This window comes from Paenibacillus koleovorans NBRC 103111, from assembly GCF_004000845.1.
GTDB classification, from domain to species: Bacteria; Bacillota; Bacilli; order Paenibacillales; family NBRC-103111; genus Paenibacillus_AA; species Paenibacillus_AA koleovorans.
On the sequence record NZ_BIMA01000011.1, the window covers coordinates 1 to 103913 of the forward strand.

Sequence of the window (103913 nt, forward strand, 5' to 3'; positions counted from 1 at the left end):
TCCCCACGCTCCAACTGAAAATCTTCGCCAGAGGACCATCCGGGTGATCTTCCCCAATTGTTTTTCTTATTTTCCCGCAATAACCCTTGACAAAATGCACTGGGACAATTATTTTGTGTATATGAATAAGTTTTGCCTTAGGGAAAAACATTTGGGGATAAACAAGTTAGCGGAGCGAGCATAAGGAACCATTCTGGAGGAGAAACCGTGATGAGCAAAGCAGTGAGAAAATCTGGAATTTGGGGCACATTAATCGTATTGGCGGCATCGCTGACCCTGGCAGGCTGTGGCACGACCGCAACGAACGGGGCAGCGGACGGGAAGATCAATGTGGTCGCCACAATCGCGCAAATCGCCGAGCCGATCTCGGTCATCGGTGGAGATAAGGTGCATGTGCAGAGCCTGATGGGGCCGGGAGTCGATCCGCATTTGTACACCGCCACGCAAGGCGATATCAAGAAGCTGGAGAGCGGCGACGTCGTGCTGTACAGCGGGCTTCATCTCGAGGCCAACATGGTGAAGGTGTTCGAGCAGATCGGCAAGAAGAAGACGGTGTCAGCGATCAGCGAATCGATTCCGAAGGAGAAGCTGCTGAAGGATGCGGGCGGAGCCGTCGATCCCCATGTCTGGTTCGACATCGATCTGTGGAAGCAGGCTTTGACCACGGCGACGGAAGCTTTGAAGACTTATTCCCAAGAAAACGCGGACTATTTTGAAACGAACAAAACGAATTATTTCACACGGCTGGACGAACTGAAAAAAGAATCGGTCGACAAGCTGGTGCAGGTGCCGAAGGACAAACGGGTGCTCGTGACGGCGCATGACGCGTTCGGTTATTTCGGGCGGATGCTGGACATCCAGGTGGTCGGCTTGCAAGGCTTGAGCACGGAGGACGAAGTTGGCCTTACCGATATCGAAGATACGATCAACCTGCTGATGAAGCATAAAGTGCCGGCCGTGTTCGTCGAGAGCAGCATCAATCCGGCATCGATCCAAGCGGTCATCGAAGGCGCCAAGAAGAAGGGGCTTGATGTGAAAAAAGGCGGCGAGCTATACTCGGATGCGATGGGAGCGGCAAGCTCTCCGGAAGGAACGTACCTCGGCATGTATCGGCATAATGTGAATACGATTTATAAAGCGTTGAGCGGGAAGGGTGAGTAGCATGAGTGCGGCTTTGAGCGTGCAAGGATTGAATGCGTCCTATCGGAAAAACAAAGTGCTGGACGGGGTGAGCTTCGATGTCCAGCCGGGTACTTTAACGAGCATCGTCGGTCCTAACGGAGCGGGAAAATCCACATTGCTCAAAGTGATGCTGGAGCTGCACCCCAGACTGTCGGGCAACGTTCGTTTCTTCGGCTCGGAGTACCGCAGCGTCAAGTCTCGAGTAGGCTATGTGCCGCAGCGCGGATCGGTGGACTGGGATTTCCCGACGGATGCTTTGGATGTTGTGCTTATGGGGTTATATGGCCGGATCGGTTGGCTGAAATGGCCAAGGCGCGCGGACCGCGAGAAAGCGATGCAGGCGCTGTCCGAGATGGGTATGGCCGATTACGCCGGCCGACAGATCAGCCAGCTGTCCGGCGGGCAGCAGCAGCGGGTGTTTCTGGCTCGGGCGCTCGTACAGGAAGCCGATTTGTATTTTCTCGACGAGCCGTTGGCCGGGGTCGATGCGGCAACGGAGCGGGCGATCATGGATATGCTGAAAACATTGAAGAACCGAGGCAGTACGGTTATGGTCGTGCATCACGATTTGCAGACCGTCGAAGATTATTTCGACCATGTGCTGCTGCTGAACCGGTCCGTCGTAGCGCACGGCTCGACTCGAGATACGTTTACCCGCGACAATATATATCGGACGTACGGCAGCACGCTCCGTTGGATGGGAGAGCGATTCGGATGATGACGGCGTTGTCCTACAATGCGCAGTGGGTGCTGTTCAGTACGCTGCTGCTCGGCATGGCGGCCGGCGTCATCGGCTGCTTCGCCTACTGGAAGCGGCAAAGCTTGATGAGCGACGCCTTGTCCCACGCGGCGCTGCCGGGCGTCATCATCGGATTCGCCGTCATGGGCGTGAAGAGCATGCCGGTTATGCTCGCCGGTGCCGCCGTCAGCGCGCTGCTCGGCGCTTTGCTCATTCACTGGATCCGCACCTCGTCTCGGGTGAAGGAAGACACGGCGATGGGCATCGTCCTGTCCGTGTTTTTCGGCTTCGGCATTATGATGCTCACGTTCGTGAACCGGATGGAGGGAGGCAGCCAGAGCGGATTGGACAGCTTTATTTTCGGCCAGGCGGCGTCTATGGTGGGCAAGGATGTGCTCATCATGGCCAGCATGGCGGTACTCGTCATCTTGGTTGCGGGCTTCGGGTACAAGGAATGGAAGCTGTTCCTGTTCGATCCCGATTTCTCTCGGGGCCTCGGGCTCTCCAGCCGCTGGATGAACAGTATCTATATGGCCGTGCTCGTCCTGGTTATTGTGATCGGCATTCAGGCGGTCGGCGTCATCCTGATGGCAGCCCTTCTTATCATACCCGCGGTTAGCGCCCGTTATTGGACGCAATCGTTCAAATGGATGCTGGTTTTGTCCGCCTTGTTCGGCGGAGGCGCCGGATTGGTCGGTACGCTGGTCAGCATTCAGGGCAAGGGCTGGCCGACGGGACCGTTCATCGTCTTGGCCGCTTCGAGCCTGTTCGTCGTCTCGCTTGTCTTCGGAGCGCGCAAAGGGCTGCTCATCGTTTATTTCCAGCAGAGGAGGCAGAGGAAGCAATTGCTGCAGGCGCCGACGGCCGGAGGAGGCAGCGGCAGCGCTACCGGAGCGGGTGCCAGTACGGGTGCCGGTGCGGGTACGCTGGAGAGGGGGTCCGTCTCATGAGCTACTCGGCTTGGATTTTGTTGACGGCCTCTCTGGTCGGACTGTCCTGCGGCATTATCGGCGTGCTCCTGATCCTGCGCAGAATGGCGATGATGGCCGATGCGATCAGTCATTCGGTGCTGCTCGGCATCGTCATCGCCTTCCTCGTCACCCGAGAGCTGAGCGGGGTGCATATGCTGATCGGCGCAATCGCCGCCGGTTTGGTTACGTCCGTGCTCGTGCAATGGCTGCATGCCCGCGGAGTGCAGCAGGAAGCCTCGATCGGGATCGTGTTCACCACTTTGTTCGCGATCGGTGTCGTGTTGATTGCCACGAAGGTCGGCAACGCCCACTTGGACGTGAAGCATACGTTGATGGGCGAGATCACGTTTATCCCCTGGGAGCTGATCAATCTACCATTGGTCGGGGAAATTCCGGAGGCGGTGTTCATCCTTTCGCTGGTGCTGCTTGTGGTTGTTGTTGCGATCGTAGCGTTCTACAAGGAGTGGAAAATTACTTCGTTCGACCCGGCGCTAGCCGCCAGTCTTGGCATTCCCGCCGTGCTGATGCATTACGTGTTCATGTCGCTCGTATCGGTGACAACGGTTGCTTCGTTCGATGCCGTAGGCGCGATTATGGTTGTCGCGATGCTGATTACGCCGGCTGCATCGGCTTACCTGTGGACGGACCGGATGTCCGTCATGATGGTTTTGAGCGGCGCATTCGGCGTTGTGTCGGCCATCGTCGGCTACTATGTAGCGGTTTGGCTGGATACGTCAATCTCCGGTTCGATGGCGTTCGCCACCGGGATTTTGTTCGCCGTCAGCTTCCTAGCGTCGCCGAAGCATGGTTTGCTCGCCAGGTATGTGCGGCCAGCCGCCGTGATTCCGGATGCCAGCGCGCCTCCGACGAAAAGTTTGGAATAAGGTACTGGGAGTACGTTTAGCCGAAAGCCATTTAGCCGACACTAGTTGTCGGTTCAATTTTGAATTTAATATTCCTTTACAGGAATATTCCTGTTGTGGTATATTGAACGTGTGAAAGAGAGAACTACGAAAAATAAGGAGGAAAATACAAATGTCGAAGATGATAACAAAGGTAGAAGGTCCTGAATTGGTAATCGAGCGTGTATTCCAAGCGCCGCGGGAACTGGTGTTCAAGGCGTACAGCAGTGCGGAGCATCTGAAGAAATGGTGGGGGCCGCGCGGCTGGGAGCTGACCGTCTGCAACATCGATTTCCGTCCGGGCGGCGTCTGGCACTACTGCATGAAGTGTCTCGACGAGAACCAAGGGGATTTCTACGGCATGGAGTCTTGGGGCAAAGGCGTGTATCACGAAATCGTGGATGCGGAAAAAATCGTCTACACCGATTACTTCTCGGATGCGGAAGGCAATGTTTCCGACCTGGGCGCTCCAGGCGAAGTGACGCTGAATTTCGTAGACGAGGGCGGGGCGACGAGATTGGTCAACCGCGTCGTCTACCCATCCGCCGAAGCGCTCAAAGCAGTGCTCGACATGGGCATGGAGCAAGGATTCGCGGAAACGCTGGATCGTCTGGCCGAGTTTTTGGAGTCGCAGCAATAATCGATTTGACAGAGCTAAAGCCGTCCTGTATAGGGCGGCTTTGCTTATCTGGTCGATGGGAGGAGCCGGCTGTATTCCGGACACCACTCCGCTACATTCCACCTCTGCCGACCTTCTAACTCGCGAAACCCGCCCATCCACTCATTCAACTCCAAAATTAGCTATTCCGGATCAGCTCGGCTAATTTCTCCGCTATTTGCCCGAACCCCTGGTCCCTCGGATGGACGTTGTCGGCCAGCAGGCTGGAGTCGGGGGGCATCAGCTCGGTGCCGCGAATCAGCCGAACGCCAGGGTGCCGAAGTACGGCTGATTCAATCGTATCTGCCATCTGCTCGAATGTGCCCATCTCCTTCGGCGACTCGATATCGACACGCCAGAGCGGGGTGAGCACGCAAACTTCCGCCTGCGGGAATATCTCCACAACTGCCTTCACATAAGCATCCACCCGGTCATGCAGCTCCTGCAAGCTTTTCCACTTCCCCCAGTCGTTCGTTCCATACGCAATCGTAATGAGATCGGGCGTGTAGTTCAGGCTCGGATCCAAGCTGTCCTTGTTGAAATGATAGCCGCCGACGCCTTGATTCAGCAAGCTCATCCCCAGCTTTCTCGACAGCAGCACGGAATACGTGAGGGAGGGGAGCGTCGCGTCCATGCCTTGGGTAATCGAGTCGCCCAGGCAGAGCAGCTTCGCTACCGGGGCGGGCGCAGGTTGGACTTGGATGCCAGCCGGCCAGAGCACGTCCCGGACGATCAGCTCCACATTGTGCGGCATGTAGACGGTCACCCGGCGGAGCTGGTTCAGGGGCTGAGGCGGCAGCGAAATATCGAAGCGGCGCAAGCCCAGCGACGGCTCTTGTTCCCCGACCGATGCCGTCCATTGGTCGTCGACGTAGACGTCGAAGTAGATGTAAGGCCGGATCAAGCTGATCAGTTCGACTTGCAGGGCGAGTGCGGCGGAGTCGGTCAGCACGTCGAGGCAGACGCCTGCTGGGCAGAGGCTGCGGGCTCGGTATACGGGGATGTCGGCGTAATGCTCGAGCTGTTGCTGTGAAAACCGAGTCAAGGAAAGTGTATTTCCGTTGTGTTCGGGCTGGAGGCAATTGCGGAATTGGTTGACCAACGCTGTAATAGGTCGAGCGGTCATAACGGTTTATTCCTCCCGGATTGTTTTTGGTTTCGAAGTCCGTACCAGTCTTCACTCGGTTTGTTGACTACAAGGGTGGAGCAAAACTGGGTAAGGCTTACACCCGTAGTTTTTTTGAACATTTTGCCGAAGCTGTGCACATCCGCATACCCGACCTTCTCCGCAATTTCGCCAAAATGCAGCTTCGTCTGAATCGCGAGCTCCTTCGCCTTGTGCACCCTGACTTGGGTCAAATACTGCACGGGGGTAACGCCGTAGAGCCGCTTGAATTCGCTGATCAAATGATTTTGGCTGAAGCCGGACAGCTCGACCAGATCCTGAATGCGTACCTGTTCCATATACCGTTCGGTCAGGTAGTTCTTCACAAGAATCAGCTTCGCCAAGCTGCGGCGTGTCGTCTCGTTCGGAGGAGCGAGCTGGTCCTGGAATTGCTCTAGCGCCAATGTGAAGATGTCCAGCAGCAATGCCTGGCACTTCAGCGTGTGGAACCAGCCGGGCTGGCGATAGGACGCCACGAGCTGAATGAGCTTCTCCTCCACCGGCCTGCCCTCGAAATTGCCGAGCCAATGCTCCCCGCCCAGCACCTCATCGATCGGAAACGGTGCTTGTCCGAAGTGAAATACAAGCGAGATGCAGACATAGGGCTTGCCTTCGATCATGGAGATCGTGTGCGGTTCGCCGGGGCGGTGGAAGAGCAGATCGCCGGTTCGGGTCAAGTAGTGCCGTCCGCTGACCGGGTACTCCGCAGCGCCATCCAGTACGTACTGCAGGGCGTATTGGGTGAGCGTCCGGTTATGGACGGTGCTCCAGCCGGCAGGCGCGTGGAACGTATGGGCGAGTGTAATGTATGGCGCCGGGTAGGGTGGCTGGCCGGCTCGTCCTTCGGTTTGCTCATCTAGGGTGGTCACGCCGCTTGCTCCTTTTCTGAGATCGGTATTTTGGAACCCAAATCATCGATTCCAGCTAAATACTTCTCCTATGGCTTCATCGTACAATGAGTTTACAACGCATGCAAGCACTGAAAATCAGAATGGAGAAGGAGAGGCGATTGTCGATGAAAGTGGAGCCCAATAGCGCTTATTCTATGTTGGTGGCCGACGCCGCTCAGCAGGATTGCATCACGGAGGAGCAGAAACAGTTTTTTCTGGATAATGGATTTCTAGTGGTGCGTGGCGTGCTGCGCGGTGAAGAATTGGATACCATTCAGCGCGATATGCTTGGTTTGATTGAGGCCAGGGAGTCTGGAAATCCTACGGATTATATGTACGGCAAAGGGGTCAAGAGCGGCAAGGACGTGCTGCGCCGAATCGAGTATGTGATCGACAAATGCGACTCGATGAAGGTGCTGCTGGGCCACCCTTTCATCCTGAGGTCCGTGGAGCTGCTGCAGGGCCGCAACTTTATCCCGACATGGGATTCCATGGTGCTGAAAATGCCGGATGAAGGCGTCATCGTGCCTTGGCATCGCGACGGCGAAACCGAGCTCAGCAATCCGGACGACAGCCCGATCTTCAATGTAGATTTCTACTTGGACGATGCGGATTTGTCCACTTGCTTGTGGGTCATCCCCGGCAGCAACGGGTGGTCGCCCGAGGAAGTGAAGGCACGCTGCGCTCGCCCCGGCTTCGACACGTCGGACGCGGTGCCGGTGCCGATGCAGGCGGGCGATGTGATCTTGCACCACGTGAAGGTGCTGCACGGCTCGCCGAGCGGCGACGGCAACCCGCTGCGCCGGACCGTGTACTATGAGTTTCGACCTGGCGAGGTCGAATACGAGCACGGCCCGCACACGCGGGAGTATTTGCCGCTCAAGCAGCAGGTGCTGCTGCACTGCCTGGACCGGCGCCGGGAGGCTTCGTACGCGGCGGGCGAGCGGCCGTTCGAGTATCGGCCGGACGGCCGGTTCGCGGTTAGCGCGAAGCAGCCGATCGGCACGTACCGGTACCCGCACGGCGAGTATTGGCGCCAGCGGGAGTAGCCACTTCGCGTGCGTGAGGTACGAGCAGGGCAGGTGCGGTGCCGGGCAGGTACGGGCAGGACAGGTGCGGTGACGGACAGGTACAGCAGGGCAGGTGCGGAGACGGGCAGGTACGAGCAGGTACGGGCAGGGCAGGTGCGGTGACGGGCAGGAGCGCAGGAAGTTGACTAAACTCGGGTGCAAATGATCGGATGGCAGGGGTTAGTGCAGCAAGTTGTCTAACTCCGCTCCACCGAATGTCCGGCCCTCGACTTAGTGCAGCAAGTTGACTGACTCCGCTCTAACTTGGTGGATCCCATGTGAGTGGCGAGCATGAATGGAGAACGAAGGTTGTTGGCGGACAATAGATCTCTTATTTGTGCGAAAAAGCAGTTTGGCGGGAGTTTAGCGGACACAGATGACGCTATTTGGCCGAAAATCAGTGGGTTGAGGCGTCTTGGCCCCCAATAACGCATCCTATGTCCGCCAAACTTGTAAGAATGCGCTTTCACTCACAAATAAGGGCTCCTCTGTCCGCAAACCAACCACTCTCCGCATCCAATGTGCTGTTTTCGTCCCAACTGGTGCATGACTGCAACTAACACCGCTCCACCTGCTGCAACTCACTGTACCTGATGATCTGTCTCCGCCAATTCCTGCATGACTGCAACTAACACCGCTCCACCTGCTGTCACTCGCCGCACCTAATGATCTGCTTCCGCCAATTTCTGCATGACTGCAACTAACACCGCTCCATCTGCTGCCACTCGCCGCACCTAATGATTTGCTTCCGCCAATTCCCGCATAACCCAACTAATACCGCCCAATCCTAGTTACTCGCCGCAACCCATCCAGTTATCCCTCAGCCACACTATTGCAATGCTCCAACTAATTCTGCTCCAACCGCTGACCTCTGCCAGTACTTGTGCAAATCCGCACAATCTCCGCCACGCTACCGCCTCCTATTCTGCCAACATCTGCTCCTTAACCAGACAGGCACAGGTCCGCACTTTTCCGCCGCACAGCCGTTCCCTTGTTCAACCCGTCATTTCCCCGCAACCCCGCACCCCGCCATCCCGCCATCCCGCCATCCCGTCGTCCAACCACCACTAAGTCCGGATTCCGTACTAAATTTACTCAACTGCTGCTCTCCCGACTAATTAAGTCCGCTATCCGTACTAAATTCGCTCGATTGCTACTCATCCGACCAACTAAGTCCGGATTCCTTACTTAGGTCGCTCGGCTCCACCCACCCCGCAAAGTCCGGGTTCCCGTACTAACTTAGGTCGCTCGGCATCCACCCACCCCGCTAAGTCCGGGTTCCCGTACTAAGACCCTCACCGACCGCCACCCAGCAGCAGCAACTCCTTTCCCGTAACCCCAAAGCCCCTCACAATCCGCCCCACAAGCGGGTGAAACGTCCCTTTTCTTATAAAATTCCACCTCTCTTTAAGAAAATCCACCTCCGCTTTCTTAAGAAATTCAAGCTTTCCGGAACGTTAAAGTAGGCAGTCGGGCAACCGCTGTGATACTTTTTAATCACCGAATTGTAAACGTTTCCACCTAGAGAGGAGTCACAAGCGTTGCTGAACAAAATGATGCGAAGTTACCAGCTCTATCTCATGCTGCTGCTGCCCGTCGCGTATTTCATCGTCTTCAAGTACGTGCCCATGCTCGGCATCCAAATCGCCTTCAAGAAGTATATGGTGCTCCGAGGCATTTGGGACAGCCCGTGGGTCGGGTTCAAGCATTTCGAGAAATTGTTCAACTCGTACCAGTTCACGAGGATCGTGCGCAACACGGTCACCCTAAGCCTCTACGAGCTGGCGGTAGCGTTTCCGTTCCCGATCCTCCTGGCGCTCGCGATCAACAGCTCGAACAACAAAGCGTACAAGAAGGTCATTCAGTTGACGACGTACGCGCCGCATTTTATTTCCACGGTAGTCATAGTAGGCATCATCGTGCAGTTCCTGAGTCTCCGGCTAGGGCTGGTCAACAAAATGATCGAGGCGCTGGGCGGAGAGGCGATCGACTTCCTGGGCAAAGCCGAATACTTCCAGTCGATCTTCGTCTGGTCCCACGTGTGGCAAAATGCCGGCTGGGGAACGATTATCTACCTGGCGGTGCTGGCATCCGTCGACCCGCAGCTCTATGAAGCGTCGATCATCGACGGGGCGTCCAAGTTCAAGCGCATTCTTCACATCGATATTCCGGCTATCCTGCCGACCGTAATCATATTGTTCATTTTACAGGTAGGCTCCATCATGAATGTAGGCTTCGAGAAAACGCTGCTCCTCCAGACACCGCTTAATCTAACCTCGTCGGAGGTGCTGCAGACGTACGTGTATAAGGTAGGGCTCGCGTCCAACATGATCGATTACTCCTACGCCACCGCGATCGGGCTGTTCACAGCGGTTATCAACTTCGCGATGCTGCTGATCGTCAACCACACGGCCAAACGCGTCGCGAAGACGAGTCTCTGGTAGCCGACCGCCAGCCCACCCGGCTGTCCGACCGTCCGCAACACCATGTACCATTCATTCATTTGGCAAAAAAGCGAGGGACATCTCATGAGCCGCATACGCGACAGCGCAGGCGATCGAACGTTCAATTTTCTGAACTATTTGTTTATGACTTTGTTTTTCCTGGCGGTGCTGTATCCCATCCTCTACGTGATCAGCTCTTCGTTCAGCTCCCCGTCGGCGGTCATGGCAGGCAGGGTCAAGCTATGGCCGGTCGAGCCGAGCCTGGTCGGGTACAAGGCGCTGTTCGAATATAGCCCGATCTGGAGAGGGTATGCGAACTCTATTCTCTACACGGTCACGGGGACGATCGTCAACGTGGTGCTCACCATTCTGGCCGCCTACCCGCTGTCGCGAAAAGACTGCTATGGCCGCAACTGGATCATGCTCCTGATCACGTTCACGATGCTGTTCAGCGGGGGGCTTATCCCGACCTACCTGGTCATCGACGCTCTGGGCATGGTCAATACGATCTGGGCGATGATTATCCCGAGCGCCATCACGGTGTGGAATGTAATCCTGGCGAGAACTTATTTTCAAAGCACGATCTCCGACGAGCTGCTCGAGGCCGCCCAGATCGACGGCTGCAACGATTTCAAGTTTGTCGGCTACGTGGTGCTTCCTTTATCCAAGGCGATCATCGCGGTCATCTCCTTGTTCTATGCGGTCAGCCATTGGAACGCTTTTTTCGACGCACTGATCTACCTAAGAGATCGGGATAAATACCCGCTGCAGATGTTCCTGCGCGATATCCTCGTGCTCAATGCGGTGGACACGTCCATGATCGGCGTCGATTCCGAAACGGCGCAAGCGCGTGAGGGGGTGAGGGAAGTTCTGAAGTACTCCATCATCATCGTAGCCAGTTTGCCGGTGATGCTTATGTATCCGTTTGTACAGAAATATTTTGTCAAAGGCGTTATGATCGGTTCGCTCAAGGGGTAAAAACAACTTATAATTGGGGGTAACAGGGTGAAAAAACAATTTGCAATTGGGATGAGCACAACTTTGGTTCTCAGCTTGCTCGCGACAGCATGCAGCAAAAACAACGGCGCCGAGTCGACGCCGACACCGCTGCCGGAGAACAGCAACGTCACGGCAGCCGGCACGTTTCCGGTTGTGAAGGACAAGGTCAATCTGAAAATTTTCACCGTAGCCGATCCTAACATAGAAAACATGGAAACGAACGAGCTGACGAAGGAGTACGAAGCCAAGACGAATGTGCACATTGATTGGATGCTCGTTCCCAGCAAGGACATGGAGCAGAAGCGCAACCTGCTGCTGGCGTCCAATGCGGAGATGCCGGACATCTTCATGAACGCGAAGATTAGCAACGTCCAGCAAGTGCAATTCGGCAGTCAAGGCGTTATTCGTCCGCTCAACGACCTGATCGATAAATACGGCTTCCACATCAAGAAGATGTTCGAGGCGAATCCGGTCATCAAGAAGATGATCACGGCGCCGGACGGGAAAATTTATGCGCTGCCGTCTGTGGCGGAGGTGCTGCATACGCAATACGGCCAAAAGCTGTGGATCAATCAGGCATGGCTGACCAAGCTCGGGCTGAAAATGCCGACGACGACGGATGAACTGTACACGGTGCTGAAGGCGTTCAAGGAAAAAGACCCGAACGGCAACGGCAAGGCGGACGAAATTCCGCTCACAGGCGCGACTTCCGGCTATATGACGAGCGTGTACCATTTCATCATGTCGGCTTTCGTGTATGACAAAGGGTGGGATGATAAGCCGTTCATCTTGGACAACGGCAAAGTATCCGTCGCATACAACCAGCAAGGCTGGAAGGAAGGGCTGCTGTTCCTGAATAAGCTATACAAGGAAGGCTTGCTCGATAAAGGCGCCATCACGCAGGACAACGCCCAGCTCAAGCAGCTCGGCGACAACAAGGACGTCACGCTGCTTGGCGCCGTAACGGCAGGAGCGATGACCGGCTTCATGGCGGCCGGCACGCCGCGTCAGAAGGAATATACGACGGTGCCGCCGCTGAAGGGGCCGAGCGGATTCCAGTCGACCGGCTACTACCCGTACCAGGTCGATTCGACCAAGGTCGTCATCACGACGGCGAGCAAAAATCCGGAAGCGGCTATTCGCTGGATCGACTGGTTCTACAGCATCGAAGGCAGCATGCGAGGCAATGCAGGCCGGCTGGACGTCGAATGGAGATACGGCAAGCAGGGTGAGCTCGGCCTGAACGGGAAACCCGGCTCCTTCTACCGGATGCTGAAGTTCGGCCAGACGCAGAACGTGCACTGGAACACGAACCCTCCGGGCTTCATTACGGAAGCTTGGCGAAGCGCCTCGATCGTGGAGCCGACCGACCAGGAAGCAATCCTTTACAACGAAACGAACAAAAACTACGTCCCGTACAAGCCGAAGGAAGTGCTCCCGCCGCTGTACATGACGGCCGAGGAGTCCGAGGAGTACGCGGGCATCGACTTCTCCATCATGGACTACCTGAAGCAAACGACTGCCCGTTTCGTCGTCGGCGATCTGGACATCGAGAAGGAATGGAATAACTACTTGAAGGAACTGGACCGGATGGGCCTCAAGAAATACATCGAGTTGACGCAGAAAGCGTACGATCGCCAATACGGTAAAAAATAAAAAAAGGATTTGCTGGCCTGTCGGGACTAAGGTTAACCCGGCGGGCTCCTTCCTTAAAGAGAGGCGGACCAGGATGTCAACGAAAAAACAGCCGAATGTGCTGCTGCTGTTCCCCGATTCGCATCGCGGCGATTGGATGCCGTATGATTCGGACACGCTGCAAGCAGCGGGACTCGAGCAGCTTGGCGGAAGAATGCCGAATATCCGCAAGCTGATGGACCGGGGAGTGACGTTTACCCATGCGGTGACGCCGGCCCCGCTCTGCGCGCCTGCGAGAGCTTGTCTCGCCGCCGGCGTTCGATACGAGCAGTGCGGGACGCCGAGCAACGAGGCGAACTTCCCGCTCGACAAACGAACGTTCTACTCGGTGCTGCGGGAAGCGGGTTATCGGGTTGGGGCCGTCGGCAAGTTCGACCTGCACAAGCCCGTGCACTGGTGGGGGTTGAACGGCTGGCTCGACGAACTGGAGACGCTCGGCTTCACGGACGGCATCGACAACGCCGGCAAAATCGACGCAGTCGTATCCGGCAAGGAAGAGCCGAAGGACCCGTACATGAAGTATTTGCATGACCGCGGGCTGGCGGAGCTGCACGTGCAGGACATGACGGGACGTCGCGGACACGGCACGGCTCCGACCGAGCTGCCCGAGGACGCGTACTGCGACAATTGGCTGACCTCTAATGGTCTTCAGCTGCTGTCGGAATTTCCGGCCGATCAGCCTTGGTTCTTGATGGTCAATTTCACGGGCCCGCATGGCCCTTGGGACATCACGAAGTCGATGAAGGAAGCGTGGGAGGGCGTACCGCTGCCGCTGCCGAATCGGTGGGACAAGGATACGGACGAGTTGGCGGTCGAGATTCGGCGCAATTACGCCGCCATGCTCGAGAACATCGACCGCAACATCGGGCTGCTGCTCGAGGAGATCGAACGCCGAGGCGAGCTGGACAACACGATCGTCATTTACACATCGGATCACGGCGAGATGCTCGGCGACTTCAACAGGTTCGGCAAATGCGTGCCGTACCGCGGCTCCGTCCATATCCCCCTCGTCGTCAGCGGGCCGGGCATGCGCGAAGGCGTGCTGACGCCGGCGCTCGTCGAGCTGCAGGATTTGGCCGCGACGATCGTCGAGTACGCCGATGCCGCGATGCCGGAAGCGGTAGGCTCGATGTCGCTCAAGCATGTATTGGAAGGCGGTACGGAGCAGGTGCGGACGTACCAGGTCGCGGGGTTGGATGCCGACGGAAGGCATACGAAGCATACATGGCGGATGATCGCGGACGACAGGTATAAGCTGCATTTGACCGATGGGGCGGAGCCGGAGCTGTACGACATCGCGGCCGACCCTTGGGAAAACCGAAACATCGCCGGGGAGCAGCCTGAGACGATGGAGCGACTGCAGCGTCTGGCAGTGGAGGGCTGAGGTCGGGATGAGCGAAGCGGCAGCTATTGTGCTTTATATGTCGGCGGACGGCGACGACAGCTGGTCGGGCGAGCAGGCGGAGCCGGGAGCATCCGGTGCGGCTTCCGGTGCGGGAGCGGAAGGTCCGCTACGTACGCTGGAAGCCGTCCAGGCGAAGCTGCGCAAGCTGGTGCGGCAGGCGGAAGGTGGCGGCTGTGTAGCCTTGTCCGATGTGACTGTACTCGTGCGCGGGGGTACTTACTTGCTCGGCAGCCCTGTCATTTTCACCAGAGAAGACTGGCCAAGTGAGGAGTTTACGCTCACAATCGAGGCTTACCCGGGGGAAACGCCGGTTTTCAGCTCGGGCGTCCCTGTAGGGGGCTGGAGGAGGCTGGAGACGGACGGAGCCGAGGGGGTCGCACTTGCCTCTTTGCCGCCAGAAGCAAGGGGCCATGTGTGGGTGACGGATGTGCCGGCCGAGCTGGCGGACCGGAAGTTCCGCACGTTGTACAAGGGAACAGCCTCGCTGCCCCGGGCTATCTCGCCGGGATTCAGACCGGAGCTGGAGCATGTGAATCACGGGGAGAACTGGGCGACCGACCCGAAGGACATCCTGCACTTCCCGCCCGGTGCAATGCGGAGCTATGCCAATCTCGAAGATGTGGAGCTGCTGATCCGGCCTACGTTTCAATGGCTGATCAATATTCTCCCGTTGAAATCCGTGGACGGGGAAGCCCGGATCGCGCGGACGGCTATCGACGGCACTTATCCGCTGAAGCAACTATACCGGCAGCCCCATCAGAAGACGACGTGCTGGGTGGAAAACGCGCTTGATTACCTCGATGCGCCCGGCGAATGGGTGCTCGATTCGGCCCGGCGCAAGCTGTACCTCTGGCCGCCGGACGGCGAAGTGCCCGGCGAAGACATCTATGCCGCGTCCTTGCGGGAGTTCATTCGCATCGAGGGTGACGCGGCGAACGAGACGCCGATCTGCGGCATCGATCTGCGGGGTCTTACGTTTACGCAAGGAGACCGGGATGTATGGACGGCGAAGGATGCCGGGCTGCAGCATGACTGGGACATGTTCGACAAGGACAATGCCATGGTGCGCCTGCGTTGGGCGGAGCGATGCAAGATCGAGCAATGCCGGTTCGTAAACAGCGGGAGTTCGGCTGTGAGACTCGATCTGTACGCGCAGCACAACCTCGTCGCCCGCAACGAGATCGTCCATATCGGCGGCACCGGTGTGCTGCTGTGCGGCTACGGCCCGGGGACGAAGGATGTGAACCGCGCGAATCGGGTGGAGCATAACCACATCCACCATTGTGGGGAACGGTTCTGGCACGCCCTGGGGATTTTCGTCTGGCAAAGCGGAGACAACGTCATCGCCCGCAACCGGATCCATAATACGCCGTACAGCGGGATCGCAATCAGCGGCGTGCGAGACATGCACCTGGCGTTCAAGCAGCTGCGGGAATGCTCCAGAACGATCCGGTGGGAGGAGCTTGGGGATTTGCCGGAGACGATTCGTCATTGGGAGGAATTCGTGCCGTATCTGCATGCTCGCCGCAATCGCGTAGAGTTCAACGAGCTGTACGCCGTCATGGAGAAGCTTGGGGACGGGAACGCGATCTACTTGTCCGGCGCCGGCGACGACAATGTCGTACACGGCAATTATATTCACGACGTGGTAGACTGCCATATGCAATCCGCCATTCGGACCGACGACTATCAGCGGCTGACGCGTATTACGGGCAACCTCATCTGCCGGTGCTGCGGCGGGGGCATTACGCTCAAACTTCTCAATTTCGTGGAGAACAACTTGATCGCCGATCTGCTGCCGGTTGAGGAGCCTGACGGGACCCTCACGCCCCCGAAGGGCTACCTGATGCTACGCAAAAGGCCGAGTGCCGGATCGACGATACAGCGGAACATTTTGTACAAGACGGCCCTGGAAGGCGACTTCTATTTGGAGGGACGGGGACCGGACGGCGAATGGGCGAAAAACTGCGAAACCGATCACAACCTGTACTGGTGCACGGCAGATCGGGGCGAGAGCGACGCCTTGCTGGAACGGAACCGAATGGACGGTATCGATGTCAATAGCATTAGCGCCGATCCGTTGTTCGTCGATGCGGCTGAGGGCGATTACAGGCTAACATCGAATTCTCCTGCTCTACGTGCGGGCTTCGTACCGATAGAGATAGGCGCTGTTTGGTTGAAGCAAGAGAACTAGAAGGAGGATCATACTTATGCGTCAAATGCCGGCTTATTTGCGGGACTACCGGGAGTTGTATGAGAAAAATCCGCGCGAAGCGAACTTGACCTGGTTTCGGCAGGCGGGGTATGGATTGTTCATGCACTATGGCCTGTATTCGATTCTCGGTTCGGAAAGCCGTGAGGACGAGAAAATCATGGAGTGGGTGCAGTATAATCGGAAAATTCCCGTCTCCGAGTACGCCAAGCTCAAGGACCGGTTCACGGCCGAAAACTTCGACGCCGACGCCATCGCTTCGTTCGCCAAGCAATGCGGCATGAAGTATATCAATCTGACGACGAGGCATCATGACAGCTTCTGTCTGTTCGAGACGCGGCATACCGACTTCAACAGCTTGAATTCGCCTGCGGGGCGTGACTTGATCCGTGAGTTGGCCGACGCTTGCGAGCGGCACGAGCTCGCGCTGTTCCTTTATTATTCGCATGGCCGGGATTGGAAGCATCCGCATGCGCCGAACAACGACGCCTGGGGCAGCGCCGCACGCCCGCAGTACGACCCGCCGGAGCCATCGTACAAGGTAGGCGAAGAGCATAACCTCGACGAGTATGTAGAGTTCATGAAGGCGCAGGTACGCGAGCTGCTCACCCAGTATCCGACGGCGGCCGGCATATGGCTGGACGGGCTTGGCGTGCTGCTGTCGGGCGACCATGAGTCGTTCAAGACGGAGGAGCTCTATGAGCTCATCCGCGAGCTGTCGCCTCATGCGCTCGTTTCTTACAAGCAGGGGCTGTTCGGAACGGAGGATTATTTTGCCCCGGAGCATAAGGTGCCGAAGAAGGAGAACGAAGCGGGCGAGGATTATCAGAAGCATACGAATCGGCTCGGTAAAATCGAGGAGCACAAGGAGAAGCTGGTCGAGGTGTGCACGACGATGATCAAAAATCCGGTTTCTTGGGGCTATAAGGCGAAGGCGGTCCATCTGACGGAAGAAGAAGTGTGGGAAAAGCTGACGCAGGCTCGGGACAACCGGTATAATTTGCTGCTGAATATCGGGGTGATGGGGGACGGCGGGTTGGATCCGATCGACGTGGAAGTGCTGCTGCGGGTCGGGCGACGGCTGGCGGGCAGCGTATCCGCAACGTAGATCAGGCTGCGTTCAGTTGAAGCGGTAGGTATGTGCGAAGCCCGGCTCCTCGAACTCGAAGGAACCGGGATTTTTAATGTAAAAAAACCTAGTTTTCATATCGAAATTATGGTAGTTTAAAATCAGGCAATCATTGGTCGGCAGCAGTGCGGGTTATTGGAATTGATCTTTCGATGAGGGGCCACTATAATTTAGATAGAGTGGAAGCGGTTTCACAAAGGAGCGCGTCAGTTGAAAATTAAACTACGCAGAACATTTTCGAGCTTGCTTGTCTCATACCTGGTTACCATGGTGTTCACAGTCTCGATCGGGATTGTGACTTATTACGGAGCGCTGCGAGAAATCGAGAAGGATGCCGCGGACTTGAACCTGAGCTTGCTCCGTCAAAGCAGCGAGGCGATCGACGCCCGTCTGAACGAAGTGGAGAGCCTCGTGGACCAGTTGAGCTTTCATCCGAAGATCAATGCGTTTCTAAGCATTACGGACGTGGACGGCGAAGAAGAGAACGATCATTATAAAGCGATCGATACGTGGAGATACATTCAATCGTATCAATTTATGAGCAACTTTATTTACAATTTCTACATCAGCTTCATCAACAGTCAGATCATTATGTCGCCCAAGGATATGTCCTACCGGATGCAAATGTATTACGAGGAGTCGCTGAACTACGTTGGCATGCCTTATGCCGAGTGGCAGTCGGAGTTCATGGGCCGCTTCCACAACGGAGAGTATTTGCCTGCGCAAAAAATTATTATCAACGGGAAAACGAATGCCTTCATTACTTATTTGCAGACGGTTCCGCTCGGGTTCCGGACGAATTTCAGAGGGACGCTGATCGTGCTTATCCCGGAGAGGGAGGTTCACTCGCTGCTCAGCCGACTCAACATTCAGGAGGGCGGATGGTCGGTCATCTCCGATGCGAGCGGCAAGACGATCACTTCCATTACGGACGGCAATCGGCAGATCGATATGACCGGCCTGCGCAAGGACGGCTTGTCGGGCATCGTGCAGCAGCAGGTGAACGGCGAGGACATGCTTGTCAGCTACTACACGTCCCCTTCCACCAAGTGGGAGTATGTCTCGGCGGTTCCGATCCGCGTCGTGATGAAGAAGGCGGACTATATTCGGAAGACGAACACTTATATTTTGTCCGTCGGGCTCGTGATCGGGATGATCATCGCGATCTTCTTCGCCTATCGGAACTGGAAGCCGATCAAGACTCTCGAGCACTCGATCTCCCGGCTTATGCACAGCAACGCCGAGCTCCATACCGAGCTCGAGAAGCAGGCGCCGCTGCTGCGGGCGGCTTTCTTCGACAGGCTGTTCCGCGGGGAGTTCAACGACGCGCAGGAGGTTCGGTCGGCGCTGGACGACGTTGGCATTGCGCCCGGGGGGAATCGGTTTGCGGTTGCCGTGCTGCGGCTGGAGGAGCTTGAGGATTCGGACGTTCCGGAGCCGATGGAGTCGCTGAAGGTGAAGCGCGTCCTGGTGAAGGACGCGCTTCGGGGAATCGTCGGCGACACCGGCTTTATCCACGATCTGCGGCAGGATCAGATGGCGGTGCTGTTCTGCGTTACCGAGGCCGAACCCGAGGCTGGGCGGGCCTATATCGACGAAGCGATTGCGAGAGCCGGCGAGGAGTCGAACCGGGTGCCCGGGCTCCGGGTGCTGATCGGCATCGGCGGGCTGTACGACGAGCTGCTGGACGTGTACCGCTCGTATAACGAGGCGGTCAAGGCGCAGGAGCTCGTCGACATCCAGCGCGGCGAGAGCTGGCTCCGGTACGATCAACTGCCGAACACCAGCACCGGCTACTACTATCCGCTCGAGATCGAGCAGCGGATTATGAACTTGGTGAGGTCCGGCAACGAGGCGGAGACGCGCAAGCTGCTGGCGGACGTTCACCATGAATCCGTGACGCTGCGGAATGCTTCGCCCGACATGCTGAAGCTGCTCGTGTTCGATTTGTCCGCGACGGTGTGCAAGCTGATCCACGACGTCGCGCCTAGCCAGCCGCCGGACCGCGCCGTCGGGCAGCATGAGGAGTTCCTCGAGCGCATCGGCTCGAAGTCGTCGTTCCAGGACGCGTACGCGCATATTAGCCAGACGCTCGTCGGGCTGTGCCAGGCAGTCAGCGGGCAGAAGAAGAGCCACAATGTGGAGCTGAAGGACAGCATCATCGAGTTTATCGAGGAGAATTACCAGGACGGGAACTTGGGACTCGCGCATGTGGCCGACCGGTTCGGCATCAGCGAGGTGTACTTATCGCAGTTTTTCAAGGAGCAGACCGGCGAGAACTTCTCCAGCTACATGGAGAGCAAACGGATGCAGCGTGCCCGCGAGCTGCTATCGCTGACGGACCTGACGGTCGACGAGATTTCGAAGCTGGTCGGTTACTTCAACTCAAACACGTTCTACAAAGCGTTCAAGCGTATAGAAGGTGTCAGTCCCGGCACGTTCCGGAACAAGTTCCGGGCGTGAAGGCGCGGCGTGGTGCGAGTTGCGAGTGGTAGCAGGTGCACGGGTGCCGCGGTCTTGCAAACGTAACTCCCCTTCTCCCCCGTGTCACCTTTAAGCCGAATTGTACGGTTTTGGCCAAGTGAATCCGGTGCTGGAAGGGTGAAACAGTCGGCTGCGGGCGATGTAGAGACTGATTTGGGCGTAAGCGCTAGTCCTAGTCCGATGGCAGCAGTTTTGGTGGCGGAAATGCGGGGGACGTAAGGTGCGTGGTGCAGAGTACAGAGTGCAGAGTACAGAGTGCAGGGTGTGCTGGATACCAAGGTTCTCAATTTGAGAACCAAATTTCGCAATCAGCCGCTCGTTCGGCCAATCTACTCAGTCCGAAGCAATGAAGCGGATTTGTACGGTTTGGCCGAGTTACTCGGGTGCGGGAGGGTGACTTGGAGCAGAATTGTGCGGTTTGAATGAGTTACTCGGGTGCAGGAACGTAGCTTGGAGCAGAATTGCACGGTTTGGCCGAGCAACTCCAGCATAGCGTGTAACTCCGCATCCAATCGGCCCTTCCCTCACCCGACGGTCGAATGAATACGATATTTCGCATTCATTCAAGCAATTTCTCCGCAAACTCCACTCACCCAAATCCCCGTATTTGCACCTAATCCCGTTTTATGCAGCCGCCCGCCCCGATCCAATCCACCCCATCCACACCCATACAACCGGTGTTCTTAAGCATTTCCATCCTTCCATTTACATTCCACATTCGGTTTCCTAAATATATCCACGAGGCCAGCGAGCTTACAGTATAAGCCGGCCCGCCCCCGCCTGTATACTTCCTCTTGTAAGCGCAGCGGCACTCACAGGGAATAGCTGCGCCGAAGGAGGCGAACCGGCACCACTATAACCATCCCCGAATGATAGATAAAAATTCCTTCGGAGAGAGCTGGAAAGGCAGCCGTGCGAGTCAGAAGGGAGAGGAGAAACTTAATGAAAATCAGCGGCAAAGTTTGGCGACAAACTTGCTGCACCCTATGGGGAGCGGGACTTACAATCGCAGCCTCCATCGGCCTTTTAATGATCGGGGCGGACAAGGCGCAAGCGACGGTACAAGCAACTTACTACGTGTCCCCGTCGGGAGCGACACAAATCCCGGCACATTGGCGCAGCCGTTGTCGCTTCCCTGTACACGGCCAACAAGAAAATTACGCTCACGCAAAATCAACGATGGGCTTACTTAGACGACTTGAAGAAAGGCTCTCGCTACTTTGTCCAAGGGGCGATCGAGCTGCTGGACGCGCCGGGTGAATTTTACCTCGACAAGGCTGCCGGCTATCTGTACTACTACGCGCGTGACGGCGCAATCAGCAGCCAGGAGATCATCGCGCCCAAGGTAGACAAGGTCATCTTGTTCCATGGCAGCACGAACACGACCCGCGTCCACAACATCCAGCTCGACGGCCTCACCGTCATGGTGTCCAACAGCACATACGCCGACCTGAACGGCGGCAACACCGGCAACATCGACCTCATCAACGCCGAGGACATCACGATCAAGAACAGCCAGATCAATCTGGCTTCCGCCTCCAATGGCATCTCCATGCCGCCGAACGACGGGCAACCAAGCCCCGTCAAGTCGAGAGTCATCGACAACTTGATTTACGGCAACTACTTCCACGACGTAGGCGACAGCGGCGTCCGCATCACTGGCATCGCCAACACATCCGACTACACCCACATGAACAACGTCGTATCCAACAACTGGATCGACGACATCGCCCGGATCGCCACGAACGGCGCCGGCATCTATTTCGCCAACGCTGCTTACGCGGAAGCGTCCTACAACAAAGTGACGAACGCCGTGCATTACGGCATCCAAGTCAAAGGGCAGCAAATGGACGGAAGTGCCGGCCACCATCGAGGGCATCACGGTCACCCCGCAAAATCAGTACAATTTCAATCCGGGCCGGTACAACTTGAACAAATTCAACGACATCTCCAAGGTCAACCAAGATACGCAGGACACCGGCATTCTGAAGACCGGCGGAGTCGTATACGCGATGCTCGCAACAACCGCCTGTACGACAGCGGTCGCTTCGGCTTGCAAAAAGGGCTGTACCTAGCTTAGTCCAGATCGAGGATTAAGAGGCACCCGAGAAAAATCCGATTTGAGAGGGGTATGAACGAATGTCCACCACTGCAAGACTTTCCAAGTCCGGTTCCAAGTCCGGTATGATTTACGCTGGGGCTGCGATCGCATTCGCGCTGGCCATCCTGTGGGCGCTCCTTGACGCTTCTCCGGCGCATGCCGCCGTTCAGGCGACCTATTACGTCTCTCCGAGCGGAAGCGATACGAATCCAGGGACCTTGTCCCAGCCGTTCAAGACGATAACGAAAGCACGAGACGTCGTCGACACGATCAACAACAACATGACGGGCGATATCATCGTCTACCTGCGTGCAGGCGATTATTTTGTGGACACGACCATCGTCTTCGACGAATCGGATTCCGGGACGAACGGCTACAACGTCATTTACAAAAACTACGACGCGGCCGGCAGCGCCCGTATTATCGGCGGCCAGAAGCTGACAGGCTGGACACTGCACAGCGGCAACATTTACAAAACGACGGTAGGAACGGGCTGGTCCTTCGATGCCCTATTCGAGAACGGGGTTGCGGCGAAAATCGCAAGACATCCGAACACCGGCTACAAAAAAATCCAAAACGCCGACTCCTCCCAGCCGATGAAGGCGTTCAACTATTACAGCGGCGATATCCCGTCGATCTCCGACCTCAGCAGCCTGCAAGTGTATGTGTGGCCGGGCGCGCACAACTGGGCGAACGAAATTCTCCCGATTCAGTCGATCAACACGAGCAACCGGAAGATCACCTTGACCGAGAACCAGCGTTGGCCTTATTTGGATACGCTGAAGAAAGGCTCTCGTTATTTCATTCAAGGCGCGATGCAGCTGCTGGACGCTCAAGGCGAATTTTTCCTCGACAAAACGGCCGGTATCCTCTACTACTACCCGCAGAATACGCCGATCAACAGCCAGGAAATTTTCGCGCCGAAGGTGGATAAGATTTTCCTGTTCAACGGCAGCTCCAACACGAGCCTGGTAAAGAACATTACGATCGACGGTCTGACCGTCATGGTATCGAACAGCACGTACCAGGACATGACGACCGGCGGGAAAACGGGCAACATCGTGCTGATCAACGCCGAAGCCATCACAGTCAAAAATTCGCGTATCCTGCACTCCAATTCCAGCGGCATCTCGATGCCTCCGACGGATCTCCAGTCGACACCGGTCAAATCCCGCGGGGCCAACATCCTCATCTATGGCAACTACATCCATAACGTCGGCGATTCCGGAGTCAAAATCGCGGGTACGCCCAATACCGCCAACTACATGCAGACGCATCCCATCGTTTCCAACAATGAAATCGATAAAATCGCGCGAATCAACGCCAACGGAGCGGGCGTACAATTTTCCAACGTTTCGTTCGGCGAAATTTCCTACAATCAGATCACGAATGCAATTCACTACGGCATCGAGGTCAAGGGCAGCAAGTGGACCAACATGCCGGCGGTCATCGAAGGAACGACGGTCACGACGGCGAACCAGTACAATTTCAATCCGGGGCGCTACAATGTCGTCAAGTTCAACGACGTGTCCAAGGCGAACCTGGATACGCAAGACACCGGCATGATCAAGACGGGCGGCGTTTACCAGACGACGATCGACAACAACCGCCTGCACAACAGCGGCAACTTCGGCTTGCAGAAAGGGCTCTACCTGGACGACGTCTCCGACTACAATACGGTCACGAACAATATCGTCTACGGCCTTAAGGGCTCCACGAAAATTACGTACAATGTCAAAGGGATCGGCAACCTGATCCAGAACAACATTGCCGACGGGACGGGCGGCGCCAAAGCGGTGCAGTTGAACGTCATCGGCGATCAGCCGACGCGCAACAACACGTTCCTGAACAACATCTACTTCAAGTATCGCGTGTTCTACAACTTCTCTTCCTGGTCCAACAACCGGGTGCAGCAGTCGGACTACAACTTCTTCTACAGCACGACCGGCACGCGGACGATGGCGGGCATTCCGGGCGCCGACACTTACACCAACTGGCGCACCTTGTTCAGCAACAAGTTCGACCAGCACTCCTCGACGGCGAACCCGCTGTTCGTCGACGCGGCGAACCACGACTACACGCTGCAGCCGACCTCGCCGGCGCTGACCAAGGGCTTCGTGCAGATCGACCAGGCCAGCATTGGTCTGAAAGGCGACTACATCTACGCCGATACCGGGGCGGATCTGCTCGTGGAGACGAACGTGGTTGAGCCGGATCCGGACCCGTCCTTCGCGGAAGATTTCGAGCGCGGCTTCGGCAACTGGCAATCGTCGTTCGGCACGCCTACGGCCAGCACGACGCAAGCGCATAACGGCACGACCAGCTTCCTGCCGAACGAGGACCGAGACGAGATTTATCATTTGATGGACAATGAGACATACGGCGTGCTGAAGCTTTGGTTCTATGACAACGCCGCCGACAACAGCATGAAGGTGAGGGCGAGAGTGTCCAGCTCATCGGTAGAAGAGAACGCGATGATCGGGGTCGTCACCTACAATTCCACCAACAAGTATTCTTACCTGGTCGATTACAACACTTGGATCACCTCATCCGTCACCCGCACGACCGGCTGGCATGAATTCAAGTTCGACCTGTCCTCAGGCACGGATTGCAAGCTGTATATCGACGGGGTTTTGATTGGGACGACAGACATCATGACCTCCTTTGACGGCATTTACCTGGGCGACAATGCCGCCGACGGCTATACGGGGAACGTGTACTTCGACGACGTGCAATTGTTCGATATTTTCGAGCAGTATGAGGAGTAAGCGCGGTGTGTAGAGGAATGTAGTAAGGCAGAGGGAGACCGTTGGAGCTTTGGCTCCGGCGGTCTTTTTAGCGTCCGCCCCACCCCATTTCGCCACCGATTCCTAAAATTATCAAGCTCGCTGAACAGGTTCCTGTATTTTTGCCGCGGACGGCCATGGTACGCTTCATCTAAACGTATGCGCTTACATCCCACACCCTGGAGGTTGCCAATGACAAAACCCGTCGACAAACCGAATATCCTTTGGATTTTTTCCGATCAACATCGCCCGCATGCCATAAGCTGCTACGGGGATAAGAACATTCGGACGCCGAACATGGACCGGCTGGCGGAGGAGGGCATCCGCTTCAACTGCGCCTACTCCAACACCCCGATCTGCTCCCCGTTCCGGGCTTCGCTCTACACCGGAAAATACATCACCAGCCACGGTGTCGTTTCGCTGCATGTGCCCCCAAACCCGGGACAGCGTATGCTGGCGCAGGAGCTGCAGGATTACGGCTACCACACGTCGCATATGGGCAAATGGCATATTTCCGGAGGAGCGGCGCCTAGCCATTTCGTCTCTCCGTATTTCCGTCCCGGCTGGAACGACTGGTTAGGCTTCGAGTGCTCCAATCGGCCATGGGAAACGATGTATTCGACCGGCACGGCCCCGACGCCGCATAAAACGATGAAAGGCTTTCAGACCGATGTGCTGACGGACTTCACCGTAGATTGGATTCACAGCCGCGCGGGCAACCCGACTCCCTGGTTCCATGTCGTGTCCATCGAGCCCCCGCATCCGCCGCACACGGCGCCGGAGCCGTATATGGAGATGTTCCGCGACCGGGAGCTGACGCTAAGGCCGAACGTGCCGCTCGATCATCCCGAGCTGGAGCAATGGAAGGACTATTTGCGCGCCTACTATGCTCAAATCGCCAACCTCGACCACAACATCGGCCGCATGCTGAACGCGCTGGAAGAGACGGGGCAGCTCGACAATACGATCCTTTTCTATTTCGCCGACCACGGAGATATGATGGGCAGCCATGGCAAACGGGGAAAAACGCAGCCCGAGGTGGAGTCCAGCCAAATTCCGCTTCTCATCCGGTACCCGAAGCAAATCCCGGCCGGTCAAGTGTCGGATGGGCTGATCAGCGGTGTCGATCTGATGCCTACGTTGCTCGGGCTGATCGGGGCCCCAATCCCGTCATACGTAGAAGGCTCGGACCTCAGTGAAACGGTGCGAGGTCTGCAAGCGGAAGGGGCGAAGAGCGTAGTGCTGCAGTTTGAGAAAAACTTTTGGGCGGAAGATCCTGTGAAAACGTTCCGGACGCTGGTGGAGGCGGAGTGGTTTTACACCGTTTATTTGCTGAAAGGGCCGACGCAGCTGTTTCACATGAAGGAAGATCCGTATCAAATGAACAACTTGATCGACGATCCGGCTTATGCAGAGGTGAAAGCGCGGATGGATGCGGCGTTAAGAGAGCGGCTAAGCGAGCTGGGGGATGATTTCTTCTTGCGACTGCAGGCCTTGGAAGCTCGGGAGGCTGAGGTGCGATGAGCAAACCTAAACCTAATGTGGTGTTCGTCATCACGGACGATCAAGGCTACGGGGACCTCGGCTGCGCAGGCAATCCGATCATCCGGACGCCGCATATCGACCGGCTTCACGCAGAGAGCGTGCGGTTCACCGACTTCCATGTCGGTCCGACATGCGCCCCGACCCGCGCCGGGTTGATGACCGGCCATTACCACAACAGCACGGGCGTCTGGCACACGATCGGCGGCCGCTCGCTGCTGCGTAAGGATGAGATCAGCTTGGCCGATGTGTTCAGCGCGAACGGATATCGGACCGGCATCTTCGGCAAATGGCATCTCGGCGACAACTATCCGTACCGGCCTCACGACCGGGGCTTTCAAGAGGCGGTCGTCCATGGAGGCGGCGGCATCGGCAACACCCCGGATTATTGGGGGAATGACTATTTCGACGATACGTATTTCGATCGCGGGTCGCCTCGCCGTTTCGAGGGCTATTGCACCGACGTCTGGTTCCGGTTGGGGCTGGACTTTATCGAGCGCCATCGCGACGAACCGTTCTTCTGTTACATCCCGACGAATGCGCCGCATTCGCCTTTCCAGGTTGAGGAGCGGTATGTCGAGCCGTATCGGGGGCAAGTACCGGAGAACCGGGCGCGCTTCTATGGCATGATCACGAACATCGACGAGAATGTCGGGGGGCTGCGCCGCAGGCTGGAGGAGCTGGGGCTGGCGGACAATACGATCTTCGTGTTCATGACAGACAACGGCACGGCGACCGGCTGTGAGGTGGATGAAGAGAAATTCGTGATGAACGGCTACAACTTCGGGATGCGGGGCAAAAAGAACACACCCTATGAAGGCGGACACCGGGTGCCATTCTTCCTTCATTGGCCGGCCGGCGGCTATTCGGTCGGCAAGGATGTAAGCGAGCTGACGGCGAACGTCGATTTCTTGCCGACGCTTGCCGAGCTGTGCGGGCTGGAGTTGCCTGCGGCGCTCCAGCCCGACGGGGTATGTGTGGTGCCGCTGATGCTTTCGGGGGAGCCGAAGTGGGAGGAACGAGCCGTCGTCACCGACTCGCAGCGCATCCCGCAGCCGATCAAATGGCGGATGAGTGCGGTCATGCGAGGCAAGTGGCGGCTCATCAACGGCAAGGAGCTGTACCGGGTCGATGCCGATCCGGAGCAGCGGGACGATCTGGCGGCGATTTACCCGCAGATGGTCGAGCTGCTGCGCAGCGATTATGACATGTGGTGGGACAAAGTGTCGGCCAAGTTCGACGAGGACATCCCGATCCACATCGGCAGCCCGCGGGAGCCGGTCACGCTGTTGTCGCCGCACGACTGGCGGGGCGATGTCGGCGAGTGCGCCTGGCACCAGACGCATATACGCGGCGCGAAAGTATGCAACAGCTATCTGGAGCTGTTCGTGGAGCAGTCCGGACGGTACGCGTTCGAGCTGCGCCGCTGGCCGCGGGAGGAGGACCGCGCTTTTGCGGAAGGCATTCCCGGCGAGCTCGGTCCCTACAGCGGCGGCGTGGCCGTACCGGTGACGAAGGCGGCGATCCGGATTCGCTCGGAGTATGCGGAAGCGCACATAGCTGGGGATGAAAGGCAGATCACCTTCGAGCTGGAGCTCGAGGAAGGTCCGGCGCATCTGCAAACATACATGGAAGCAGGGGACGGTACGGTCCGAGGGGTGTATTATGTGTACGTGAGGAAATTGTAAAGGGCGTTCCCCGGTTCGAGATCGACCTCCCGCTATGCTATAATGGACGAGACTACAAGGCGGGAGGGAAATCTAATGACCACGAACAACTCGGCGGTGCTTCACAACGGCGTGACAATGCCATGGCTCGGACTAGGGGTATGGAAAATGACGGATGAGCAGCAGCTGATCCGAGCCGTCCATGCGGCGGTCGAAGCCGGTTACCGCAGCATAGATACGGCGGCAGCTTATCGCAACGAAGAGGCGGTCGGCGAGGCGATCCGCACTTGCGGCATTGCGCGGGAGGAGCTGTTCATCACCTCCAAAGTGTGGAACGGCGACCAAGGCTACGACTCGACGCTGCAGGCGTTCGACGCGAGCATGGACAAGCTCGGAATCGATGTGATGGATCTGTACCTCATCCACTGGCCGGTGAAAGGCAAGTACAAGGACACTTGGAGGGCGATCGAGAAGCTGTACGCCGACGGCCGCATTCGGGCGATCGGGGTCAGCAACTTCCATGTGCATCACTTCGAGGACTTGCTCACCGAAGCGACAATCGTGCCGATGGTCGACCAAGTCGAGCTGCATCCGCGGTTGTCTCAAGAGCCGCTTCGCGAGTATTGCCGCGCGAACAACATCCAGATCGAAGCGTGGAGCCCGCTCATGCAAGGCCGCGAGCTGCTCGAGCTGCCGCTGCTGGCCGAGATCGGCGCCCGCTACGGCAAGTCGGCTGCGCAAGTCATCCTGCGCTGGGACATCCAGAGCGGCATCGTCACGATTCCGAAGTCGGTGACCCCGGAGCGTATCCGCGAGAACGCCGCGATTTTCGATTTTGAGCTAAGTACGGAAGACATGGCCGCGATCAACGCGCTTAACGAAAACCGTCGCATCGGCTCGGATCCGGACAATTTCAATTTCTAAGCTGCTTGGATGCATACGATAGCCCCTCGCCGGTGAACGGTGAGGGGCTTTTTGTCTTGTTTGCGGCGTAGCCGATCCGGTGGAAGTGTCGATGGCTTATTCGATGTCCGCGCAAATGCGCAGGTTGGATTTCCTTGACAAGCTGAGCATAGGGCGAGCAAAATCAAATTGTATTGGGTTTAGTAAGGAGAGCTTGTCCAACCTGCATTTGGGAGGATTACATGGAAAAGAGTACTGTAGAAGGCTTAAGAATCACAAGCACAGCGCCGGCATCGATGGCGGTTGTCGTGCAGCCGGGACAATGGCGGCGCGCAGACGGCACCACAATGGCGATCGAGGAGCCTGTCCGGCTCCCGATTCGTTCCGCCGGTCAGCGCTTGCTGCATCGACAGGCGTACAAGATCAAAGGGCAAGCGGAACGCTCTCCTGCCGGCTGGAACGGGGAAAATATTCGCGGCAGTGGGGGTGACCCTTATCAGCGCATGGTCCCAGGTACGCTTAGCGTGTACAATGCGGACCGCACCGTGCTGTACACGGCCGACAGGGATTATGTGCACGACTATTACTGGGGCACGATCAAACGGCATCCGCAGGGACGAATCGAGAACGGCGACAAGCTGTCGCTCGATTATGCGGTGTGGCTGTGCCGCTATGATGCGGTCGTACTGACCGATGAGGGGCGGTTGGTTGTGGTAGAAGGCAACGAGGAGGCGCCCGAGTCGCGAGAGCTGATGCTGCCGGAGCCGCCTCTAGTAAGGGATGGTCTCGTCCTGGCGCATGTGTTCGTTGCATGGGGAACCGACGCGATTTATGACGGCGGGAGTCGTGTGAGAGGAAACTCGTCAGTCGGGGACTCCGTTGCGGAGGAGATGCCCCGGCTGACGGGACGTTACGAGGATACCGAATGCAGAACATACTGCGTCGAGGTAGTGGAAGGGAATCCGCAAGCAACTTTCGTACGAATAGGGGCAACCGGTGAAGATTACGGCCTTGGAGTTTCCTTGCAGGCGGATACGATGAGATGGTCGGAACCGTTCGCTTGGGAGACGGGCTCTCCTCTCCCGTTATGGTTGAATTCGGCCTATGGCCACCATATAGATTGGGGCCTCGCGCTGGATTGGGCTCTAATGGAGCGTGCATCGCTGCCTGTTGGTCGCCGTTTCGAAGTGGAAGCCGTACCGGAGCTGATTTTCGATCTCCGCTTCTTGGAGAAGAGGGAGCCGGTCGAATCGATCCCGGTCGAGCGCGGGGAAGGGCTCGGGAGCGTCATCGACAAGTTTCGGGCGGGTAGCGAACCGTTGCGCATCGCTTTCTTCGGCGAGAGCACGACGCGCTCCGGCCATTGGCCGTATCAGGTGATTCGCGGGTTGAAGCAGCTGTACCCGGCCACGCGGATTTTCAGCTCGAATGTAGCTGTGGGAGGCGAGTCTTCCACCAGGGGACGTTTTCGCATGGACGAGGAAGTGCTTCCATTAAACCCGGATTTGACCTTTGTCGAATATATGATCAACGATTCCTGCACCGGCGACTTGACGGCTATACGGGAATCCATGAGCGAGATTGTGGAACGACTGCAGGCCGGCGGTTCCCATGTCGTGATTCTTTCGCATAACGGCATGAACCCGCTTTTCTGGGAAAAAGGAAACTCCGGCAACTACATGCGGTTCCATCGCTTGTACCGTGAATTAGCGGAGCAATACCGGTGCTCCTTCATTGGCGGATACGCTTATTTTCATAGGCTTCACGAGTACGGCAAACATTACCTCACCGAACTGAAGGGGAATATGGTGAACCACCCGTATGGGAATGTGGATGCGGAGTGGGGACCGTTCGACGAGGCGACGAGCTCCGCGATCATGAGGTTGTTCGGAGAGTCCGATTGAAGAGGAGGAGCGGAAGCATTGTTACTTGCTTACTCGACCTGAGGTCGATCCCGCTAGGATCGGCGTAACCGGCAACTCGGGCGGGGGCACGCAGACCGCCATGGTGATGATCTGCGATCCGAGAGTGGCGACAGCCGCTCCAGCCACCTTCATTATGAACCGGCGTATTTACTTGTGGTCGGGCCAGCCCCAGGCAGGGCGGGAGCGGTGCGAGACGAATCCGCGAATCACGCCGCAGGGGATTTGGAACGGCTTGAGCGTCGACAGTCTGATCTGGTGGAGCCAGCCCGGGATTGTGGGACACGGGTTGCTGTTCCGGCAGTGCCGGGCGACGGCAGAGAACCAGCCGTTGATTCTTGCCGTATGGGATGGCGGCACTCGCTGCCTCCGGCCGCATGCCGACTGGATCTCGCGAGCTTGCGCCAAAGGCAGAGCGGTGCTGGTGCTTGACGTCACGGGTGCCGGAGCGCTAACGCCGAACGCGATCAACGGCTTCGATCTGCGCGGTCCATTCGGATGGCTAGATTCGAGGAGGAGAGCGACCGTATGCCGCAGGTAGCGGAATGGGTCCGCAGCCGCTACTACGACAACTACGATTTTACAGGTCTGATTTTGCCGGGAATTCTGAAGGTTTTGAATTCGGAAGAGGTCTGATTGACGAACGGAATCGGGTACGGCTGGCATTGACTTCCTTTCCATGCATTCGCTATGATTTGGACAGAAGCGGAAGGAGGACGGTTTATGTTTTTAACTCGATTCAGTCTTAGAAATCCGATTGCCATCTTGATCCTGGTCATCCTGGTGGCGGTCGGCGGGGCCTATTCGGCTACCCAATTCAAACAGGAATCGATGCCGGACATCGCCATTCCGTATTTATTCGTCACCGCGCTGTACCCGGGCGCCACGCCGCAAGAGGTGCAGAACGAAGTGGCGCTGCCGCTCGAGCAAGCCTTGAAGCAGGTGGAAGGAGTGCAGGTGCTCGAATCGACATCAGCCAGCAACGTCGTCACGATCAACATGCAATTCTCCTTCAGCGCCGATCTGGACGAGAAGGCGGAGCGCATCGAGGAAGTGTTGAACGGAATCCGGTTGCCGCAGGGCGTAGAGAAGCCGGTACTGAACAAAATCACGCTGGCCAGCGGTCCGATGATGTACACGGCGGTGACGGCGAAGCCCGGAACCTCGGTGCAGGAGCTGCAGCAGCTCGTTCAGGGCAGCATTCTGCCGTCGCTTCAAGGTATCGATGGGATCGGCAAGGTGCAGACCGCCGGGCTGGCTTCGGAAAATTTGTACATTCGGCTCAAGGCCGGGGCGATGGCGGAAAAAGGCGTCTCGTACATGCAGATCAGCCAAGTGCTGCAAGCGGTCAACGTAACGTTGCCTGTTGGCTCCGCGACGATCGGCAAAGTGGAACAAAATGTGCTGATTACCGGCCGGGTTCATACGATCGAGGAGCTGAGGCAGCTCGCCGTCTCGGCGAATCCGCCCGTCCTGCTGCAGGATGTAGCCGAGATCACGCGCGGTTCATCCGTACCGGAGACGATCTCACGGGTGCAGGGCGAGCCTAGTGTGGCGATCAATATTATCAAGAACAGCGACGCCAACTCGGTCGATGTGTCGGATCAGGTGATGGAGAAGCTGGAAGCGGCCGTTAAGGGGAATGAAAAGGTGTCTCTTGACGTTGTCTACGACTCCGCCGACGACATCAAACGGTCCGTGAACAGCATGGCGCGGGAAGGGCTGCTGGGCGCTTTGTTCGCTTCCATCCTGATCTTGCTGTTCCTGCGGAACTTGCGGGCGACGCTCATCGCGATCGTCTCGATTCCGCTCTCCATCGCTATGGCGATGGCGCTGCTGCATACGTTCAGCGACGTGACGCTGAATATTATGACGCTCGGCGGCATGGCGGTCGCCGTCGGCCGCGTCGTTGACGACAGCATCGTCGTCATCGAGAATATCGTGCGGCGCATCCAGACAGCCAAACCGACGAAGGAGCTCATGCTGGACGCTACCCGCGAGGTGGCCGGAGCGATTACATCCTCGACATTGACGACGATCGCCGTGTTCGCGCCGCTCGGTTTGGTGAGCGGGCTGATCGGCAAAGTATTCGCGCCTTTCGCGCTCACGGTTGTCTTCTCGCTGCTCGCCTCGCTGCTCGTCGCCGTGACGGTCGTGCCGCTGATGGCGCTCGGGCTGATGCGCTACAGCCGGCGCGGCGTAGGAGGAGCAGGAGCGGAGCATACGGAAGACGGGGACACTGCGCTGAGCCGCGGGTATAAGAAGCTGCTGCGCTGGTCGCTCAACCACAAGATCGTCGTCGTACTGCTGTCGCTCGTCGTGTTGGCGGCCTCCTTTATTCTCGCGCCGATGGCAGGCATGACTTTTATTCCGGAGCAGAAAGAGAAGTTCGTCATGATGACGCTCACGATGCCGAAGGGCACGGGGGTAAACACGGTTGACGAGCGGGTGCAGGCGATGGACCGGCGTCTCCGCGAGCTGGGGCATGTGAAGCTGTCGCAGGTCACCTCCGGCAGTCCGAAGGGCGAGTTCGATCCGATGACGTATACGGCGGGGGCGTCCAATAAGGCGACTTGGATCGTCAGCTTGGACGAGGAAGCGGATGTGACGGCGTTCATCAAGGACCGCAAGCGAGAGCTCGATCCGAAGATCGAAGGGGCTACTCTCGACATCCAGGAGCTCACAGGCGGGCCTGGCGGGCAAGGCGTGTACATCATCGTGACGGGACCGACGCCGGAGGCGATCCGGCAAGCGACGCTCCGCATCACGGAGGTCGTGCAAAGCATCGAAGGGACCGACGGCGTACGCAATACGCTGCTCGACGATCTGAAGAGCGTGGAGCTGAAGGTTCGTCCCGCCGATGCGCTGAAATACGGATTGACGACCGCTCAAGCCTGGAGCTTGCTGCGGCCGCTGCTGAACGAAGAGAAGGTCGGCAAGCTGGGCGACGGCAAGCGGACGAGCGACATTTACTTGACGGTCGAGGGCGTGTCGCGGAATTCGCTCGAAGATATCGCGGCTCTTCCGCTGTTGTCACCTGCTGGGTTGACCTTTACGGTGCGCGATATCGCCGACGTCCGAGAAGTGAAGCAGTTGAGCGCTTTGCAGCTGCGCAACGGCGCAGACTTCGCCGCAGTGCTCGGCAACATCATCGATAAGGATGCAGGCAAAGTAAACTCGGCGCTTGAGGCGAGGCTGGACGCGCTTGAGCTTCCGGCCGGTACGGATTACCTGATCGAAGGGGCGAACAAACAGATCGAGGACATGCTGAACGACATGTTCATGGCGATGGCCGTGGCTGTAGGCATGGTGTACATCGTTATGGTCGTCGCCTTCGGCGGAGGCAAGGCGCCGTTCGCGATCCTGTTCTCGCTGCCGTTCGCCGTGACCGGCGCCTTGGCGGGGACACTCATCGCAGGCGAGCCGATCTCGATCGCGAGTTTGATCGGCATCCTGATGCTAATCGGCATCGTCGTGACGAATGCGATCGTCCTCGTCGACCGCGTGCAGACGAATGTGCGCCAAGGGCAGCGCATTCGCGACGCGCTGCTCGAGGCGGGCGGGACGCGGCTGCGGCCGATTCTAATGACCGCGATCGCCACGATCTGCGCCTTGCTGCCGCTGGCGCTGGAGCTCGGAGAAGGCGGTGCGCTCATCTCGAAGGGGCTGGCCGTCGTCGTCATCGGCGGGCTCGTCACTTCGACACTGTTGACGCTTTTGATCGTGCCGATTATGTACGAGGCGCTGCACTACAAGCAAGTGCGGAGGGAAAGGCGCGGCGGCCGTCGGTTGTTCAAGGTCGAGGAAGAGTAGGCTAGGCGACAGCTGAAGTTAGAGCTGAAGTTAGAGCTGGAGCTAGGGTTGCCGGGCGAGCCAGTACTCCATGACGGCATCCACATGGATCTGCATCGTGTCGAAGGACGGGATGGAGAGGGAGTCCTCTTGGACGATAAGCGGGAACTCGGTACAGCCTAAGATGATGCCCTCAATCCCGTGCTTCTCTTGAAGCTGGGCGATAATCGTATACACCCGGGAGATCGTCTCCTCCTTGAACTGCTCCAGCGCGAGCTCCTTGTCGATGGCATGCTGCAGGAACAGTCGGTCCTCGTAGGGAGGGATGAACACTTCCATACCGGCTTCGCGAAGCGGGGTATGATAAAACCCATGCTCCATCGTGAAAATGGTGCCTAGCAGCCCGACCCGACCCAGGTTCACTTGCCGGACGGCTTCGCAGGTCGCTCGGGCGATGCTGATCAGCGGCAGGGACGCTTTGCGCTGGATGGCGTCGAAATGCATGTGAGGCGTATTGGAAGCCAGGATGGCGAAGTCGCAGCCCGCGGCGGCCAGGTTGGTTATGGAAGCGCACAAGTAGTCGATCACGTCGTTCGCGTCCCCCGCTCTGGTAAGCGCCTGGACTTTGGATAGATCGATCATATCAAGCGTCATCTCAGGGATGCTGCCGGTGATTCCTCTGTCGTATAGAGCTCGCACAAGCAAGCGGTAATACTCAATATTCGAAGCGAGCGTGAAGCCGACGATTCCGAGTTTTTTCATTGCGTTGGATGCCTCCCTAACTTAATCTGACTTCATTGTATCGCATCATTGGAAAAAAAGACCACCCGCCGTGCCATTAAGGTACCTCGAGTGGTCTTAATTTTATGTTATTTGGTAGAGGCGTCCATTGGAAGGGAGCTGACGGTCGCCACTTGGGCAGAGCCTGCGCCGCTTGCCGCACTGCCGCCGATTTCCCTTGCTTCGCCGCCGGTCTTTATGCGCTTCAGAGGCCACCAGTTCGCTTCGCCGAATAGCATGGCGATCGCCGGTACGACGAGCCCCATGAACACGGTCGTATACAACCCGAGTCCGATCACGATGCCGGCGCCGATCTGCACGAGCGTGGTCACGCCCGAGTACATGAAGGCGGCGAACGTGCCGCCCATGATGACCGCGGCCGAGATGATGACGCCTCCGGTTGTGGTCATCGCCTTGGTCATTGCCGGAATGACGCCGCCCGGACGATACTCTTCCTTGAAGCGAGCCATCAGGAAGATGCTGTAGTCGACCCCTAGCGCCACGATCATCAGAAAGACGAAGAACGACACCGTCCACGATAACCCAGGGTAGCCGAGCAGCTGGACGAACAGGAACTCGATGATGCCCATCGTAATCAAGTAATTGAACGCCAGCGATATTAAAATGTAAAGCGGCGCTAGGATAGAGCGGAGCAGAAGCGCCAGCACGAGATAGATGCCTAGCAGCACGAGCACGCCCGTGCGGATGAAATCGTCGTTCGAGATGCGGTCCAGCTCGTGGTACTGGGCCGTCGTACCGGCCAGCTTCACATCGGCGTCGACGATCGCCGAACCGTGGAAGCTTTGTGCGATCGTCCGACGCAATTCGTCCATCGCATCCATCGCTTCCTTCGAATACGGATGGCTGCTCAGGATGATCTCGAGCTTGGTGATTTTGCCGTCCGGCGACATGTACACCTCGAGCGAGCGCTTGAAGTCCGGCGAGTCGAGCACGTCGGCGGGCAGGTGCCAGCCGGCGATCTGCTTGCCGGCTTCGCGCGAGATCGTCTGCTGTGCGGCGCCGATCTGCCCCAGGCCGTCGGCCGCTTGACGCAGGCCGGCGACGCCGTCGCCGAGGCCGCGCTCGAGCTGGCCGAGGCCCGTCTGCAGCCGCCCGATGCCGTCGGCGGCTTGCCCCTGCCCGTCGGCGAGCTGGCCGAGGCCGGCGCCGATCTGGTTGACCGCGGGGGAGAGCGCCCCCGCGCCTTGGGTGAGCGCGCCGAGCCCGCCGCTCAGCTGGGGCAGCGCCCCCGCCAGGCCCAGCTGCTTCTGCAGCAGGGCTTGGTAGGCGGGGTCATCGCCCAGCGCGGGGTTCGCCTCGGCGAGCCGCGCCAGGTCGTCGCCCATCGAGGCGACGGTCGTTTCCGCCTGCGCGGCGCCCTGCTGCGTCGCAGCCAGCCCCGAGCGCAGCTCGGTCAAGCCGCCGCCGACTTGGCGCAGCCCTTGCTGCGCGTCGCGGGTGCTCGCGGCCATCTGCGTCAGGCCGCTTCCCAGCTCGGCGAGCGGCGCCGTGCCTTGCTGCAGCTCGGTGCGTGCCGCGCCGAAGCCGTCCGCGACCTGCTGAACGCCTTGGCGAACGTCGCCAATCGCCTGCGTCGTCTTGGCGAGCTGGTCGGGCACCGTCAGCTCGCCGATCTGCTGGCCGAGCGGGCGCGTCGCGCTGCGCACCTCGGCGACATGCGCCGCCTTGGCGACTATGGCGCTGCTCGCCTCGATCGCGGCCAGCGCTTCCGGCGTCCGCATCGAGGCGGCGGACGTGATCGTCGCCGTCACCGGGAACACCTCGCCCGCGCCGAACTTCTCCTTCACCGTGTTGAAGCCTTGCACGGAGCCGGCGTTCGGATTGATCTCGGCGATATCGTCGAACGACCGCTTGCCGTGGAACATCATCACGAGCGGCACGGCGATCAGCACGGTCGTCAGGAGCACGGCTAGCGGGCGTCGCGCGGATAAGGCCGCCATACGGCCCCACAGCTTCGACTCGCCGTGGCCTTGACCTGGCTTGACCCGGACGGGCCAGAACATCTTCGGCCCGAGCAGGATGAGCAGCGCCGGCGTCAACGTCAAACCGGCCAGCAAGGTCACGAGCATCCCGAGCGAGACGCCGACAGCCGACTGGTACATGCCGAATTGGGCGAAGCCGATCAAGAAGAAAGCGATCAGGACGGTGCTGGCTGAGAAAATGACCGTTTTGCCCACGGTCCGCATCGTTCGTACGAGCGCTTCAACCCGGTCATGTCCGTGGCTGAGCTCCTCGCGGAAGCGCTGAATGAGCAGGATGCAGTAGTCCGTCCCGGCTCCGAAGAGGACCGCGATGAGGAACGACTCCGTGAACGAGGAGACGGGCATGCCCATGTCGGCGGCGACGCCTACGAGCGTGCGGGAGACGAGATACGACAGCGCGATCGTGAACAAAGGAATGAGCGGTGCGATCGGCGACCGGAACACGATCAGCAGGATGGCGAGCACGAGTACGACGGTCAACATTTCCGTCTTCTTGAGCCCTTCCTCGCTTGATTTCTGGAAGTCGGTCGAGATCGGCGCGCTGCCCGTCAGCTCGGCGGTAATGCCGGCAGGCAACCCTTCCTCGAGCGTCTCGCGAATGACGTCCAGATTTTCTTGGGTCGTCGGAGCGTTGTCCGGCTTGGCGAAGTCGATCAAGGTCAGCAAAGTCGTCTTATCCTTGCTCTCCAGCTTCTGCGCGAGCTCCGGCATCTCGAACAGCGAGGTGACGCCGACGATTTCGAGCGCCTCGCGCTGAGTGTTCAGTTGCTTGATTTTACCTTGCAGCCATTGCCGGTCGCCTTCCTGTATGCCGCCTTCGCGATGCAGGACGATGACGGCGTTCGAGCGCGACTTGTTGTCGGGGTTGATCTGGTTGGCAATGTTCATCGCCTGCATCGAATCGGCGTCGGCCGGAATGAACTTCGCTTCCGTCTGCCGGATGATTTGCGTTAGATCGGGCAGGATGCCGGCTTGCGCGGAAGCCATCAAGCCTCCGGCCAAGACGATCCAGCCGAGCACGATGAACCAACGGGCTTTGGCAAGTGTGCGGATCCATTTTTCCAACAAAGTAAGTCCTCCTATCCATGTATGTAGCTTCTCTAGTTTCACTTATACTATAAAAATGACCGTTGGTCAATATTTTATACAAGCTGTTTTTGTGTTACAATGTAAACGCTGTATTACTGTTATTACAACGTGCGGAGGAGTTATGAACCGAGAAGAAAAAAAGCGCGAAACTCGCAAACGCATCATGGAAGCCGCCGTCAAGCTTTTTTCCGATCAAGGGTATGATTCAACGACCGTCGCGCAAATTACGGAGAAAGCCGGTGTCGGCAAAGGCACCTTCTTCAACTATTTCAATTCCAAAGAAGAGATCATGTGCGATCTGCAGGGCTTCTGGGCGGTGGACGAGATTATGAAGCTGCGCGAACATCATGGCCCGTACGTGCCTGTCATCAAAGAGCTGATGATGGAGCTGATCCGTCGCATGCAGCTGAACCGTCCGCTCGCGAACGCGATGCTGACGGGGATGTTGTCCAGCCCGATTAATTTGGCGAATCAAAACGATATTTTGCAATCCGTCTATGAGGCCGCCGCCCCGGTCATCCGACTGGCTCAGGACCGCGGGGAGCTCAGCCGAGCCCTTTCGCCGCAAGCGATTGTGGAGCAGATCGTGCAGAGCTTTTTCGGCTCGATGCTGTTCTGGTGCATGGAGCAGGGCGAGGAGCAGCTGGAGGCGCAGATGCGCGTGACGATGGAAGTGACGTTGGCCGGCTTGGCCCCGCAAGAAGAAATCTAGCAACATGTGAATCCAGGGCTGTCGAATTTCGGAAGAAAATGGTATACTGGCTTCGTGAGCTTTTGAAGGAGCCTGCAGAGGAGGGATGTTCCGCGTGACCATTCAATCGCTAAGTTCTGCGTTCAGTCAGTACCAGGCAAGCAGCTTGCCCGCGGCCGTCGGCATCATGATGCTCGACAAGGTGAAGGTCATGACCGAAATGCAAGGCGCTCAGATGGCGCAAATGCTTCAACAGAGCGTGCAGCCTCACCTGGGCGGGAACATCGACATTCGAGCGTAAATGGAATATGTAGTGATCTGGGGCAGCCGATTCGGCTGTTCTTTTTTTGCGAGCTTCTGGTGCTCGGGGACAATAGGGAGATGACATAGTTACTGCTAAGCAGCTAGTCTACTCAATCTTCTCCTCCGGTTCATTTGTACGATTTTTCGTGCAAATGGAGGCTCAGATCAGCTACCCTTTGCAACACCAGCCACTCGAACCATCCGAGCCGCCTCAGCCTCCCCGCCGAACCCGTCAACCAAGTAACCTAGAAGCTTTTACACTCCATTGTTACTTGTCCGCCGATCCCAGCTTACCCATTCGCTACAGTAGATCCATGTATTCCTGCTAACCTTCTGTTCTTGTCTACTTCAGCAGTCTACTTGGTGGGTAAAACGGTCGGCAGTAGGCGAAGTGGGGTAAAATTGGTCTACTTGGCGGCTGCCACGATCAGCGGTGGGCCATGTAAAATCACCCATAAACTTTAGCGAATCCGCCAAGACCGGCCGCTTCCCATCATGCTACAGTTAGCTCAAACGAGAGGGATAGAGGAGACGTGGTTGAGATGACGGGGCAGCTGGAGCAGTTGGGGTTAACGGAAGAGCAAATCGCGTTCTACAGGGAAAATGGGTTTGTCCAGGTGGACAATGTGCTGACGGCGGACGAGATTGCAGAGCTCACGTGCTACATCGAAGAAGCGATGGCGGAGAAGGGAGCGCTTGCCTTTCAAAACTCCGAAGGGGAGTCGAGAAGCAGCTACTACCGTGTGCTGAACCAGAAGGTCAACACGTGGCGGGATCACGCCGGCATGGCGCGCTACACGACACATCCGAAGCTGGCGCAGATCGCGCTGCGCCTGTCGGGGGCGGACGGCATCCGGCTGTTCCACGACCATGCGCTGTGGAAAATGCCGCAGGATTCCAAGCCGACGCCGTGGCATCAGGATTTCGTCTACTGGCCGATGCACGAGCTCGGCAAAACCGCGCTCTCGGCTTGGATTCCGCTGGACGATGTGGATGAGAGCAACGGCTGCATGATGTTCATCCCGGGCTCGCACGAAGCCGGTATGCTGCCGGGCATCAGCTTGAGCGATCCGCAGGATATTTTCGAATACGTGCAAGGGACCGACCTCGACAAGAAAAAGCCGGTGATGGTACCGCTCCGAAAAGGCAGCTGCACATTTCACAACGGCTTGACGTTCCATTACGCTCACGCCAACCGAACCGATAATCCGCGCCGCGTGCTCGCGATCATTTATTTCCCGGACGGCACGACGTACAACGGGAAAAAACATGTGATCACCGATCCGTGCGAGTTCCAGGCCGGCGAGCCGATCCAGGGCGGCCTGTTCCCGCTGCTGGCCAGCAACCAACGCGCCTAACAAAAACGGAGCTCCTCAACAGAGGGGCCCCTCATTCATTCACACACGCTCGCTCGACCGCACCAGCAGCTTCCACGCCACCCACAGCACCGAGCTGACGAGCATCACATCAAAACACACATTGAACAAAAACAGATGTTTGGCCAGATCGGCTTCTCCGTCCCCGATGACAGGTATCAAAAAGGATATAGCCCCGATGCAGCCGACTAGCGCGAACAGCTCCGCGAACACACGCTGCCGTAAGCTCGCCGCTCGCAAGTACTCCCAAACCAGCACCCCGAAATAAAAAACATACAAAGCGAACACGAACCAGAACCGGTTCGGCAGCCAAGCCTTCTTGCCTTCGCTCCACAGGCTGAGCTTCGTCAGCACCGCCCCGCGCGGCTGGCCCTCGGACTGCTCGTACGTGCCGAGGTAGTACGGCCGGATCTTCATCCCTTCCTGCGCCGCCACCTCCAGCTTCTCGAGCAGCCGCCCCGGATGCTTCAAGTAGAATGCCGCAATCTTCGCATGACTCATCCGATTATAGAACATTTCGTATAACTGCGGGTCCCGCTGCGGAATCGGCGTGTTCGGCGTGAAAAAATTCGTATTCGCCAGCACCGCCAGCTCCGGGCTCAGCCCCAGCTCCTGCAAATCCGCCTGAACCGTATCCGAATCCTTCAACACGCCATAGAAGACGGTCTGGTAAATATTGATCTCCTTGAACTGCTTCGGCGCGAGCGCATACATAGCGGCGGACCCTAACACGAGCGCCAGCGAAAAGCCGATCACCCGACGTCGCCACCCGCGATCCGGGCTGAACCCGAGGAAGCGGAAGCCCATCAACCCAGCCAATACGCCGACAGGGGCGTTCTGGATTTTCGAGAAAACGAAGAACAAACAGGCCGTGAAATAAAGCGCCAGCAGCCGCTTGGAAGGTTTCTCTTGTCTTGTCAGCGCGATGCCGAATGCTAGAGTGAGCAGCAGAAAGACGAGCGATACCGGCTCGCCGAACAGCGAGTTGAAATAAGCGACATAGGCGCCGTCCGCGAACACGACTACCAGAAGCACCGCCAACAACCCATTAAACGCAATCGACGTCTTCGATTTGTTCCACCGCAGCAAATAATAGAAGGCGACCAACAGCAGCGCCCCATACAGCAGCACCATAAATCGCATATCGAACACGGAGTTGCTGTGCAGCACCCGATTCAGCAGCGTGGCCGCGAAGACGACTAACGTCTGGGTCGTAATGTATGCGCCTTTGCCTAACATTACGAGGCTCCAGTCCTCTATGTAAAACCCGAAATACTTGTCGTCGTAGCTAAGCGTCGGATCCAAATAATCGAGCCCGACCGTAGCCATAATCCGCAAAAAGTCGCCATTGTCCGCCATTCCGACAATAGGAGGGACCATCGTCACATAGATGATGATCCCGCATACGACGGCTAACGTCCAAAACTCAATCGTGCGAACCGCCCTCGACAAGGACGCTGCGAATCGCCACCAAAGCGAACGCCATCGATTCAAGATTCGCCACCTCCTGCACGCAGCACCGGTCCCCCCGGCACCCGAAATGTGAAGAAGCGATGGCCAAGGTAGTTCGTAATCGTATAAACGCCGTTTCCGATCAAGATCGCCACATTTTCCGCCCACTTCGAGCCTTCGACGCCTATCAGCCCTAATCCCCAGTGGCTAAGCATAATTCCAAGCTGGTAGGAGCCGAAATAGCAGACCAGAATGACGAGCACGAACTTCCAGGCGCTGCGGCCGACGCTGACATCCGATTTGAACGTGAATTTCTTGTTCAGCCAGTAGCTGACAATCGCCCCGATCGTATTCCCGAGAAAGGTGGACACCCAGTAGTTGAAGCCGGCGAGATTGAGAAAAGCGTAAGCGGCGGATAGTCCGACCAGGGTGTTAAGCACGCCGACGAACAGAAACCGCACGAAAGAATGATTCCAATACGCTTGCAGTCTGGCGTTCATTACTCCGACCCTTTCACCGGCTGCAGATCGGCACGTGCGCCTACGCCAGGATCAGCCGCCCCACCGGCACCGCCAGCGCCGCCAGAACCACCAGAACCACCAGAACCGCTGCCGAGCTCACTAACCGCTCCCACGGCCATACGCGAAACTTGCGGAATCAGCTCTGTCTCCACGATGAACAGTGGACGATGTTTGACTTCCTTGTAAATTTTACCGATATACTCGCCGATCAACCCCAAGCTGATCAACTGGATGCCGCCGATAAACCAAACGGACACGACGATGGACGTCCAGCCTTCGACCGTGTTGCCGACCATTTTCTGAATGATCGCATACAGCCCGGCAATAACGCTCACAAGAAACATCAGGAAACCAGCCGTAGAGACGAGCCGGATCGGAGTGACGCTGAGCGAGGTGATGCCGTCCCAGGCGAACGCCAGCATTTTCTTCAGCGGATACTTGGACTCGCCGGCGAATCGCTCATGACGGTCGTAATACACGTTGGTCGACTTGTAGCCCACCATAGGCACGATGCCGCGCAGGAACACGTTCACTTCCTTGAACCGGTCGAGCTGCTCCAGCGCGCGGCGGCTCATCAGCCGGTAGTCGGCATGGTTGTATGTAATCTTGACGCCCATGCTCTTCATCATCTTGTAGAACGATTGAGCGGTGAACCGCTTGAAGAATGTATCGGTATCGCGGCTCTGGCGCACGCCGTAGACGATGTCGTAGCCTTCGTGGAACTTGATCATAAACTCGCGAATCACGTTCGGATCGTCCTGCAGGTCGGCGTCGATCGAGATCGCACAGTCGGTCCGGTGCATGACGGATTTCAACCCGGCGAGCAGCGCGCTCTGGTGGCCGGCGTTGCGGGCAAGCTTCAGCCCCGAAATATGCGGATGCGTCCGGTGATACTTCTCGATCAGCTCCCAAGTCCGGTCCCGGCTTCCGTCATCGACGAACAGCACGAAGCTGCTCGGGGCGGCCAGCTTGTCCGCTACCAGCCGCTCCACGACGGCCGTCAATCGAACGACCGTTTCCGGCAGCACTTCTTCTTCGTTATAACAAGGCACTACTATGCTTACGACAGGCAATTTCCCAATACTCATCGGCGTTCTTGAATCTCCTCATCTATTAAGAAATCATTGTGACAACAGGCTAGGATTTGAACTCATCATAACCCTTTCTTCCAACCAAATCAACCGCATCGCTCTATCCGACGATCACTCCGAGAGGGTATGACGATCCGTCTGAAGAGCCGCCGACGGACGTCCCTGCAGGCGGGCATACAGCTTGCCTCCGAGCCGCTCGAAGCGCGCCGCGAAACGGTCGTAAGCCTTCGACCCGACGATCAAATCGGCCAGCTTCACGCATCCGTAAGCGAAGAGCATGCCGGCGAACATATCGATGATCCAATGTATTTTCAGGTACAAAGTAGAAATCATAATGGAAACGCCGTAAATGCCGATGATCCAGCGATACCAGCGGCTTTTCTCCCGCATAGCGAGCAGGATGGCGGCAAAAGCGATGGAAGTGTGCATGCTTGGGAAACAGTTCAGCACCGTAGCCAGCGTCTTCTCCTCCGACATGCCGCGCTCCAGCAAATCCGGCGTCCCTTGCACATACCAAACCTCCTGCAGAAAGATCGTGTTATAGAACGGGAGAATGAGAGGCACTTGCAGCAAATACCCGGCAAGCGAGTAGCGCCCGAATTTTTTCGCATCCTTGGTGCAAAACGCGCGAATGACGCAAATCCAATACGTCAGCGCAAAGCCGAAGCCGTACACCCACTGAAAATACTTCGTCAGCCATTCGGGCTGCCAGATCCGCATAAATGCCGCGTCGTTGAATGGAATCGAGTTGAACCAGTCGTTCCATTTGAATATATGGCGCACGTTCTCGGTCTGATAGCCAACGATTTTGAACCACAGCGGATTCGCGTATTGATAGATGAGGAAAAAAGCGAACAGCACAACGAGACCGATCGGCATGAACTGGCCCCAAGAGAGGTCCTTCGAGTCCTTATTCGTCCCATCCAGAGAAGCCCCTAGCACAAGCAGGCATAAAAAGCCCCAATTTTCCACACGGGAAATAGCGATGATCAGGATGGACAGCACGGCGAACAGGATGCCCATAATAAGCTGCTTTTTGGTAAGTCTGGTAAGCATGGCGCTTGGTGATTCCCCTTTTCTATGACGTTCCCTTTACACTTCATTAACAATACTGGATGGACGGGCGGGGTGGCAATACCGAATTGTGGCAAATGTACAGGCGCAAGGTGCTGGTGGCCCGGAGTCGGATCGTTTTCAGCAACTATTTCAGCTTTTCGGCTAAATACAAGCGGGGGAGAATTCTTATATAATGAAGCGGAGAAAAAGGTGAGGGGAGCATCCGCGACGTGATGAGCTCGACTGGGAAACGACCGAATGTCATTGTGTTTTTTACCGACCAGCAACGATGGGATACGACCGGCGTGCACGGCAATCCGCTTGATTTGACCCCGAATTTCGACCGGATGGCGACGCGCGGCACGCATCTGTACAATACGTTCTCGATGCAGCCGGTTTGCGGTCCTGCTCGCGCTTGTATGCAGACGGGCCAATACGCGACGGTGAACGGCTCGTTCCGCAACGGCATTCCGCTGTCGCCGGACGCGAAGACGATCGCTCATTACTTCAATGATGCCGGGTATCGGACAGGCTATATCGGCAAGTGGCATCTGGCGCCGGGCAACAAGCCGGTTCCGGAGGAGTATCGGGGCGGCTATCAGGAATGGCTGGCTTCGAATGTGCTGGAGTACACGTCCCGCGCTTATGAGACAACGATGTACGATGAAAATAATGAGGCGGTGCAGCTTCCCGGCTATCGGGCGGATGCTCTGACCGACGCGGCGATTCGGTTCATCGATCGGAACAAACAGGATCCGTTTTTTCTGTTCGTCTCTTATGTGGAGCCGCACAATCAGAACCAGCGCGACGATTATCCGGCGCCGGAGAGCTACCGCGGTCGCTACACGTCGCGCTGGGTTCCGCCGGATCTGGCGGAGTTCAGAGGCTCGGCGCATCGCCATCTGGACGGCTATTACGGCATGGTGAAACGGCTCGACGAGTCGCTCGGCCGCCTGCAGGACACGCTGATCAGCCTGAAGCTGGACAAGGACACGATCCTCGTGTTCACGTCGGACCACGCGTGCCACTTCCGCACGCGCAATGTCGAGTACAAGCGCTCGTGCCACGAGAGCTCGATCCGCGTGCCGACCGCGATATGCGGGCCGGGCTTCGACAGCGGGGGCCAGCTCCGCGAGCTGGTCACCCTGCTCGACATCGCCCCGACGCTGCTGGACGCGGCGGGCCTCGAGGTGCCGGCCCATATGCAGGGCCGGTCGGTGCTGCCGCTCGTGCGCAGGCAGAGCGCGGATTGGCCTGACGACGTGCTGATCCAGATCAGCGAGTCGCAGGTAGGGCGGGCGGTCCGGACGGCCCGCTGGAAGTATGGGGTCGACGCCCCCGGCTTCGATCCGAGCAAGGACATGTACGCCGACAAGTACGTCGAGCAATATCTCTACGACCTCGAATCCGATCCGTATGAGCTGCAAAATTTGATCGGCTTCCCGTCGCACCGCGAGGTGGCGGACCGGCTGCAGCAGCGGCTCATCCGGCGGATGACCGCCATCGGCGAGCCGGAGCCGACGATCGAGCCCGCGCCGCCTGTCCGCAGCGGGCAGCGTCAAGTGCTGGATTGGGAGCTGGAGCTGTAAAGCAATTAGACGAGCAACCTTGGAGTCTAACGGACTCCAGGGGTGCTTTTTATTGTGAAGGTACCTGAAGAGGCTGCGAAAGGAGCCTCTGTCCCCATTCGATTCCTAGCACCACTTCTCTCCTTGCACCTGCGCTCTCCAGCCCTCGCTTGCCCTCGTCTCCCCCTCACCAACCCTCACCAGCCCTCGCTTGCCCTCGTCTCCCCCTCACCAACCCTCACCAGCCCTCGCTTGCCCCCGTCTAGCCTCCGCCAGCCCTCATCCCCACCCGATGCAGTCCGAATTTTCCTCACTGCGTGGCGTCTGCTAAGCAGAAGGTCGTCTGTAGTCCGACTTAGCCCACTTGCGTAGCCGTTTCCGCGCTCCCCTTCTGAACCCGCCGCTCCAATTCGGTGAAATCGGACTACGGAGCAAACCCCGACTTCAACCGACTCCGCAGTCCGACTTTTTCGGACTGCAGAGTAAGCAAGGTTACTTGGAGGTCGGCCGCATGGGTTGCATCTAAAGTTACGCTCAGCTCGATTTTCCACTTTCCGGCACTGTACTTTCGGTCCCAGCCAGTAACCGTGCTCATGGGTTTCGAACCCCCTTGCTAAGGCGGCTACTCCAATTCGGCAGGACTAGAGAACCCTTCTCACCTTCGACTTACACTGCAATGACAATACCCTCTCACTCCACAAGTGATGACAATCCTGCTATAAACCCCAAACTTTTGTGTCATCGAGCCTATGGCCCCTTGCTTTATGATGAGGATGCACGAAAAAAAGGAATCGGGGGGGTCATTGATTTGATTAAAGCGCTTTCTTCCTGGAAACGCGCGTCTCTAGTGTTCATCGGATTGTTCGCCTTGATTCTAGTCATTATAGCGGCAGCGGCAACGCCTGCCCACGCGGCGGTGGCATGGGACACATTCGAAAGCGATACGCTAGGCGCCGTTCCTGCAGGGTATTACAGCACGGGCGCGTCTACAACCGTATCCAACATACAGGCATACGCCGGCAGCAAATCGGTTCGCATCCAGGATACTTCGGCTTCCGTCTTGTCGGCGCTAGTGAAGAAAACGGCGCCATCCCATGCCAAGCTGCTGGAATTTCAAATTCACCCCGTTACCGTCGCTTTTACGAACGTGTTTAGTTTAAGCACGGGCGATACAACTGACGATATCGTATTCCAATTGGGCGTTCATACGGATGGCCGGCTCAAATATTACGACGGCACCGCCTGGAACTACATGGGAGCGGTCGGCACGGTGCCGATGAACGCCTGGAGCAAAATCCGCGTCTATGCAAGCGATACGACTTCGGCGGATCTCTACGTGAACGATGTGTTCATCGGCACGGCCGGCCTCTATCACTGGTTCCCGACGATGGATCGGGTCATCTTCCGCAGCGGCTCGACGGCAGGAACAGGCGATGAGTATTACATCGACCAAGTCAGCTTCATCGATCCGCAGGAGGAAGATACGTTCGAGGATGGGGCGACAGGATCGCTTCCGGCAAATTACAGTCTGATCGCTTCCGATGTGAAGGTGAGCACGGCACGTGCTTTTGAAGGAGGCAAATCGCTTCGCATCTATGACAACAACGGCAGCGCTTCATCCAATGCGGTGAAAGTAACATCGATCTCAGCAGCCAAAACGCTGGAATTCCGGATGTATCCGGTTGCGGCGCCGGGAAGGAATATTTTCCACGTAAGTAGCGGCGGCAATGCATTAAGCAATATTGTGTTTATGGTGGGCGTCAACAGCAACGGCAGTGTCCAATGGTACAACGGGTCGAGCTGGGTGAACGTAGGGGGCGCTGGCACATTTACTTTTAATAAGTGGAACCAAGTGAAGCTTGTCGCAGACGACACGACTGCAGCAGATCTGTATGTGAACGGCTCCTTCGTCGGTACGATCGGGTACCGCAATGCCTACACTACCATGGACCGTTTCGGCTTTATGAGCGGCTCGACGACGGGAACCGGCGACGACTTCTACGTGGACAACGTCAGCTTTCAGAAACCCGATCCACCCGCGGGCATTATTTATGAAGCGGAAGCAGCGACGCTCAGCAATTACACCGTGGAGAACGTAGCGGAAGCGCGTGGCGGTCAGGTTGTGAAAGTGACGGCTACCGGCACGGGTACAGCGTCCTTCACATTCGGCGGCACATCCGGCTACTACGCGATTAACGTGGGCTATTTTGAAGTGACCGGTCCGAACGACAGCACATTCCGCGTCAAACAGAACGGTGTCGAGATCGATTACTGGAAAGGCCAATACGACGATCTCGCTCCTCATGTGAGGAAAGTGAAGGAGTATTGGCCGGTAACGAACGGGGATACGTTTGTGATCGAGGGCACTTATGGCACCGATCCTTCCAAAATCGATTATTTGCAATTCACGGACGCGATTCCAAGATCGCTGACACGCGGGCATCTGATCGACGATCAAACCGGTACGATCGGGGAAGTGCCCTCCAGCTGGACCGCCGTGAAAACGGGCGGTACCGTAGACCGGCAGCTCTCGCCGGATAATGTGCCTTCCCTCAGGCTGCATGATACGAGCGGCTCGCAACTAGTCTCTGCGGAGCGAAGGTTTCTCGAGCAAACCTCGGGAACAGTTACGCTGCAGTTCCGCTTCCGCGTATCGGCCAAGGTGGACGGATTGAGCTGGGAATTGCGCAGCGGGGCGACGTCCGGCGTGAAGCTCGTTACGTCCGGCGGCCATATCGCTTATGAGAACTCCAGCGGCACGCCCGTAACGTTGCTCAGCAACTACGCGGTCAATACGTGGTACGGCGTGAGAATCGTGGCGAACATTGACACGGATACGGCGGATATCTCCATCAACGGCGCCACATACTCGGTCACGGGAGTCAGTTTCCGCAATGCCGTAAGCAGCCTCGACCGGTTGTTCATTCAGACGACGAATAGCGGCACGACTACGATGCTGGTCGGTCCGATAGAGCTGGTTAAGGGCTACGAAGTCTACGAGAACTTCCTAACGTATGCCGTCGGCGGTACGCCTTCCGGCTGGACGGTCGACAACAGCGGAGGAAGCGGCGATGTGCAAGTTATGCAGAGCAATGTGCCTAGTGACATTCTCTCCTACAAGTTGAACGACACGAACGGCGCAGCCAGCGTTTCGCTCAGCACCGGCTTCACGGCTCAGACCGGCAAGATGACGGCCGAGTTCATGTTCATGCTTCCGGTGAAGGTAGACGGAATGGCTGTCCAGCTGCTAAGCGGCAGTACGGTAGGGGTGAAGCTCCTGACTTCCGGAGGCGACATCAGTTATGAGAATTCCGTTGGCACCCCTGTGTCGATCTGGAGCGGCTATAAGGCGAACGTCTGGTACGATATCCGCATCGTCGCCGACGCCTCCACGGATCTGGCCGACATTTATGTGAACAAGATCAAGGTGGCCAACCAGGTAGCCTTCCGCAACAACACAAGCAATCTGAATATGATTCAGGCAGTCACTTCTTCCGGAAATACCGGCGTAATGTGGTTCGATGACGTTCAAGTATTCCAAGGCACTTATACGAGCCTCGTTCCGGCTCCCGATACCGCCGCGGCCGATTCTCCCTATACCGTAGGCGTTCAAGCCTGCGACTTGTGGAGGGAGGGCCATCACAAGGGGTATACCGCGCTACAGCCTTACGATAACCGCCTTCCGCTGTTCGGCTATGCGGAGGACGGCAATCCCGAGGTAGCGGACTGGGAGGCAAAGTGGATGCTGGAGCATGGCATCAGCTTGTATATGCCTTGCTGGTACCGGCCGGCCTACACGAAGGGCAATCCGATCAAGGAGCCGGCGGAGTCCGCGAAGCTGCATGAAGGATTCATGAACGGCAATTATTTCGATCAGATGAAATTCGCGATTTTATGGGAGAACAACTCGGCGGCTTCCGGCGTATCGAATGCGACCGACTTCAAAACGAATTTGTTGAATTATTGGATTGAGCACTACTTCAAGCACCCATCCTACTTTTTGATCGACAACAAACCGGTTATTTTCGTGTACAACAGCGCAAACCTGGACACCGACGTAGGCGGCTCGGCGATGGCTCTGAACGATGCACGCAACATCCTGATCGGAGAAGGCTTCGCCGGGGCGATCTTTATCGCGGAGAACAGGCAGACCACCTCGGCATCCGTACAGACGATCAAAAATCGAGGGTTCGATTACCACTACTCCTACACTTGGACGACCGCCAGCATGAGCACCCAGCAGACGAATCTCACCACACAGCGGGGACACAACATCCTAGATCCGATTCCGGTGCTGACGCAAGGCTGGGGCAACGAGCCGTGGGCCGGGCCGACTCGCAAAACGAATATCCCGCTCGCAAATTGGTTATCCGGCTTATCATGGTTGAGGGATACGTTCATGCCCGGGTATTCGTCCGGCTCGCTCGGCAGGAGCCTGATTCTGCTCGACAACTGGAATGAAATCAATGAAGGCCATACGCTCATGCCAAGCAATCTGAAGGGCTTCGGGTATTTGGACGCTATTCGTGAAGTATTCTACTCCGGCTCGGCGCCTCACACCGACTTGCTGCCGCAGGATTTGCATTTGGGGCCTTATGATGAACTGACGCCTAAACTCTATTAATATCAGAAGGAGATTATGCCGGTGAGACTGAAAGATAAAGTTGCAATCGTCACCGGCGCCTCCCGCTCACTAGGTCGGGCGGTAGCGCTAAGGTATGCGGCGGAAGGAGCGGCGGTCGTCGTCGGCTGCGGGTCGGATGAGCAGGCTGCGAACGAAGTGGTGGCGCAGATCGAATCGGCGGGCGGCCAGGCGCTCGCAATACGTGCAGACGTTTCCATAGAGGCGGAAGTGGTGCGCCTGGTGAAGCGGACGACGGATACGTTCGGACGCATTGACATTCTGGTCAATAACGCCGGCGTCGACCCGCGTCAGCACTGGCTCGACATCAGCGGCGACGACTGGGACCGGGTGATGCGCATCAATGTGAAGTCGCAATTTCTGTGCACCCAAGCGGTGTTCCCGCATATGAAGGCGGTCGGCGGTGGTCACATGATCAATGTCTCGTCCGTTGTGTTCTGGCGCGGACAGTCCGGGTATGCTCACTATGTCGCTTCGAAGGGAGCGATCGTAGGTCTTACCCGGGCGATGGCGCGCGAGCTTGGGGAGCACAACATTCGAGTAAACTGCATTACTCCTGGCGCCGTGCTGACGGAGACCGAGCTTGACAAGCTCGGCTCCGCAGAGGCGCAGGAGCAGGCTTCAGCCTACTTGCTGCAGGAGCAGGCGCTCAAGCGGCGGGAGACGACCGACGACATCGTCGGCGCGTTCGTCTTCCTCGCTTCCGCGGACTGCGGCTTCGTTACCGGCCAATGCCTGAACGTCGACGGCGGTTGGATCATGCATTGAAGGGGAGATTCGATTGAAAGTGTCCGAAGTGTTGTCGACGGCGCCGGATCGGCTGTGGCAGCTGGCACGGCAGGCGGGGGTAACGGGTGTCGTCTCGAGACTGCCGCTTAGCCCGGACGGACGGGCGTCCGTCGATTATATGGATTTGCTGCAGCTGGTCAAACGATATGAGGATTTCGGCTTTCGGGTGGAAGCCTTCGAGCCCGGTTACGAATGGGAGCTGGACCATGTGCGGATCGGAACGGACAAGGCCCGTCGCGACGAGGAGATCGCCGCCTGCAAGCGGCTGATCCGCCACCTCGGGGCGCTGGGCGTGCCGGTCCTCTGCTACAATTTTATGGCCCGCTTCAACTGGGTGCGCACGTCGCTGGCATTGCCGACACGTGGCGGAGCACTCGTCACCGGTTACGATCATGCATGCATGAAGGACGCACCGCTCACAGACTCGGGTGTGGTCACCGAGGAGCAGCTGTGGGAAAATCTGCAATACTTTCTTCGCGAAGTTGTACCGGTAGCGGAGCAAGCCGGCGTGCGGCTTGCCCTGCATCCCGACGATCCTCCGGTTTCGCCGATTCGGGGCATCGCCCGAATCATAACGAGCGCCGCAGCGCTGCGGCAAGCGATACAATTAGTTCCGAGCGAGTACAGCGGAATTACGATGTGTCAGGGCACCTTGGCGGCGGCTGGGGAGGCAATTCCCGAGAAAATCCTCGAGTTCGGCGGCTTGAACCGTTTGTTCTATGTCCACTTCCGCGACATCCGCGGTACGGCCGAACGTTTCAGCGAGACGTTCCACGACGACGGACAAACGAATATGGCGGAGGCGGTCAGAGCCTATCGCAAAATCGGCTTCCATGGCCCGGTTCGCGTCGATCATGTGCCGACGATGGCCGGCGAAGATAACCGGACGCCTGGTTACGAGTCGATGGGGAGGCTGTTCGCGCTCGGCTATTTGCGGGGATTGTTGGACGGAACGAACGAGTAACGGCGCCTTGCCAAAGTTCGGCTCTTGTTACAGGAAGAGCGGGGCTGATACAATCGAATCAAGGGGTTGGGTATGGAACAGAGGGGGACAAGCAGCATGCGCCGATTATTGATCGTGGACGACGAGAGCAGTGTATGCGAACGGCTCGCAGGACTACTGCCTTGGAGCGAATATGGGGTCGAACCGGCAGGGGAGGCGCATAACGGCGAGCAGGCATGGGAGATCGTCCGTAGGGGTGATATCGATATCGTCTTGACCGATATACGCATGCCCGTGCTGGACGGGTTAAGCTTGGCGGCTCGAGTACGCGGGGCGCTGCCTCATGTCAAGCTGATCGTGATGAGTGCTTACAACGATTTTGCCTATGCGCAAGAAGCGATTCGTCACGGGGTGAAAGGGTATTTGCTGAAGCCGGTCATCCGGGAAGAGCTGGAGGATTTGATTCGCGGCATGCTGCGGGAGCTCCAACAGGAGGAATCCATCGCTCGGAAGGGGCCAGCGGAGAAGACTGACACGGAGACGCAGCTGATCCGATTGCTTGAGCAGGGGAGCGTCCAGCCGGGCGATGAGCGACTGCCGTTCGGTGCGGATGGGGCGGAGCGTTATGTACGCATTGTGGTGTGCGCCTTCGATTCGCTGCCGGAAGGCGAGCCTCTGCAGGCGGTTCGCAATTGGATTCTAACCGTTGCGAGACAGCAGGCGGCCTTCCGATCCGTACCGCTCCTGATCTACGGGAACCGGCTGATTTTATTCGCCCATAATGCGCAACCGATTAGCAAAACCGACATGCTTGGACCGCTCCGTTCTCTGCAGGAGCAGCTGCGTCTCCATGAAGACGGAACGGTCGGCCGGCTCGGCGGCATGGTGTTCGGCGTCGGCAATTTGCACCGGGGTCACGTTGGCATTGCCGCTTCGTACAATGAAGCGGTTTATGCGCTGAGTGCCCGGTTCTTCTATGGCACGGACAAAATTTTATTCCGTCAGGATATGGCAGTTTCGGGATCATCGGCCCCCTATTCAGCCGGAGAAGGCAAGGAAGAGAAGGTGAAGCGGGCCGCCGACGCGCTCGTCGAAGCGATTGTAGACAGACGGTTGGCGGAGATGTCCCGGCATGTGTTCGGCTTCTTCGATGCCCTGGAGGAGACGTATCCTCAGCGGGTCGCAGATATTCGACTGCAGTGTATGGAGGCGATCTTCGCCCTCGACCGGAAATTGAAGGAACGCGAGCTGGGCGGGAAGTTTCCCAACAAGACGGAAGCGATGGAGACGATTCAAGCCACCGGCACTTTGTCGGAGCTGAAGGCTTGGTTTAAACGCAAAATGGAAGCGGTTGCAGCACGTCGAGAAACGGTCACCTCGCTGGAAGGGACGAACGATTATGTGCAGGCGGCCAGCCAATTCGTCCTAATGCATTACAAAACGAAAATTATGGTGGAGGACGTCGCCGGACGGCTGCACCTCAATCCCAAATATTTCAGCTCGCTGTTCAAGAGAGAGACCGGCGAGAACTTCGTCGATTATGTCAACCGGATTCGCATTGAGAAAGCTTCCGAACGGATTTTGCGCACGGACGCCAAGATTAAGGACATTTCCGTGGATGTCGGGTTCTCCAACTTTTCCTATTTCAACAAGACCTTCAAGCGGGTAATGGGCGTCACGCCTCTCGTATACCGCATAAATCGATCCAAGGAGAGGGAGTGAGCGGGTGGGTGGACGCAAAATCAAGCTGAGCAACTTCCTGATGCTGTTCTCGCTCGCCGCCGTCCTAATCATTCTGTTGTCGATCAGTACTCTGTTCTACTACAAGATGAGGGCGTTCGTTCAGGAAAAGCTCGATCACATCCAGTCGATCAAGGTGAGCCAGATTCAGTTCGATATCGCGGGCAGCTTCAACGACGCCTACAATGTGATGAACCATCTGCGCACGAACGAACGCTTCGCGGAAATGATCGACCAGGTGGAGGAGAATACGTCGACCGCCGCCTTCGACAGAGCGACCATGTCGAACGAGCTGGAAACCTTGCTGTTCAACCTGAAGAAGGACAACCCGTTCCTGCGCAGCATCCTCGTGCAGTCGAACCGCACGCAATACAGCTCAAGCGCTCAATACACGAGCCGTCTACCAGAGAGGGAACCGAAGGAAGGGGAGTCGCCGGTGCTGCTGGTCAATAAAGGCCAGACGTACCGGTTTTTCGGCTTGAATCCGGATGCGCCGCCGTCCGATTCCCGGACGAGAGAGGCACTCGACACGCTGAACGGCTCCTACTACTTGTGGAGCCCGCTCATCGGCCGGAACGGAGGTCGGTTGGGCAGCGCCTTCGTGCTGCTGGACGGCGACTACTTCCGGCAGCATATCCCCTACAGCGAGCATATGGCGCTTCTCGATGCCGGGCATGAGGTCATTTTCGCAGGAGACCAAGTGAACGTATCGGCATTGGCTCGGTTGAGCGGCCTGCAGGACGGGACGTATAAACCGGGTCAGCTCGGGCTGAGCGATACGACCGTGACGATCAAACGTCTGGCTCCGTACGAGCTAAGTCTGATCTACGAGGAAAACGTGTCCATTCATCGGGCGCATTTTACGCTGATCCTGAAATTGATCGGATTTATTTTTACCGCCTGCACACTGCTGTCGTTCGCCGGATCGCGTATTGTGGCCGGTGCCATGCTGCAGCCGCTGCTTCGGTTTCTCAAGCAAATGAAAAGCTACGACAGCTTTGGCGACCGCCCTGCGCTTCCCGTGCAGAAGCGTTCGCTTTCTTTACATACTCGTTTCTTTCTGTATTTTGCCGTTACGATTTTGTTCCCCGTGCTGTTGTTCATCGGGGCTTTCTATACCCAATCGATGCGCATCGTAGGCGATGAGCTTCGCGACTCATACTCGACGGTATTCCATAACACTGTACACAGAATCGAGCTGTTCATCGAACAGAAATCCGTCAGCCTGGCCCGTCTGAGCTATGACACCTACATTCGTCGACTCATTATGAATGAGACGAGCGAATCGCCGCAAGAAATAGCGTCCTGGATTCGCCAAAATGAATATTTGGGCATTTCGCGGGATATCGTGAGCATCTACGACTTGCAGGAACGGCTGATCTTCTCGAACTTCTATCCGCCACCTGACAGAGCAGCGAAGCCTACCGAGGGGGGCGAACGATCCCGCGGACTCAGCTACGAGCTGGAAACGGACCGCAGCGGCGCTTCGTACATCCGCCTCGGCATGCCGATTTTCAACTTATACGGATTTCCACAGCGGATCGGCTTGATTCGTCTCGACATCAACAGCTTATTCCTATCCAACCTGTATGCCGATTTCAAAGAAAACAACAGCAGTGCCTATATCGTCGACGAGCATCGGACGATCGTGTCCCATTCCAGCATGGCCCGCATCGGCCGACAAGACGAGAGCGACGCGACCGACAATGAGTTCCGTTTCGCGGCCAAGCTGCCGCATCTGCCTTGGCAGTTTGTATCCGAATTCGATGCCTCGGCGGTGAAGGAGCAGACGATCGATCTCATGTTCGACGACCTGTCCATCGTGCTCATCCTGCTGCTACTCGCGGTAATCTTTGCCTTCGGCATGTCGCGTTATCTGATTCATCCGTTCCACAAGCTCGGTCTCGTCTTGCCTACTCGCCAGGCCGGCTTGACCGATCGGGACCCGCTTGCCAGAGCGTATGGCATCGAAGAGGTGGATCAGCTCAGCCGCACTTATACCCGAATGCTGGACAGAATTGAAGCACTCGTCGAGGAGTCGCTCATCGCCAACCATCGCCGGCTCCGCTCGGAGTACGAGAAACGCGAATCCCAGCTGCTGGCGCTTCAGGCGCAGATCAATCCGCATTTCCTGTATAACACGCTCGAGAGCCTAGTGTATGCGGTCGAGAAACAGGAGAATGACAAAGCGGTCGTCATGATCCACTCACTGAGTCGGTTGTTCCGGTACATGACAAGCCATGACAGGACGATAGTCTCGATGCGGGAGGAATGCGAGTACGCCCAGGCGTTCGTTCACCTGATCATGCAGCGGTATCACGAACGGGTGGAGTGTCGTTGGCACCTAGACAAGGAGCTGGATCATTGCGGCATTATCAAGCTGGTGCTGCAGCCGATCGTCGAGAATGTGTTCTACCACGGCGTGCCGCAAACGCAGAGCAAGATCGTCATCGATATCCGGACAACTCGACAAGGCGAGCATATCCGCATCGAAGTGTCGGACAATGCGAAGGGCATTCCTGCCGATCAACTGAAGGCGATTCGACAACGGCTACAGGAGCATGACGGCTCCGGCATCGGCATTTACAACGTGAACAAACGGATCAAGCTGCACTACGGGGAAGCCTACGGTCTGGAGATCGAGAGCGAGGAAGGCGCGGGAACGACGGTTTCCATTACAATCCCGCGGCTCTAGCCGCAGCAACAGTGATAACGATCCTGTTATAAACCGCGAACTATTGTGTCATTGTTCCGGCGAACGATCGCTTATTATGAAGGGGCAAACGTTAAAGCGCTTGCAACATCGATAAAGGGGGAATACGCAGTGAGCGGTATTAAGGGTAAAAAGCTTCGAACCGCCCTATTGCTAGGGTTGGTTGTAACGCTGGGGGGTACGGCTGTGGCTTGCTCCGGCACGAAGGGCAACGAGGCGGCGGGCGAACAGACGGGATCGCCGGCACCTAGCGCAGCGAAGCTGGATATCAGCTGGGCCGGCGCGAATGCCAGAGGCAAGGTGGAAGACAACAACTATGTGCAGCAGAAGCTGGAGAGCAAGTTCAACATCAAGCTGACCAACAAGAAGGTCGATCTGAACAACCCCCAGCAGGTCAGTCTGATGCTCGCTTCCGGCGAGCTGCCGGAGGCGACATTCTTCTCCGGCAATGACGCGCTCAAGCTATTCACGGACGGCGAGACGCGCACGATTCCGAAGGCTATGATTCTGAAATATGCGCCGAACTACGCCAAGATGCTGGACGACAATCCGCCGGGCTGGAAGATGGGGCTGGCTCCGAACAAGACGGACGAGTATGTATCCCTTGCCGGTATTTCGGGTTCGGTCGAGGGCCAACTATGGGGCAACGTGTACCGCCTGGATTGGCTGGAGAAGCTGGGCTTCAAGCCGAAGGGCAATCCTCAGCCAGTAGGGACTTCGGGCGGTCGCGAGCGGGTGTTCTTCACGAAGGAGGCGTTCACCCTCGAGGAAGAGGCCAAAATATTCGACGCTATGGTTAATCAAGATCCAGACGGCAACGGCAAAAAAGACACCTATGCCTTCACGCCGTATAACGATACGCTGCTCTGGTGGGGAGCGAATTATCTCGGCGCCTACGGTCTTGGAGCCGATCTGAATTTGGAGGAGAACGGGAAGGTTACCAACTTCAATATTTCTCCTCGGTACAAGGATTTTCTGAATAAAATGGCGGAGTGGTACAAGCTCGGCTACATCGATCCCGAATTCGTCACCTTGAACCGCGTCAAAGGCTGGGAGAAGTTTTCCACGGGCAAAATCGGCAGCGCCCAGTCCCAATACAACGCGGCGGCGCTCATGACCGGCGTGTTCATGCAGCGGCCTCCGGGCAACCTGGTGGCGAAGGACCCGAACGTGAAAATTCTCATTACGCCTCCGCAGATCGGACCGAATGGTAAACAGGGTGCGCCTGCCTACCGTCCCGTGTCGCTATTAGGCGGCTATGACTTCGTAATCCGCAAGGATGTGTCCGACGAGAAGCTCAGTCGTATCCTGCAAGTATTCGACTACATCAACTTTGACAAGGAAGGGCTCATCATGAGCTCGTTCGGAGAAGTCGGCACCCACTTCAATTGGGAGGGTGAGCCGTACAAATCGGCCGCCTTGCCGATCAACAACTCAAACGCGGATGACAAATTCGGCTTGCGCTATTACAATCACGCCATTACAACCCGCGAGATGATGACGTATACGACGCCGCAGGACGTCATGAAGCTGGTGAACGACTACTTCTTCAATAAGAACGAAGGCATGAAGCTGATGATTCAGCCATACAAGTTCGATCTGTTCAAACAAACGAAGTACAACGAGCTGTTGGCGAAAAACGGAGAGAAGCTGAATACGATCGCGAACGAGTATTTGTTCAAGGCGATCGTCGGAGAGGTTAAAGTGGACGATACATGGAATGCGTACGTGGACAACTGGCGCAAAAACGGCGGCGACGAGCTGCTCGCTGAGCTGGAGAAGTCGCCGAAATCCATCGATCTGATGAGCAGTAAATAGAGAGACCTGGGCAGGGGAAGGGCCGTTTGAACGAGAGGCGCTTCCCCATCCCATCTACGAGGTGGCCGTCATGGAGAGATCGGAAACAACCGCAACAACCCGCCTTTCAACCTGGAGACAGGTCAAGCGTATGAAGCTGCTGTACTTGCTCCTTCTGCTGCCTGTGGTACAGCTGTTTATTTTTCAATATATCCCGATGTACGGCGTGTTGATCGCGTTCAAGGATTTTAAGGTAGCCAGAGGCATCTGGGACAGTCCATGGAACAATTTCGAGCATTTCCGCACCTTGTTCAGCGATTTCATCTTTCTCCGCGCGTTGCGCAATACGTTGATCATATCCGGGCTCAAGCTCGTGTTCGGCTTCTTAGCGCCCATTGTGTTCGCTTTGCTGTTGAACGAAATTCGCCATGTCCGCTTCAAAAAAATAACGCAGAGCATCTCCTATTTGCCCCACTTCATGTCGTGGGTTATTGCGGCAAGCATGCTCGTCGAGATCGTCTCCCCGCAGCGAGGCATCGTCAACTATGTCATCACACTGTTCGGCGGTGATCCGGTGCATTTTCTCGCCAGCAAGACGTATTTCGTACCGATGCTGATCATAAGTGACATCTGGAAAGAGATGGGCTGGGCGGCCATTATTTATATTGCCTCGATGGCTTCGATCTCGCCCGAGCTGTATGAGGCAAGCGACGTGGACGGGGCGAACCGGCTGCAAAAAATGGTGCATATTACGATTCCCGCGATTATGCCGGTCGTCGTTATTTTATTCCTGCTCCGGCTCGGCAACATTCTGGAGGGCGGTTTCGATCAAATTCTGAATTTGTACAATCCGCTTGTTTATGAGGTCGGGGATATCATCGATACGTACGTATACCGGGTGGGGCTGGTCGAATACAAATTCGATTACTCCGCTGCCGTCGGGCTGTTCAAAAATGTGGTGGGCGTCGTGCTGCTCGTAACGGCTAATCTGTTCGTACGCAAAGTCAGCGACCATGGAGCATGGTAAGGAGGTGGCAACGCAGATGACAATTAATAGAAATCGCCGCCGCGGCCGTCCCCTTGGCGATCGGCTGTTCTCGATCGGCAACGGAGCTTTCATGGTGATCCTGGCGCTGTCGATCCTGTATCCGTTCTGGCAGACGCTCATCCTGTCCTTGTCCGGTCCGCAATCGGCCATGTCTCTCGGAGTCCATCTTTGGGCGCAAGAGTGGAGCTTGGATGCTTACCGATTTTTGTTCTCCTACGAGGATATTTATGGCGCTTATATCAATACGATTGTGCGGACGCTAGTGGGAACCGTCGTCATTGTCATGTTCACGGTGGCCGCGGCCTACCCGTTGTCCAAGCGCGAGCTGCCGTACCGCAATACTTTGACGATCTTTTTCCTCATCCCTATGTTTTTCTCGGGCGGGCTCATTCCGACCTACTTGCTCATTCGCCAGATCGGGCTGATCGATCATTTCCTTGTGCTTATTTTACCGGGGGCGGTCAGCATCTTCAGCGTCATCATCATGCGGAACTTCTTTATGACGATCGACAAAGCTTTCGAGGAATCGGCCTTCATCGACGGTGCGAATTACTTGACGCTGCTGATACGCATCATCCTGCCGATCTCGGTGCCGGTGCTCGCCACGATAGCCTTATGGGCGGCGGTATCGCATTGGAACGCCTGGTTCGATGCGATGATCTACATCCGCGACCGCGACAAGACGGTTATCCAACTGATTCTGCGCGAGATGCTGACCGCCGTCAATCAACAGGCTTCGGATGTAGCCTCATTCGGCGCCAGCCATGCGGAGTTGACCTTGAATAATGTAAGAGCCGCCATCGTGCTCATCTCGATCGGACCGATCGTGCTCGTGTATCCGTATATTCAGAAATATTTTGTCAAAGGCATAACGCTTGGGTCGTTGAAAGGATAATGGCCGAGAATGCGAACTGTTGAAAAAGGGAGCGATTGATCATGACGCAACTATCTCGCGAGCGGACTTCATTCCGCGTCGAGCGGCAACGGAACGCCTATGTCTCCGCAGGGCTGTTCCCGCTTGCCGCGACGACGGCCGCCTGCCCGCATCCGTCCGATTCGGGACGTACCCGCTGGGTGCAGCTGATGAATTTGTTCGAAGGCTCGGACCGGGGAACCGGCGTGTTATGCCGCATTTCCGACGACAAGGGGAATACATGGCGTGAAACCGGGATCTATGACCGGGCTTACAGGCTGAACCGGGATGCGCACGAGAAAATGTTGAAGCTGCAAAACGGGATCGTGTACGACGAGCGTGCCGGGGTGCTTGTTCGATTCGGCACCGAGTATGTGTGGAGGGAAGGGGACTTGCAGACGATCTTGTCTTCGATCCTGAGCAAACGACGCATTTATTACAGTATCTCCTTCGACGGCGGGGAAACGTGGACGGACAGCCGCTACATGTTCCAGCATGGCGGCGATTACGATCGCGACCGGATGTTCCCCGGCGTTACGTTCGGTCGGAACATGATCATGCCTTCGAATCCGATCGTTGTTCGAGGAGCAGGCAGCCGTCAAGGGAACCTTGCCGTCGGCGTGCAGATTCAGATGCTGGATGAAGAAGGGATGCTATTCAATCCGACTGTGATGGGCTTTTTCCATTCCGGCTGTCTGTTCGGCGCCTGGAATGCGGAGCTCTTGCGCTATGAGTGGACGATAGGAGAGGAAACGGTGCAGGTGCCGGTTACAGAGTCGACGCGCGGGATTTACGAACCGGCCTTGTGCGAATGCGACGACGGTCGGATCATCATGATCCTGCGGGGCAGCAATACGAAGGCGCGCGAGCAAATCCCCGGCACCAAATGGATCAGCGTCTCGGACGATCAAGGGGCGACGTGGAGCAAACCCGAACGATTGCATTACGACGATGTCAGCCTGATGTACTCTTCTTCCACTTTTCCGAGTTTGGTACGGGATCAAGCGGGCGTTTTCTACTTTGTGGGCATGGTGAACGAGGACAACCCGGACGGCAATTTGCCGAGGTATCCGTTATGCATCGCGCAATTGGACACCGACACCTTGACCATTGTGAAAGAAAGCGTGACGCCGATCGTGACCAAGCAGCCGCAGCAGGACGAGGCAAACGGCAAATATCCGGTCGATTTCTCCAATCAAGCGGTGCTATGGGACGAGGAGGACGGCAAGCTGATCGCCTTTGTCCCCTATCAGCCGGATTTGAACTGTTACGAGGGCATTTTGCTGCAAGTGGAAGTACAAGTGCTTAAGCAACAATAGAACATCCTAAGGGGAGCAATTGGAAATGGAGCGCAAACCGTTTGACTTACAGCCAAGTCGTGTATTGCAGAAGCTGAAGGCTGGTGGTGTCGCTTATGCGACCAAGCTGAACTTGGCGGATCCGCGAGTTGTGGAAATCGCCTGTATGGTGTCCGGAGTGGACTGCATCTGGTTGGATATGGAGCATGTCGCGAACGATTGGTCGATGATCGAAAAGCAAATTTTGGCAGCCAAAGCTTATGATGTCGATGTGATGGTCCGTGTGGCGAGAGGCTCGTACAGCGAGCTGGTCAAGCCGCTCGAGCTGGATGCCACGTGCATCCTTGTGCCGCATGTCATGAGCGCGGACGATGCCCGTCAAGTGGCGCACTTCTCGAAATTTCATCCGATAGGGCGCAGGCCCATGGATGGAGGGAACGCCGACGGCCGGTACGCGAATCTGGCGTTGCCGGAGTATATGCGGCAGGCGAACGAGCAGCGGTTCAATGTGCTGCAGATCGAGGACCCGGAGCCGCTGGAGGAGCTGGAGACGATTATCGCTCTTCCCGGCGTAGACGGCGTTTTCTTCGGACCGGGGGACTTCAGCCAGGGCATCGGCGCTCCAGGCGAATGGGACCATCCGTTAATTACGGAAACCCGGAAGCGAATTGCGGACTTGGCGGTCAAACACGGTAAAATCGCCGCGACGATAGGCAGCCTCGGCAATGTGGAGGAGCTCGTCGCCATGGGATACCGCTTTATCAGCCTCGGTGCGGATGTGATCGGGCTGAGCGAGTATTACAACCATCTCTTCAATGAGCTGTCCGGCAAGCAGGAGCGTTTGAACATGAGCTTGTACGGGGAAAAGGCTTAGCGCATCCTTCACAATTTTGCTATGATGGTCATGAGAAAACGCATATTGAAGGAGTTGATCTCATGACCATTCATTTCGCCATCGTAGGTTGCCGGCACAGCCATATCGGCATGTTCATCAACGAGATGCTCGCGCTCGGGCACCGTTGCGTCGGCCTTTACGATCCCGACGACACGAGCCTGGCGGAGCAGCTCGCCGCCAAACACGGGCTGCCGCTCATGAAGGACCGCGATGCGTTCCTCGATCCGGCGCTGCAAGTGCAGGTGATCGGCTCGGCTTCGATCAACTGCGACAAGATGGAGCTTGTCGAGTGGGCCGAACGCCACGGCATCCACGTCATGTTCGACAAGCCGGCCGTCACCGACCGAGAGCAGTTGAGCCGCCTGGAGGCAGTCATCCGCCGCGGTCGCATCCAAGTCGGCATGCTGCTGACGGAGCGGTTCCGGCCGGCGGTCTACACGCTGCAGCAGGCGATCGCCGCCGGACAGCTCGGCCGGCTCGTCAGCGTCTCGATGCGCAAGCCGCATCGGCTGAACCCGGCTTCCCGCGCCGACTGGTTTTTCGAGAAGCGGCGCAATGGCGGCGTCATTGTCGACCTGCTCATCCACGACTTCGACCTGCTGCTCTGGCTGACCGGCCAGCAGGCGGTATCTGTGCAGGCGGTCATGACGAAGAACGAGCTGCCGGAGTACCCCGACTTCTGGGATGCGGCATCCGCCCAGGTCATCATGAACGAGGGGCTCATCGCCCAGCTGTACGCGGATTGGCATACGCCGGACAAAAGCTGGACTTGGGGCGACTGCCGCGTGTTCGTCAACGGCACGGAAGGCTTCGCCGAGCTGCGGCTGACCGGCGATCCGCTCGTCTCCGACCGCGAGGAGCTGCTGCTCGCCGTGAACGATCGCGATCCGCTGCATCTCGCGGAACTCGCGGAGCCGCCTTGCTCGCTGACGGAGGATTTCTTGCGCCGCATCGAGGGGCAGCCGGCGGTGCTGACGCACGAGCATATTCTCGCGGCCAGCGCGCTTACGATCGATGCGGATGAAGGCGCGGTGCTCGTTAATCGTTTTGGTGTACCTGAAGCCTAAGCCTTAGCCAAAGCCGAAGCCGAAGCCGGCCGATAAACTGAGAGATTTCGCCGAAAAACTGAACGGTCTCCTCGCCGAGAGGGCGGTATAATGGCATCAATGTACCGCCACTAGGGAGAGGATGGGAAGATCGATGAGTTTGACACATGCGGAGCTGCTGAAGCTGAAGCGTTGGAATACGCCGACGATCTATAACGGCTGGGAGGCCATCACGAAGCACGACATTACGCAAGGCTTCAACCTGGAGGAGACGCGGGATTATATGCCGCATATGGGGCCGATGGTCGGCTATGCCGTCACGGTTCAATTTGAGCCGAGCAACCCGAACCACCCGAAGCAAAGCCCGCAAGCCTGGAGCGAATATCGCGCATATGTGGCCAGCGTGCCGGGGCCGAAAATCGTCGTCGTCCAGGACTTGGACAAGCCGCGCGTCATCGGGGCGTTCTGGGGCGAGGTCAACAGCAACATTCACCGGGCGCTCGGCTGCGTAGGGACGATTACGGACGGCGCTATCCGCGATACGGACGAGATGTGCAATGCCGGCTTCAAGGCGCTGGCCCGCCGCACTTGCGTAGGGCATGCTTACAGCACGCCGGTGCGTTGGGGCATCGAAGTCGAAGTGTTCGGCTGCAAGGTGAAGCCCGGCCAGCTGATCCATGCCGACAAACACGGGTTCCTCGTCATCCCTCAGGAGGATGAAGCGCGTCTGCTCGAGGCGTCGGTATACATGGACGGCAATGAATGCAGCACGGTCATCCCTGCCGCTCGAGGGGCTGCAGGCAAGTCTTACGAAGAGCTGCTCGCCGGTATCGATGCGGCCGGCCGGCAGTTCGGCGTCAACATGAAGCAAAAATTCGGTTCCACCGGAGAATGGTAGGAGGCTGGACCGGATGATCATCGGGGATTTGAGCAAATGGGAGCGGGAAAAGGCGGCGTATGCTGCAGCGCGGAGGGCGGTGCGGCGACGAAACGGATCGTGATTAAGATCCATAAGGATCTGTTGTTGGAAGCCTAGAATCGTGTTTACGATAATCCCTTGGGGAAAGTCCTTTGTTCTTGGTGAAAATGCGCGCAAAGCTCGAATAGGAGCCGAAGCCGGACTCCTCCGCCACTTGGGCGACCGGCAGCTCCGTCGTCCGGAGCAGGGAGCAGGCGTGCCTCAGCCGAAGCTCATGCACCAGGTCGGTGAAGTGGATGCCGTACGAGGCGACGAATTTTTCGCTAAGCGTAGAAGGGTGGAGCCGGAACCGCTCGGCCAGCCCGGTAAGCGTCAGCGGCTCGAGATAATGATCATAGACGTATCGGACGACCGGCCAGATGGAGCGGGTCGCCGGAGCAGGGACGGGTTCGTTCGCAGCCGCGAGGGAGCTCGTCCCTACCGTCGTTCTGGCGGCTGTCGGCGGTCTGTGCTCCTGCCGATCCGACAGGCTGCGGCCAAAGCGGGTGAGCGCCAGCTGCAGCTGCGCGCGCAGCGTAACCGACCGGAAAGGCCGGTCGCCCTGCGCCTCATGCAGCATCGCCTCGAACAGTGCGCGCGTCACCGCCAGGTCGTCGCCGCCCAGCTGCACATAGGTCCGCGCATCGTTGCTCTCGCTCTCGCCGAGCAGCAGCTCCGGCAAGCTGGCTTCGTCGTCGCGGATCTCCATGATGAAGTCGATCGGAAAGTTGCAGATGAACAGATCGAGCGGCGCCTGCGGATCGGAGACGATGCGGTGCACCTGATACGGGAGCAGCAGCACCATCGTGCCCGGACGCATCGGATGCTCGGCGCCGTTGATCGTCTCGCGGCCCGAGCCGCCGGCGACGAGCGTCAGCTCGACGAAGTCGTGCCGATGCGCCGGCGTAGCGACCTGCAGCTTGCGTTTCATATGGAAGGCGAACCGGGCATCCCGGTTCGGGTATTCGAACAAATATTCAGGGTACATGCGGCTTCACCACCTCTACCTTCTCCTGCTACATTTTCAGCGCAGCACCTTGTGGGAACAGCAGGGTGCCGCTCCCGTTCACCTCGAACCGTTGTCGTACTGCCGAATCCGCAGAAACTCCGTGCGCAGCGAGTCGAGGAACATTCTTGTAGAGCTCTGCATGGGCATCCTCCGGTCATGGAGAAGGCGGTTCGGCCGCACTTCCCCTTTTCACTCCACATTATAAAGGGTTCGTTCCTCTTCATGCACTACATATTTGAGCCCGATGGGCTGTCTTCCCGTGGTATGATTAAGGTTAGATCCGATCGATGAAGGAGACCAACCGACTGATGACGCGCTATACGCAGCCGCCCAAACGATTGAAGAGCGAGCAGTTTATGCCGCACCGCACGGCTTTCAATGTGTTTTATCAAACGGTTCGCGAATTTTTCCCGCTGCATTGGCATGAGTTTTATGAGCTGTGCTTCGTGGTGCATGGGCGGGGCGTCAATTTGGTCAACGGAAGGAAAATCGAGCTGGAGCGCGGCAGCGTATTCCTGCTGACGCCTTCGGACTTTCATGAGCTGTTCCCGGTCGAAGGGGAAAGCATGGAGATGTTCAACGTGATCTTCTCGGCCGATATGATCGGCGAGGAGCTGAACGACCAGCTATTCGCGAGCAGCGACAGCGGTCTGGAGGCGCTGCGGTCGGCCGATTTCGAGCGGCTGCATCGGGAGTTCGCTTTTATTCAGGAGGAAGCTCGCGAGGGAGGGCTCGGTCATACGAGGCTGATTCGCGGGGCGCTGGAGCGTATCCTTGTGTTGTTGCTGCGCCAAAGCACTCGAGCGGGAGCTGGAAGTGGGTCCGCATTCGGACAAGTGAATTCCGAAGCGGTTGTCGGCGAGTCCCGCCATTACCCTGCCATTCGGAGGGCGCTGGTATACATCCATCACCATTTCCGCCAGGAGCTGAAGCTCCAAGAGGCCGCCAAACAAGCGCGGCTGGCGACCAACTATTTTAGCGAATGCTTCCGCAAGACGACCGGCGTCACGTTCCAGGACTACGTCAACGAGCTGCGGCTCCGCTTCGCGCATGACTTGCTACTGGCATCGGCCGTGCCGATTACAGAAGTGTGCTTCGCCTCCGGCTACAACACGCTATCGCATTTCGAACGCGTTTATAAGCGCAAATACGGCGTGTCTCCACAAGGGAGCCGGAAGCGGTAATTGGAGGTGGTGAGTGGAGACGGCTAAAAGCTAAATTTCCACTGGTGCATGCTCGACCAATTGAACTATAAAAATGGAGCCTTTGCCCAGCGAGGTATCGATGATAATGGTGCCGTGGTGGGTTTCTATGATTTCTTTTACGATTGAGAGCCCGAGACCCGTGCCCCCGATTTGTCTGCGGTCGGAATTGTCTACGCGGTAAAACCTCGTGAACAGCTTATCCAGCGCCTCCGGCGGAATGCCGAGCCCGTAATCCTGCACCTTAATCAGCACCGTGCCGTTGTCCGTCTCTACGTAAATGTCGACGCGAGTGGCGCCGGGCGAATACTTGATCGCGTTGCTGAGCAGGTTGTGAAACACTTGCTTCAGCTTGTCTTCGTCGCCCTTCACCCAGATCGGCGCCGCCTCGGCATGCAGCAGCGTCTCGTGATTGTCCTTGCCTTGCCATTGTTCGACGATTTCCCTAAGCAGGAGCACGGCGTCCAACGATTTGAAATGGAACTCCTGCCTTCCCGACGCCATCCGCTGCAAATCCAGAAAGTCGTTGATCAAATTGGACAACCGAGTCGCCTCTTTATAAATCGTGGCAATGTATCGGGTACGCCTGTCTTCGCCGACATCCCGTGCCGATAAGATTTCCACAAACCCCAGAATCGACGTCAAGGGCGTTCGGATCTCATGCGAGATGATGCTGACGAACTCGTTCTTCATCTCGTCTATTCGCTCTTCATCCGTTCTGTCGCGGAAGCTGAGCAGATGTCCCCTCAGTTCGCCGCTCGTTTCATCCGTAATCGGACTGGCGTAGCACTCATAATGACGGGTTTCCCTGCTGCTCGTTACGTAAGTGATCCTCTCACGAAATGTCGGCTTGTTCTGTGTCAAATAAAGCTCGATGAGGGCTGACAACGGTCCTGCCGCCCCTTTCATCCCCATACAATATTCGATAATCCGATCTCCCTCCGTAAGCGGTCTCCCGAAAAATTTTCCGAACCGCTGATTGGCGAACACCACACTCCCGCTCTGATCGCACATGACGATCGCTTCCTGGCTCGTTTGCAGCATTTGCCCGATGATGTCGTTCTGTTCGGCGATTTTGCGTTCCGCGAGCTGGCTCTCGGTCCACAATTCCTTGTACCTGCTCTCGCTCTCGGTTACTTGCCGATATAGCACGGTCATGCCGACGTACATTTTCGTAAACTCGTATATCATCCCGCCCAGCACGATGTTCGCGCAGACGAAGCTGTTCCACTTGGCCACGTACCAGCCGATGCTGAAGCGGCCGCCGCCGCAGAGCACGATCGTCACATCCAGCAGGGAGGCCAGCAGCGCCACGCATAGCCAGGAGTGAGTCACGGTGCTCCCGCGCGTGCGGATGAAAAACCAGATCAGCGCCGCGAGACTGATTCCGACGATCGGCCAGCCGAGACCGTACAGGAACAGCGGTGTAAGCTTGCCTTGATGGAGCAGCACGGGCAGCGAGTCATGCAAGGAAGTGGCGGCGAACGTTAGGCCGGCGATGAGAGCGGCTACGAAGAGGAGCGTCGACCGTTCCAGGAGTTTGGCTTGACGCTTGGTGAGCTGGACGTGTTTGTACTTTTTGTCGATGTAGGTGTACAACAGTATGGCTAGCGCGAAGCCGAGATGCCACGGCAAGTACAGCCACGGCGCGGTTTGGGTGCCGGCATGGAATAGCCCGGTGTCTGTGAAGATGCGCGGGAACGTCATCAAATACATCGAGGTCATCCCGGCTGAGAACAAGTAGCCCGCGAACAGCACGAGCACCGCCGGCGAGCGGGTGACGCGGAATTGACTGAGCAGCACATAGGCTGTCAAGAGCTCGAAGCAGATCACCGTAGAGAAAATGATGGGCTGGTACGCCTGCATCTCCGGCAGCTGCACGCGCGCGAACGGGATGGACAGGAGCGAGATGAAGCAGACGATGGCGCCGATCATGAACGCTAACCGGCGTTGGGAGCGATGGGTCTGCATGTTCAGCAAATGATGCACGTTGATCGCAGTGGGCTGCGGTACGCTCATGGGGTGGCTCCTCCTTGGACGTGGTGGTCGTATCGTTTTCGACGAGGGCTGTGCGGGTTCCTGCTCTGTGCTAGGCGCGGTGTTCCTCGTTGCGGTAGTGGCGGGGCGCAGCAGCTGCTGGGCGTGCTCGATTCCATTGTAGCAGGAATCCGGTGCGAAAACAGGAAGATTAGACCAAAAAACAAGAAGCCTTTCCATCGATTCGAAATGGCGGCCCCTTACAATAGAAGTAGTCGAGCCGGCTTTTTTGAGGAAAGGAGTGTTGTTCGTTCGCTTCGCCGACTTCTGGCCGAGACGAATCCGCTCGTCGACCATCCGACTTGCCGCTTGCTGCGGCTGATGCTGCAAGAGGAGGAAGACATGCTGCGCTGGGGCGAGCATGCGATCGCGGCTTTGCGTGGCAGGGTGAACGAATAGTAGTAACTTCATTCAAACATGGGGCCATGAAACATAATGATTATTACTGAATCATGAAAATGAAAATCATAAAAGCCGCCTCACAGCACCCTGCTGCGTGGCGGCTTTTTGGCAGCCTACAAAAATTTGCGCGCGTGTTTCTTGCCGTCGTAGGTGAACAGCACGCTCTTGTCTTCGACGACCGTCTCGAGATGGACGGTTTTGCCCCAGAGCCGCTGCACGTAAGGCAGCGTCTTCTCCAGGTACTTGAGATCGAGCTCGACGCCCTCGAACGAGTGCTTCAGGTACAGTTCGCCGATGTTGGCATGGTTGCCGTCCATTACGTGGAGCACGGGGAAACCGCCGTTGACGCGGGAATAAACGAGCTGGTCGCGGATGTTTTCCCAGGCTTTGTCCGTCACCTTCCACTCCTGCCCCTTCTTCTCGAACACGTACAGGTCCAGATCCTCCACGAGCTCCTTGGTCATGTAGTTGCGGACGAAGGAGGAGTCGGACTCGAATTCGCGCACCTCGAACATTTTTTCGCGGTCCCAGCGCTTCTCGATGTCCTCGAATATTTTGATGCCCAAATAGTAAGGGTTCAAGCTATGCCGGGAGGGCTGGACGACGCCGGAATTGAGCATGGCGTATTCGATCGTCTCCTCCGGCGTAAGGTCGAGCTCGCGCACGATGCGCTGATGCCAGTAGGACGCCCAGCCCTCGTTCATGATCTTCGTCTCGATCTGCGGCCAGAAATACAACATCTCGTCCCGCATCATCGTCAGGATGTCGCGCTGCCAGTCCTCGAGCACCGGCGAATGCTCCTCCAGGAAATATAGCAGGTCTTTCTCCGGATGGGGCGGGAACCGGCGGGCGGTTGCTTCTCTTGCTTTCACCTCAGCCTGCTCGGCATTGCGGTACTCTTCATCCAGACTCCACAGATCGTCGTAAGTCGTCTTCGGCATGCTGAGCGAAGCCGGACGTCCGGCGTTCGTTCCGGCTCCGTGTCCGAATGTAGCTCCCCCGCCAACCCGGCGTCCGTTCGGACCGTCCTTGCTAGTCGAGCCGACACCTCTCACCGTTTCCTTGGCGAACCGGCTTGCGCCGTATTCCCGATTGCTCGGCTTAATCAACGTAGGGTCTACATGCTCTTGAATCGCCAGAATCGCATCCAGGAATTGCTCGATGGCTTCCGTCCCATATTCCATCTCGTACTGGCTGATCCTTTCCGCCGTCGCGGACATGCTCTCCACCATATTGCGGTTCGTGTTGGAGAACCGAGCGTTGTTCTTGAAGAAATCACAGTGCGCCAGGACATGGGCGACGATCAGCTTGTTCTGGATCAGCGAGTTGCCGTCCAGCAGGAACGCGTAGCAAGGATTGGAGTTGATGACCAGCTCGTAAATTTTGCTCAAGCCGAGGTCGTACTGGGTTTTCATTTTATGAAACGTCTTGCCGAAGCTCCAGTGGCTGAACCGGGTCGGCATCCCGTAGGCTCCGAACGTATAGATGATGTCCGACGGGCAGATTTCGTAGCGCATCGGGTAAAAGTCGAGTCCGAAGCCTTTGGCGATTTCCGTAATTTCGTCGATGGACCGCTCTAGCTCTCTGATTTCGTCATTCGTCATGGGGACACCCGCCTCTATCGCAGTATAGTCGTCTACCTTCACTATATTCCGCGTTAGGCGTTTTGATGAGGGGAGGTAAGCTGCGCAGAGAGAGGGAGAGGCAGGACAAAAATGGTTAGCGAATGAGTTGCACAGGTACGGAAAGTTGTATGCCCACCCAAGCGGAGTCGGCGGTCAGGACCGGCAGCGACAGCTTTTCCGCAAGCGCCAGACAAGCCCGGTCTCCGAGCGACAGACCATGATTACGAGTGACGGGCCGCATAAGTCCGGTTAAAATAGCATCTTCTCGGTGAGCAGCTTCAACTCACCGTCCTCCAGCCGTAAAATCAACTCATCCCCCTCATGCAGCTGAAGCGCTTTGCGAATTTCCAAGGGAATTAAGATTCGACCCTCTTTGCTTAGTTTGACCTTCAGGTCATCCATGTACAAACCTCCTCGGCAATGACATTTCCATGTACAATTGTCATTATCCAGTTTACCTCAAATCCATCGTGTCGACAATCGAGGCTGGTCTATGATAGACGTAAAAAATGATATACTTATGAAAAAAGTAGGTCTACGGAACCGATATTCGGATGGAGTGTTGTTAGGATGAATAGGGAGTTCGAAGTGATTGCCTATCTGCGGGAAGAATTGCTGGAGCAAATGAAGCTGGCCGATCTGGAAGAAGGGTTCGAGCTGTTCCGGAAGCGAACGGTTGACGGTATGAACAGCAGCGGGGAGGAAATAGCCGCCACGGTGTCGGACACGGATGCCGAGCATGCTGTAGTGCTGCACAAACATTTCATGACCATCAGCCATTGTCAATGCGGGTCCATGGAGTACTGCAAGCATATCGCGGCTGTTTTTCTTCAATATTTGCATGCGCACGGCGAAAGACCGGAAAGGTTCGTAGCCGCGGCGGTGGATCATCATAATGACAAGCTTCGCGTGCTCGATAAGAAGCAGAAAAAGGTGGAGAACCGGGCCCACAGCGGGCTGCAGCAGCTCAACCAGCTCAATCAGTCGCAAGTGCCGAAGCACACTCCCGCATCTTCGTCTCCGACATCGGCTTCGCGTGTTCCGAATGTCCCGAGAGCTGCGGAACGGACAAAATGGCCAAACGGACCGAAGCCCGATGATTCGCCGGAGAGCTGGCACGCATGGCTCGAGCAAGCCGCGCCCGTCATGCTGGCGGCACCGGCACATGAATGGATATGGCGGGTGCAAAAGTCAACCGAGTCGTTGAGCGGCGACTGGAGCTCCGAACATAAGGCGATGCTCCACTGGTTCTCCATGCTCTATATCCTCCGAGGTCTCGAGGAGCGAGTAAGGCAATCGCTGCTTCGCGGCAGAGAGCCCGTCGGCTTCATTCATCCTGCTATCGAGAGCTGGATGGAAGGAGTGATGATTCAGGCCTCTTTATTCGCCGAGTGGATAGATCGGACGCCTGCGCATGCGAAGTATGCCCTCGCCTGGATACGCGACGGTGCTCTATCGGGGAATAACTATGAGGTGAATTGGGAGATGGTTTATGGCCGGGTGTGGCTAGGTCTATCGAGCCGCTTCGCCTGGCTGATGCAGGAGAGGAGAGAACTGGATCAACTTCGCCGCCATACTCAAAGTGTGGATCAGTCCTTTCTGGTTAGAATTGTAAAATGTGAGATAGCTCTAGATCTGGGGGAGGGCCGAGACGAGCAAGCCTGGAAACGATGGACGGCTATACCTGGACGAAATGAGCCGGACGAATGGCTGCCTGTCCTCGAGTTGTTTTTGGAATATCGGCTGTGGGCAAGAGCGGAGTTTTGGCTGCAGCGATTGTATGTGCATTATGCCTATCCGGAGGCCTGGCCGGAGGGGAACTGCGATAGATTGCTGGAGCTGACGGCGCGGTTTGCTCTGGACTGCGGCGATGATCGAATGTTCTTGCAAGCCGTGGAACGCCTTCTTCCCGATAGCAAGCCGTTATATGAGCAATACTTGTTGGATTCTTTACAATTTGAAGCTTATTGCGACTTGCAGATGGCGGAGGGTCAGGACCCGTCTTGGGACTATTTTGATTCCGTCTTGCAGCGGATCGAGAAGGAAAAGCCGGACGGCGTGTTGCCCTGGTATCATCGCGGCGTTGAGACATATCTCCAGCGAAAAAATCGTACCGCCTATTCGGAGGCGATTGGTTTGCTCCTCCGTATAAAACGGATCTATATCCGGCAGTCGCTCCGTTCCCGATGGGAACAATATCTCCGCTTGCTGGAAGACAAATATTCGCGGCTGCGAACCTTTCATGACATGCTGCGGGAAGCGGGGGTGTCGAAGTGATTGCGTTGGAACGTATTCCGGTGGATGCGCATTGGCTCGAAGACGGACGATTGTGGCTGCTCAGTCGGATTTCGGCTCGTGAATACATCGCGCCCGCTAGTCTGATTACGTATCTGTTCGGGAAACATGCCGCTTCTTTTTATGGACTGACCGTGTCTGTGGAGGAGCGCAATCGCGTTAAGGGTCTCCTTCTTGACCCGGAGCTTGCCTTATCTTATTTTATACGACCGGGCCACTTGCTGCATGTGGAAGTGAACGGCGATCCCGTATGGAAGGATTGTTTGATCGCCGCCCCGATCCTGCTGGAGGCGCTGAAGAAGGGCTGGTATCGGCCTGCTCGGGAGTCTGCGCTCGAGTCGGGGGTCGACTCCGGCAGAATCGCCTGGAGGCTGGCGCTGCCGCCCGATCGGGCAAGACGGCTGGCAGAAACGTCAAATCCTCAAGCGATTTTCAGGTGGTTTCAAGCGATTATGGACGATTTTCTGCAGCGAGAGCCGCAAATTCAGGCGGCCTACGAACAATTGGTCGAGCGGCAGCCTCAGCTGACGGTCAAGACGGAAGGTTCGCTGCTCGAAGACGAAGAGGAATGGCTGGGCACAATCGGATGGAAGAGAGACGATTGTCCTTTCCGGGCGTCGCTTCAGCTGCTGGAGCCTGAGGTTGACTCGGATTCGGCCAAGCCGCTCTGGGTGCTTCGTGTTGTATTGTTGGACAAGCGCGATGAACGGACAGTCATTCCTTACACGCCCGGTGCGGCGGATGGCGATGCGGGACTGCCTGAAGCATGGCAGGAGGAAGCGGTCGTCCGCATCTCGAGGCTCTTGCGGCGAGCGGACGCTGTTGCCCCGGGTCTTCTTCAGAACGGGGAACCGGCTTTGCTTTCGGATGCTCAAGCATGGGAGTTCCTCGTGCAGATCAGCGTGGAGCTGGCCGAAGCGGGAATGACCGTCCTGTTGCCCGCTTGGTGGGAGCCGGCCCCTTCTATCAAGCCGAAGCTGCGGGCCAAACTCAGGAGCCTCGGCACGACTGCCGGAACGGCAATGTTCACGATGGACAAGCTGCTGGAGTTCGATTGGCGCCTATCGCTTGGAGATGTGGAGTTGAGTGAGGAGGAATTCCGCCAACTGGTCGATGAGAATCAGCGGTTCGTACGCCGCAACGGAAAGTGGATTGCGCTTGATCCGCGTTTGATCGAGCATTTGAAGCTGCTGCTGAGCCGGAGAGCCAGTCTGAGCGGGATGACGTTCCGCGAAGTGCTCGAGCTGCATCTGACAGGCGGCGAGGAACTTGTGGTCGGCGCACCTGATCCAGAGCGGCAGGAACCGGCAGAGGATGCCGGAGCTGCGTCCGAGCACATTCGCATTCGCATGGAGGTTGAGCTGAACGAGCAACTGGAACGACTGATGGAGGAGCTGCATACTCCGTCCCGGATGGCGCCTTTCCCAACGCCCGTTGACTTTAACGGGACATTGCGGCCTTATCAGCAGGCGGGTTTGTCATGGCTGCTGCATTTGCGCCGGTTCGGTCTTGGCGCATGTCTCGCGGACGATATGGGACTGGGGAAAACTGTCCAGTGGATCAGCTACTTGCTGGAGCTGAAGAGGCTGGAGCCGGAAGCGGGTCCATCGCTTCTCGTCTGCCCTACCTCAGTGCTTGGCAACTGGGAGAAGGAGCTGATGCGCTTCGCCCCCAGTCTGCAGGTATATGTCCACTACGGATCAAAACGAGCGAAAGGCGAGGTGTTCCAGGCAGAAGTCGGAGCGGCCGACGTCGTCCTAACGTCCTATATGACCGTCCATTACGATTCCGAGGAGCTTGGCTCTCCAGTGTGGTCGTCTCTATGTTTGGATGAAGCCCAGAACATCAAGAACACGTTCACGAAGCAGGCGGCAGCGGTACGGGAGCTTCAAGCGAAGCACCGGGTCGCGCTCACCGGGACGCCGATCGAGAACCGGCTGGCGGAGCTCTGGTCGCTTTATGAGGTTTTGAATCCGGGCTACTTGGGCAGCCTGTCCCACTTCAGGCGTACGCTGGCGGGTCCGATCGAGCGATTGGCAGATTCGTCGCTCACGGGGAGGCTGCAGCGGTTGGTGCGTCCGTTTATGCTGCGGAGGATCAAGAAAGATCCGGTCATTCAGCTCGAGCTGCCGGAGAAGTATGAATCGAAGACTTATGTGAGCTTGACCGCCGAGCAGAGCAGCTTGTATGAGTCTTACCTCCAGAGCTTCTTCCAACGCATGGAGGCGGCCGAAGGGATGGAGCGCAGAGGGCTGGTCCTGGCCGCGCTTACGAGGCTGAAGCAGATCTGCAACCATCCGGCTCTCCTGGCGCAGGATCGAGAGCAACGGATGCAGACTGTCGATCCGGATCGTTCGGGCAAGCTGACCCGGTTGTTGGAGCTGGTGCAAGCGGTTCGGGATGAGGGAGAGCGGTGCCTGATTTTCACCCAATACACCACCATGGGCGAGATACTCCAAGATGTTTTGGAACGTCAGCTTGGGGAGCGCGTACCCTTTCTCCACGGAGGCGTACCGAAGCGGCAGCGCGACCGAATGGTGGACAACTTCCAGAATAGCTCTTCCCCGGGGCCGGGCGGCGCTTTCGTTCTCTCGCTCAAGGCGGGAGGCAGCGGGCTGAACTTGACCGCGGCGAACCATATATTCCATTACGATCGATGGTGGAATCCGGCTGTGGAAAATCAGGCTACGGACCGTGCGTTCCGAATCGGACAATCAAGAGACGTACAAGTGTATAAGATGATTGCTCTAGGTACGCTTGAGGAGCGAATCGACGAGCTGATGGAGAAAAAGCTGGCGCTGACCCGTCAAATCGCCGGCGGCGGCGAAAGCTGGATTACCGAGCTATCCACGCAGGAGCTGCGTGAGTTGTTCGCCTTGCGAAGAAGCTGGATCGATGAATAAGGGGGCGAGACAAATGGAGCGTTCGCAAAATGGAAACTCCCGGCAGCCTGAATCTGCTCGGGGGGAGAACGAGGAAGCGCATCCCGAAAAGAGGACATCTGAGGCGGGGGCGGAGCTTCTTCAAGAATCTGCGCACTTTGAGGAAATGTCCGAGGAGTGGAAAGCATTGTACGAAGCCATTAGGCTGAAGGCCGAGAGTATCGGCTAGATGGGCAGTCCCTTCCGGATGGAGGGGATCTTTTGTTTTTCGAATCAATCCAACAGCCTCAACACCCCGCACTGCTTGTACAAATAGTGAATGCCCCGGCATTGCGCCTGGTTCAGCTTGTTCAAATACTGGAGCGTATCGCGTACCGTCTGGCGGGCGTGCTCCACATCCTGCCGTTCGATTTCCTCCAGCACCTGCTTGATCACTTCGAGCGAATAGACGGCGGTGCGAAGGGTGCGGATGAGTAGAAGCTGGCGCAAATGGGCGCGGTTGAAGCGGCGATAGCCGTTGTCCGGATCGCGGCCAGGCGCGATCAGCCCTTCCTTCTCCCAGTGGCGGATGGCGGAGCCCGGGATGTTCGTCTCGGCGGCGACTTCCCCGATTGACATCCATTTGCCGGTGCCGCCGGTCTCTTCGACATGGTCCAGCACGCTCGACTCCAGCAGCTGGATCGTTTTGTCCGCCATCACTTTGTCCTGGCGGAGCTTCGCCTGCGCCTCGTTCACCGCCCACAAAGCGGCATCGGCATCGCCTCGCATCAGACTGTGCATCGCTTGACGCACGACATCCATGCCGAACGCCGGGTACATCGCCCGGATGCTTTCAAAGTACGCGATATGCTCCTCGGTGTAGATGCGGTAGCCGTTCGCCGCCCGTTCGATCGGAGGGACGAGCCCCCAAGCCTCATAGTGGCGGAGCGTGCTTGTGCTGATATGCAATTTTCGCGCAATGTCGATCGGTCTGGCTTTCATGGATATTCTGCGGCCTCCCACTTCGTGAAAAAGTTTTAAGCACCATGACAAGGTTATATTAAATAGATGTGTTGGTTTGCAAGCTTTAGATTTCTATAACTTTAGCATTTGCATGCATGTTGTACAATAAGGTTGAAAAACGAAATCCAATCCCCGATTGCAGGAGGAATGCTAGTGAGTTCAGCGATTGTCATTCAAGGCGCAAGAGAGAACAATTTGAAAAACGTTACGTTGTCCATTCCGAAGCACAAGCTCGTCGTCATCACGGGACCGTCCGGGTCGGGAAAATCGACGCTGGCGATGGACACGCTACAGCGCGAGTGCCAGCGGCAGTTCATGGAATCGATGGGCATGGTGACGGATTCGCTGCAAAAGCCGAAGGTCGATGCCATCACCGGCTTGTCGCCGGCGATCAGCATCGGCCAGCATGTGACGAACCGCAATCCGAGATCGACGGTTGGTACGGTGACCGACATTTATACGTACTTGCGGGTTCTGTACGCCCGGCTCGGGCAAAGGGCTTGTCCGCATTGCGGCACGACGGTGACGCCGCCGCTCGATTTGTTCATGGAGCAAGACTTGACCGACGACTCGTTCGAGCATCCCGGTATGCCGTGTCCCCAGTGCCGGACGACGCTGCCGGTTATGACCCATTCGTATTTCTCCTTCAACACGCAGGAAGGGGCTTGCGAAGGGTGCGACGGTTTGGGACATGTGTCCAGTGTGAATACGGGCATGGTGTTCGACGAGGAGCTCAGCTTGAAGGGCGGAGGCGTCAAGGTGCTGTTCGACGCTTGGCTCGATTATATCGTGAGCATCATGGCGGCGGCGGGCAAACATTACGGCTTCAAGTTCAATCCTGAGCTGCCGCTCCATCAATATGAGCCCGCTCAACTCGCACTGCTGTACTACGGGGTCGAGAGCGAAGAATTTATACGGTTCTACCCGGATGCCAAGCCGCCCAAGACTGTATCCAGCGGAAAATACGAAGGCATCCTGACGGGGCTGTGGCGACGGTTTAGGGAGAATGGATCGGGGGCCGAGTATTTCAGGCAGGCGAAGTGCACGGCTTGCAATGGCGCGAAGCTGAAAAAGCAAAGCCGCGATGTGTATGTAGGAGGTGCTTCGATCGCAGAAGTGGCGGAATGGCCGCTCGGGCAAGTGATGGATTGGGTGATCGGGCTCAAGGGAGAGCTGCCGCCGGACGGCCAGACGCTGCTGGAGCCGATCCTGAACGATTTGCCGACCAGGGTGAAACGCATCCTCGACGTCGGGCTCGGCTACTTGTCGCTTAATCGACAGTCGGTAACATTGTCCGGCGGGGAAGCGCAGCGTCTGCGGCTGGCCTCCATTCTTGGCTCGGGGTTGACCGGCGTGTTGTATATATTGGATGAGCCTACGGCCGGGTTGCATCCTCGCGATACGGTCGGGCTGATTCGCGTACTGCAGCAACTGAGGGATCTAGAGAACACCGTGCTTGTGATCGAGCACGATACGGAAGTGATGCGGGCCGCCGACCATATTATCGACATCGGGCCAAGCGCGGGCAAGCTGGGCGGCTATGTCGTCGGGACCGGCACGCTGGAGCAGCTTATGCAGAGCGGGACGTCGGTGACGGGGGCTTGCATGCGGGAAGAGAGCCTGAAGGCGGGGCAGACGTTCCGGCGGCGCCGAGGAAACGGGCAGTCGATCACAATCCTCGATGCTCACGCTCGCAACTTGAAGCATGTCACGGTCGATTTTCCATTAGGCTGTTTCATTACGGTGACCGGTGTCTCCGGATCGGGAAAATCGACGCTGCTATTCGACTTGCTCGCGCCTTGCAGCCAAGAGGGCTTTCAGCCGGACGATTGCGGGAAGATTACCGGGCTCGAGCATGTCGGGCATTGGATTACGGTCGATCAATCGCCGATCGGACGGATGTCGCGCTCCAACGTAGCCACATACACCGATGTGTTCACAGGCATCCGTAACTTGTTCGCGGGACTGCCGGAGGCGAAACGGGAGAAGCTGACGTCGAAGCATTTCTCCTTCAACACCCCGGGCGGCCGCTGCGAGCATTGCCAAGGTCTCGGGACGGTGACTCTCGACATGCATTTCATGGAAAATCTCGAGGTACGCTGCCCGGTCTGCAAAGGACGCCGTTTCAAAGAAGAAATTTTGCGCATTATGTACAAAGGCTATACGATCTCGGATTTGCTGGATATGACGGTGCAGGAGAGCCTGGAGTTGCTGGGGGACCAAGGCAAAATGGTGGAGACGATCCAGCTGCTGTGCGAAGTCGGGCTCGGCTACTTGCATTGGGGACAGTCGGTGACGACTTTGTCCGGCGGCGAAGGGCAGCGCATTCGTCTGGCGAAGGAGCTCAGCAAGCGGTCGAAGAAGCATACGCTGTATTTGCTCGACGAGCCGACGACGGGGCTGCATTTGGGCGACGTCAAGCAGCTGTCGCTGCTGCTGAACAAGCTGGTCGATGCAGGCAACACGGTCATCGCCGTGGAGCACAACATGGAGCTCGTGCGAGACTGCGACTGGGTCATCGACATCGGTCCGGAGGGCGGCGAGGACGGCGGCCAGGTGGTGGCGACAGGCACGCCGGAGCAAGTGGCGGCGGTGGCGGCGTCGCATACGGGCAAGTTTCTGAAGGAGCTGCTCGCCGTGCGGTAATAGAACGGTTGGGCGAGGGCCTGTCAGCCGCTGAGACGAATGGCTGTCTTGTACTCTATTTCGCCCGAATACGTCCCGCACGGCAGAATAAGGTGACCCGTACGCTATTTTTTCCGGAGGTGCCGCAAGTTGGCTTCTGTACCTGTACATTATACAATAGGTGTATGGTTGTGAATGTGGAGGAGGAAGAAGGAACCAGTGAAACCTACTACGGAGCAATGGAGCAAGCTATACGTGACAGCGGCGACCTTTAAACAAGCGGGCTGCTGGGATTGGATGGAGAACATTCACCTGTTCGGCGTACAGGATCCCGATTCGGATCGGGTTGGTTACTGCTGCATCATGGGAAATGGTGGAGAATTATACGGATTGGCGGTGTATATCGGGACGGCCGGGTTGAAGGTGGTCAGCGACATGCTTTTGGGCCGCAGTGAGACCGATTCGATGTTCTCGCAGCATTGCCTGATGCTCGCTTTCGAGGATCGGGAGGACCTGATGACGCAGGAACGCGCGCAGATCAAGGAGCTTGGGTTGAAATTCAGAGGCAGGCAGGCTTGGCCGACTTTTCGGCTGAATGAGCCGGGCTATTATCCGTGGCCGTTGATGACGACAAACGATGTGAATTTCTTGACCGTAGCGATCGAGCAGGCGATGGAAGTGTCGAGGCTGGTTCGAGACAATCCGGACCAACTGCTCGACGTGGAAGAGGGATTCATCGTTACCCGAGTGTCTTCTACTAATGAGGCTGATGAACGGAGCTGGAGCACTGAGAAGTTGAAGCCCGCCGACATCGAGCAGCCCTCAATCGAATACCCGGAGCTGAATGCGTTCCAAATGGCTCAATTGAAGAAAACGGTGAAGCAGAAACAATACGGAGTCTGGGAGATCGGCTGCTTCTATCTGCCAAGTCCCGTCATGGAAGGCGACCGCCCCTATTATCCGATGGTTCTGCTTGCTGTCGACGGCGGCAGCGGGCAGATTCTCACGGCCATTGTGGCGCGCCAGGAAGAGATGGCCGCCAAGGCTATCAGTCAATTGATTCAGATGCTGGAGCAGCTCAAGGGAGTGCCGTCCGAGCTGGTATCCTTGAGACAGGATGCCTTCGGTTTTTTGGCTCCGCTTGTTGCCGAGCTGAAGCTGCGCTGCGCCGTTGTCGAACGAACGCCGGCTTGGGAAGAGGCGGTGGACGGCATGCTGGAAATGATGATGGCGCGCTGATACGCCCCATTCCGTAAAAAAGCAACCTCTCCAGCTATAGGGCTTCGGGAGGTTGCTTTTCTTGATTAATAGGCTGCTCAAGCTTCCTTCGGCTTCGTGAAAAAGGTGCGCAGCGCCTTGTACACTTCGCCTTTCTCGCGAATGATACAGTGCTGGAATCGGGGCAGCTGGATGTGGCGGTAAGCCGACATCAAAGTGCTGCTGCGATTGTACTGATTGACCTCGCCGTAGCCGAACATGTTGCTCCGCGCCAGCAACTCGCCGATCAGCTTCACGCACCGCTCGTTGTCGGACGTGAGATTGTCGCCGTCGGAGAAGTGGAACGGGTAGATATTGAAGTTTGCAGGCGGGTAGCGGCGGTCGATAATTTCCAGCGCTTTTTGGTAGGCGGAGGAGCAGATCGTGCCCCCGCTTTCCCCTTTGGTGAAAAACTCCTCCTCTGTCACTTCCTTGGCTTCCGTATGGTGCGCGATGAAGACGATTTCCACTTTCTCGTACTTCGTCCGCAGGAAGCGGGTCATCCAGAAGAAGAAGCTGCGGGCGATATATTTCTCGAAGCTGCCCATCGAGCCGGATGTGTCCATCATGGCGATAATCAAAGCGTTCGACCGGGGCACGACGATTTCCTCCCATGTTTTGAAGCGGAGATCGTCCGGGGAAATATGATGGATGCCGGGATTACCGTTGTTCGCATTGCGCCGCAAGTTCTCCAGGATCGTCCGCTTCTTGTCGATGTTGGACATGATCCCCTTTTTGCGAATATCGTTGAACCGGATCTCTTCGTCCTGGATATTCTCCTTCTGCTTCTCCTGCAGGTGGGGCAGCTCGAGATCCTCGAACAGCATCGCCTGCAGCTCTTCCATACTAATCTCGGCTTCGTAGTAATCTTCGCCCGGCTGATCGCCAGCCCCTTCGCCTTTGCCCGGACCTTGCTGGGAAGAAGGATCTACGCCTAACACATCGCCCACCTGTGAATCGCCGTCGCCTTGACCGACATGTTTGCTTTTGTTGTGGTTGTAGCGGAACCGGTATTCGTCGAGACTGCGGATCGGTACTTTGATAATTTGGCGGTTGTGCTGGGTGATGATATTTTCCTCGGTCACGAGATCAGGGAGGTTTTGTTTGATCGCTTCTCGGACCTTTTGCTGATGTCGGGTTTGATCCTGGTATCCTTTGCGGTGCAGCGACCAGTCCTCCCGAGAGACGATAAACAGCGGGTCTGTCATGCAGGCACCTCCTGAAAATGGCTTGTAATCAATATATTCAGAATCGGGCTCGATATGTGATTGAAACAAAACTCCGTTGGAGGATGGGCACGGTGTGTGGGGATTGACGAGGGAAGCCATATTTCGGAAAGGAATGTTCACTCTTTTGGCGAAAAGGAAAATAGAGAGGGCAATCGGCGGTATCGAAGCTGTCGTGTCGGTACACTAGCAGGAGGGGATGGCGGGAATGGCACTCGGATTACCTGGAATCGGCGCAACGGAGAGACACGCGGAACGCATATGCCGCAGCTACGAGCATTGGACGGGAAAAGATTTGCTGGCAGGGGAATGGGCAGGAGTGCAGGTGGAGACGGGAGTGAAAGCGGAAAAGGCAGCGGGTGAGGTTTCGGGGGCGATGTTGGGGCCCGTGTCCGTTCCGGAGACATCGGACTCGCTCGCTGACAAGCTGTTTCATTCTTCAATCGTTGTGCTGTCGCACGGGTTGGAGCCGGATCCGATTTTGAATTATGGCAATGCGGCGGCGCTCGAACTCTGGGAGATGGATTGGGCCACGTTTACGCAGACCCCTTCTCGGTTGACGGCGGAGCCGTTAGGGCGGGAGGCCAGGGAGCGTTTTATGCAGCAGGTAAGGCGGGACGGTTATGTGGCGGAGTATACGGGGATTCGAGTTTCCGCGACCGGGCGCCGCTTTTATATTGTAGATGCTCTGGTGTGGAATTTGTTGGATGAGGATGGGGCTCCGTACGGGCAGGCGGCGGCTTTTGCCAAGACGAGGGATGTCTAGCGTGATGCGATGCTGAATTCCTGTAAAAGTGATCAATTTGACTGTGTTTCCGTTCTTCGGTTGCGATCTCCCTTTCGTTACACTAGAGCTGAGGCAGCAAGTATTTCTAGTAAACGGGAGGCGCGAGTGGGATGAAAGCTTTGACGGTTGTGTTCACGGACAAAGAACGGGTAGCGGTAGTCGAGGAGCATGTGGGACCGGTCGGGCCGGATGAGGTGCTGTGCCGCGCGCGGAAATCTTTGATCAGTACGGGCACGGAGACGCTGTGCTTGCGAGGGGTGTTCGATCCGGGGACGGTTTGGGCGGACTGGGTTCAGTATCCGTTTTATCCGGGCTATGGGATGGCGGCGGAGGTGTTGGAGGTCGGCTCGGAGGTGCAAGGCTTGAAGCCGGGCGATCGGGTGTACTCGCATGCCAGCCATCAGCAGTATCATGTTATCAAAGCTGCTCATGTGACCCCGATTCCGGAACATATTGCCGACGAGGAAGCGGCGTGGTCTTCGCTTATCAACACCACTCAGCTGGGTGTTCGACGTGCGGAGCTGAAGCTCGGGGAGACGGTCGGCGTAATCGGTATGGGCTTGCTGGGCCAGCTCGTCGTGCAATATTTGCGCTTGTCGGGCTGCCGGTATGTCGTCGCGATCGATCCGGCGGAAGCCCGCCTGAAGACGGCGGAGCAGTTCGGCGCTACCCATGGGCTGGCGATGGACGCGACGGCGGCACGGGAAGAAGTGCGGCGCATCACGGAGGGCAAGATGCTCGACGTCGTCTTCGACATCACCGGGCATCCCGCCGTACTGGCGCCGGCGACCCGACTGGCCGGCCAACTGGGCCGTGTCGTGCTGCTCGGCGATTCGACGGTGCCGTCGCAGCAGGTGCTCGGGCCGCGCGTCGTCGCCGACTCGATCAGCGTGCTTGGTACGCACGCGGGACTGGCGCGGGGGTTCCAGGGCTGGGACGGCACGCGGATGACGTCGCTGTTTTTTGACTTCTTGCAGAGCGGCCGCATGGATGTAAAAAGCTTGATCACGCATCGCCATTCGCCGGCTAACGCAGTGCAAGTGTATGAAGGGTTGCTGCGGGATCGTTCTTCGGCGCTCGGTGTTATTTTTGACTGGGACTTGCTGGGCTGAGAGCGTGCCGGTGTATACTAAGAGCATGTGAACTTGGAAGGAGCATCGCCTCTGGAAAAGGGGCGTGCTCTTCTTTTGTTTTGGTAGTCTGGGTGGGGGGTTGTGTATCGTGTACGAGCAGGCGCGCGAGCTGTTCGCCAAGGCGGAGCTGAAGCTGTACATCTTCGACATTCATCGGCTGACGGCGATCAATATTCGGAATCGGACATTGACGGGTTTTTATATGATGACATACGTGAAGTCAGGCACGGCCAAGCTGCGCGTCGGCGACGAAGTGCGCGTCATTCCGCCTGGTTCGGTCATTCTCATCCCGCCCGGTGTAGAGCACGACCAGTACAAAGACTCGCCGGAGGAAACGGAATTTCTATGGTGGCATTTCACTTACAAGCTGGAAAATGTGGTGGATGTGATGAAATTTTTGCAGTTGCCTTATCTGTACCCGCTAGAGGATACGACCAAGTTCGAGACCGTATTTGCGGAGCTGATGGCCGGGACGGAGGAAGCGGGCGGGCTGTTGGGACCGATCCTGCAAAAGGCGAAGGCGCTGGAGCTACTGTACTTACTGCTCGACGGCGGCTTGCGGCAGCATGGCCGGATGGAGCCGCGCACCGGCTCGTCCGGGCTGCTCGGCTTGCTGCTGGAGCTCGTCCAGCAGCCGGGCAAGCCGGTGCCGCTGCGCCAGCTCGCCAGTCGGCTCCACCTGAATGCGACGTATCTCAGCAACCGGTTCAAGGAGCTGTTCGGCGAGTCGCCGGTCGTCTTGCAGCGCAAAATCGTCGTCGAACGCGCCAAATCGCTGCTCCGGCAAACCGACATGAGCATCGGCGAAATTGCATTGGCGATGGGCTATCCGGAGCTGACGAACTTCACGCGGCTGTTCAAGGGCTACGCCGGCGTCTCGCCGCAGCAATATCGGCAGCTGGAGGTGGAGCCTTTGTAGGAGGACGAGGCTGGACTCTGTATGAGTCTGGCGCGGCAGGTACGGTGCTGGTACGGTGCTGGTATGGTGCTGCACAGTGCTAGTACGGCTCTGCTCCTGCTCGATGGTGATTCAGCTCCAAGCAGTCGGACTACAGCAGCAGTTGTCTCCGTGCCGGATTCAACCGCCAGAAGTGCGTTCGTTGCTTGCCCCTGCCTTGCGGGAGCAGCCATTCCTTTTCCTCCAGCTGTCTCAAATACTTCCTCGCCATATCGTAGCCGCGTTGAATGGTAAGTTGGACATCGGCCAGCTTGATCGGTCGCTCGATACGCATCGCCAGCCGGATGATGTCTCGTTCCAACGCCGTCAGCTCGGTTGTAGCTGTCAGCAGATCCCCTTCCCCGAATAGCAGCCCCATTAGCTGTTGAAACAACTGTTGCCACAGACGGGGGCGTTCCTTCACATCGTCCAGACTGATCCGAATGATGGTCCAGCGATCGTTCACTAAATGCATGTGACGCACCCATTGATTCGAATATTGGCGCCGGTCCATCTTGTCGTAATGCTTGCCGAACGGATCGACCTCAATGGAAATTTTGACACCGGAACGGATATAAGTGAAGTCGATATATCGCTTACCGTCGAAGTAATCGATCACCTCATACTCCGGGTGCAAAAAATTCAGCGTCCCGAATGCCGGCCACCACACTCGCTTCAGAAACTCCTGCTCCGCATAGCCATGTCCACTCTTTAGTTTGCGTTTCGCTTCCCCTTTCCGCTGCTTCAGATGCAAGTCCATCCATTCCTTGTGAGCATGCTCAAACGATCCAGTGGTCAAAATGAAGTTCTCCCTTTTTCCCGCAAAACAAAAAGCGCCGCTCCACAATGACTGTGAAGGCGGCGCATGCTTTGCGTCCGTTTATTTGTTGATGCTGAGCTAATTGTAGCAGGATTGTTGGCTGGGAAGCAACCCTGCTATCGGCGCAGTCCGAAAAAATCGGACTGGAGAGGCGGTCGTCTTCCGGATATGCCACGTAGTCCGAATTAGCCGAATTGGAGAGTCGATATCCGAAGGGGGTGTGCGAAAACGGCGCTTTAAGTGGGCAAAATCGGACTGCAGCGGACTTCCTGGCTCGCAGAAGCTACGCAGTCCGAATAAGTCGGACTGCATCCGCGGAGGAGTGAAGAGATATGGCTTAAAAGCCTGGTTACTGGCCGGAGTGAAAGTGTCATGCTGGAAAGTAGGGAGTAGAGCTGAGTGTGACCTTAGATGCGATCCAGCCGGTAGACCCCCAGGTTACTGGCTGGGAGTGAAAGTGTCGTGCTGGAAAATAGGGAGTAGAGCTGAGTGTGTCCTTAGATGCTGCCCCGCCGATAGACCTCCTGGTTACTGGCTGAATCCGAGCGTGTCGTGCTGGAAAGTAGGGGTTAGAGCTGAGAGTAACTTTAGATGCAACCCAAACGGCCGACCTCCAAAGTAACTTGCTCGGTTACGCAGTCCGAAAAAATCGGACTGGAGAGGCGGTCGTCTTCCGGGCATGCCGTGTAGTCCGAATTAGCCGAATTGGAGAGGCGACATCCGAAGGGGGTGTGCGAAAACGGCGCTCTAAGTGGGCAAAATCGGACTGCAGCGGACTTCCTAGCTCGCAGAAGCCACGCAGTCCGAATAAATAGGGCTGCGTCCGCGAAGGAGTGAGGAGATATGGCTTAAAAGCCTGGTTACTGGCTGGATCAGAGAGTGTCGTGCTGGAAAGTAGGGGTTAGAGCTGAGTGCGACCTTAGATGCGGCCCCACCGGTAGACCTCCTGGTTACTGGCTGAATCCGAGCGTGTCGTGCTGGAAAGTGTGGGTTAGAGCTGAGTGTAACTATAGATGCAACCCAAACGGCCGACCTCCAAGTAACCTTGCTCGGTTACGCAGTCCGAAAAAATCGGACTGGAGAGGCGGTCGTCTTCCGGATATGCCACGTAGTCCGAATTAGCCGAATTGGAGAGGCGATATCCGAAGGGGGTGTGCGAAAACGGCGCTCTAAGTGGGCAGAATCGGACTGCAGCGGACTTCCTGTGACTTCCTGGCTCGCAGAAGCCACGCAGTCCGAATAAGTCGGGCTGCGTCGGGACGAGGTGTGTCAGGCACAGAATGGCAAGGTAGCCGAGTGCTGTTATCATCTTAATTGGAATAATTATAATTAAATATTGAATATAATTAATTTTAGATTATAATAATTCTAAATAAGAATTCTCAACACCAAGCCAACCGACTAACAAACCATTTAGAAGGAGTGTTGCCGCATGTACGATGTCATCATAATCGGCGGAGGGCCGGCGGGTTCGTCGGCTGCCGTCTATACTTCGCGGGCCGGGTTCCGGACGCTCGTCATCGATAAAGCCCCGAACGCAGGAGCGCTTGCCCTCACACATAAAATCGCCAACTATCCCGGCGTAGAGGAGGAGTGCACGGGCAAAGAGCTGCTCGACCGGTTCCGCCGACAGGCGCAATCGTTCGGCGCCGAATACATCCAGACGACGATCACCGCGGTCGACGTTGAGGGGGACGTGAAGGCCGTGTTCACGGCGGACGGCTTCTTCGAGTCGAAGGCGATCGTCATCGCCACCGGTTCCAAGGGGCGCAACCGGATGCTGCCCGGGGAAGAGAAGCTGCTCGGCCGAGGAGTCAGCACCTGCGCCACTTGCGACGGAGCGTTCTTCGTCGGCAAACGGGTGGCTGTAGTAGGCGACTCGGAGGAAGCCGTCGATGAAGTGCTGTCGCTCGCCAAATTCGGCATGGAGATCGAATTCATCGTCCCGCGCTCCGAGCTGCAAGGAGATGCCGAAGTGCCGTCGCATCCCAACATGACCGTCCACTACAAAACGCGGCCGCTCGAAATTCTGGGCGACAAGCGGGTGGAGGGATTGCGCGTCAAGTATCCGAACGGCGAGGAAGGGACGATCGCCGTCGACGGCGTCTTCGTCTTCCTGTCGGGGAGCAAGCCGGGCACGGACTTCCTGCAGGACCAGGTGCCGCTGGACGCTGACGGCTACATGGTGCTCGATTCGCTGATGCAGTCGCCGGTCCCGGGCGTATTCGGTGCCGGCGAAGTGCGCCGCACTCCGGTGAAGCAGGCGGTGGTAGCCGCCGCGGACGGAGCGATCGCCGCGATGGCGGTCGACAAATTTTTGAACAAACGGGCTCAAGTGATCCCGCAATACAAATAACCAATCCAATAAGGAGGCACCATCCATGTCCATGTCCATATCAGCATCCACTCCAGCTATCGTGTACTCAAGCACGAACTGCCACTACTGCGCACAGCTGAAGCAATATTTGACCGAACAAGAGATTCCCTACGAGGAGCGCAACATCGACCAGAGCGAGCAATTCGCCCAAGAGCTGTCCGATCTCGGCATGATGTCCGTCCCCGTTACCGTGATAGGCAGCATGACCATTCTGGGGCTGAACCCTACCCGGATCAAAAAAGCGTTAGCTGCAATAGCAACCGTTTAGCCGCCATCACCATCTCAACCACCATTATCATTATCCCATTCCCTCAGAGGAGGATTTCATATTTATGACAACCCAAACAACGAACGCACTCGCACCCTCAGCCGCACCGAAAATGGGCCAGCCGGCCCCGAGCTTCTCCATGCTGTCTACGAAAAATCCGGAAACGCTGAGCGAAAAAGTGAGCCTGGACGATTACAAAGGCAAATGGCTGATGCTGTTTTTCTGGCCGTTCGATTTCACGTTCGTCTGCCCGACGGAAATTATCGCGTTCAGCGACCGCTACGACGAGTTCCTCGACCTGGACTGCGAAATTGTAGGCGCATCCGTCGACAGCGTCTACACGCACCGCGCTTGGACGAACACATCCCGCGACAGCGGCGGAATTGGACCGATCCGCTACCCGATGGGCGGCGACGTCACGAAGGATGTGTCTCGCGCGTACGGCGTGCTCGACGAGGAAAGCGGCGCAGCCCACCGTGGCTTGTTCATCATCGATCCGGAAGGCATTCTGCGCTACCAGGTCGTAACCGACATGAACGTAGGCCGCAGCGTGGACGAGACACTTCGCGTGCTCCAGGCTCTCCAAGCCGGAGGCTTGTGCCCTGCGAACTGGAAGCCGGGCCAGAAGACACTGTAAGGGAAGCATCGTATCGTTCACCGAATGCTCAAATTCTGAAGTCCCGGGCGGCTGGCAAAAGAGGCTCACTTTCGCTATGATGTTGGCTAGTAAGGCGAATAAGGAAAGCGAAGGTGACCGCATCATGCTGCGAACTTATGGAGCAATCGGCAGCTTGCTGGCTCTGCTGGCAGTGGCGCTCGGCGCGTTCGGCGCGCACGGGCTGGAGGACAAGATCGATGCCGACCTGCTGGCGGCTTACAAAACCGGCGTACAATACCACATGTTCCACGCCCTCGGGCTCATCGCTCTAGGTATCGTCTCGGACAAGCTGAGCGGAGCGGAAGGATCCCTGAGATGGGCAGGCCGGCTGCTGACAGCAGGTATCGTGCTATTTTCGGGAAGCTTGTACGTGATGGCCGTAACCGACATCAAGCCGCTCGGCATCATCACGCCGTTCGGGGGCGTCGCCTTTTTGGCAGGCTGGGCCTTCCTGGCGTCGGCCTTCTGGAAGCAACGCCGTTCCTCCTAGAGCACTAAAACAAAATCAAGCACAAAAAAACGGATGCCCCCGCACGGGGCATCCGTTTTCTACTTACCAGAAAAATCCGGGGCCGCCGAAGCCGCCGCCAAACCCTCCGCCAAAACCGCCGAACGGACCGAACCCGCCGAATCCCGCTCCGGCTTCTCCGATCGCAAGCAAGTCGAACAAGACGAGCGGAAAGAAAGCTTTGGTCCGGGCTTTATTTTTCCCCGGGAGCTCCACCAACAGCTGGTTGCCGCGCATGCCGCGAAGGATGCCGGATACGACGGCGCCGTCCTTCTTCACAGCGACTATACGTTTGCCCAACAGCTTGCGGGCATCCGAACGAGTGACTCTGCGCTTCATGCAAATCCCTCCCTTCTATGAAGCTACTCTATGATATTCCAAGTAGTTTGAATTGATTGGACATGTATCCTCGTCGCTTAGAAAAGAGAAAACCCCGACGCTAGGTCGGGGCTTCCATATCTTCAATTTCATTCAGCTTGAAGGAGTACACCTTTTTCTCATCCACATGATAGATCGTCAAGTTGTCGGCAGCCGCATCGAAGTTCAAAATCCGGCAAGGCAAGCTGAGCCTGACTCCCTTGCCCTTCACGACGGTGAGCCGGATGAGCGTGCCCTTGTCCTTGTACTCCTCCAAATCCGCGAGGCTGATCTTTTCTTTGCTGATCTTGGCCTTCGGTGACGTAGCGGCGGCAGGACGAGGTGTTGATGAAACTGCTGGAGCGGCTGCAGGAGCAACTGCTGGAGGCAGCGGCGAGGTCGATCCGGGGGAAACGACAGGCGGATGGACCGTCTGCGGCGGCACCCCGACAACATTTGCAGCAGCTAGTGCAGCTTCGATCTGTTTGCCAAGCTCAATGCCCCCTGTAATTCGAAAATCTTTCACCTTGTCATGGTTTAACACTTGCATAAGCGTAGCCAGGGCGAGCGCGTGGGAGCTGTGCTCAAGCATGATTTCCACTTGAAACAAATGCGGCTTTTTCTCCAAAGGGGTACGTTCTTGTCCCATCGTTCACACGTCCTATCCTACCAAAAGTTCACCAACAACTTCATATACAAATATACATAAAATGAGGCGCGTTGAGTACCGGGGATGCAAAAATTTCGGGCGTATATTTTTCGTAAGGACCTGCCGCAGGAAGGACGCGAGAGCAACCCGTAGAGCATACAATAATAAAGCAATACGGATTCGCTTGCAAATAGAGGGTCCGTGGAAGAGGAGGTGCGAGGGATGATTCAGGCCAAACCGATCCAAATCGGCGATCGCACGGTGATGGGCATCACGGTCGAGCTGCCGAAGACGACGCTGGTCATCGTGACGACGGATAAAGGCTATATCATGTGCGGTGCCTTGGATGTTGCATTATTGAACGAGAGACTTCGATCCCGGAACATCATTGCCGGGCGGGCTACCGGAGTCAAGACGCTGGAGGACTTGCTGGAGGCGCCGCTCGAGTCCGTCACCCATACGGCGGAAGAAATGGGGATCGTGCCCGGGATGAAAGGGAGCGAAGCGATTTTACTCATGCTGTAAGCGGTGAAAGGGGCGTAGAAGGGCGGCAAAAAATAATGGAAGGAACGAGACCGGGTCTCGTTCCTTCTGGCTGCTCTATCGTTAGCGGCTAACGGCTCTCGCGCTCGTCCCGAATCGTGCAGACAAGCCGTTCCGCCTCTTCGGGGGTAAGAGGCAGGCCGTCCAGCACAACCATACGTCCATCGGTCGTATATTCACCAAGATCTATCGGATCCGGTGCCGAATCCGGCGTCGAGGTAAAGCTCGGATCGTCCGTCCGGCACAATATATAGTCGAGAGACACTTGGTAATAGTCGGCAATCGTACATAAAGTCAAATAATCGGGTTCTCTCCGATTGGTTTCGTAGTGAGACAGCGCTGCCCGGGAAATGCCCAGCTTGCCTGACAGCTCTTCCTGGGTGAGCCCGGTTTTATCCCGCAGCGCTGCCATTCGTTCGCCGCAACGGATCATAATACTCTCCTCCTCCTTGGACTGATGTGGGAAATGTAAAGATCCCTAAACAATTCGGAGCAAAACGCCTAATTGTGGGGGGGAGCCGTCCGGGAAAACAAAACAGGAGGGGAGCACCGGAACGGGCTCCTCCTCCTCCTCCTCCTCCTGGCTGCCGTTATTTCGCAGCTGTCGCTCTGGAGTCGAGCAACTGCTTCAACAAGTCGGGCCGATTCGTGATGATGCCGTCGGCGCCAAGATCGAGCAGTTCCTTCATCGTAGCCGAGTCGTCTATAGTCCAATAGTGAACCTGTATGCCGAAACGATGAGCCACCTTGATCAGCAGCTCGTCCTTCAAATTGATGCCGCTGCTGCTGACCGGAATCTGCAGCACGCTCGCCTGCGGCCGGAACAAACCGGGCAGGAACGCCTTGGCCAACACCACGAAGCGGGTCACCTCGGACCGTCCGGCGCCTAGCGCCACCGTGCCGCCGGTGACACGGTCGAACCGGGCGATCGCCTCGTCGTCGAAGGAAGTAACGACCGTCTGCTTCTCCACTCCGAATTGCTTCAGCATGGCGAACAGCTTTTCTTCGATTAAAGGATAGACGCCTTTGATTTCGATGTTGTAATGGTAATGGGTACCGTAACGCTGGAATACTTCCTTGAGCGCAGGGATGTACACGCCTTTGCCGCGGTAGCTGGTCTGGCCGTTCAAATCCTTGAACGTGTAACCGGCGTCCAGCTTTTGCAGGTCGGCCAATGTATAGGAGTCCGTGCGGCCTTTGCCGTCCGTCGTACGGTCTACGGTCGCATCGTGCATGACGACGATTTCGCCGTCCTTCGTCATATGGATGTCGAGCTCGAGCACGTCGACATTCAAGGAATCCGCCACGTCGAAGGCTGCGATCGTGTCGGTCGGCGCCAGCAGCTCGCCGCCTTGATGGGCAATGTTAAGCGGCTTCGCGACCGGAGCCAGCGGATTCGGAGGCTGCGGCGTGAAGAAATAGTAAATGACGGTGCTGACCAAATAAAGAAGGACGATCAAAGCCAGCAGTCCTAGTGCGAACTGCTTCAGGAACGTCCCCCAGCGGGGACGCCGGCGACGGGACGTGCCGAAGCTGACCGGACTATAGTTGTGTTCGGTGCTCATAAGGGATCGTTACGCTCCTCTGGCTGTAGAGTGCTAGTTGTCGAACAGCGCCTTCAGGCTGTCGGAGTACGGAGCGCGGACGACGCCCTTCTCGGTGATGATGGCGGTCACATATTCGTTCGGCGTGATATCGAAGGCCGGATTGAACACTTTGACGCCGACAGGAGCGGTGCGTTTGCCGAAGCCTTGGGTGATCTCGTCCTCGTGGCGCTCCTCGATCGGAATTTGCTCGCCGGTCGGCGTATTCAGATCGATTGTAGACATGGGGCAGGCGACATAGAACGGGATGCCATGCGCCTTGGCCAGCACCGCTACGCTGTACGTGCCGATTTTGTTGGCGACGTCGCCGTTCGCCGCTACGCGGTCCGTCCCTACGATGACCGCCTGCACCCAGCCCTTCGCCATGACCATGCCGGCCATGTTGTCGCAGATGAGCGTCACGTCGACGCCGGCTTGCTGCAGCTCGAACGCCGTCAGCCGCGCGCCTTGCAGCACCGGCCGCGTCTCGTCGGCGAACACGCGCAGCGAGATGCCGCGCTCCTGCGCCAAGTACATCGGCGCCAGCGCCGTGCCGTACTTCGCCGTGGCCAAGCCCCCGGCGTTGCAATGCGTGAGGACGCCCATGCCGTCCTCGAACAGCGCGAGCGCGTGCTCGCCGATCAGCCGGTTCGTCTCCTCGTCCTCGGCTTGGATCAGCCGCGCCTCCTCGAGCATCGCGGCCTTCAGCCGCGTAAGACCGGCCTCGCCCTGCTCGCGCACAAGCTCCACCCCGCGGCGCTTCATCCGGTCGAGCGCCCAGAACAAGTTCACCGCCGTCGGCCGCGACGTCGCGAGATAATCGGCCTGGCGCGTAAGCTCCGCCAGGAACCGCTCGCCGGCGTTCTCGCCTTCAGCTACGCCTCGCACGCCGAGATACACCCCGTACGCGGCCGCAATCCCGATGGCCGGCGCTCCGCGCACCTTCAGGTGGCGGATCGCCTCCCAGACGTCCTCGGCCGTCGTGAGCTGCAAATACACGATCTCCTCCGGCAGCAGCCGCTGATCGAGCAGATCGAGATGTTCGTCCGCCCAGCGGACCGATTGCAGAGGGCTGGAGTTGGAACCCGCACCCATAATAGTAGAAACGTGATCCGTCATGTTGTGTGAAGCCTCCTTATTGTACAGCCTTCAGCGCGATTTCGAGCACTTGCTCGATCGAATCTGCTTGTCTATGCCCTTTGATCAGCGATTTGCCGATTGAGAGCGCGATGCGCTGAGCACGTTCCTTGGCAGCCGCATCCGAGATGCGGTCGATATCGGCTACATGCGCGAGCCCGACGACGCGGCGGATCATTTTGCAGCCGGCATAGCCGATCGAATCCTGCAGCAGCCCGGCGATGTAGGCGTCCTGGAAGCCCGGCGTGCGCGACATTCGGTCGACGCAGTCCTTGTCCCACAAGGCGCGGAATTGCTCCTCGAACACGGTCCATACATCCTTCACCGTCGCGAGCAAGTAGCTTCTCATGGAGGCCCGCTGCTCCGACGTCTCGCTCAAGCCCTCCTGCCCGGCGTAGTTCAGCAGCAGGTTGGCTAGCACAGCCCCGATGTCGAAGCCCATGGGTCCGTAATAGCCGAATTCCGGATCGATCACTTTGGTCGATTCCTGCGTAATGAAGATGCTGCCGGTATGCAGATCGCCGTGCAGCAGCGCTTGGGCATGAGTCAGGAAGCCGTGGCGAAGCCGCGCAACCTCGAGCTGGAGCGCGGTATCCGCCCAGAGCGCCTCTGCCTCATCGCGAATCGCTTCATCGAAGCTGTTGTTCGGCGAATCGGTATACGGGTCGTCGAAGATCAAATCTTCGGTAATTTTGCACAGCTCGGGGTTGATGAACTGCTTGACCCGCATTTTTTTATGCTGCTGATTCATTCCGAGGTCGGATGTGTAAAATAAAGTACGGGCCAAAAACGCCCCGATGTGTCCGGCGAAAAGCGGGTACTGGTGGCCTTCCATCAATCCGCGGCGCATGATGACGTGATCGCTCAGATCCTCCATCACCGTAAGCGCCAGCTCGGGCACGTATTTGTAAACTTGAGGCACCAGACTTGGGCAAAGCTCGTGCTGGATCATCAGCAATTCGCTCTCGATGCGAGCACGGTCGAGCGTGAGCGGCCAGGATTCGCCGACTACTTTCGCATAAGGCAGCGCTTGCTTCAGGATGACGCTGGCGTCGGAATGCTTGTCCCGAATATGGAAGACGAGGTTCAAGTTGCCGTCTCCGATCTCGCGGCTCGCCAGCTCCGCGCCGGGCTGGAACAAATTCGGTATTGTGCGGGCGAATTCGATCGCCTCTTGTTCGTTAAGCGGATGGTATTGGCTCATGAAAAAGGGCACCTCCAACAATTTTCTTCACCTAGTATAAGCGATATCCGCTAACGTGCAAATACCGGGCACATATTCCGAACGGTTTCACGTTAACCTAATCATATTCACAAACTTAAGGAGGAACATCCCAAATGTCGCCAACCTCAACTGCAACCGTAAGCGCCGTCGAAGTATTGAACAAACAAGTAGCCAACTTCAGCGTATTGTACATGAAGCTTCACAGCTTCCATTGGTTCGTCAAAGGCCCGCAGTTCTTCACCTTGCATGCCAAGTTCGAGGAGCTGTACACACAAGCCGCTGCCACGCTGGACGAGCTGGCGGAGCGCGTGCTCGCGATCAAGGGCAAACCGCCTGCTACGCTGAAGGAGCAGCTGGAGCTGGCGTCGGTCAAGGAAGCGAAGGGCAACGAGTCGCCCGATCAAATGGTGAAGGCGCTCATCGCGGACTACCAGACGATCATCTCGGAGATCGACAAGGGGGCGGATGCGGCCGATAAGGAAGGCGACGCCAGTACGGCGGATTTGCTGACCGGGCTGCAGACGACGCTCGAGAAGCAGGTGTGGATGCTGCAGGCTTGCATGGGCTAATAAGGAAACGACAAAAACCGTCCAACCGAATTGATCGGGTTGGACGGTTTTTTGTCAACCAAGACGCTAAGCCCTGCGATGTTCGATCAGATCGATGGCGCCAAGCACGATATGCGCCAGGCCGAAGCCCAGCACGCCCCAACCGACGGCAGGGAATTTCCCTCTCAATGCGACGCCCGATGCCGTGACTGCCGTTCCCAGAACCGTGGGTAGAAGACCTTCTCTCATGCTAAACCCCTCATTTCCATCGATTTTGTAAAGGACAAAGCGCATGATTAGGTTGCATGTTCGCCAACCGATCTATGCGCGAGCGGCGTTTGCATTGTTTTCCTTCGGAACGCTATAATCGGTTTGATGGAGGTGCAAAATGGCGATAATAGCTGAGGAGCAAAAAGCGGCATTAAAGGAATGGGCGGTTGCTGTTGAGGCGCTGCTCGAAGGAAGCCAGATCCTGATCATGCGCAAAGGCGGCATTATCGAGGAGACGCGGCATTTCGAGCTGGTGACGGACTCATTCTACTTTTACCCGACCTATGAGCACCAGAAGAAACGGCTGCTAAAAGAAGAGTACCAGGATCGTCTGGACCGAACGCTAGTCGGCTGGACGCCGGAAGACAAGTCGGTCACGATCCGCGCCTATGCCGAAGCGGTTGAGGATATCGAGGTGTTCAGCCAAGAGGAGCTGAATCGGCTGCGGGAGCTGCACATTTGGACGGACGAATTCTCATCGGAGAGACTGCATTGGAAGAAGACACAGCCTCTGCATGTGATTTTGCTTCGGGTGTACAAGCTGGTAGAGCCGATCGAAGCCGACATTCGAGAGGAATATATCGGGTGCAAGTCGTGGTTGGAGCTGCAATCGCCATTGCCGGCCGGCGTTCAGGCGGAGCCAGTACTGTCGGACGAGGAATTCGAGCGGAGATGCATGGAAGTGAAGGAAGCGCTGGGCCGCGTGTAAAATCGTGAGTTTCGGCTTGCCGCGCGGGTCGTAGGCATGTGGAGAGCCCCTGCAGGGGGTTAGGCTTCTCTTGCCTGTCGAAATCGGTTATAATGGATTTATTATTGAGAATCAATGAGAATCATTTAAGAATGATTCTTAAGTATCCGGAGGGAATTGGACAAATGGCTAACGCACCGCAATTCGTAATAGACGGCCTGAAGGCTTCTATTGAAGACAAAGAAATTTTGAAAGGCATCAATTTGACTATAAACGGCGGAGAAGTGCATGCGATCATGGGCCCTAACGGGACTGGCAAAAGTACGCTCGCATCCGCTTTGATGGGTCATCCCAAATACGAAGTGACCGAAGGCAGCGTGCAGTTGGATGGCGAAGAAGTGCTAGAGATGGGCGTGGACGAGCGCGCGCGCGCGGGTATGTTCCTTGCCATGCAATATCCTAGTGAAATTACAGGCGTCACGAACTCCGACTTCCTGCGCAGCGCGATCAACGCTCGCCGTGAGGAAGGCAACGAGATTTCGCTCATCAAGTTCATCCGCCAGATGGAGAGCAAGATGAAGCAGCTCGAGATCAACCCGGAATTCGCACACCGCTACTTGAACGAGGGCTTCTCCGGCGGGGAGAAGAAGCGCAATGAGATTTTGCAGATGATGCTGCTCGATCCGAAGATCGTCATTCTCGACGAGATTGACTCCGGACTCGACATCGACGCCCTGCGGATCGTGGCCGAAGGCGTGAACTCGATGCGCAACGCGGAGCGCGGCTTCCTGATCATCACTCACTATCAGCGGTTGCTCAACTACATCAACCCTGACTTCGTGCACGTCATGATGCAAGGCCGCATCGTTAAGTCCGGCGGTCCTGAGCTCGCTCAGCGTCTGGAAGCGGAAGGCTACGACTGGATCAAGGAAGAGCTGGGCATTGTGGATGAAACCGTAGGTCAAGAAGCTTAATATTTGTACACCGATCAGGAGGAAATGGATATGAGTACACAAACCGTTCTTCCAATCGACCGCGATTCCATCACACAGTTGTCCGCCCGCAAGAACGAGCCGCAATGGATGCAAGATCTGCGTGTGAAAGCTTTGGAATCGGCGGAGACGTTGGAACTGCCGAAGTTGGAGAAGACGAGAATCGACCGTTGGAAGCTGAGCTCCTTCGGTTCTTATAAAGACACGGCGCCGCTAGCCGGCCTTGAATCGCTGACCGGCGCCGCTCGCGATCTGCTGCAGGGCGAAGGTCATGCCGCCAATGTCATCGTGCAGCGCAATTCGGGCATCGCATGGAAGCAAGTGAACGAAGAGCTGACGAAGCAAGGCGTCGTGTTCACCGACCTCGAGTCGGCTCTGCAGACGCACGGCGAGCTCGTGCAGAAGCATTTCCTGTCCGTCGTCAAGGCGGATGAGAATCGTCTGACGGCGTTGCACGCCGCAATGTGGAACGGAGGGATCTTCCTGTACGTGCCGCGCGGCGTGCAGGTGGCGCTGCCGGTCCAGGCGCTGTTCCTTGCCGACGACGCTGAAGCTGCGTTCGCGCCTCACGTGCTGATCGTCGCCGAAGCGAACAGCTCCGTTACGTACGTGGACAATTATTTGTCCGACGACGGCCTGGAGCTCGTGCATAACGGCGTTGTCGAGGTTGTCGTGAAGCCGGGCGCCAAGGTGACATTCGCCTCGATCCACAGCATGGGCGCAGGTTCGACGGACATCACGTACCGTCGTTCCGTACTCGAGAACGATTCCAAGATCGAATGGATCATCGGCGAGCTGAACAGCGGCAACGCGATGGCCGACACGACCTCGATCCTGAAGGGCAACGGCTCCGATTCGGACGCCAAAGTGATCAGCATCGGCCGCGGCGATCAGAAGCTGAACCAGACGACTCGCGCCGTGCATTTCGGCAAGAGCACGCCGAGCCAGATGATCACCCGTGCGGTGATGAAGGAAGAAGCGACGGCGATCATCAACGGCATCACCAAGATCGAGAAAGGCGCAACCGGCGCGAACGGCCAGCAAACCGAGCGCGTGCTCATGCTGAGCCCGCGGGCGCGCGGCGACGCGAACCCGATTCTGCTGATCGACGAGGACGACGTGAAGGCCGGCCATGCCGCCAGCGTAGGCCAAGTCAATCCCGAGCAAGTGTACTACTTGATGTCCCGCGGCGTGCCTAAGGTCGAAGCCGAACGGCTGATCATCTATGGCTTCCTCGCTCCGGTAATCTCCGAAGTGCCTCTCGAGAATGTGCGCAAGCAGCTGGAGGCGCTGGTCGAAAGGAAGCTGGGTTAGATGCTGAACAGCGCCGAGCTCCGGGAGCTATTCCCGATCCTGCATCAGGAAGTGAACGGCCATCCGCTCGTTTATTTGGACAGCGCGGCTTCGTCGCAGAAGCCCCGCCAAGTGATCGAAGCGCTCCGCCACTATTATGAGCTGGACAATTCCAACGTTCATCGCGGCGTGCATACGCTAGGCTCCCGAGCTACGGACGCTTACGAAGGCGCCCGCGACAAGGTGGCGGCGTTCCTGAACGCGCGCAGCCGCGAGGAGATCATCTTCACGCGCGGCACGACGACGGCGATCAACCTGGTGGCGAGCAGCTACGCTCGCTCGGTATGCCGGGAAGGCGACGAAATCGTCATTACGCCGATGGAGCATCACAGCAATCTCATTCCGTGGCAACAAGCCGCCAAAGCGACCGGCGCCACGCTCAAATACATTCCGCTTCAATCCGACGGGACGTTGTCCTTACAGGATGTGGAAGCTACGGTAACGGATCGCACGAAGCTCGTTGCCGTGACTTACGTCTCCAACGTGCTCGGCGTGACGAACCCGATCAAGCAGATCGCCGCCATCGCTCACAAGCACGGCGCCAAGCTGGTCGTCGACGGTGCTCAAAGCACGCCACACTTGAAGGTCGATCTGCAAGATCTCGACTGCGACTTCTACGCGTTCTCCGGCCACAAGATGTGCGCCCCTACGGGGATCGGCGCACTGTATGGCAAACAGGAGCTGCTCGAGAAGATGGAGCCGATCGAGTTCGGCGGCGAGATGATCGACCGCGTCGACTTGTACGACTCTACGTTCAAGGATTTGCCTTGGAAGTTTGAAGGCGGTACTCCGATTATCGCCGGCGCCGTAGGCTTGGGAGCCGGCATCGACTTCCTGCAGGAGGTCGGCCTCGACCGGATTCACAAGCATGACCAGCATCTGGCGCAATATGCGATGGACCAATTGGTCGAGATTGAGGATCTCACCGTGTACGGGCCACGCGAAGGCCGTACCGGACTGGTCACCTTCAACCTGGCGGACATCCACGCCCATGACGTGGCTACGGTGCTCGACACCGAAGGCATCGCGATCCGGGCAGGCCATCATTGCTGCCAGCCGCTGATGCGTTGGTTGAATGTGAATGCGACGGCTAGAGCAAGCTTTTATTTATACAACACCGAGCAAGACATCGATCGGCTGGTTGACGGATTGAAGAAGACGAAGCAGTTTTTCGCCTCGATCGGTGAATAATACGGAACTGATACGTACACGAACCTTATAGGGAGGGATTACGAATGGCCAAGGATATGCTGGATATGGAAGATTACAAGTATGGCTTTCGCGACGAGCACCAGAACATTTTCCGTTCGGAAAAAGGGCTGACGGCAGATATCGTAGCGGAAATTTCGCGGATGAAGAACGAGCCGCAATGGATGCTCGATTTCCGCTTGAAGTCGCTTGACATCTTTAACTCGATGCCGATGCCTCGTTGGGGCGGCAACATGGACGATCTGGATTTCAACGACATCACTTACTACGTGAAGCCTTCGGAGAAACAAGGCAAGACGTGGGAAGAGGTGCCGGAGGAGATCAAGAACACATTCGACAAGCTGGGCATTCCGGAGGCGGAGCAGAAGTTCCTCGCGGGCGTCTCGGCGCAATACGAGTCCGAGGTTGTATACCACAGCATGCAGGAAGACCTGGAGAAGCAAGGGGTTATCTTCACGGATACCGATACGGCGCTTCGCGAGCATCCGGAGCTTTTCCGCGAGTACTTCGGGACGATCGTCCCGCCTAGCGACAACAAGTTCGCGGCGCTGAACAGCGCCGTTTGGTCCGGAGGCAGCTTCATTTACGTACCGAAGGGCGTCAAATGCGATATTCCGCTGCAGGCTTACTTCCGGATCAACTCGGAGAACATGGGCCAATTCGAGCGGACGCTCATCATCACTGACGACGACAGCTTCGTACACTACGTGGAAGGCTGCACAGCGCCGATCTACAGCACGAACTCGTTGCATAGCGCCGTCGTGGAGATCATCTGCAAGAAGAACTCCCGCGCCCGCTACACGACGATCCAGAACTGGGCGCCGAACATCTACAACCTCGTGACGAAGCGCGCGGTTGCCGAAGAGAACGCCACGATGGAGTGGGTCGACGGCAACATCGGCTCCAAGCTCACGATGAAATACCCGGCCGTCGTCCTCAAGGGACGCGGCGCCAAAGGCATGGTGCTGTCCATCGCCGTAGCCGGCAAAGGCCAGCATCAAGACGCCGGCGCCAAGATGATCCACCTCGCGCCGGATACGACTTCTACGATCGTGTCCAAGTCGATCAGCAAACACGGCGGCAAAGTAACATACCGCGGTCTCGCCTCGTTCGGCCGCAACTCGCAAGGCTCGAAGGCGAATATCAAGTGCGACACGCTCATCCTCGACAACCAGTCGACGTCCGACACGATCCCGTACAACGAGATCATGAACGACAACATTACGCTGGAGCACGAAGCTACCGTCTCCAAGGTGTCCGAGGATCAGCTGTTTTACCTGATGAGCCGCGGCCTGACCGACGCGGAAGCGACGCAGATGATCGTCATGGGCTTCATCGAGCCGTTCACGAAGGAGCTGCCGATGGAGTATGCGGTCGAGATGAATCGCTTGATCAAATTCGAAATGGAAGGAAGTATTGGTTAATACTTCCGTATTAACAGACGTGTCCGCATCGACAAGCACCTAGTGTATATGTCGATCGGGCACGTTTTTTGTTGTTCCCGACCCGAATCATCCCATCATTCCTTGTCCAATTAAGGATTCGAATGGATTTCCGAATTTGTTCTGAATAGTGTCCAGTAAGAAAGCCGATACTTTGGCCAAAAGGAGGCGGCTGACCAATGCCGATGGCCCACGTCAATGAAACGGCGCTTTATTATGAGACTCGAGGCAACGGAATTCCGATTGTGTTCCTGCATCCCCCGCTGCTCTCTTCGGCCAATTTCCGCTATCAACAGCTGCAGCTCCCGGACGAGTTTCAAATTATCACCTATGACATGCGCGGACATGGCAAAAGCGCCTATTCGCCGACGCCGCTCGCTTATGGGCTGCTTGGGAAGGATTTGATCGGCTTGCTCGATCATCTGCGGCTGTCGCGAGTGATCTTATGCGGCTATTCGACCGGCGGCGGTTTGGCGCTGGAAGCAATGCTCGCTTACCCACAGCGGTTTCTCGGAGCCGTCCTTGTCAGCGCTATGCCGGAGGTCGACGACCTGTGGCTCAAGTTCCGGCTCGTCGCCGCCACTCGACTGTCGGGGACGGCGTGGACGAACCATCTGCTGGCTTGGGGCATCGCTTGGGGCAACGCGGATCGTAAAGCTACCTTCCGTGAGCTGATGCGGGCGGCAGCCGAGGGCAACAAGGAAAACCAGAAGCAATATTTCAAAGCCAGCCTGCACTATGCTTGCGGCAAGAGAGTCGACTCGATCCGTCACCCCGTCCTGCTGCTATATGGCGAGAAGGACAAGAGGTTCCACAAATACGCGCAGCAGCTGCAGGATCGGTTGCCCGAGGCCGAGCTCATCCTTCTGCCGCAAGCGAAGCATCAAATTCCAACAAAAGAAGCGGCGCAGATGAACAAGCTGCTGAGCGGCTGGGTGAAGCGTCATTTTTGGCCGGACTCCACACGTTTCCGAAATTCCAGCGGTTTACGAAGCTCACCGGACGCGCATCCTATAATCGGAGGTGACAGTTCGCATGCCGAAACGGAATACCCCGGTTCATAAGACGAACAAATTCGAAGACGATCACATGAAGACGCTCAAAGCCGTGAAAGCCGCCGCTACTCCGCCAAGCCTGAACAATTTGCCAAAACAAAACAATCCACAGTAATCTATGGACCCGATCGGTGACAACCGGTCGGGTTTTTAGTTTACATATAAGAAAGTTTAAGTGCTTTACAGTGCTAAAGTGTAAGGGGGACGCTTGTTAAGCACGGTTGGGGTGAGGCTGAACGATAACGCTTCGCCATAACTTATTTCGCCGGAATGGGGAACTAGGGAGAGGAGCAGGTGCCCTCTGCTCCCTTTGGAAAACGCCGCTCTAATGGGGCCGATTCGGACTGCAGAGCTTTTCCGGGCGGTGAAGCGTGCGGTAGTCCGATTTTTGAGGCTGTCGATTAACTGTGCACTAAAAAAAGAGCCGCCTCTCGCCGGGAAA

At 57.1% G+C, this 103913-nt stretch carries 84 protein-coding genes; 61 read left to right on the plus strand and 23 right to left on the minus strand.

Annotation, left to right across the window (positions count from 1 at the left end; translation table 11 throughout):
- Positions 1–210: 210 nt before the first annotated feature.
- From PKO02S_RS05400 to PKO02S_RS05420, 5 genes are all read left to right on the plus strand, one after another.
- Positions 211–1161, plus strand: a complete 951-nt coding sequence (locus PKO02S_RS05400; RefSeq protein WP_127580078.1) for a metal ABC transporter solute-binding protein, Zn/Mn family — start codon at positions 211–213, stop codon at positions 1159–1161.
- Between the two features lies 1 nt (position 1162).
- Entirely contained in the window at positions 1163–1900 is a 738-nt protein-coding gene (locus PKO02S_RS05405; RefSeq protein WP_127580079.1) for a metal ABC transporter ATP-binding protein, read from the plus strand.
- On the plus strand, positions 1897–2871 hold the full coding sequence (locus PKO02S_RS05410; protein ID WP_127580080.1) for a metal ABC transporter permease: 975 nt from the start codon (positions 1897–1899) through the stop codon (positions 2869–2871). Before PKO02S_RS05405 ends, PKO02S_RS05410 begins: the two co-directional genes overlap by 4 nt.
- Positions 2868–3776: a metal ABC transporter permease gene (locus PKO02S_RS05415; protein ID WP_127580081.1), complete on the plus strand. Its 909-nt coding sequence runs from the start codon at positions 2868–2870 to the stop codon at positions 3774–3776. Before PKO02S_RS05410 ends, PKO02S_RS05415 begins: the two co-directional genes overlap by 4 nt.
- A gap of 145 nt (positions 3777–3921) precedes the next feature.
- Positions 3922–4434, plus strand: a complete 513-nt coding sequence (locus PKO02S_RS05420) for an SRPBCC domain-containing protein (protein WP_127580082.1) — start codon at positions 3922–3924, stop codon at positions 4432–4434.
- A 157-nt stretch (positions 4435–4591) separates the two neighbouring features.
- Here the strand turns inward: PKO02S_RS05420 and PKO02S_RS05425 are convergent, their stop codons facing one another.
- Together PKO02S_RS05425 and PKO02S_RS05430 are read right to left on the minus strand one after the other, a co-directional pair.
- Positions 4592–5578: an SGNH/GDSL hydrolase family protein gene (locus tag PKO02S_RS05425; protein WP_127580083.1), complete on the minus strand. Its 987-nt coding sequence runs from the start codon at positions 5576–5578 to the stop codon at positions 4592–4594.
- On the minus strand, positions 5575–6486 hold the full coding sequence (locus PKO02S_RS05430; protein ID WP_127580084.1) for a helix-turn-helix domain-containing protein: 912 nt from the start codon (positions 6484–6486) through the stop codon (positions 5575–5577). Before PKO02S_RS05430 ends, PKO02S_RS05425 begins: the two co-directional genes overlap by 4 nt.
- A gap of 146 nt (positions 6487–6632) precedes the next feature.
- Here PKO02S_RS05430 and PKO02S_RS05435 point away from each other — a divergent pair, with 146 nt between their 5' ends.
- From PKO02S_RS05435 to PKO02S_RS05510, 17 genes are all read left to right on the plus strand, one after another.
- Positions 6633–7556 (plus strand): phytanoyl-CoA dioxygenase family protein, encoded by a 924-nt coding sequence (locus PKO02S_RS05435; RefSeq protein ID WP_127580085.1) that lies wholly within the window; start codon positions 6633–6635, stop codon positions 7554–7556.
- 9 nt (positions 7557–7565) lie between these two features.
- Positions 7566–7700, plus strand: a complete 135-nt coding sequence (locus PKO02S_RS33125; RefSeq protein ID WP_246066850.1) for a tRNA (adenine(58)-N(1))-methyltransferase catalytic subunit TRMT61A — start codon at positions 7566–7568, stop codon at positions 7698–7700.
- 1418 nt (positions 7701–9118) lie between these two features.
- Positions 9119–10021 carry an ABC transporter permease gene (locus PKO02S_RS05440; RefSeq protein ID WP_246066851.1) on the plus strand — a complete coding sequence of 301 codons (903 nt, stop codon included), beginning with the start codon at positions 9119–9121 and terminating at the stop codon, positions 10019–10021.
- Positions 10022–10105: 84 nt separating this feature from the next.
- Entirely contained in the window at positions 10106–10999 is an 894-nt protein-coding gene (locus PKO02S_RS05445) for a carbohydrate ABC transporter permease (protein ID WP_127580086.1), read from the plus strand.
- Between the two features lie 27 nt (positions 11000–11026).
- A complete protein-coding gene (locus tag PKO02S_RS05450) occupies positions 11027–12676 on the plus strand; it encodes an extracellular solute-binding protein (RefSeq protein ID WP_127580087.1) in 1650 nt (549 codons plus the stop codon).
- Between the two features lie 73 nt (positions 12677–12749).
- Complete coding sequence (locus PKO02S_RS05455) at positions 12750–14099, plus strand: sulfatase family protein (RefSeq protein ID WP_127580088.1); 1350 nt, start codon at positions 12750–12752, stop codon at positions 14097–14099.
- 7 nt (positions 14100–14106) lie between these two features.
- On the plus strand, positions 14107–16314 hold the full coding sequence (locus PKO02S_RS05460) for a right-handed parallel beta-helix repeat-containing protein (protein ID WP_164821308.1): 2208 nt from the start codon (positions 14107–14109) through the stop codon (positions 16312–16314).
- A gap of 16 nt (positions 16315–16330) precedes the next feature.
- Positions 16331–17440, plus strand: a complete 1110-nt coding sequence (locus PKO02S_RS05465; protein WP_127580090.1) for an alpha-L-fucosidase — start codon at positions 16331–16333, stop codon at positions 17438–17440.
- A gap of 231 nt (positions 17441–17671) precedes the next feature.
- On the plus strand, positions 17672–19924 hold the full coding sequence (locus PKO02S_RS05470; protein WP_127580091.1) for a helix-turn-helix domain-containing protein: 2253 nt from the start codon (positions 17672–17674) through the stop codon (positions 19922–19924).
- A gap of 1219 nt (positions 19925–21143) precedes the next feature.
- Positions 21144–22025: a right-handed parallel beta-helix repeat-containing protein gene (locus tag PKO02S_RS05475; RefSeq protein WP_127580092.1), complete on the plus strand. Its 882-nt coding sequence runs from the start codon at positions 21144–21146 to the stop codon at positions 22023–22025.
- A 59-nt stretch (positions 22026–22084) separates the two neighbouring features.
- Positions 22085–24814: a right-handed parallel beta-helix repeat-containing protein gene (locus tag PKO02S_RS05480; RefSeq protein ID WP_127580093.1), complete on the plus strand. Its 2730-nt coding sequence runs from the start codon at positions 22085–22087 to the stop codon at positions 24812–24814.
- 210 nt (positions 24815–25024) lie between these two features.
- Positions 25025–26356 (plus strand): sulfatase-like hydrolase/transferase, encoded by a 1332-nt coding sequence (locus PKO02S_RS05485; RefSeq protein WP_164821309.1) that lies wholly within the window; start codon positions 25025–25027, stop codon positions 26354–26356.
- Positions 26353–28062, plus strand: a complete 1710-nt coding sequence (locus PKO02S_RS05490; protein ID WP_127580095.1) for an arylsulfatase — start codon at positions 26353–26355, stop codon at positions 28060–28062. Before PKO02S_RS05485 ends, PKO02S_RS05490 begins: the two co-directional genes overlap by 4 nt.
- A 75-nt stretch (positions 28063–28137) precedes the next feature.
- On the plus strand, positions 28138–28965 hold the full coding sequence (locus PKO02S_RS05495; RefSeq protein WP_127580096.1) for an aldo/keto reductase: 828 nt from the start codon (positions 28138–28140) through the stop codon (positions 28963–28965).
- Between the two features lie 221 nt (positions 28966–29186).
- A complete protein-coding gene (locus tag PKO02S_RS05500) occupies positions 29187–30848 on the plus strand; it encodes an SGNH/GDSL hydrolase family protein (RefSeq protein ID WP_127580097.1) in 1662 nt (553 codons plus the stop codon).
- Positions 30849–30873: 25 nt separating this feature from the next.
- On the plus strand, positions 30874–31407 hold the full coding sequence (locus tag PKO02S_RS05505) for a hypothetical protein (protein WP_127580098.1): 534 nt from the start codon (positions 30874–30876) through the stop codon (positions 31405–31407).
- 182 nt (positions 31408–31589) lie between these two features.
- On the plus strand, positions 31590–34679 hold the full coding sequence (locus tag PKO02S_RS05510; RefSeq protein WP_127580099.1) for an efflux RND transporter permease subunit: 3090 nt from the start codon (positions 31590–31592) through the stop codon (positions 34677–34679).
- Positions 34680–34721: 42 nt separating this feature from the next.
- Here PKO02S_RS05510 and PKO02S_RS05515 read toward each other — a convergent pair whose 3' ends face one another.
- Together PKO02S_RS05515 and PKO02S_RS05520 are read right to left on the minus strand one after the other, a co-directional pair.
- On the minus strand, positions 34722–35420 hold the full coding sequence (locus PKO02S_RS05515; protein ID WP_127580100.1) for an aspartate/glutamate racemase family protein: 699 nt from the start codon (positions 35418–35420) through the stop codon (positions 34722–34724).
- A gap of 107 nt (positions 35421–35527) precedes the next feature.
- The gene (locus PKO02S_RS05520) at positions 35528–38506 is read right to left on the minus strand and encodes an MMPL family transporter (protein WP_127580101.1); all 2979 of its coding nucleotides are present in this window, start codon (positions 38504–38506) and stop codon (positions 35528–35530) included.
- 145 nt (positions 38507–38651) lie between these two features.
- Between PKO02S_RS05520 and PKO02S_RS05525 the strand changes: the two genes are divergently transcribed.
- From PKO02S_RS05525 to PKO02S_RS05535, 3 genes are all read left to right on the plus strand, one after another.
- Positions 38652–39242 (plus strand): TetR/AcrR family transcriptional regulator, encoded by a 591-nt coding sequence (locus PKO02S_RS05525; protein ID WP_127580102.1) that lies wholly within the window; start codon positions 38652–38654, stop codon positions 39240–39242.
- Positions 39243–39336: 94 nt separating this feature from the next.
- Complete coding sequence (locus tag PKO02S_RS05530; RefSeq protein WP_127580103.1) at positions 39337–39522, plus strand: YjfB family protein; 186 nt, start codon at positions 39337–39339, stop codon at positions 39520–39522.
- A 544-nt stretch (positions 39523–40066) separates the two neighbouring features.
- Positions 40067–40882: a phytanoyl-CoA dioxygenase family protein gene (locus tag PKO02S_RS05535; RefSeq protein ID WP_127580104.1), complete on the plus strand. Its 816-nt coding sequence runs from the start codon at positions 40067–40069 to the stop codon at positions 40880–40882.
- Positions 40883–40921: 39 nt separating this feature from the next.
- Here PKO02S_RS05535 and wsfD read toward each other — a convergent pair whose 3' ends face one another.
- The 4 genes from wsfD to PKO02S_RS05555 form a co-directional block, all read right to left on the minus strand.
- Positions 40922–42394, minus strand: coding sequence for a glycan biosynthesis hexose transferase WsfD (gene wsfD, locus PKO02S_RS05540; RefSeq protein WP_127580105.1), 1473 nt, complete (start codon positions 42392–42394; stop codon positions 40922–40924).
- Positions 42391–42852, minus strand: a complete 462-nt coding sequence (locus PKO02S_RS05545) for a GtrA family protein (RefSeq protein WP_127580106.1) — start codon at positions 42850–42852, stop codon at positions 42391–42393. The genes wsfD and PKO02S_RS05545 overlap by 4 nt, the downstream gene beginning before the upstream one ends.
- Entirely contained in the window at positions 42852–43961 is a 1110-nt protein-coding gene (locus PKO02S_RS05550) for a glycosyltransferase family 2 protein (protein WP_127580107.1), read from the minus strand. The genes PKO02S_RS05545 and PKO02S_RS05550 overlap by 1 nt, the downstream gene beginning before the upstream one ends.
- Before the next feature lie 114 nt (positions 43962–44075).
- On the minus strand, positions 44076–45020 hold the full coding sequence (locus tag PKO02S_RS05555; RefSeq protein ID WP_127580108.1) for a phosphatase PAP2 family protein: 945 nt from the start codon (positions 45018–45020) through the stop codon (positions 44076–44078).
- A gap of 233 nt (positions 45021–45253) precedes the next feature.
- Between PKO02S_RS05555 and PKO02S_RS05560 the strand changes: the two genes are divergently transcribed.
- Positions 45254–46609 carry a sulfatase family protein gene (locus tag PKO02S_RS05560; protein WP_127580109.1) on the plus strand — a complete coding sequence of 452 codons (1356 nt, stop codon included), beginning with the start codon at positions 45254–45256 and terminating at the stop codon, positions 46607–46609.
- Positions 46610–47012: 403 nt separating this feature from the next.
- On the opposite strand, the gene PKO02S_RS32235 is transcribed toward PKO02S_RS05560, so the two are convergent.
- Positions 47013–47183, minus strand: coding sequence for a hypothetical protein (locus PKO02S_RS32235; protein WP_164821310.1), 171 nt, complete (start codon positions 47181–47183; stop codon positions 47013–47015).
- 213 nt (positions 47184–47396) lie between these two features.
- Here PKO02S_RS32235 and PKO02S_RS05565 point away from each other — a divergent pair, with 213 nt between their 5' ends.
- From PKO02S_RS05565 to PKO02S_RS05620, 12 genes are all read left to right on the plus strand, one after another.
- Positions 47397–51212 (plus strand): hypothetical protein, encoded by a 3816-nt coding sequence (locus PKO02S_RS05565; RefSeq protein WP_127580110.1) that lies wholly within the window; start codon positions 47397–47399, stop codon positions 51210–51212.
- A gap of 21 nt (positions 51213–51233) precedes the next feature.
- Positions 51234–51998, plus strand: coding sequence for an SDR family NAD(P)-dependent oxidoreductase (locus PKO02S_RS05570; protein WP_164821311.1), 765 nt, complete (start codon positions 51234–51236; stop codon positions 51996–51998).
- A 19-nt stretch (positions 51999–52017) separates the two neighbouring features.
- Positions 52018–52983 carry a mannonate dehydratase gene (locus PKO02S_RS05575; protein WP_307720007.1) on the plus strand — a complete coding sequence of 322 codons (966 nt, stop codon included), beginning with the start codon at positions 52018–52020 and terminating at the stop codon, positions 52981–52983.
- A gap of 96 nt (positions 52984–53079) precedes the next feature.
- On the plus strand, positions 53080–54684 hold the full coding sequence (locus PKO02S_RS05580; protein WP_164821312.1) for a response regulator: 1605 nt from the start codon (positions 53080–53082) through the stop codon (positions 54682–54684).
- Positions 54685–54688: 4 nt separating this feature from the next.
- Positions 54689–57397, plus strand: a complete 2709-nt coding sequence (locus PKO02S_RS05585) for a sensor histidine kinase (protein WP_127580114.1) — start codon at positions 54689–54691, stop codon at positions 57395–57397.
- 129 nt (positions 57398–57526) lie between these two features.
- On the plus strand, positions 57527–59233 hold the full coding sequence (locus PKO02S_RS05590) for a type 2 periplasmic-binding domain-containing protein (protein WP_127580115.1): 1707 nt from the start codon (positions 57527–57529) through the stop codon (positions 59231–59233).
- A gap of 70 nt (positions 59234–59303) precedes the next feature.
- On the plus strand, positions 59304–60239 hold the full coding sequence (locus PKO02S_RS05595) for an ABC transporter permease (RefSeq protein ID WP_127580116.1): 936 nt from the start codon (positions 59304–59306) through the stop codon (positions 60237–60239).
- Between the two features lie 16 nt (positions 60240–60255).
- Positions 60256–61155, plus strand: a complete 900-nt coding sequence (locus tag PKO02S_RS05600; RefSeq protein ID WP_127580117.1) for a carbohydrate ABC transporter permease — start codon at positions 60256–60258, stop codon at positions 61153–61155.
- Positions 61156–61196: 41 nt separating this feature from the next.
- Positions 61197–62492 (plus strand): sialidase family protein, encoded by a 1296-nt coding sequence (locus tag PKO02S_RS05605; RefSeq protein ID WP_127580118.1) that lies wholly within the window; start codon positions 61197–61199, stop codon positions 62490–62492.
- 25 nt (positions 62493–62517) lie between these two features.
- Complete coding sequence (locus tag PKO02S_RS05610; RefSeq protein WP_127580119.1) at positions 62518–63345, plus strand: HpcH/HpaI aldolase family protein; 828 nt, start codon at positions 62518–62520, stop codon at positions 63343–63345.
- A 62-nt stretch (positions 63346–63407) separates the two neighbouring features.
- The gene (locus PKO02S_RS05615; protein ID WP_127580120.1) at positions 63408–64433 is read left to right on the plus strand and encodes a Gfo/Idh/MocA family protein; all 1026 of its coding nucleotides are present in this window, start codon (positions 63408–63410) and stop codon (positions 64431–64433) included.
- A 133-nt stretch (positions 64434–64566) separates the two neighbouring features.
- On the plus strand, positions 64567–65310 hold the full coding sequence (locus PKO02S_RS05620; protein ID WP_127580121.1) for an RraA family protein: 744 nt from the start codon (positions 64567–64569) through the stop codon (positions 65308–65310).
- A gap of 103 nt (positions 65311–65413) precedes the next feature.
- Here PKO02S_RS05620 and PKO02S_RS05625 read toward each other — a convergent pair whose 3' ends face one another.
- The gene (locus PKO02S_RS05625; RefSeq protein ID WP_127580122.1) at positions 65414–66358 is read right to left on the minus strand and encodes an AraC family transcriptional regulator; all 945 of its coding nucleotides are present in this window, start codon (positions 66356–66358) and stop codon (positions 65414–65416) included.
- A gap of 329 nt (positions 66359–66687) precedes the next feature.
- Between PKO02S_RS05625 and PKO02S_RS05630 the strand changes: the two genes are divergently transcribed.
- On the plus strand, positions 66688–67563 hold the full coding sequence (locus PKO02S_RS05630) for an AraC family transcriptional regulator (protein ID WP_164821313.1): 876 nt from the start codon (positions 66688–66690) through the stop codon (positions 67561–67563).
- Positions 67564–67593: 30 nt separating this feature from the next.
- Here PKO02S_RS05630 and PKO02S_RS05635 read toward each other — a convergent pair whose 3' ends face one another.
- Complete coding sequence (locus PKO02S_RS05635) at positions 67594–69600, minus strand: MASE4 domain-containing protein (RefSeq protein ID WP_164821314.1); 2007 nt, start codon at positions 69598–69600, stop codon at positions 67594–67596.
- Between the two features lie 207 nt (positions 69601–69807).
- On the opposite strand from PKO02S_RS05635, the gene PKO02S_RS32240 reads away from it, so the two are divergent.
- Complete coding sequence (locus tag PKO02S_RS32240) at positions 69808–70017, plus strand: hypothetical protein (protein ID WP_164821315.1); 210 nt, start codon at positions 69808–69810, stop codon at positions 70015–70017.
- A 116-nt stretch (positions 70018–70133) separates the two neighbouring features.
- Here PKO02S_RS32240 and PKO02S_RS05640 read toward each other — a convergent pair whose 3' ends face one another.
- Entirely contained in the window at positions 70134–71624 is a 1491-nt protein-coding gene (locus PKO02S_RS05640; protein ID WP_127580125.1) for a SpoVR family protein, read from the minus strand.
- Positions 71625–71894: 270 nt separating this feature from the next.
- Positions 71895–72047, minus strand: a complete 153-nt coding sequence (locus PKO02S_RS05645; protein WP_127580126.1) for an AbrB/MazE/SpoVT family DNA-binding domain-containing protein — start codon at positions 72045–72047, stop codon at positions 71895–71897.
- Positions 72048–72215: 168 nt separating this feature from the next.
- Here PKO02S_RS05645 and PKO02S_RS05650 point away from each other — a divergent pair, with 168 nt between their 5' ends.
- From PKO02S_RS05650 to PKO02S_RS05660, 3 genes are read left to right on the plus strand one after another with little or no spacing between them, the layout of a single operon-like run.
- On the plus strand, positions 72216–73922 hold the full coding sequence (locus PKO02S_RS05650; RefSeq protein WP_127580127.1) for a hypothetical protein: 1707 nt from the start codon (positions 72216–72218) through the stop codon (positions 73920–73922).
- Positions 73919–76843: a DEAD/DEAH box helicase gene (locus PKO02S_RS05655; RefSeq protein WP_127580128.1), complete on the plus strand. Its 2925-nt coding sequence runs from the start codon at positions 73919–73921 to the stop codon at positions 76841–76843. The genes PKO02S_RS05650 and PKO02S_RS05655 overlap by 4 nt, the downstream gene beginning before the upstream one ends.
- Before the next feature lie 13 nt (positions 76844–76856).
- Complete coding sequence (locus PKO02S_RS05660) at positions 76857–77051, plus strand: hypothetical protein (RefSeq protein ID WP_127580129.1); 195 nt, start codon at positions 76857–76859, stop codon at positions 77049–77051.
- A gap of 44 nt (positions 77052–77095) precedes the next feature.
- Here the strand turns inward: PKO02S_RS05660 and PKO02S_RS05665 are convergent, their stop codons facing one another.
- Positions 77096–77803 (minus strand): MerR family transcriptional regulator, encoded by a 708-nt coding sequence (locus tag PKO02S_RS05665; protein ID WP_127580130.1) that lies wholly within the window; start codon positions 77801–77803, stop codon positions 77096–77098.
- Positions 77804–77977: 174 nt separating this feature from the next.
- Between PKO02S_RS05665 and uvrA the strand changes: the two genes are divergently transcribed.
- Complete coding sequence (gene uvrA, locus PKO02S_RS05670) at positions 77978–80470, plus strand: excinuclease ABC subunit UvrA (RefSeq protein WP_127580131.1); 2493 nt, start codon at positions 77978–77980, stop codon at positions 80468–80470.
- A 198-nt stretch (positions 80471–80668) separates the two neighbouring features.
- On the plus strand, positions 80669–81688 hold the full coding sequence (locus PKO02S_RS05675) for a DUF7309 domain-containing protein (RefSeq protein ID WP_127580132.1): 1020 nt from the start codon (positions 80669–80671) through the stop codon (positions 81686–81688).
- A 77-nt stretch (positions 81689–81765) separates the two neighbouring features.
- Here PKO02S_RS05675 and yhbH read toward each other — a convergent pair whose 3' ends face one another.
- The gene (gene yhbH, locus PKO02S_RS05680; protein ID WP_127580133.1) at positions 81766–82914 is read right to left on the minus strand and encodes a sporulation protein YhbH; all 1149 of its coding nucleotides are present in this window, start codon (positions 82912–82914) and stop codon (positions 81766–81768) included.
- A gap of 226 nt (positions 82915–83140) precedes the next feature.
- Here yhbH and PKO02S_RS05685 point away from each other — a divergent pair, with 226 nt between their 5' ends.
- From PKO02S_RS05685 to PKO02S_RS05695, 3 genes are all read left to right on the plus strand, one after another.
- Positions 83141–83698 carry an MEKHLA domain-containing protein gene (locus PKO02S_RS05685; RefSeq protein ID WP_246066852.1) on the plus strand — a complete coding sequence of 186 codons (558 nt, stop codon included), beginning with the start codon at positions 83141–83143 and terminating at the stop codon, positions 83696–83698.
- Positions 83699–83829: 131 nt separating this feature from the next.
- Positions 83830–84831 carry a zinc-dependent alcohol dehydrogenase gene (locus tag PKO02S_RS05690; protein ID WP_127580134.1) on the plus strand — a complete coding sequence of 334 codons (1002 nt, stop codon included), beginning with the start codon at positions 83830–83832 and terminating at the stop codon, positions 84829–84831.
- Positions 84832–84940: 109 nt separating this feature from the next.
- A complete protein-coding gene (locus PKO02S_RS05695; RefSeq protein ID WP_127580135.1) occupies positions 84941–85771 on the plus strand; it encodes an AraC family transcriptional regulator in 831 nt (276 codons plus the stop codon).
- A 130-nt stretch (positions 85772–85901) separates the two neighbouring features.
- Here the strand turns inward: PKO02S_RS05695 and PKO02S_RS05700 are convergent, their stop codons facing one another.
- Entirely contained in the window at positions 85902–86588 is a 687-nt protein-coding gene (locus PKO02S_RS05700; protein ID WP_127580136.1) for a DNA-binding response regulator, read from the minus strand.
- A 1453-nt stretch (positions 86589–88041) separates the two neighbouring features.
- On the opposite strand from PKO02S_RS05700, the gene PKO02S_RS05705 reads away from it, so the two are divergent.
- The 4 genes from PKO02S_RS05705 (at position 88042) to PKO02S_RS05720 (ending at position 90402) form a co-directional block, all read left to right on the plus strand.
- Positions 88042–88965: an NAD(P)/FAD-dependent oxidoreductase gene (locus PKO02S_RS05705; RefSeq protein WP_127580137.1), complete on the plus strand. Its 924-nt coding sequence runs from the start codon at positions 88042–88044 to the stop codon at positions 88963–88965.
- Between the two features lie 25 nt (positions 88966–88990).
- Entirely contained in the window at positions 88991–89254 is a 264-nt protein-coding gene (locus PKO02S_RS05710) for a glutaredoxin family protein (protein ID WP_246066853.1), read from the plus strand.
- Between the two features lie 64 nt (positions 89255–89318).
- The gene (locus PKO02S_RS05715) at positions 89319–89891 is read left to right on the plus strand and encodes a peroxiredoxin (RefSeq protein WP_127580138.1); all 573 of its coding nucleotides are present in this window, start codon (positions 89319–89321) and stop codon (positions 89889–89891) included.
- A 124-nt stretch (positions 89892–90015) separates the two neighbouring features.
- Positions 90016–90402 (plus strand): DUF423 domain-containing protein, encoded by a 387-nt coding sequence (locus PKO02S_RS05720; RefSeq protein ID WP_127580155.1) that lies wholly within the window; start codon positions 90016–90018, stop codon positions 90400–90402.
- Between the two features lie 63 nt (positions 90403–90465).
- Here the strand turns inward: PKO02S_RS05720 and PKO02S_RS05725 are convergent, their stop codons facing one another.
- Together PKO02S_RS05725 and PKO02S_RS05730 are read right to left on the minus strand one after the other, a co-directional pair.
- Positions 90466–90759 (minus strand): 50S ribosomal protein L33, encoded by a 294-nt coding sequence (locus PKO02S_RS05725; RefSeq protein ID WP_127580139.1) that lies wholly within the window; start codon positions 90757–90759, stop codon positions 90466–90468.
- Between the two features lie 100 nt (positions 90760–90859).
- Positions 90860–91426, minus strand: a complete 567-nt coding sequence (locus tag PKO02S_RS05730; RefSeq protein WP_127580140.1) for a hypothetical protein — start codon at positions 91424–91426, stop codon at positions 90860–90862.
- 222 nt (positions 91427–91648) lie between these two features.
- Between PKO02S_RS05730 and PKO02S_RS05735 the strand changes: the two genes are divergently transcribed.
- Complete coding sequence (locus PKO02S_RS05735; protein ID WP_127580141.1) at positions 91649–91951, plus strand: YunC family protein; 303 nt, start codon at positions 91649–91651, stop codon at positions 91949–91951.
- A gap of 88 nt (positions 91952–92039) precedes the next feature.
- Here PKO02S_RS05735 and PKO02S_RS05740 read toward each other — a convergent pair whose 3' ends face one another.
- The 4 genes from PKO02S_RS05740 to mtnK all read right to left on the minus strand — a co-directional run bounded on the left by PKO02S_RS05740 (position 92040) and on the right by mtnK (position 95893).
- Positions 92040–92402: a helix-turn-helix domain-containing protein gene (locus tag PKO02S_RS05740; protein ID WP_127580142.1), complete on the minus strand. Its 363-nt coding sequence runs from the start codon at positions 92400–92402 to the stop codon at positions 92040–92042.
- Positions 92403–92559: 157 nt separating this feature from the next.
- Positions 92560–93534: a glycerophosphodiester phosphodiesterase family protein gene (locus tag PKO02S_RS05745; protein ID WP_127580143.1), complete on the minus strand. Its 975-nt coding sequence runs from the start codon at positions 93532–93534 to the stop codon at positions 92560–92562.
- A gap of 33 nt (positions 93535–93567) precedes the next feature.
- A complete protein-coding gene (gene mtnA / locus PKO02S_RS05750) occupies positions 93568–94647 on the minus strand; it encodes an S-methyl-5-thioribose-1-phosphate isomerase (RefSeq protein ID WP_127580156.1) in 1080 nt (359 codons plus the stop codon).
- Positions 94648–94687: 40 nt separating this feature from the next.
- Positions 94688–95893, minus strand: a complete 1206-nt coding sequence (mtnK, locus tag PKO02S_RS05755; RefSeq protein WP_127580144.1) for an S-methyl-5-thioribose kinase — start codon at positions 95891–95893, stop codon at positions 94688–94690.
- A 134-nt stretch (positions 95894–96027) separates the two neighbouring features.
- Here mtnK and PKO02S_RS05760 point away from each other — a divergent pair, with 134 nt between their 5' ends.
- Positions 96028–96483: a Dps family protein gene (locus tag PKO02S_RS05760; RefSeq protein ID WP_127580145.1), complete on the plus strand. Its 456-nt coding sequence runs from the start codon at positions 96028–96030 to the stop codon at positions 96481–96483.
- Positions 96484–96549: 66 nt separating this feature from the next.
- On the opposite strand, the gene PKO02S_RS05765 is transcribed toward PKO02S_RS05760, so the two are convergent.
- Positions 96550–96711: an asparagine synthase gene (locus PKO02S_RS05765; RefSeq protein WP_127580146.1), complete on the minus strand. Its 162-nt coding sequence runs from the start codon at positions 96709–96711 to the stop codon at positions 96550–96552.
- A gap of 139 nt (positions 96712–96850) precedes the next feature.
- On the opposite strand from PKO02S_RS05765, the gene PKO02S_RS05770 reads away from it, so the two are divergent.
- The 7 genes from PKO02S_RS05770 (at position 96851) to PKO02S_RS33595 (ending at position 103586) form a co-directional block, all read left to right on the plus strand.
- Positions 96851–97441 carry a DUF1802 family protein gene (locus tag PKO02S_RS05770; protein ID WP_127580147.1) on the plus strand — a complete coding sequence of 197 codons (591 nt, stop codon included), beginning with the start codon at positions 96851–96853 and terminating at the stop codon, positions 97439–97441.
- Positions 97442–97605: 164 nt separating this feature from the next.
- Positions 97606–98394: a Fe-S cluster assembly ATPase SufC gene (gene sufC, locus PKO02S_RS05775; protein ID WP_127580148.1), complete on the plus strand. Its 789-nt coding sequence runs from the start codon at positions 97606–97608 to the stop codon at positions 98392–98394.
- Between the two features lie 30 nt (positions 98395–98424).
- On the plus strand, positions 98425–99726 hold the full coding sequence (sufD, locus tag PKO02S_RS05780; protein ID WP_127580149.1) for a Fe-S cluster assembly protein SufD: 1302 nt from the start codon (positions 98425–98427) through the stop codon (positions 99724–99726).
- Positions 99727–100956, plus strand: coding sequence for a cysteine desulfurase (locus PKO02S_RS05785; protein ID WP_373865194.1), 1230 nt, complete (start codon positions 99727–99729; stop codon positions 100954–100956).
- Positions 100957–101000: 44 nt separating this feature from the next.
- Positions 101001–102398 carry a Fe-S cluster assembly protein SufB gene (gene sufB / locus PKO02S_RS05790; RefSeq protein WP_127580150.1) on the plus strand — a complete coding sequence of 466 codons (1398 nt, stop codon included), beginning with the start codon at positions 101001–101003 and terminating at the stop codon, positions 102396–102398.
- Positions 102399–102595: 197 nt separating this feature from the next.
- A complete protein-coding gene (locus PKO02S_RS05795) occupies positions 102596–103480 on the plus strand; it encodes an alpha/beta fold hydrolase (RefSeq protein WP_127580151.1) in 885 nt (294 codons plus the stop codon).
- A complete protein-coding gene (locus tag PKO02S_RS33595) occupies positions 103452–103586 on the plus strand; it encodes a hypothetical protein (protein WP_281280406.1) in 135 nt (44 codons plus the stop codon). The genes PKO02S_RS05795 and PKO02S_RS33595 overlap by 29 nt, the downstream gene beginning before the upstream one ends.
- The last annotated feature ends 327 nt before the right edge of the window (positions 103587–103913 follow it).

What these genes read in the sequence shown, in the direction of transcription:
- PKO02S_RS05400 (WP_127580078.1), top strand. Translation starts at nt 211, where the DNA reads ATGAGCAAAGCAGTGAGAAAATCTGGAATTTGGGGCACATTAATCGTA.
- PKO02S_RS05405 (WP_127580079.1), top strand. Translation starts at nt 1,163, where the DNA reads ATGAGTGCGGCTTTGAGCGTGCAAGGATTGAATGCGTCCTATCGGAAA.
- PKO02S_RS05410 (WP_127580080.1), top strand. Translation starts at nt 1,897, where the DNA reads ATGATGACGGCGTTGTCCTACAATGCGCAGTGGGTGCTGTTCAGTACG.
- PKO02S_RS05415 (WP_127580081.1), top strand. Translation starts at nt 2,868, where the DNA reads ATGAGCTACTCGGCTTGGATTTTGTTGACGGCCTCTCTGGTCGGACTG.
- PKO02S_RS05425 (WP_127580083.1), bottom strand. Translation starts at nt 5,578, where the DNA reads ATGACCGCTCGACCTATTACAGCGTTGGTCAACCAATTCCGCAATTGC.
- PKO02S_RS05435 (WP_127580085.1), top strand. Translation starts at nt 6,633, where the DNA reads ATGAAAGTGGAGCCCAATAGCGCTTATTCTATGTTGGTGGCCGACGCC.
- PKO02S_RS05445 (WP_127580086.1), top strand. Translation starts at nt 10,106, where the DNA reads ATGAGCCGCATACGCGACAGCGCAGGCGATCGAACGTTCAATTTTCTG.
- PKO02S_RS05455 (WP_127580088.1), top strand. Translation starts at nt 12,750, where the DNA reads ATGTCAACGAAAAAACAGCCGAATGTGCTGCTGCTGTTCCCCGATTCG.
- PKO02S_RS05460 (WP_164821308.1), top strand. Translation starts at nt 14,107, where the DNA reads ATGAGCGAAGCGGCAGCTATTGTGCTTTATATGTCGGCGGACGGCGAC.
- PKO02S_RS05465 (WP_127580090.1), top strand. Translation starts at nt 16,331, where the DNA reads ATGCGTCAAATGCCGGCTTATTTGCGGGACTACCGGGAGTTGTATGAG.
- PKO02S_RS05480 (WP_127580093.1), top strand. Translation starts at nt 22,085, where the DNA reads ATGTCCACCACTGCAAGACTTTCCAAGTCCGGTTCCAAGTCCGGTATG.
- PKO02S_RS05485 (WP_164821309.1), top strand. Translation starts at nt 25,025, where the DNA reads ATGACAAAACCCGTCGACAAACCGAATATCCTTTGGATTTTTTCCGAT.
- PKO02S_RS05490 (WP_127580095.1), top strand. Translation starts at nt 26,353, where the DNA reads ATGAGCAAACCTAAACCTAATGTGGTGTTCGTCATCACGGACGATCAA.
- PKO02S_RS05495 (WP_127580096.1), top strand. Translation starts at nt 28,138, where the DNA reads ATGACCACGAACAACTCGGCGGTGCTTCACAACGGCGTGACAATGCCA.
- PKO02S_RS05500 (WP_127580097.1), top strand. Translation starts at nt 29,187, where the DNA reads ATGGAAAAGAGTACTGTAGAAGGCTTAAGAATCACAAGCACAGCGCCG.
- PKO02S_RS05510 (WP_127580099.1), top strand. Translation starts at nt 31,590, where the DNA reads ATGTTTTTAACTCGATTCAGTCTTAGAAATCCGATTGCCATCTTGATC.
- PKO02S_RS05515 (WP_127580100.1), bottom strand. Translation starts at nt 35,420, where the DNA reads ATGAAAAAACTCGGAATCGTCGGCTTCACGCTCGCTTCGAATATTGAG.
- PKO02S_RS05525 (WP_127580102.1), top strand. Translation starts at nt 38,652, where the DNA reads ATGAACCGAGAAGAAAAAAAGCGCGAAACTCGCAAACGCATCATGGAA.
- PKO02S_RS05535 (WP_127580104.1), top strand. Translation starts at nt 40,067, where the DNA reads ATGACGGGGCAGCTGGAGCAGTTGGGGTTAACGGAAGAGCAAATCGCG.
- PKO02S_RS05545 (WP_127580106.1), bottom strand. Translation starts at nt 42,852, where the DNA reads ATGAACGCCAGACTGCAAGCGTATTGGAATCATTCTTTCGTGCGGTTT.
- PKO02S_RS05550 (WP_127580107.1), bottom strand. Translation starts at nt 43,961, where the DNA reads ATGAGTATTGGGAAATTGCCTGTCGTAAGCATAGTAGTGCCTTGTTAT.
- PKO02S_RS05555 (WP_127580108.1), bottom strand. Translation starts at nt 45,020, where the DNA reads ATGCTTACCAGACTTACCAAAAAGCAGCTTATTATGGGCATCCTGTTC.
- PKO02S_RS05560 (WP_127580109.1), top strand. Translation starts at nt 45,254, where the DNA reads ATGAGCTCGACTGGGAAACGACCGAATGTCATTGTGTTTTTTACCGAC.
- PKO02S_RS32235 (WP_164821310.1), bottom strand. Translation starts at nt 47,183, where the DNA reads ATGAGCACGGTTACTGGCTGGGACCGAAAGTACAGTGCCGGAAAGTGG.
- PKO02S_RS05580 (WP_164821312.1), top strand. Translation starts at nt 53,080, where the DNA reads ATGCGCCGATTATTGATCGTGGACGACGAGAGCAGTGTATGCGAACGG.
- PKO02S_RS05595 (WP_127580116.1), top strand. Translation starts at nt 59,304, where the DNA reads ATGGAGAGATCGGAAACAACCGCAACAACCCGCCTTTCAACCTGGAGA.
- PKO02S_RS05600 (WP_127580117.1), top strand. Translation starts at nt 60,256, where the DNA reads ATGACAATTAATAGAAATCGCCGCCGCGGCCGTCCCCTTGGCGATCGG.
- PKO02S_RS05605 (WP_127580118.1), top strand. Translation starts at nt 61,197, where the DNA reads ATGACGCAACTATCTCGCGAGCGGACTTCATTCCGCGTCGAGCGGCAA.
- PKO02S_RS05610 (WP_127580119.1), top strand. Translation starts at nt 62,518, where the DNA reads ATGGAGCGCAAACCGTTTGACTTACAGCCAAGTCGTGTATTGCAGAAG.
- PKO02S_RS05615 (WP_127580120.1), top strand. Translation starts at nt 63,408, where the DNA reads ATGACCATTCATTTCGCCATCGTAGGTTGCCGGCACAGCCATATCGGC.
- PKO02S_RS05620 (WP_127580121.1), top strand. Translation starts at nt 64,567, where the DNA reads ATGAGTTTGACACATGCGGAGCTGCTGAAGCTGAAGCGTTGGAATACG.
- PKO02S_RS05625 (WP_127580122.1), bottom strand. Translation starts at nt 66,358, where the DNA reads ATGTACCCTGAATATTTGTTCGAATACCCGAACCGGGATGCCCGGTTC.
- PKO02S_RS05630 (WP_164821313.1), top strand. Translation starts at nt 66,688, where the DNA reads ATGACGCGCTATACGCAGCCGCCCAAACGATTGAAGAGCGAGCAGTTT.
- PKO02S_RS05635 (WP_164821314.1), bottom strand. Translation starts at nt 69,600, where the DNA reads ATGAGCGTACCGCAGCCCACTGCGATCAACGTGCATCATTTGCTGAAC.
- PKO02S_RS32240 (WP_164821315.1), top strand. Translation starts at nt 69,808, where the DNA reads ATGGCGGCCCCTTACAATAGAAGTAGTCGAGCCGGCTTTTTTGAGGAA.
- PKO02S_RS05640 (WP_127580125.1), bottom strand. Translation starts at nt 71,624, where the DNA reads ATGACGAATGACGAAATCAGAGAGCTAGAGCGGTCCATCGACGAAATT.
- PKO02S_RS05645 (WP_127580126.1), bottom strand. Translation starts at nt 72,047, where the DNA reads ATGGATGACCTGAAGGTCAAACTAAGCAAAGAGGGTCGAATCTTAATT.
- PKO02S_RS05650 (WP_127580127.1), top strand. Translation starts at nt 72,216, where the DNA reads ATGAATAGGGAGTTCGAAGTGATTGCCTATCTGCGGGAAGAATTGCTG.
- PKO02S_RS05660 (WP_127580129.1), top strand. Translation starts at nt 76,857, where the DNA reads ATGGAGCGTTCGCAAAATGGAAACTCCCGGCAGCCTGAATCTGCTCGG.
- PKO02S_RS05665 (WP_127580130.1), bottom strand. Translation starts at nt 77,803, where the DNA reads ATGAAAGCCAGACCGATCGACATTGCGCGAAAATTGCATATCAGCACA.
- yhbH (WP_127580133.1), bottom strand. Translation starts at nt 82,914, where the DNA reads ATGACAGACCCGCTGTTTATCGTCTCTCGGGAGGACTGGTCGCTGCAC.
- PKO02S_RS05685 (WP_246066852.1), top strand. Translation starts at nt 83,141, where the DNA reads ATGGCACTCGGATTACCTGGAATCGGCGCAACGGAGAGACACGCGGAA.
- PKO02S_RS05690 (WP_127580134.1), top strand. Translation starts at nt 83,830, where the DNA reads ATGAAAGCTTTGACGGTTGTGTTCACGGACAAAGAACGGGTAGCGGTA.
- PKO02S_RS05705 (WP_127580137.1), top strand. Translation starts at nt 88,042, where the DNA reads ATGTACGATGTCATCATAATCGGCGGAGGGCCGGCGGGTTCGTCGGCT.
- PKO02S_RS05710 (WP_246066853.1), top strand. Translation starts at nt 88,991, where the DNA reads ATGTCCATGTCCATATCAGCATCCACTCCAGCTATCGTGTACTCAAGC.
- PKO02S_RS05715 (WP_127580138.1), top strand. Translation starts at nt 89,319, where the DNA reads ATGACAACCCAAACAACGAACGCACTCGCACCCTCAGCCGCACCGAAA.
- PKO02S_RS05720 (WP_127580155.1), top strand. Translation starts at nt 90,016, where the DNA reads ATGCTGCGAACTTATGGAGCAATCGGCAGCTTGCTGGCTCTGCTGGCA.
- PKO02S_RS05725 (WP_127580139.1), bottom strand. Translation starts at nt 90,759, where the DNA reads ATGAAGCGCAGAGTCACTCGTTCGGATGCCCGCAAGCTGTTGGGCAAA.
- PKO02S_RS05730 (WP_127580140.1), bottom strand. Translation starts at nt 91,426, where the DNA reads ATGGGACAAGAACGTACCCCTTTGGAGAAAAAGCCGCATTTGTTTCAA.
- PKO02S_RS05735 (WP_127580141.1), top strand. Translation starts at nt 91,649, where the DNA reads ATGATTCAGGCCAAACCGATCCAAATCGGCGATCGCACGGTGATGGGC.
- PKO02S_RS05740 (WP_127580142.1), bottom strand. Translation starts at nt 92,402, where the DNA reads ATGATCCGTTGCGGCGAACGAATGGCAGCGCTGCGGGATAAAACCGGG.
- PKO02S_RS05745 (WP_127580143.1), bottom strand. Translation starts at nt 93,534, where the DNA reads ATGAGCACCGAACACAACTATAGTCCGGTCAGCTTCGGCACGTCCCGT.
- mtnA (WP_127580156.1), bottom strand. Translation starts at nt 94,647, where the DNA reads ATGGGTGCGGGTTCCAACTCCAGCCCTCTGCAATCGGTCCGCTGGGCG.
- mtnK (WP_127580144.1), bottom strand. Translation starts at nt 95,893, where the DNA reads ATGAGCCAATACCATCCGCTTAACGAACAAGAGGCGATCGAATTCGCC.
- PKO02S_RS05760 (WP_127580145.1), top strand. Translation starts at nt 96,028, where the DNA reads ATGTCGCCAACCTCAACTGCAACCGTAAGCGCCGTCGAAGTATTGAAC.
- PKO02S_RS05765 (WP_127580146.1), bottom strand. Translation starts at nt 96,711, where the DNA reads ATGAGAGAAGGTCTTCTACCCACGGTTCTGGGAACGGCAGTCACGGCA.
- PKO02S_RS05770 (WP_127580147.1), top strand. Translation starts at nt 96,851, where the DNA reads ATGGCGATAATAGCTGAGGAGCAAAAAGCGGCATTAAAGGAATGGGCG.
- sufC (WP_127580148.1), top strand. Translation starts at nt 97,606, where the DNA reads ATGGCTAACGCACCGCAATTCGTAATAGACGGCCTGAAGGCTTCTATT.
- sufD (WP_127580149.1), top strand. Translation starts at nt 98,425, where the DNA reads ATGAGTACACAAACCGTTCTTCCAATCGACCGCGATTCCATCACACAG.
- PKO02S_RS05785 (WP_373865194.1), top strand. Translation starts at nt 99,727, where the DNA reads ATGCTGAACAGCGCCGAGCTCCGGGAGCTATTCCCGATCCTGCATCAG.
- sufB (WP_127580150.1), top strand. Translation starts at nt 101,001, where the DNA reads ATGGCCAAGGATATGCTGGATATGGAAGATTACAAGTATGGCTTTCGC.
- PKO02S_RS05795 (WP_127580151.1), top strand. Translation starts at nt 102,596, where the DNA reads ATGCCGATGGCCCACGTCAATGAAACGGCGCTTTATTATGAGACTCGA.
- PKO02S_RS33595 (WP_281280406.1), top strand. Translation starts at nt 103,452, where the DNA reads ATGCCGAAACGGAATACCCCGGTTCATAAGACGAACAAATTCGAAGAC.